Origin of the sequence: Nocardioides terrae, from assembly GCF_900112345.1 — a bacterium.
Lineage (GTDB): Bacteria > Actinomycetota > Actinomycetes > Propionibacteriales > Nocardioidaceae > Nocardioides > Nocardioides terrae.
Map to the genome: position 1 here is coordinate 449820 of NZ_FOLB01000001.1, position 111727 is coordinate 561546.

The 111727-nt window shown below is 71.0% G+C and carries 121 protein-coding genes (1 of these 121 running past the window's edge); 58 read left to right on the forward strand and 63 right to left on the reverse strand.

Annotated elements, in window-relative coordinates:
* The 5 genes from BM236_RS02160 to BM236_RS02180 all read left to right on the forward strand — a co-directional run.
* Positions 1-44, forward strand: partial view of a DivIVA domain-containing protein gene (locus BM236_RS02160; protein WP_091119614.1) — the final stretch only. 253 nt of this gene lie to the left of the window's left edge; only the last 44 of its 297 coding nucleotides appear in the window; its start codon lies off the left edge, out of view; its stop codon occupies positions 42-44.
* Entirely contained in the window at positions 35-454 is a 420-nt protein-coding gene (locus tag BM236_RS02165) for a hypothetical protein (protein ID WP_091119617.1), read from the forward strand. Before BM236_RS02160 ends, BM236_RS02165 begins: the two co-directional genes overlap by 10 nt.
* Positions 454-1224, forward strand: coding sequence for a M14 family zinc carboxypeptidase (locus BM236_RS02170; RefSeq protein ID WP_091119620.1), 771 nt, complete (start codon positions 454-456; stop codon positions 1222-1224). The genes BM236_RS02165 and BM236_RS02170 overlap by 1 nt, the downstream gene beginning before the upstream one ends.
* A 101-nt stretch (positions 1225-1325) precedes the next feature.
* Complete coding sequence (locus BM236_RS02175) at positions 1326-1493, forward strand: DUF3117 domain-containing protein (RefSeq protein WP_082574674.1); 168 nt, start codon at positions 1326-1328, stop codon at positions 1491-1493.
* A complete protein-coding gene (locus tag BM236_RS02180; RefSeq protein ID WP_091119622.1) occupies positions 1480-3060 on the forward strand; it encodes a leucyl aminopeptidase family protein in 1581 nt (526 codons plus the stop codon). Before BM236_RS02175 ends, BM236_RS02180 begins: the two co-directional genes overlap by 14 nt.
* Before the next feature lie 36 nt (positions 3061-3096).
* Here BM236_RS02180 and BM236_RS02185 read toward each other — a convergent pair whose 3' ends face one another.
* From BM236_RS02185 to BM236_RS02200, 4 genes are all read right to left on the reverse strand, one after another.
* On the reverse strand, positions 3097-3396 hold the full coding sequence (locus BM236_RS02185; protein ID WP_091119625.1) for an AzlD domain-containing protein: 300 nt from the start codon (positions 3394-3396) through the stop codon (positions 3097-3099).
* Complete coding sequence (locus BM236_RS02190; protein ID WP_245750086.1) at positions 3393-4061, reverse strand: AzlC family ABC transporter permease; 669 nt, start codon at positions 4059-4061, stop codon at positions 3393-3395. The genes BM236_RS02185 and BM236_RS02190 overlap by 4 nt, the downstream gene beginning before the upstream one ends.
* Positions 4062-4066: 5 nt before the next feature.
* Entirely contained in the window at positions 4067-7345 is a 3279-nt protein-coding gene (gene ileS, locus BM236_RS02195; RefSeq protein ID WP_091119987.1) for an isoleucine--tRNA ligase, read from the reverse strand.
* Positions 7346-7571: 226 nt separating this feature from the next.
* Complete coding sequence (locus BM236_RS02200) at positions 7572-7868, reverse strand: hypothetical protein (protein ID WP_245750087.1); 297 nt, start codon at positions 7866-7868, stop codon at positions 7572-7574.
* Between the two features lie 26 nt (positions 7869-7894).
* Here BM236_RS02200 and BM236_RS02205 point away from each other — a divergent pair, with 26 nt between their 5' ends.
* The 4 genes from BM236_RS02205 to BM236_RS18835 are packed head-to-tail and all read left to right on the forward strand — an operon-like array spanning position 7895 to position 10421.
* Positions 7895-8458, forward strand: coding sequence for a DinB family protein (locus BM236_RS02205; protein WP_091119629.1), 564 nt, complete (start codon positions 7895-7897; stop codon positions 8456-8458).
* 25 nt (positions 8459-8483) lie between these two features.
* Entirely contained in the window at positions 8484-9413 is a 930-nt protein-coding gene (gene dapD / locus BM236_RS02210; RefSeq protein ID WP_091119632.1) for a 2,3,4,5-tetrahydropyridine-2,6-dicarboxylate N-succinyltransferase, read from the forward strand.
* A gap of 1 nt (position 9414) precedes the next feature.
* Positions 9415-10245 carry a hypothetical protein gene (locus BM236_RS19575; RefSeq protein WP_217645183.1) on the forward strand — a complete coding sequence of 277 codons (831 nt, stop codon included), beginning with the start codon at positions 9415-9417 and terminating at the stop codon, positions 10243-10245.
* A 26-nt stretch (positions 10246-10271) separates the two neighbouring features.
* The gene (locus BM236_RS18835; RefSeq protein ID WP_175507502.1) at positions 10272-10421 is read left to right on the forward strand and encodes a hypothetical protein; all 150 of its coding nucleotides are present in this window, start codon (positions 10272-10274) and stop codon (positions 10419-10421) included.
* Here the strand turns inward: BM236_RS18835 and dapC are convergent.
* Together dapC and fdxA are read right to left on the reverse strand one after the other, a co-directional pair.
* Complete coding sequence (dapC, locus tag BM236_RS02220) at positions 10408-11514, reverse strand: succinyldiaminopimelate transaminase (protein WP_217645184.1); 1107 nt, start codon at positions 11512-11514, stop codon at positions 10408-10410. The genes BM236_RS18835 and dapC overlap by 14 nt on opposite strands.
* A gap of 5 nt (positions 11515-11519) precedes the next feature.
* Complete coding sequence (gene fdxA, locus BM236_RS19195) at positions 11520-11846, reverse strand: ferredoxin (protein WP_091119636.1); 327 nt, start codon at positions 11844-11846, stop codon at positions 11520-11522.
* A gap of 55 nt (positions 11847-11901) precedes the next feature.
* On the opposite strand from fdxA, the gene BM236_RS02230 reads away from it, so the two are divergent.
* Positions 11902-12807, forward strand: coding sequence for a GNAT family N-acetyltransferase (locus BM236_RS02230; protein WP_139229998.1), 906 nt, complete (start codon positions 11902-11904; stop codon positions 12805-12807).
* 3 nt (positions 12808-12810) lie between these two features.
* Here BM236_RS02230 and BM236_RS02235 read toward each other — a convergent pair whose 3' ends face one another.
* The 4 genes from BM236_RS02235 to BM236_RS02250 are packed head-to-tail and all read right to left on the reverse strand — an operon-like array spanning position 12811 to position 16587.
* The gene (locus tag BM236_RS02235) at positions 12811-14586 is read right to left on the reverse strand and encodes a VanW family protein (RefSeq protein ID WP_091119640.1); all 1776 of its coding nucleotides are present in this window, start codon (positions 14584-14586) and stop codon (positions 12811-12813) included.
* A 10-nt stretch (positions 14587-14596) separates the two neighbouring features.
* Entirely contained in the window at positions 14597-14962 is a 366-nt protein-coding gene (locus tag BM236_RS02240; protein WP_091119641.1) for a DUF6113 family protein, read from the reverse strand.
* Positions 14959-15888, reverse strand: coding sequence for an N-acetyl-1-D-myo-inositol-2-amino-2-deoxy-alpha-D-glucopyranoside deacetylase (gene mshB / locus BM236_RS02245; RefSeq protein ID WP_091119644.1), 930 nt, complete (start codon positions 15886-15888; stop codon positions 14959-14961). Before mshB ends, BM236_RS02240 begins: the two co-directional genes overlap by 4 nt.
* Positions 15889-15897: 9 nt before the next feature.
* Positions 15898-16587 carry a (deoxy)nucleoside triphosphate pyrophosphohydrolase gene (locus BM236_RS02250; protein WP_139229999.1) on the reverse strand — a complete coding sequence of 230 codons (690 nt, stop codon included), beginning with the start codon at positions 16585-16587 and terminating at the stop codon, positions 15898-15900.
* A 45-nt stretch (positions 16588-16632) separates the two neighbouring features.
* Between BM236_RS02250 and BM236_RS02255 the strand changes: the two genes are divergently transcribed.
* Positions 16633-17625, forward strand: a complete 993-nt coding sequence (locus BM236_RS02255) for a hypothetical protein (RefSeq protein ID WP_091119645.1) — start codon at positions 16633-16635, stop codon at positions 17623-17625.
* On the opposite strand, the gene BM236_RS02260 is transcribed toward BM236_RS02255, so the two are convergent.
* On the reverse strand, positions 17622-18446 hold the full coding sequence (locus BM236_RS02260) for a thioesterase family protein (protein ID WP_091119648.1): 825 nt from the start codon (positions 18444-18446) through the stop codon (positions 17622-17624). The genes BM236_RS02255 and BM236_RS02260 overlap by 4 nt on opposite strands.
* Before the next feature lie 43 nt (positions 18447-18489).
* Between BM236_RS02260 and BM236_RS02265 the strand changes: the two genes are divergently transcribed.
* The 5 genes from BM236_RS02265 (at position 18490) to BM236_RS02285 (ending at position 22877) form a co-directional block, all read left to right on the forward strand.
* Positions 18490-18849 carry a YidH family protein gene (locus BM236_RS02265; protein ID WP_091119650.1) on the forward strand — a complete coding sequence of 120 codons (360 nt, stop codon included), beginning with the start codon at positions 18490-18492 and terminating at the stop codon, positions 18847-18849.
* The gene (locus tag BM236_RS02270) at positions 18850-19422 is read left to right on the forward strand and encodes a hypothetical protein (protein ID WP_091119652.1); all 573 of its coding nucleotides are present in this window, start codon (positions 18850-18852) and stop codon (positions 19420-19422) included.
* 80 nt (positions 19423-19502) lie between these two features.
* A complete protein-coding gene (locus BM236_RS02275) occupies positions 19503-20840 on the forward strand; it encodes an HNH endonuclease signature motif containing protein (protein ID WP_091119654.1) in 1338 nt (445 codons plus the stop codon).
* Between the two features lie 46 nt (positions 20841-20886).
* Positions 20887-22413 (forward strand): AtzH-like domain-containing protein, encoded by a 1527-nt coding sequence (locus BM236_RS02280; protein WP_091119996.1) that lies wholly within the window; start codon positions 20887-20889, stop codon positions 22411-22413.
* The gene (locus tag BM236_RS02285; protein WP_091119656.1) at positions 22410-22877 is read left to right on the forward strand and encodes a nucleoside deaminase; all 468 of its coding nucleotides are present in this window, start codon (positions 22410-22412) and stop codon (positions 22875-22877) included. The genes BM236_RS02280 and BM236_RS02285 overlap by 4 nt, the downstream gene beginning before the upstream one ends.
* Here the strand turns inward: BM236_RS02285 and BM236_RS02290 are convergent.
* A complete protein-coding gene (locus tag BM236_RS02290; RefSeq protein WP_217645185.1) occupies positions 22871-23428 on the reverse strand; it encodes a TetR/AcrR family transcriptional regulator in 558 nt (185 codons plus the stop codon). The genes BM236_RS02285 and BM236_RS02290 overlap by 7 nt on opposite strands.
* Positions 23429-23502: 74 nt before the next feature.
* Here BM236_RS02290 and BM236_RS02295 point away from each other — a divergent pair, with 74 nt between their 5' ends.
* Positions 23503-23832 (forward strand): DMT family transporter, encoded by a 330-nt coding sequence (locus BM236_RS02295; RefSeq protein ID WP_091119660.1) that lies wholly within the window; start codon positions 23503-23505, stop codon positions 23830-23832.
* A 58-nt stretch (positions 23833-23890) separates the two neighbouring features.
* Here BM236_RS02295 and BM236_RS02300 read toward each other — a convergent pair whose 3' ends face one another.
* Genes BM236_RS02300 through BM236_RS02310 form a run of 3 tightly spaced genes read right to left on the reverse strand, consistent with a single transcriptional unit; the run spans position 23891 to position 26692 of the window.
* Positions 23891-25564, reverse strand: a complete 1674-nt coding sequence (locus tag BM236_RS02300; protein ID WP_091119662.1) for an FAD-binding dehydrogenase — start codon at positions 25562-25564, stop codon at positions 23891-23893.
* 42 nt (positions 25565-25606) lie between these two features.
* Positions 25607-26098 (reverse strand): GNAT family N-acetyltransferase, encoded by a 492-nt coding sequence (locus BM236_RS02305; RefSeq protein WP_091119664.1) that lies wholly within the window; start codon positions 26096-26098, stop codon positions 25607-25609.
* 9 nt (positions 26099-26107) lie between these two features.
* Positions 26108-26692 carry a TetR/AcrR family transcriptional regulator gene (locus BM236_RS02310; RefSeq protein WP_091119666.1) on the reverse strand — a complete coding sequence of 195 codons (585 nt, stop codon included), beginning with the start codon at positions 26690-26692 and terminating at the stop codon, positions 26108-26110.
* An 80-nt stretch (positions 26693-26772) separates the two neighbouring features.
* On the opposite strand from BM236_RS02310, the gene BM236_RS02315 reads away from it, so the two are divergent.
* The gene (locus tag BM236_RS02315; RefSeq protein ID WP_091119669.1) at positions 26773-27237 is read left to right on the forward strand and encodes an acyl-CoA thioesterase; all 465 of its coding nucleotides are present in this window, start codon (positions 26773-26775) and stop codon (positions 27235-27237) included.
* Position 27238: 1 nt separating this feature from the next.
* On the opposite strand, the gene BM236_RS02320 is transcribed toward BM236_RS02315, so the two are convergent.
* From BM236_RS02320 to rnhA, 4 genes are read right to left on the reverse strand one after another with little or no spacing between them, the layout of a single operon-like run.
* Entirely contained in the window at positions 27239-27808 is a 570-nt protein-coding gene (locus BM236_RS02320) for a TOPRIM nucleotidyl transferase/hydrolase domain-containing protein (RefSeq protein ID WP_091119670.1), read from the reverse strand.
* A gap of 2 nt (positions 27809-27810) precedes the next feature.
* A complete protein-coding gene (locus tag BM236_RS02325; RefSeq protein WP_217645186.1) occupies positions 27811-28257 on the reverse strand; it encodes a truncated hemoglobin in 447 nt (148 codons plus the stop codon).
* On the reverse strand, positions 28239-28685 hold the full coding sequence (locus BM236_RS02330; protein ID WP_091119673.1) for a methyltransferase family protein: 447 nt from the start codon (positions 28683-28685) through the stop codon (positions 28239-28241). Before BM236_RS02330 ends, BM236_RS02325 begins: the two co-directional genes overlap by 19 nt.
* Before the next feature lie 43 nt (positions 28686-28728).
* On the reverse strand, positions 28729-29205 hold the full coding sequence (rnhA, locus tag BM236_RS02335) for a ribonuclease HI (RefSeq protein ID WP_091119675.1): 477 nt from the start codon (positions 29203-29205) through the stop codon (positions 28729-28731).
* Between the two features lie 71 nt (positions 29206-29276).
* Here rnhA and BM236_RS02340 point away from each other — a divergent pair, with 71 nt between their 5' ends.
* Both BM236_RS02340 and BM236_RS02345 read left to right on the forward strand, forming a co-directional pair.
* Entirely contained in the window at positions 29277-29696 is a 420-nt protein-coding gene (locus BM236_RS02340) for a hypothetical protein (protein ID WP_245750088.1), read from the forward strand.
* A gap of 105 nt (positions 29697-29801) precedes the next feature.
* The gene (locus BM236_RS02345; protein ID WP_091119677.1) at positions 29802-30476 is read left to right on the forward strand and encodes a DUF6766 family protein; all 675 of its coding nucleotides are present in this window, start codon (positions 29802-29804) and stop codon (positions 30474-30476) included.
* 4 nt (positions 30477-30480) lie between these two features.
* Here BM236_RS02345 and BM236_RS02350 read toward each other — a convergent pair whose 3' ends face one another.
* The 4 genes from BM236_RS02350 to BM236_RS02365 all read right to left on the reverse strand — a co-directional run bounded on the left by BM236_RS02350 (position 30481) and on the right by BM236_RS02365 (position 34981).
* Positions 30481-32121 carry a copper resistance CopC/CopD family protein gene (locus tag BM236_RS02350; RefSeq protein ID WP_091119679.1) on the reverse strand — a complete coding sequence of 547 codons (1641 nt, stop codon included), beginning with the start codon at positions 32119-32121 and terminating at the stop codon, positions 30481-30483.
* 8 nt (positions 32122-32129) lie between these two features.
* Positions 32130-32831, reverse strand: coding sequence for a YcnI family copper-binding membrane protein (locus BM236_RS02355; RefSeq protein ID WP_091119681.1), 702 nt, complete (start codon positions 32829-32831; stop codon positions 32130-32132).
* Positions 32832-33146: 315 nt separating this feature from the next.
* Entirely contained in the window at positions 33147-33803 is a 657-nt protein-coding gene (locus tag BM236_RS02360; protein WP_091119683.1) for a response regulator transcription factor, read from the reverse strand.
* Entirely contained in the window at positions 33800-34981 is a 1182-nt protein-coding gene (locus BM236_RS02365) for a sensor histidine kinase (protein ID WP_091119684.1), read from the reverse strand. The genes BM236_RS02360 and BM236_RS02365 overlap by 4 nt, the downstream gene beginning before the upstream one ends.
* 129 nt (positions 34982-35110) lie before the next feature.
* Between BM236_RS02365 and BM236_RS02370 the strand changes: the two genes are divergently transcribed.
* Positions 35111-35794 carry a hypothetical protein gene (locus BM236_RS02370; RefSeq protein ID WP_139230000.1) on the forward strand — a complete coding sequence of 228 codons (684 nt, stop codon included), beginning with the start codon at positions 35111-35113 and terminating at the stop codon, positions 35792-35794.
* 402 nt (positions 35795-36196) lie between these two features.
* Here the strand turns inward: BM236_RS02370 and BM236_RS02375 are convergent, their stop codons facing one another.
* Entirely contained in the window at positions 36197-36892 is a 696-nt protein-coding gene (locus BM236_RS02375) for a nucleotidyl transferase AbiEii/AbiGii toxin family protein (RefSeq protein ID WP_217645187.1), read from the reverse strand.
* Positions 36893-36911: 19 nt separating this feature from the next.
* Complete coding sequence (locus BM236_RS02380; protein WP_217645188.1) at positions 36912-37373, reverse strand: helix-turn-helix domain-containing protein; 462 nt, start codon at positions 37371-37373, stop codon at positions 36912-36914.
* 443 nt (positions 37374-37816) lie between these two features.
* Here BM236_RS02380 and BM236_RS02385 point away from each other — a divergent pair, with 443 nt between their 5' ends.
* The 3 genes from BM236_RS02385 to BM236_RS02395 all read left to right on the forward strand — a co-directional run bounded on the left by BM236_RS02385 (position 37817) and on the right by BM236_RS02395 (position 40031).
* Complete coding sequence (locus tag BM236_RS02385) at positions 37817-38440, forward strand: HNH endonuclease (protein ID WP_139230001.1); 624 nt, start codon at positions 37817-37819, stop codon at positions 38438-38440.
* A gap of 36 nt (positions 38441-38476) precedes the next feature.
* Positions 38477-38794, forward strand: coding sequence for a hypothetical protein (locus BM236_RS02390; protein WP_091119694.1), 318 nt, complete (start codon positions 38477-38479; stop codon positions 38792-38794).
* Between the two features lie 106 nt (positions 38795-38900).
* Complete coding sequence (locus BM236_RS02395) at positions 38901-40031, forward strand: HNH endonuclease (RefSeq protein WP_091119697.1); 1131 nt, start codon at positions 38901-38903, stop codon at positions 40029-40031.
* On the opposite strand, the gene BM236_RS02400 is transcribed toward BM236_RS02395, so the two are convergent.
* Complete coding sequence (locus tag BM236_RS02400; RefSeq protein WP_175507504.1) at positions 40018-42345, reverse strand: DNA-methyltransferase; 2328 nt, start codon at positions 42343-42345, stop codon at positions 40018-40020. The genes BM236_RS02395 and BM236_RS02400 overlap by 14 nt on opposite strands.
* Positions 42346-42504: 159 nt before the next feature.
* Positions 42505-42795, reverse strand: a complete 291-nt coding sequence (locus BM236_RS02405; RefSeq protein ID WP_091119701.1) for a hypothetical protein — start codon at positions 42793-42795, stop codon at positions 42505-42507.
* Between the two features lie 290 nt (positions 42796-43085).
* On the opposite strand from BM236_RS02405, the gene mobF reads away from it, so the two are divergent.
* Positions 43086-45755, forward strand: coding sequence for a MobF family relaxase (gene mobF / locus BM236_RS02410; protein WP_245750089.1), 2670 nt, complete (start codon positions 43086-43088; stop codon positions 45753-45755).
* A gap of 2 nt (positions 45756-45757) precedes the next feature.
* Here mobF and BM236_RS02415 read toward each other — a convergent pair whose 3' ends face one another.
* Positions 45758-46372 carry a helix-turn-helix domain-containing protein gene (locus tag BM236_RS02415; RefSeq protein ID WP_175507505.1) on the reverse strand — a complete coding sequence of 205 codons (615 nt, stop codon included), beginning with the start codon at positions 46370-46372 and terminating at the stop codon, positions 45758-45760.
* Between the two features lie 99 nt (positions 46373-46471).
* Here BM236_RS02415 and BM236_RS02420 point away from each other — a divergent pair, with 99 nt between their 5' ends.
* The 3 genes from BM236_RS02420 to BM236_RS02430 all read left to right on the forward strand — a co-directional run bounded on the left by BM236_RS02420 (position 46472) and on the right by BM236_RS02430 (position 49203).
* Positions 46472-46714, forward strand: a complete 243-nt coding sequence (locus BM236_RS02420; protein ID WP_139230002.1) for a helix-turn-helix domain-containing protein — start codon at positions 46472-46474, stop codon at positions 46712-46714.
* A 60-nt stretch (positions 46715-46774) separates the two neighbouring features.
* The gene (locus tag BM236_RS02425; RefSeq protein ID WP_091119705.1) at positions 46775-47896 is read left to right on the forward strand and encodes a tyrosine-type recombinase/integrase; all 1122 of its coding nucleotides are present in this window, start codon (positions 46775-46777) and stop codon (positions 47894-47896) included.
* Between the two features lie 548 nt (positions 47897-48444).
* A complete protein-coding gene (locus tag BM236_RS02430; RefSeq protein WP_091119706.1) occupies positions 48445-49203 on the forward strand; it encodes a DUF5131 family protein in 759 nt (252 codons plus the stop codon).
* Here the strand turns inward: BM236_RS02430 and tcmP are convergent.
* From tcmP to ychF, 5 genes are all read right to left on the reverse strand, one after another.
* On the reverse strand, positions 49185-50330 hold the full coding sequence (gene tcmP / locus BM236_RS02435) for a three-Cys-motif partner protein TcmP (RefSeq protein ID WP_091119709.1): 1146 nt from the start codon (positions 50328-50330) through the stop codon (positions 49185-49187). The genes BM236_RS02430 and tcmP overlap by 19 nt on opposite strands.
* 178 nt (positions 50331-50508) lie before the next feature.
* Positions 50509-50664: a hypothetical protein gene (locus BM236_RS18840; RefSeq protein WP_217645189.1), complete on the reverse strand. Its 156-nt coding sequence runs from the start codon at positions 50662-50664 to the stop codon at positions 50509-50511.
* A 98-nt stretch (positions 50665-50762) separates the two neighbouring features.
* Complete coding sequence (locus BM236_RS19595; protein WP_091119713.1) at positions 50763-51146, reverse strand: helix-turn-helix domain-containing protein; 384 nt, start codon at positions 51144-51146, stop codon at positions 50763-50765.
* Positions 51147-51266: 120 nt separating this feature from the next.
* Positions 51267-51722, reverse strand: coding sequence for a hypothetical protein (locus tag BM236_RS02450; RefSeq protein WP_091119716.1), 456 nt, complete (start codon positions 51720-51722; stop codon positions 51267-51269).
* 382 nt (positions 51723-52104) lie between these two features.
* Positions 52105-53178 (reverse strand): redox-regulated ATPase YchF, encoded by a 1074-nt coding sequence (gene ychF / locus BM236_RS02455; RefSeq protein WP_091119719.1) that lies wholly within the window; start codon positions 53176-53178, stop codon positions 52105-52107.
* Between the two features lie 80 nt (positions 53179-53258).
* Here ychF and BM236_RS02460 point away from each other — a divergent pair, with 80 nt between their 5' ends.
* The 4 genes from BM236_RS02460 to BM236_RS02475 all read left to right on the forward strand — a co-directional run bounded on the left by BM236_RS02460 (position 53259) and on the right by BM236_RS02475 (position 57661).
* Entirely contained in the window at positions 53259-53771 is a 513-nt protein-coding gene (locus tag BM236_RS02460; RefSeq protein ID WP_091120006.1) for a PH domain-containing protein, read from the forward strand.
* Entirely contained in the window at positions 53768-55261 is a 1494-nt protein-coding gene (locus BM236_RS02465; RefSeq protein ID WP_175507508.1) for a PH domain-containing protein, read from the forward strand. Before BM236_RS02460 ends, BM236_RS02465 begins: the two co-directional genes overlap by 4 nt.
* Before the next feature lie 44 nt (positions 55262-55305).
* Positions 55306-57189, forward strand: a complete 1884-nt coding sequence (locus BM236_RS02470) for a glycoside hydrolase family 3 protein (protein WP_091119723.1) — start codon at positions 55306-55308, stop codon at positions 57187-57189.
* 64 nt (positions 57190-57253) lie between these two features.
* Positions 57254-57661, forward strand: coding sequence for a VOC family protein (locus tag BM236_RS02475; protein ID WP_091119724.1), 408 nt, complete (start codon positions 57254-57256; stop codon positions 57659-57661).
* Positions 57662-57670: 9 nt separating this feature from the next.
* Here the strand turns inward: BM236_RS02475 and BM236_RS02480 are convergent, their stop codons facing one another.
* Genes BM236_RS02480 through BM236_RS02490 form a run of 3 tightly spaced genes read right to left on the reverse strand, consistent with a single transcriptional unit; the run spans position 57671 to position 60341 of the window.
* A complete protein-coding gene (locus BM236_RS02480; RefSeq protein ID WP_091119728.1) occupies positions 57671-58753 on the reverse strand; it encodes an ABC transporter substrate-binding protein in 1083 nt (360 codons plus the stop codon).
* Positions 58754-58773: 20 nt separating this feature from the next.
* Positions 58774-59547 (reverse strand): ABC transporter permease, encoded by a 774-nt coding sequence (locus BM236_RS02485; protein WP_091119730.1) that lies wholly within the window; start codon positions 59545-59547, stop codon positions 58774-58776.
* Positions 59544-60341 (reverse strand): ABC transporter ATP-binding protein, encoded by a 798-nt coding sequence (locus BM236_RS02490; protein WP_091119733.1) that lies wholly within the window; start codon positions 60339-60341, stop codon positions 59544-59546. Before BM236_RS02490 ends, BM236_RS02485 begins: the two co-directional genes overlap by 4 nt.
* A 41-nt stretch (positions 60342-60382) precedes the next feature.
* On the opposite strand from BM236_RS02490, the gene BM236_RS02495 reads away from it, so the two are divergent.
* Together BM236_RS02495 and BM236_RS02500 are read left to right on the forward strand one after the other, a co-directional pair.
* Positions 60383-61180, forward strand: coding sequence for an exodeoxyribonuclease III (locus BM236_RS02495; protein WP_091119734.1), 798 nt, complete (start codon positions 60383-60385; stop codon positions 61178-61180).
* Between the two features lie 75 nt (positions 61181-61255).
* On the forward strand, positions 61256-61687 hold the full coding sequence (locus BM236_RS02500) for a DUF6542 domain-containing protein (RefSeq protein ID WP_091119737.1): 432 nt from the start codon (positions 61256-61258) through the stop codon (positions 61685-61687).
* On the opposite strand, the gene BM236_RS02505 is transcribed toward BM236_RS02500, so the two are convergent.
* Positions 61633-62259 (reverse strand): L-threonylcarbamoyladenylate synthase, encoded by a 627-nt coding sequence (locus BM236_RS02505; RefSeq protein ID WP_091119738.1) that lies wholly within the window; start codon positions 62257-62259, stop codon positions 61633-61635. The two genes, BM236_RS02500 and BM236_RS02505, sit on opposite strands and share 55 nt — an antisense overlap.
* A gap of 3 nt (positions 62260-62262) precedes the next feature.
* On the reverse strand, positions 62263-63255 hold the full coding sequence (locus BM236_RS02510) for a 4-hydroxy-3-methylbut-2-enyl diphosphate reductase (RefSeq protein ID WP_091119741.1): 993 nt from the start codon (positions 63253-63255) through the stop codon (positions 62263-62265).
* 64 nt (positions 63256-63319) lie between these two features.
* On the opposite strand from BM236_RS02510, the gene xseA reads away from it, so the two are divergent.
* From xseA to BM236_RS02525, 3 genes are read left to right on the forward strand one after another with little or no spacing between them, the layout of a single operon-like run.
* Positions 63320-64552, forward strand: coding sequence for an exodeoxyribonuclease VII large subunit (gene xseA, locus BM236_RS02515; RefSeq protein WP_091119743.1), 1233 nt, complete (start codon positions 63320-63322; stop codon positions 64550-64552).
* Complete coding sequence (locus tag BM236_RS02520) at positions 64509-64751, forward strand: exodeoxyribonuclease VII small subunit (protein WP_175507509.1); 243 nt, start codon at positions 64509-64511, stop codon at positions 64749-64751. The genes xseA and BM236_RS02520 overlap by 44 nt, the downstream gene beginning before the upstream one ends.
* A 58-nt stretch (positions 64752-64809) precedes the next feature.
* Complete coding sequence (locus tag BM236_RS02525; protein ID WP_217645190.1) at positions 64810-65238, forward strand: NUDIX domain-containing protein; 429 nt, start codon at positions 64810-64812, stop codon at positions 65236-65238.
* Positions 65239-65251: 13 nt separating this feature from the next.
* Here the strand turns inward: BM236_RS02525 and BM236_RS02530 are convergent, their stop codons facing one another.
* The 3 genes from BM236_RS02530 to BM236_RS18625 form a co-directional block, all read right to left on the reverse strand.
* Entirely contained in the window at positions 65252-66745 is a 1494-nt protein-coding gene (locus BM236_RS02530; protein WP_091119751.1) for a SulP family inorganic anion transporter, read from the reverse strand.
* 149 nt (positions 66746-66894) lie between these two features.
* Positions 66895-67206: an immunity protein Imm33 domain-containing protein gene (locus BM236_RS02535; protein WP_091119753.1), complete on the reverse strand. Its 312-nt coding sequence runs from the start codon at positions 67204-67206 to the stop codon at positions 66895-66897.
* A gap of 32 nt (positions 67207-67238) precedes the next feature.
* The gene (locus tag BM236_RS18625) at positions 67239-67808 is read right to left on the reverse strand and encodes a DUF4245 family protein (protein ID WP_175507510.1); all 570 of its coding nucleotides are present in this window, start codon (positions 67806-67808) and stop codon (positions 67239-67241) included.
* Positions 67809-67841: 33 nt separating this feature from the next.
* Between BM236_RS18625 and BM236_RS02540 the strand changes: the two genes are divergently transcribed.
* The 7 genes from BM236_RS02540 (at position 67842) to BM236_RS02570 (ending at position 74146) form a co-directional block, all read left to right on the forward strand.
* The gene (locus BM236_RS02540; RefSeq protein WP_175507511.1) at positions 67842-69098 is read left to right on the forward strand and encodes an SLC13 family permease; all 1257 of its coding nucleotides are present in this window, start codon (positions 67842-67844) and stop codon (positions 69096-69098) included.
* 66 nt (positions 69099-69164) lie between these two features.
* Positions 69165-69557, forward strand: a complete 393-nt coding sequence (locus tag BM236_RS02545) for a TOBE domain-containing protein (protein ID WP_091119758.1) — start codon at positions 69165-69167, stop codon at positions 69555-69557.
* Positions 69554-70318, forward strand: a complete 765-nt coding sequence (gene modA / locus BM236_RS02550) for a molybdate ABC transporter substrate-binding protein (protein WP_091119760.1) — start codon at positions 69554-69556, stop codon at positions 70316-70318. Before BM236_RS02545 ends, modA begins: the two co-directional genes overlap by 4 nt.
* Positions 70319-70325: 7 nt before the next feature.
* The gene (locus BM236_RS02555) at positions 70326-71111 is read left to right on the forward strand and encodes an ABC transporter permease (RefSeq protein ID WP_245750090.1); all 786 of its coding nucleotides are present in this window, start codon (positions 70326-70328) and stop codon (positions 71109-71111) included.
* Positions 71108-72202, forward strand: a complete 1095-nt coding sequence (locus tag BM236_RS02560; RefSeq protein WP_245750091.1) for a sulfate/molybdate ABC transporter ATP-binding protein — start codon at positions 71108-71110, stop codon at positions 72200-72202. The genes BM236_RS02555 and BM236_RS02560 overlap by 4 nt, the downstream gene beginning before the upstream one ends.
* Complete coding sequence (gene glpX, locus BM236_RS02565) at positions 72199-73239, forward strand: class II fructose-bisphosphatase (RefSeq protein ID WP_091119762.1); 1041 nt, start codon at positions 72199-72201, stop codon at positions 73237-73239. Before BM236_RS02560 ends, glpX begins: the two co-directional genes overlap by 4 nt.
* Before the next feature lie 4 nt (positions 73240-73243).
* Complete coding sequence (locus BM236_RS02570) at positions 73244-74146, forward strand: alpha/beta fold hydrolase (RefSeq protein ID WP_217645191.1); 903 nt, start codon at positions 73244-73246, stop codon at positions 74144-74146.
* A gap of 121 nt (positions 74147-74267) precedes the next feature.
* Here the strand turns inward: BM236_RS02570 and BM236_RS02575 are convergent, their stop codons facing one another.
* Positions 74268-75350 (reverse strand): ABC transporter ATP-binding protein, encoded by a 1083-nt coding sequence (locus BM236_RS02575; protein WP_091119765.1) that lies wholly within the window; start codon positions 75348-75350, stop codon positions 74268-74270.
* Between the two features lie 318 nt (positions 75351-75668).
* On the opposite strand from BM236_RS02575, the gene BM236_RS02580 reads away from it, so the two are divergent.
* Genes BM236_RS02580 through BM236_RS02595 form a run of 4 tightly spaced genes read left to right on the forward strand, consistent with a single transcriptional unit; the run spans position 75669 to position 79848 of the window.
* Complete coding sequence (locus BM236_RS02580; RefSeq protein ID WP_175507512.1) at positions 75669-76862, forward strand: extracellular solute-binding protein; 1194 nt, start codon at positions 75669-75671, stop codon at positions 76860-76862.
* Positions 76859-77806 carry a carbohydrate ABC transporter permease gene (locus BM236_RS02585; protein WP_091119769.1) on the forward strand — a complete coding sequence of 316 codons (948 nt, stop codon included), beginning with the start codon at positions 76859-76861 and terminating at the stop codon, positions 77804-77806. Before BM236_RS02580 ends, BM236_RS02585 begins: the two co-directional genes overlap by 4 nt.
* Positions 77806-78651, forward strand: coding sequence for a carbohydrate ABC transporter permease (locus BM236_RS02590; protein WP_091119772.1), 846 nt, complete (start codon positions 77806-77808; stop codon positions 78649-78651). The genes BM236_RS02585 and BM236_RS02590 overlap by 1 nt, the downstream gene beginning before the upstream one ends.
* Before the next feature lie 3 nt (positions 78652-78654).
* Complete coding sequence (locus tag BM236_RS02595; RefSeq protein ID WP_091119773.1) at positions 78655-79848, forward strand: ABC transporter ATP-binding protein; 1194 nt, start codon at positions 78655-78657, stop codon at positions 79846-79848.
* A gap of 6 nt (positions 79849-79854) precedes the next feature.
* On the opposite strand, the gene BM236_RS02600 is transcribed toward BM236_RS02595, so the two are convergent.
* From BM236_RS02600 to BM236_RS02620, 5 genes are read right to left on the reverse strand one after another with little or no spacing between them, the layout of a single operon-like run.
* Entirely contained in the window at positions 79855-80484 is a 630-nt protein-coding gene (locus tag BM236_RS02600; protein ID WP_091119776.1) for a DUF1707 SHOCT-like domain-containing protein, read from the reverse strand.
* 31 nt (positions 80485-80515) lie between these two features.
* Positions 80516-81547: an ABC transporter ATP-binding protein gene (locus BM236_RS02605; protein WP_217645192.1), complete on the reverse strand. Its 1032-nt coding sequence runs from the start codon at positions 81545-81547 to the stop codon at positions 80516-80518.
* 11 nt (positions 81548-81558) lie between these two features.
* Entirely contained in the window at positions 81559-82320 is a 762-nt protein-coding gene (locus BM236_RS02610; RefSeq protein ID WP_091119780.1) for an ABC transporter permease, read from the reverse strand.
* Complete coding sequence (locus BM236_RS02615) at positions 82317-83234, reverse strand: ABC transporter permease (protein ID WP_217645193.1); 918 nt, start codon at positions 83232-83234, stop codon at positions 82317-82319. Before BM236_RS02615 ends, BM236_RS02610 begins: the two co-directional genes overlap by 4 nt.
* 2 nt (positions 83235-83236) lie before the next feature.
* The gene (locus BM236_RS02620) at positions 83237-84352 is read right to left on the reverse strand and encodes an ABC transporter substrate-binding protein (RefSeq protein ID WP_217645194.1); all 1116 of its coding nucleotides are present in this window, start codon (positions 84350-84352) and stop codon (positions 83237-83239) included.
* A 179-nt stretch (positions 84353-84531) separates the two neighbouring features.
* Between BM236_RS02620 and BM236_RS02625 the strand changes: the two genes are divergently transcribed.
* Both BM236_RS02625 and BM236_RS02630 read left to right on the forward strand, forming a co-directional pair.
* Positions 84532-86241: a fumarate hydratase gene (locus BM236_RS02625; protein ID WP_217645195.1), complete on the forward strand. Its 1710-nt coding sequence runs from the start codon at positions 84532-84534 to the stop codon at positions 86239-86241.
* Between the two features lie 126 nt (positions 86242-86367).
* A complete protein-coding gene (locus tag BM236_RS02630) occupies positions 86368-87165 on the forward strand; it encodes a PDDEXK family nuclease (RefSeq protein WP_139230005.1) in 798 nt (265 codons plus the stop codon).
* Between the two features lie 108 nt (positions 87166-87273).
* Here BM236_RS02630 and BM236_RS02635 read toward each other — a convergent pair whose 3' ends face one another.
* Positions 87274-87570, reverse strand: a complete 297-nt coding sequence (locus tag BM236_RS02635) for a hypothetical protein (RefSeq protein WP_091119787.1) — start codon at positions 87568-87570, stop codon at positions 87274-87276.
* Between the two features lie 36 nt (positions 87571-87606).
* Positions 87607-89319: a cation:proton antiporter gene (locus BM236_RS02640; protein WP_091119789.1), complete on the reverse strand. Its 1713-nt coding sequence runs from the start codon at positions 89317-89319 to the stop codon at positions 87607-87609.
* Between the two features lie 77 nt (positions 89320-89396).
* Between BM236_RS02640 and BM236_RS02645 the strand changes: the two genes are divergently transcribed.
* Positions 89397-90068: a spermidine synthase gene (locus tag BM236_RS02645; protein WP_245750092.1), complete on the forward strand. Its 672-nt coding sequence runs from the start codon at positions 89397-89399 to the stop codon at positions 90066-90068.
* Positions 90069-90164: 96 nt separating this feature from the next.
* Entirely contained in the window at positions 90165-91562 is a 1398-nt protein-coding gene (locus BM236_RS02650; protein ID WP_091119791.1) for a class II fumarate hydratase, read from the forward strand.
* A 17-nt stretch (positions 91563-91579) separates the two neighbouring features.
* Here BM236_RS02650 and BM236_RS02655 read toward each other — a convergent pair whose 3' ends face one another.
* The 3 genes from BM236_RS02655 to BM236_RS02665 all read right to left on the reverse strand — a co-directional run bounded on the left by BM236_RS02655 (position 91580) and on the right by BM236_RS02665 (position 94923).
* Positions 91580-92236 carry an aggregation-promoting factor C-terminal-like domain-containing protein gene (locus BM236_RS02655; protein ID WP_091119793.1) on the reverse strand — a complete coding sequence of 219 codons (657 nt, stop codon included), beginning with the start codon at positions 92234-92236 and terminating at the stop codon, positions 91580-91582.
* A 193-nt stretch (positions 92237-92429) separates the two neighbouring features.
* Complete coding sequence (gene phoH2, locus BM236_RS02660; RefSeq protein WP_175507513.1) at positions 92430-93770, reverse strand: RNA 5'-3' helicase PhoH2; 1341 nt, start codon at positions 93768-93770, stop codon at positions 92430-92432.
* A 376-nt stretch (positions 93771-94146) separates the two neighbouring features.
* Entirely contained in the window at positions 94147-94923 is a 777-nt protein-coding gene (locus BM236_RS02665) for an isoprenyl transferase (RefSeq protein ID WP_091119796.1), read from the reverse strand.
* Positions 94924-94985: 62 nt separating this feature from the next.
* Between BM236_RS02665 and trhA the strand changes: the two genes are divergently transcribed.
* Positions 94986-95750: a PAQR family membrane homeostasis protein TrhA gene (trhA, locus tag BM236_RS02670; protein ID WP_091119799.1), complete on the forward strand. Its 765-nt coding sequence runs from the start codon at positions 94986-94988 to the stop codon at positions 95748-95750.
* Between the two features lie 7 nt (positions 95751-95757).
* Here trhA and BM236_RS02675 read toward each other — a convergent pair whose 3' ends face one another.
* From BM236_RS02675 to BM236_RS02700, 6 genes are all read right to left on the reverse strand, one after another.
* Positions 95758-96624, reverse strand: coding sequence for a DUF1353 domain-containing protein (locus tag BM236_RS02675; RefSeq protein ID WP_091119801.1), 867 nt, complete (start codon positions 96622-96624; stop codon positions 95758-95760).
* A gap of 15 nt (positions 96625-96639) precedes the next feature.
* Positions 96640-98628: a thioredoxin domain-containing protein gene (locus BM236_RS02680; protein WP_091119803.1), complete on the reverse strand. Its 1989-nt coding sequence runs from the start codon at positions 98626-98628 to the stop codon at positions 96640-96642.
* Between the two features lie 24 nt (positions 98629-98652).
* Complete coding sequence (locus BM236_RS02685) at positions 98653-100230, reverse strand: Na+/H+ antiporter (RefSeq protein WP_175507514.1); 1578 nt, start codon at positions 100228-100230, stop codon at positions 98653-98655.
* A gap of 77 nt (positions 100231-100307) precedes the next feature.
* A complete protein-coding gene (locus BM236_RS02690; RefSeq protein ID WP_091119805.1) occupies positions 100308-100676 on the reverse strand; it encodes an MmcQ/YjbR family DNA-binding protein in 369 nt (122 codons plus the stop codon).
* 46 nt (positions 100677-100722) lie between these two features.
* Positions 100723-100923: a CDGSH iron-sulfur domain-containing protein gene (locus BM236_RS02695; RefSeq protein ID WP_245750093.1), complete on the reverse strand. Its 201-nt coding sequence runs from the start codon at positions 100921-100923 to the stop codon at positions 100723-100725.
* Positions 100920-101870 (reverse strand): iron-containing redox enzyme family protein, encoded by a 951-nt coding sequence (locus BM236_RS02700; RefSeq protein WP_175507515.1) that lies wholly within the window; start codon positions 101868-101870, stop codon positions 100920-100922. Before BM236_RS02700 ends, BM236_RS02695 begins: the two co-directional genes overlap by 4 nt.
* A gap of 163 nt (positions 101871-102033) precedes the next feature.
* On the opposite strand from BM236_RS02700, the gene BM236_RS02705 reads away from it, so the two are divergent.
* The 4 genes from BM236_RS02705 (at position 102034) to BM236_RS02720 (ending at position 107900) form a co-directional block, all read left to right on the forward strand.
* Positions 102034-105060 carry an FtsX-like permease family protein gene (locus BM236_RS02705; RefSeq protein ID WP_091119812.1) on the forward strand — a complete coding sequence of 1009 codons (3027 nt, stop codon included), beginning with the start codon at positions 102034-102036 and terminating at the stop codon, positions 105058-105060.
* Positions 105057-105896, forward strand: a complete 840-nt coding sequence (locus tag BM236_RS02710) for an ABC transporter ATP-binding protein (RefSeq protein ID WP_091119814.1) — start codon at positions 105057-105059, stop codon at positions 105894-105896. Before BM236_RS02705 ends, BM236_RS02710 begins: the two co-directional genes overlap by 4 nt.
* The gene (locus tag BM236_RS02715) at positions 105889-106560 is read left to right on the forward strand and encodes an ABC transporter ATP-binding protein (protein WP_091119817.1); all 672 of its coding nucleotides are present in this window, start codon (positions 105889-105891) and stop codon (positions 106558-106560) included. Before BM236_RS02710 ends, BM236_RS02715 begins: the two co-directional genes overlap by 8 nt.
* Before the next feature lie 230 nt (positions 106561-106790).
* Positions 106791-107900 (forward strand): hypothetical protein, encoded by a 1110-nt coding sequence (locus tag BM236_RS02720; RefSeq protein WP_139230006.1) that lies wholly within the window; start codon positions 106791-106793, stop codon positions 107898-107900.
* On the opposite strand, the gene BM236_RS02725 is transcribed toward BM236_RS02720, so the two are convergent.
* The 4 genes from BM236_RS02725 to mca form a co-directional block, all read right to left on the reverse strand.
* The gene (locus tag BM236_RS02725) at positions 107897-108271 is read right to left on the reverse strand and encodes a hypothetical protein (protein WP_139230007.1); all 375 of its coding nucleotides are present in this window, start codon (positions 108269-108271) and stop codon (positions 107897-107899) included. The two genes, BM236_RS02720 and BM236_RS02725, sit on opposite strands and share 4 nt — an antisense overlap.
* A 42-nt stretch (positions 108272-108313) precedes the next feature.
* Positions 108314-109372 carry a TerC family protein gene (locus BM236_RS02730; protein WP_091119824.1) on the reverse strand — a complete coding sequence of 353 codons (1059 nt, stop codon included), beginning with the start codon at positions 109370-109372 and terminating at the stop codon, positions 108314-108316.
* 213 nt (positions 109373-109585) lie between these two features.
* Positions 109586-109813 carry a hypothetical protein gene (locus BM236_RS02735; RefSeq protein WP_091119826.1) on the reverse strand — a complete coding sequence of 76 codons (228 nt, stop codon included), beginning with the start codon at positions 109811-109813 and terminating at the stop codon, positions 109586-109588.
* Positions 109810-110727 carry a mycothiol conjugate amidase Mca gene (mca, locus tag BM236_RS02740; protein ID WP_091119828.1) on the reverse strand — a complete coding sequence of 306 codons (918 nt, stop codon included), beginning with the start codon at positions 110725-110727 and terminating at the stop codon, positions 109810-109812. Before mca ends, BM236_RS02735 begins: the two co-directional genes overlap by 4 nt.
* Positions 110728-110756: 29 nt before the next feature.
* On the opposite strand from mca, the gene BM236_RS02745 reads away from it, so the two are divergent.
* A complete protein-coding gene (locus BM236_RS02745; protein ID WP_091119831.1) occupies positions 110757-111158 on the forward strand; it encodes a DUF4307 domain-containing protein in 402 nt (133 codons plus the stop codon).
* Positions 111159-111207: 49 nt separating this feature from the next.
* Here the strand turns inward: BM236_RS02745 and greA are convergent, their stop codons facing one another.
* Complete coding sequence (greA, locus tag BM236_RS02750) at positions 111208-111714, reverse strand: transcription elongation factor GreA (RefSeq protein ID WP_091119833.1); 507 nt, start codon at positions 111712-111714, stop codon at positions 111208-111210.
* Positions 111715-111727: the final 13 nt, after the last annotated feature.

The window sequence follows — 111727 nt, forward strand, 5'->3', positions numbered from 1 at the left end:
CCGACCCGCCGCCCGCAGAGGAGCATGACGCCCCGTGTCCCTGATCGTCGCGTACGTCCTGACCGCGCTCGGGGTGCTGGCGGTGGTGCTCACCAGGTTCCGGCTGCGCAGCACGCACATCGGCTGGCCGCTCACCGTGCACACCGTCGCCGGCACCATCGCCATCGTCCTCTGGCTGGCCTTCCTGGTCTTCTCCGACGACTCCTTCGTCGGAGAGGGTCGCCGGAACGCGCTCGGCGTCATCGCCCTGGCGTTCTGGTGGATGATGACGGTCGCCGGGCTGATGCTGCTCGTCCGCTGGCTGCCCAGCCGCAGCCGCGGGAAGCGCGCCGCCGACACCGTCGACGCGGCCGACTCGTGGACCGGCACCCCGGGGCTCTCGGTGCTCGCCCACGTCGGCACGCTCCTCGGCGTCGCCTGGATGACCTGGGCCTACGCCTTCAGCATGGTCTGATGGGGCGCATGCCTCGGGTCCTCGCCAAGCTCCTGCTCCCGCTCCTGCTCCCGCTCCTGCTCGTCGTCGGCCTGCTCGACCTGGTCGCGTCCCCGCCCGCCGACGCCGGGGCCGCGCCGGCACGGCCGGCCGTGCTCGGCGTCAGCGTCATCGGCCACTCGGCCGGGGGCCGCCCGATCCGGGCCTGGCACCTCGGCACGCCGGGTGCCCGCAAGGTCGTGCTGGTCTCCACGATGCACGGCGACGAGTCGAGGGCCGCCGAGGTCCTCACCTCCCTGCGCGACGGCCGGGCCGTGCGCGGCATCGACCTCTGGGTGGTGCCGACCTACAACCCCGACGGGAAGGCGCGGCACACCCGGCAGAACGCGCGCGGCGTCGACCTCAACCGCAACTACCCGACGTCCTGGCGGCGGGTGGGCGGCCGCTACGACTCCGGACGCGCGCCCGGCTCCGAGCCCGAGACGAAGGCGATGATGCGCTTCCTCAGCGCCGTCCGGCCCGCCTACGTCGTCAGCTTCCACCAGCCGCTCGACGGCGTCGACACCCTGACCAAGCACCCGGCCTTCTCGCGACGGCTCGCGCACGCGTTGCGGCTGCCGGTCAAGACCTTCAGCTGCAACGGCGGCTGCCACGGGACCATGACGATGTGGTTCAACAAGCACTTCCCCGGGCAGGCCGTGACGGCCGAGTTCGGCGCACATCCGTCGCGCCGCGAGCTCCGCGGACCCGTCGTACGCCGACTGCTGCGGCTCTTCCACGCACGTCGGTAAAAGGAGCCTCTGGCCCACCGGCGCGGCCGATAGGGGATAATGATGCGCGGAAGCCGTGGGCCCGGGGAGGTCCACGTGACGCTCAGAGGAAGAGGTGCCGCATGGCGGCGATGAAGCCGCGGACGGGAGACGGTCCGCTGGAGGTCACCAAGGAAGGACGCGGCATCGTGATGCGCGTCCCGCTGGAGGGCGGTGGCCGCCTGGTGGTCGAGCTGAACGCCGAGGAGGCAGGCGCCCTCGGCGACGCGCTCAAGGATGTCGTTGGCTGATCCCACCCTTCCGCAGCAGGTCACCCCGCCTGCCGTGTCGCTCGATGAGCGTGCTCCCGGCGCCGTCACCGGGACCGAGGTCGTCGTACTCCCCGTCCTGCCCCCGATCGCGGGCAGCACCGATGAGTCGCTCGCGCTCGGACCGGGCGCCGCGGCGCTCGAGGAGGCGCTGACCGACGTCCTGGCCGGCGCCGACCTGCTCGACGTCCTCGACGCCGAGGGCGCGACCGGCAGGGCGGGCGAGGTGACCTCCTTCGTCGTGCCCGGCGGCGTGCGCGGCAACAAGGCGCTGAGGCGCGTGCTCCTCGTCGGCGTGGGCGCCCAGCGGCCGGTCGACTTCCGTCGGGCCGGCGCGGCCGTCGCACGGGCGACCCGCGACACCGCGACCCTCGCCACCACGGTGCCGGCCCTCGACCCCGACCTCGCGATCGAGCCGTTCGTCGTCGGCGTCACCCTCGCCTCCTTCTCCTTCGACTGGCGGGCCACCGGCCCGAAGCACCGCCCGGTCGGGTCGGTCGTGCTCGCCGAGCTCGGGGCGTCGTACGCCGACGAGGTGGCGCGCGCGGTCACGATCGCGGCGGCGGGCTGGCGGGCGCGGTTCCTGGCGACCGTCCCCTCGAACGTGAAGAACCCGGCCTGGCTGGCCGAGCAGGCCGTCACCGTCGCCGACGAGGTCGGCCTGAAGGCGGAGGTGTGGGACGAGGAGCGGCTGGCCGAGGAGGGCTTCGGCGGCATCCTCGGCGTCGGTCGCGGATCGGTCACCCCGCCGCGGCTGATCCGGCTCGACTACGCACCCCCCCAGGCATCGCGCAGGACGCCCACGGTGGCGCTGGTCGGCAAGGGCATCACCTTCGACACCGGCGGCCTCAACCTCAAGCCCGGCGACGCGATGACGACGATGAAGCGCGACATGACCGGTGGCGCCGTCGTGCTCTCGACGATGGCCGCGCTGGCCGCCGTCGGCTGCCCGGTGCGGGTCGTCGGCCTGATCGCCGCGGCCGAGAACGCCGTCTCGGGGTCCTCGATGCGCCCCGGCGACGTGCTCCGCCACTACCCCGGCGACAGGACGGCGCGGACCTCCGAGGTCAACAACACCGACGCGGAGGGGCGGCTGGTGCTCGCCGACGCGATGGCCTACGCCGTCGCCAAGGTGAAGCCCGGCGTGCTGGTCGACGTCGCCACCCTGACCGGGGCGATCAAGGTCGCCCTGGGCCAGCAGGTCGGCGGCTACTTCGCCAACCACGACGTGCTCGCGTCAGCCATCGAGAGCGCCGCGGAGACGACCGGCGAGCCGCTGTGGCGGATGCCGCTGACCGCGACCTACGAGGAGAAGCTCTCCTCCTCGATCGCCGACGCCGACAACAGCGCCGGGACCCCGCAGGCGATCACCGCCGCGCTGTTCCTCCAGCACTTCAACGGTGGCCTGCCCTGGGCGCACCTCGACGTCGCCTCCGTCGGCGACGCCCCGGAGGACCGCGACGAGTGGACCGCCGGTCCGACCGGCTGGGGTGCGCGCACCCTGCTCACCTGGCTCGGCTCCCCCGCGCCGCTCGCGGGCATCGTCTGAGGCAGCGTCCCCCGGGCAGCAGCAGGTCTCCAGCAGCTACAGCAGCCGGAGCAGGGCGGCGGTGAGCGCCGCGCCGGCGACGACCACCAGGAACGGCGCCCGCAGGAGCAGCAGGACCACGGCCGCACCGAGTCCGGCCAGCCGCGCGTCGACCACCAGCAGCTGGTCGTCGGCGAGGACCTGGACGGCGATGAGCGCACCCAGCAGCGCGGGTGGGATGAGCGCCGCCACCCGCTGCGTGAGCGGTCGGGTCAGCACGTGGTCCGGCACCGAGAGACCGGCCAGCTTGAGCAGGTAGCAGCCGACCGCGGTGACCATGATCCCCGTCCAGATCATCCGCGTTCCTCCCTGCGGAGGAACAGGCCGACCAGGACGGCCGCAGTGCCACCGAGGATGATCGGCAGACCGGCGGCGGTGAGCGGCACCAGACCGGTCGCCACCGCGGCGCCGACCACCGCCACGACGCGCTGCGGCAGCGCCGTGAGCCGCGGCCACAGCAGGGCCAGGAACGCTCCGCCGACGGCCGCGTCGAGGCCGAACGTGCGCGGGTCGCCGATCGCGGTCCCGGCGAGCGCGCCCACGAGCGTCATCAGGTTCCAGAGAACGAAGACCGACCAGCCGGTGAGCCGGAAGGCCAGCCGGGCGTCGGCGGGGTCGGGCTGCCCGAGCGCCATCGCGGTGGACTCGTCGATGACCACCTGGGCCTGCACCGCCCGCCGCCAGCCGCGCAGCCGCAGCACGGGCGCGAGCCCGATGCCGTAGAACAGGTTGCGGCTGCCGAGCAGCATCGCCGTGGCGGCACCCGTCAGCGGGGCGCCGCCCGCGGCGATCACGCCGACGAACGCGAACTGCGACGCGCCCGTGAAGACGAGCAGCGACAGCGCGCATGCCTGCCAGACGTCGAGCCCGGACGTGGTCGCGAGGGCGCCGAACGAGACGCCGTACGCGCCGGTCGCGACCCCGACGCCGAGCGAGTCCGCCCGGACGGACCTGCCCGGCACGGTCGTCAGGCCCGCGACAGGCTGATCGTGGCCACCTCGCCCTCGCTGAGGGCCACCTCGGTCCCTGTCATGCTCTCGACGAGCGAGTACGACGTCGCGAGCGTCTCCCGCGCGATCAGCTGCTCGTGCTCGCGGGCCGCGTCGAGCGCCGCCGCGGAGCCGCCCAGCACCAGCGAGATCCGGTCGGAGACGTCCAGACCGGCGTCCTTGCGCGCCTGCTGCACGGCCCGGACGAGGTCGCGGGCGAGCCCCTCGGCCGCCAGCTCGGGCGTGACCGAGGTGTCGAGCACGACGAAGCCACCACCCGGCAGCATGCCGACCGCGACGTCGTCGGACGCCGCACCGGCCACGGTCTCCAGCGTGTACTCACCCTCGACCAGCGCCAGGCCGCCGGCGGTCACCGTGCCGTCGTCCGCGACCGACCAGTCACCGGACTTCGAGCCCTGGATCGCCTTCTGCACGTCGCGGCCCAGTCTCGGTCCGGCGGCGCGGGCGTTGACGGTGAGCTTCTGCGCCACGCCGTAGGTCGCGGCCTCGTCGCTGTCGGCGTCGAGCAGGCGGACCTGCTTGACGTTGACCTCGTCGGCCACGAGGGACTCGAAGCCGCTGATGTCGGCGCCGACGATGGTCAGCGTGGACAGCGGCAGCCGGTTGCGCAGCTGACGCGCCTTGCGCAGCGCCGACGTCGCCGAGCACGCCTCCCGGACGGCGTCCATCGCCTCGACCAGCCGGTGGTCGGCCGGGAGGTCGTCGGAGGACGGCCAGTCCGCCAGGTGCACCGACCGCTCGCCGGTGAGCCCGCGCCAGACCTCCTCGGTGGTCAGCGGGAGCAGCGGCGCCACGACGCGGCAGGTCAGCTCGAGCACCGTGTAGAGGGTGTCGAACGCGGCCCGGTCGTCGGCCCAGAAGCGGTCCCGCGACCGGCGGATGTACCAGTTGGTCAGGACGTCGAGGAAGCGCTGGGTCGTCTCGCAGGCGTCGGCGATGTGGTAGCCGTCCATCGCCTCGGTCATCGAGGCGACGTACTCCCCGGTCTTGGCGAGGACGTAGCGGTCGAGCGGGTCGGTGGACGCCGTCGACCACTGGGCATCGATGCCCGCGGCGTTGGCGTAGAGCTGGAAGAAGTACCAGCTGTTCCACAGCGGGATCATCACCTGACGCACCGAGTCACGGATGCCCTGCTCGGTGACGACCAGGTTGCCGCCGCGCAGGATCGGGCTGGACATGAGGAACCAGCGCATCGCGTCGGCGCCGTCGCGGTCGAAGACCTCCGAGACGTCGGGGTAGTTGCGCAACGACTTCGACATCTTGTTGCCGTCGCTGCCCAGCACGATGCCGTGGCTGATGCAGGACTGGAACGCGGGCCGGTCGAAGAGCGACGTGGCCAGGATGTGCAGCGTGTAGAACCAGCCGCGGGTCTGGCCGATGTACTCGACGATGAAGTCCGCCGGGAAGTGCCCGGAGGCGGAGCCTCCAGATTCGGCACCGAGGAACCACTCCTCGTTCTCGAACGGGTAGTGGACCTGGGCGAACGACATCGAGCCCGAGTCGAACCACACGTCGAGGACGTCGGCGACGCGGCGCATCGTGGACCGCCCGGTCGGGTCGTCGGGGTTGGGCCGGGTCAGCTCGTCGACGAACGGGCGGTGCAGGTCGGGGTTGCCGTCCTTGTCGCGCGGCAGGCGGCCGAAGTCGCGCTCGATCTCCTCGAAGGAGCCGTAGACGTCGATGCGGGGGTACGTCGGGTCGTCGCTCTTCCACACCGGCACCGGGCTCCCCCAGAACCGGTTGCGGGTGATCGACCAGTCGCGGGCGTTCTCCAGCCACTTGCCGAACTGGCCGTGCTGGATGTGGTCGGGCGTCCAGCGGATCTGCTCGTTGAGCTCGAGCATCCGGTCCTTGAACTTGGTGACCTCGACGAACCACGACGAGACGCCCTTGTAGATGAGGGGCTCGCGGCAGCGCCAGCAGTGCGGGTAGGAGTGCTCGTAGGACTCCCTGCGGAGCAGGATCGTGCCCGGGCTCACCGATCCGGCGGAGTCGCCGCGGGTGACCGCCTTGAGGTCGTCGATGATGAAGCTGTTGGCGTCGAAGACCAGCATGCCGGCGTACTCGTCGACGGGGTGGGTGAACCGGCCGTCCTTGCCGACCGGCATGACCGCCTCGATGTTCTCCCGGTCGGTCACCTCCTTGTCGACCTCACCGAAGGCGCCGGCGGTGTGCACGACGCCGGTACCGTCCGTCGTCGTCACCGCGTCATCGGCGGCGACCACGCGGAAGGCGTTCTCGTGGCCGGCGTAGTAGGAGAACGGCGGCGTGTAGGTGCGGCCGACCAGGTCGGCCCCCGTGTAGCGGCCGAGCACGGCCGGCTCGTCGTCCTCGGGGAAGAGCTCGCGCTTGTACGACGCCAGCCGGGCCTCGGCGAGCAGGTAGCGCGCCTTCTCGTCGGTGCCCGGGACCGGCCCCTCGACGACGACGTAGTCGATGTCGCTGCCGACCATCACCGCGAGGTTGCTCGGCAGGGTCCAGGGCGTCGTGGTCCAGATCAGGATGTGCGCGCCGTCGAGGACAGGATCGGCGCCAAGAGCGTCCAGCGGGTAGCCGACCGTGACGGCCGGGTCCTGGCGCTGCTGGTAGACGTCGTCGTCCATCCGCAGCTCGTGGTTGGACAGCGGCGTCTCGTCGTTCCAGCAGTAGGGCAGGACGCGGAAGCCCTCGTAGACCAGCCCCTTGTCGAAGAGGCTCTTGAAGGCCCAGATGACCGACTCCATGAACGTCGGGTTCATGGTCTTGTAGTCGTTGTCGAAGTCGACCCAGCGCGCCTGGCGGGTGACGTAGTCGCGCCACTCGCCGGTGTACTTCAGCACCGAGGCGCGGCAGGCCTCGTTGAACCTGTCGATCCCCATCTCGAGGATCTCGTCGGTGGTCTTGATGCCGGCCAGGCGCATCGCCTCGAGCTCGGCGGGCAGGCCGTGGGTGTCCCAGCCGAACCTGCGCTCCACGCGCCGGCCGCGCATGGTCTGGTAGCGGGGCACGATGTCCTTGACGTAGCCGGTCAGCAGGTGGCCGTAGTGCGGCAGCCCGTTGGCGAACGGCGGGCCGTCGTAGAAGACGAACTCGTTGCTGCCGTTCTCGCCCGCCTCACGCGCCTCGACACTCGCCCGGAAGGTGTCGTCCTCCGCCCAGTAGGCGAGGACCCGCTCCTCGATCCCGGGGAAGCGGGGGCTCGCCGCGACGGCGCCGTTGGGGTCGTTGGGGTCGGTCGTGACCTTGGGATAGGTCATCTGCGGCATCTCCTGGGTAGGTCCGGGTCTTCGTCGAGCTTGTCGAAACCCAGGGACGACTTGCGCCGCGGTACCACCCTGCTTGCCGGCCACCCCGATGGCGGAGTCGCCGACCACTCGTTCACGGCTGTGACGGGCCTACCCGCGGGGTTCTACTTCCTTCGACCGGCGAAGGTTTCTTCCCCGAGCTCGCCGCTGATGACGGCTCAGACGCTGTGCGCCCAGCCTACCGGCGCTTCGGGTCCTCGGCGAACGCAGCCTCGAGCCAGGCGTAGACCTGCGCGTCGCCGCGGGTGACGAGCAGGACGACCTGCTGCTCGACGGCCGTCACCGGCTTGCCGGAGATCCAGCGCCGCACGATGTCGGTGGACGCCCGGCGTACGGCCTCGAGCGCCTTGGCCATCGCCCACTCGGGAGCGGGGTGCCCCGCCGTCGACGCGATCCCGGGCACCTCGAGCGTCCAGGTGTCGTCATCGGCCCGCGACATCATCGGCGTCGGCAGCGGAATGGGGTTCTTCGGCACCCGCCCATGCTGTCACGATGTGCCCCATGACCTCTCCCACCGGGTACGACGGCAACTGGCTCCCCTCCGACGCGGACCCGCGCTTCGACGGCAAGCCGGTCGGCGAGCTGGCGACCTACCGCGACTACCTGCGCAACTACCGGCTCACCCTCGAGCTGAAGTGCGCGGACCTCACCCCGGAGCAGCTCGCCACCCGCTCGGTGCCGCCCAGCACCCTGAGCCTGCTCGGCCTCGTCAGGCACATGGCGCGGGTCGAGCACAGCTGGTTCCAGCGCGCGCTGCAGCGCAACCTCGACGAGCCGCGGCCCTACTCGGGCTCCGACGAACCCGACATCGAGTTCGGCCAAGCGGTCGGCACCCAGGAGTGCGTCGACGAGGCGTTCGACTCCTGGAAGCGGGAGATCGCCCGCGCCGAGGACTGGCTGCACGCCCAGAGCGACGCGTCGATGGGCGACGAGGTCGTCTACAACAGCGACGGCGAGACGACCACGGTCCGCGACATCCTGGTGCACATGGTCGAGGAGTACGCCCGCCACTGCGGCCACGCCGATCTGCTGCGCGAGTGCATCGACGGCCGCACGGGGCAGTAGTGGGCGCCCCCTAGACTTCTCCCCCGTGACCGACGCGAAGAGTGCCTGGGCCTACGGCCTGACGACGTACGCCGGCGACACCGTGCTCGATGTGTGGTTCCCGAGCCCGGTGCTCGGCGGCCGGCCCGACGACGCCGCTCCTGCCCCGGAGCTCAAGGCGCTGGAGGGCAGCGACGCGCTGCGCCGCGTCGAGAAGCGGGTCGAGCTGGTCGAGATCGACCTCGACGCCGCCCCGACGAGCACCCAGGACGTCTGGCTCCGCCTGCACCTGCTCTCCCACCGCCTGGTGCGCCCCCACGGGCAGAGCCTCGACGGCATCTTCGGCCTGCTCACCAACGTCGTCTGGACCTCCGAGGGCCCCTGCGCGGTCGACGGCTTCGAGCTGACCCGCGCCCGGCTGAAGGCCGCGGGGCGGCCGGTCGTGGTCTACGGCGTGGACAAGTTCCCGCGGATGACCGACTACGTCCTCCCGGCCGGGGTCCGGATCGCCGACGCCGACCGGGTCCGACTCGGCGCCCACCTGGCCGAGGGCACCACGGTCATGCACGAGGGCTTCGTGAACTTCAACGCCGGCACCCTCGGCGCCAGCATGGTCGAGGGCCGCATCTCGGGCGGCGTGGTCGTCGGCAACGGCTCCGACGTCGGTGGCGGGGCGTCGATCATGGGGACGCTGTCCGGCGGCGGGACGCAGGTCATCTCCGTGGGCGAGCGCTGCCTGCTCGGGGCCAACTCGGGCCTGGGCATCTCGCTGGGCGACGACTGCGTCGTCGAGGCGGGCCTCTACCTCACGGCGGGCACCAAGGTGACCCTCCGGGACGGCTCGACCAGGAAGGCGCTGGAGCTGTCCGGCGCCTCCCACGTCCTCTTCCGTCGCAACAGCACGACGGGGGCGGTCGAAGCGGTGCCGTGGCATGGCGAGGGCATCGTCCTCAATGAGGCACTGCACGCGAACTGACGTGAAGAGACTCGGGGCGACCCTGGTCGTCCTGGTCCTCCTCGGTGCCGCGGCGACGATCGGCTGGCAGCACCTCCACGCCAAGGTGCGGACGCTGCTGCCCGACGAGTGCGTCGCGAAGGTGGGCGACCTGCGCGCGGACCTCGACGTGGAGCAGGCGCAGAACGCAGGCCTCATCACCGCGATCGCCGTACGCCGCGGGCTGCCGCCCCGCGCCGCGACCATCGCGCTGGCGACCGCCTTCCAGGAGTCCAAGCTCTACAACCTCGACTACGGTGACCGCGACTCGGTCGGCCTCTTCCAGCAGCGGCCGTCACAGGGCTGGGGCACACGCAAGCAGCTGCGCGACCCGGTCTACGCGACCGGGAGGTTCTACGACGCCCTCGTGCAGGTCGACGGCTTCGAGACGATGCGCATCACCGAGGCGGCCCAGCGGGTGCAGCGCAGTGGCTTCCCCGAGGCGTACGCCGCCCACGAGCCGGCCGCCCGGGCGCTGGCGTCGTCCCTCACCGGCCGCTCGCCGCACGCCTTCACCTGCCGGATCGGCTCGACCGAGCCCGGGCGCTCGGCGGTGGTGAGCAGCGAGGTGACGGGGGTCTTCGGCGCGCTGGTGTCGACGCCCGTCGCGAACGGCCGGACGGTCACGGTCGGCGTACCCGACCGCACGACCGGCTGGGCGCTGGCGCACTACGTCGTCGCGCAGGCCGGCCGCCTCGGCATCCGCCGGGTGTCCTACGCCGGCCGCGCCTGGGCGCTCGACGAGACCTGGAAGCAGGAGGACGGCCGGGCGGCCGGTCGGGTGCGGATCGACCTGGCCGGACCGAAGGACTAACCGGTCTCGGCCTCGCCGAGCGGGACGTGCTCGCCCGCGATGCCGTGCGGGCCTACGTCAGCGACGCGGTCACCTCGGTGAGCTGGGCCGTCCGCGAGCCGGGCGACTTCGACCTGCTGGTCGGCCCGTCCTCGCGCGAGGAGTCGCTGCTGCGGGCGAGGTTCAGCGTGCGGTGAGCAGCCGCTCGACGGCGGCGTCGATCCGCTCGTCGGTCGCGGTGAAGGCGACCCGCACGTGCGAGCGGCCGGCGACGCCGTAGAACTCGCCGGGCGCGGCGAGGATGCCGCGCTCGGCCAGCCAGCCGACCGTCTGCCAGCAGTCCTCGCCCCGCGTCGCCCAGAGGTAGAGGGACGCCTGGGAGTGGTCGATCGCGAAGCCGGCGGCCTGCAGCGCCTCGCGCAGCTTGGCGCGGCGGGCGGCGTAGCGCGCGTGCTGCTCGCCGGCGTGGGCGTCGTCGTCCAGGGCGGCCCGCATCGCGGCCTGCTGGGGGCCGGGCATGATCAGGCCGAGGTTCTTGCGGACCGCGAGGAGCTCGGCCACGAGCCTCGGGTCGCCGGCGACGAAGGAGCAGCGGTAGCCGGCCAGGTTGGACCGCTTCGACAGCGAGTGGACGCTGAGGATGCCCTCGAACGACCCGCCGCTGACCGAGGGGTGCAGGATCGAGATCGGCTTCTCGTCCGACCAGCTGCACTCGATGTAGCACTCGTCGGAGACCAGGATCGTGCCGCGATCGCGGCTCCACTCGACGACCTTGCGCAGGTGCTCCAGCGGCAGCACGCGGCCGGTCGGGTTGGACGGGCTGTTGATCCACAGCAGCTTGGGGACCTGCGGGCCGAGCGCGGTCAGGGAGTCGGTCGCGATGCCCTGGGCGCCGACGAGCGCCGCGCCGACCTCGTAGGTCGGATAGGCGAGCTCCGGCCAGACGACCAGGTCGCCCCGGCCGACGCCGAGCTGCAGCGGCAGCGTGGCGACGAGCTCCTTGGAGCCGATCGTCGGCAGCACCCCGTCGAGGCCGAGACCTTCGACGCCGTGGTTGCGGGCCAGCCAGTCCACCGCCGCCTGGCGGGTCGACGGCAGGCCGATGGTCGTCGGGTAGCCCGGGGAGTCAGCCGCCTCGCGCAGCGCCTGCTGGACGACCTCGGGCGTCGGGTCGACGGGCGTGCCGATCGACAGGTCGACGATCCCGTCGGGGTGCGCCCGCGCCGTCTCGGCGTACCCGGTCAGCTTGTCCCACGGGAAGTCGGGCAGCTGCGCGGAGACTCCCAGCAACGGACTCAGTGGTCCTGGTTCTGCGGCGGCAGCGCCGCGATCGACGGCTCGTCCTTGTCGATGACGCCCATCTTGGCGGCGCCGCCCGGCGAGCCGAGGTCGTCGAAGAACTTCACGTTCGCGTCGTAGTAGCTCTTCCACTGCTCCGGGGTGTCGTCCTCGTAGAAGATCGCCTCGACCGGGCAGACCGGCTCGCAGGCGCCGCAGTCCACGCACTCGTCGGGGTGGATGTAGAGCATCCGCTTGCCCTCGTAGATGCAGTCGACCGGACACTCATCGACGCACGCGCGGTCCTTGACGTCGACACACGGCTGGGCGATGACGTAGGTCATCCGGATCCTCCTGGGGAACAAGGGATTTAGACATGCAGCAGCCTAGTATCTGCCGGTGCGCGCCCACCGCCTAGGTCCAGATGTCGTCGGCCGGCGCATCGTGGTGCGGCGCCTGGTCCCCGGCGAGCTCGGGCCGACCGGCGGACCGGCGTTCACCGACCTGCTCGGCGTCTGCGAGGCCTGGGGCGACACGTCGATCGTGGTGCGGCCGGAGTCCGGCGATCCGGTGACCATCCCGCTCGACCTCGTCGTCTCGGGCAAGCCCGTCCCGCCGCGACCGTCGGTGCGGCAGCGGGTGTCGGTCCGCGACGCCGAGCTGCGGACCGCGTCGCTGGCGGGGATCGGGACCACCGCCCTGGGCGAGTGGCAGCTGCGCTTCGAGCCGGCGCCGGTCGGGCGCGTGCGCAACCGGTTCAACTCCTGCCTGGGCGTCGGCGACCCTGGGCTTCCGCTGGCCGACGCGGCCGAGCAGGTGCGGCGGTTCTACGTCGACCGCGACAGGCCGCCGCGGATCCAGGTGGAGCTGGCGTCCGCCACCGAGGACGCGCTGCGCGAGCTCGGCTGGACGGCCGTCCCCGGCCGCGACTCCCACTTCCTGCTCGGCTCGCTGGCGCTCGTCCGGCGGACGCTCGGGTCGGAGTCCGTCGACGGGCCGGCGGCTCCGACGGTCGACGTCGACGGGACCCGGGTCACGGTCACGCTCGGGGACCTGACCCGGGGCGAGGCCGGGATCGACGGCGACTGGCTCGGCGTCCACAACCTGAGCGTCGAGCCGGCGTACCGCCGTCGTGGTCTGGCCCGGGCCGTCCTGCGCGAGCTGCTCGGGTGGGGAGCCGAGCAGGGCGCCACGACCGTGTGGCTGCACGTGCAGACCGACAACGAGCCGGCGCTGGCGCTCTACGACACGCTGGGCCTGCGCACCCACCACAGCTGCCGCTACCTCGAGGCGCCGGTTGGCTGAGCGCTACTGCCCCTTCTTCGGCGCCTTGCAGGTGACGTCGTCCTGGGGGATGTAGTGGGTGTGGAACTTCTCGGTCTTCTCGACCGCCGTCGAGCCCGGCTTGTGGAAGTAGCGCCACACGTCGATGTCGAAGCCGGGCGCACCCGACGTCGCCTCACAGTTGGTGTCGTGGATGACCCGCTTCTTGAACGGCGTCTGGTTGTAGCGATCACCCGTCTTGGTGGTGATGTCCCACGTCTTCGTCGACCACATCGACACCGTCACGGAGCCCTGGCTCGAGGGCGTGGACGGCTTGAACTCGGTGTGGACGAGGATCCCGTACGGCGTGTCGTTGGCGAACTTCAGGTCGACCGAGCCCCAGGCGACCGTCGCCTCCCGGCCGACGGGATAGCGGCTGATGTAGAGCGAGTGCGGCTTGTGCTCGACGTCCTTGAGCCCGGCGAAGAACATCGCGTTGAAGGTGGTCGTCGCCATCTGGGAGACGCCGCCGCCGAGGTCGGAGAAGAAGACGCCGTTCTGGATCGTCCACCCCTCGGTGAAGCCGTTCTCCCGGGTCCGCTCCCCCACCGTGTCGTTGAGCGAGAAGGTGTCGCCCGGCTCGAGGATCGTGCCGTTGACGAGCTGGGCGGCCCGGCCGATGTTGGTGTTGCGGTACTCCGCGTAGGGGAAGTAGGTCGTGAAGGTCGAGACCTTCTCCTTGATCTGCCACGCCTGCGCCTGCGCCGTGGAGATCTTCGGGTCGGCGACGGTGGCGTCGACCGCCTGCTGCCGCTGGCCCTCGGGCTTGGTGACCAGCGCGAGGAACGTGCCGGCGACCTGCTGCGGGTCGAAGCTGACGCCCGGCTTCGCGGGGATGACCTTCGGCTTTCCGTGCACCAGCTTGACCGTCGCGTCGACGGGCGCGTCGGCCCGCTCGGCGATGCCGGCACTGACCAGGGCGTCGAGCGCCTTCTGGTCCAGCGTCGGCTGGAGCGTGCCGTCCTTCGGCTCCAGCTTCAGCGCAGGACCGAACTGGGTCGGGCGCAGCACGACGGGTGAGCTGCCGAACATGAGCGTCACCGGGCCGGACATGGCCGGGTTGGCGAAGCTGTCGACGGCGCTCCGCACGTCGGCGTCGTCGATGTCGGGCTTGACCTCGTGGAGCTTCAGGTCGAGCGTGCGCCGGTCGCCGGACACCGCCGCGACCAGCCCCGCACGCAGCTCGTCGCCGTCGACCTCGGCGCCCGTGACCGCTGCGGCCGTCCGGACGCCCTCCTTGCCGAGGGTGACGGCCCCGTCCTTGGCAGCGGTCCCCAGCGACTTGTCCAGGACCGCCTTCGTCTTGTCCAACGCGTCCTGGTCGACCTCGACCACCGGGTCGACCCTGCCGCCGCCTGTGTAGTGGTTCCAGAGGTCGCGCGGGTCCCAGCTGCGGGCCGCGCCCGCGTCGGCGACGGTCGCGGCGTAGTCGATGCTCACGCCGGCGTCCGCCGGCTTCACCTGGGTCGAGGCGCCGTTCGCGGTGACCGTGACGGGCCGGTCGACGCGGCCGGCGAGCGCGTCGCGGAGCTTGCGCTGCGCCGCGGCGGGCGTGAGGTTGCCGATCCTGACGCCCGCGACGGTGGTGCCGTTGGCGATCTTGTCGCCGGCCATCGCGTAGGCCGCGGCCCAGCCGCCCCCGACGAGCACGGCCAGCACGACGACGACCACGAGCACCACGCCGAACCCGGCGCGCTCGCGCTTCATCTTGACGGCCGGCCGCTCGGCGGTGTCGTCGAAGGCCTCATCCCGCTTGGTCACGCCCGCGAGCCTAGGCGGTTCCGCCACGGTTGCCGGGGAGCGGCGTGCGTGGCGGGATCGTCGCGATGCCGACGACGAGGAGCACCAGCCCGAGCCCGAGGAAGGTGTAGCCGGGCGGGTCGGACCCGATCACGAAGTCGCCCTCGGGCCGGGCGAGGAGGAAGTACGCCGCCATGGCGGCCCAGCCGGCGGCGTACGCGAGGCGGAGCAGACCGGCCGGCACGGCCAGCGCGGTGGTCAGCGACGCGGCCGCGCCGAGCGCGAGCGCCCACCAGCGGCCGTGGGTCCAGACCGCGGCCAGGCCGACAGCCGCCCCGAGCAGGAGCAGCCCGAGCGCGACGGCGGGTCTCGACAGGCTCGACCGCCGAAGGATCACAGCCCGGCGAAGAGGTCGGTCTCGAAGCCGTCCTCGCCGACCGGGCCCAGCTTCCCCTTGGCGATCCGGTAGAACTCCAGGCCCCAGACCTGGTTGCCGAGGTTGTTGGAGAGCGCGAAGAACGGGCCGTCGGTCGCGATCTGGGTGGCGTGGGCGCGCATGGCGGCGAGCTTGGCCTCGACGTGGTCGTTCGCGTCGACCAGGGCGGCGATGTCCTCGTCGGGCGTCGTCATCGGCAGCGGGCCCTCGGGGTCGATGCCGTCGAAGGTCGTCTGCTGCCCCGCGTCGCGCAGCCGGCGCAGTCCCTCCCGCATCCGGCTCTCCGACATCGCGCTCCAGTAGATCTTGGCGATGTCCCACGGCTCGCCGAGGTCCTTGCGGTAGGACGGCACGGCGGCCAGCTGGGCGGCATACATCGCCACCCGGTGGGCCTGGATGTGGTCGGGGTGGCCGTAGTTGCCGAACTGGTCGTAGGTCACCATCACCTGCGGGCGAACCTCGCGGATGATCGGCACCAGGTGGTCGGCCGCCTCGGTGAGGTCGGCGTACCAGAAGGCGTTGCCGTGGCCGGTGCCGTCCTCGGGCGGGTCGGCCGGGATCGCGTAGCCGTCCTCGTGCCACTTCATGCCGGAGTCGCGGTAGGTGCCGAAGCCCCCGAGGTAGCGGTGGTCGGCGATCCCGAGCTCCTTCATCGCGGCCTCGAGCTCGCCGCGGCGGTGCTCGCCGAGCCCGTCCTCCTTGTCGGCGGCGAGGTGCCCGAGCTCGGGCACCAGGATCTCGCCCATCTCGCCGGCGGTGCAGGTGACGAGCGTGACGCCGCGACCCTCGGCGGCGTACTTCGCCATCGTGGCGCCGTTCTGGATCGTCTCGTCGTCGGGGTGGGCGTGGACCAGGAGGAGGCGCTCGGTCGGGTCTGAGGCAGGCACGCGCCCAGCCTACTGAGGTGGCCTCTTCACCTGCCGGGGCCCGGCCGGCAGGTCCAGCGGCTCGGGCGCCGGCGTGGTGGCGTCGAGGTCCAGCCAGCCGTCGTACTCGTCGATGAGCATCTCCAGGACGAGCTCGGGCGCGTCGCTCAGGACCGCCCACGGGTGGTCCTCGTCGTCGTCCTCGCCGTGCAGGCGCTCGCGCACGATCTCGGCGTCCCAGCCGTCCGCGCGCAGCCGCGTGGCGACCGCCACGGCGTCGTCCTCGTCGAACAGGATGGCGCGGAGCCGCCGGCCGAGCTCGGCCAGGAGCGCGTCGACCTCGGGCAGGAAGGGGCGGTCGGCGTCGAGCCAGCCCGGGCCGTCGAGGTCGTCGAGCTCGTCGATGCCCAGCCACCTGACGGTGTCGTGCGAGGGGTCGCGCTCGACCGGCTCGGGCTCGCCCTCGACGATCCGCGCGGTGGCGACCCGCAGCACCAGGCTGTCGCTGACGGGGACGGTCGCGGTCAGCCAGCCGGTCACCTCGACGGTGCAGCCGAGCTCCTCGGCGATCTCGCGGACGAGGGCATCCTCGGGCGACTCCCCCGGCTCGACCTTGCCGCCGGGGAACTCCCACCCGCCGGCGAGCCGGGGCGGCGCCGTGCGCCGGGCGGCGAGCACCTTGCCGGCCCGGACGATGGCGGCTCCGACCACGATGTCCATGGGTGGTGAGGGTAACCGCTGGGTCGCCACGGTTAGATCGGAGTCGTGACCCTCCAGCTCACCCGGACCGAGGAGAACGCGGCCGAGATCGACGCGCTGACGCAGGCGCTGGCGTCGTACGGCGGCGGACGCGTCGGGCTGGCGCCGCTGCTCGCCGACCTGCCGCAGCGGATGCACCGCAGCTTCGCGCCCGGCCGGGCCGTCTCCCGCGCCCTGGCCTGGGAGCCGGCCGACGACCTGGACCCGCTGTGGTGGCCGCAGGGCGTCACCAACTCCTACCGCACCCAGGTGACCCGCGAGATGCTCATGGTGTCGTGGTACTCCAAGGCCGGGGAGGGCGCGCGGATCTCGGTGATCGACCTGGCCACCCAGCGCTACCGGCACGTGCTGCTGGTGACGCCGACCGCGTCCGGCGGCGTGAAGCCGGTCCGGGCCCACGCCGGCGGGATCGTCTGGCAGGGGCCGTTCCTCCACGTGGCCGCGACCGCCCGCGGGGTGCTGACCTTCCGGCTCGACGACCTCATGCTCGACCCGTCGGAGAAGCACGGCTACCGCTACCTGCTGCCGGTCCGCTACTCCTACCGCGCCGATGCGCTGGAGGGCGTCGAGGGACTGCGCTACTCCTTCCTGTCGGTGGACCGGTCCGAGCGCGAGCCGGCGCTCGTCGTCGGGGAGTACGGCTCGACGAAGCAGACCCAGCGACTCGCGCACTTCGGCCTCGACTCGGTGTCGGGCGTGCTGGCCGCGGGACCCGACGGCGTCACCCGGCCGCTCCGCATCGACGAGTCGGGGCAGGCGCAGATGCAGGGCGCGTCGGTGGTCGAGGGGCGCTACTTCGTCACCGTGTCGCACGGTCCCTGGGGGCTCGGCTCGGTGCTGAGCGGGCTGCCGGGGTCGTTCCGACGGCACCGCTGGGCCACGCCGATGGGCCCGGAGGACCTCTGCTACCACCCGCCGTCGGGGTCGCTGTGGTCGGTCAGCGAGCACCCCGGGCGGCGGTGGGTGTTCGCGATGGAGCGGTCCTACTTCTCGGTCTAGCTTCTCGGGAGGCGGGCGAGCTGGCGGCTCTGCGCGACGAGGCGGCCGGCGGAGTCCCAGACCTCGCAGTCCTCCTCGAACATCCCGCCGGCGACGTTGCGGGTCGCGTGGCGCACCTTGAGCCAGCCCTCGGCCGGTCGGGCCCGGACGTGGGCGGTGAGCTCGAGGGTCGGCGCCCAGCCGGGGCGGCCGAGGTCGAAGGTCACCGGTGGGAGGAGGTCGACGATCGTGAGCAGGCTGATCGGGTCGGGCTCGCGGCCGTGCTTGAGCCGGAACCATGCGCTGATGACGCCCCGGCCCGACGGCTCGCCCACGGCCCAGCCGATGTGGTCGGGGTGGAAGAGCATGTCGAAGCGCTCCATCATCGGCGCGAGCCGCTTGACGTCGTCGGGCGCCATCGAGTTGGGCACGCAGCGGTCGCGCGGAGGCAGGTCGGGCTCCTCGGCGGTGGTCTCGACGCCGTCGGGGAGCGCGCTCAGGTCGCCGTACGTCGCCAGGGCGGTGAGCCGCGACTGCTCGCTCTGCCACAGCTCGGCCGCGACGGTGGCGACCGAGCCGCCGTCGCGCTTGACGGTCGTCGTGATGCGCGCCGGTCCCGGCGTGCTGGCGCTGAGGTAGTAGGCCGTGACGCTGATCGGGTCCGGCTTGCCGGGCACCGTGGCCCGGACCGCGTTGCCCATCGTGGAGAGCAGGTAGCCGCCGTTGACGCCGCCGCCGACCACCCAACCGGCGTCGAGGCGGGCGTCGAAGGTCCTGGCCGTCGGATCGCCCGTGGGCACTTCCGTCACGGCGATGTGGTCGTCGTACTCGCTGGTAGCCACGAATCGCAACCTATCGGTCACCGCGGTGCGGGATGCTGTGGGTATGCATGGACGACGGCCCCGCTCCGTCTACGACGCCGGCCAGGAGCCCGACCCGCGCTTCAGCCTCGCGAACGAGCGCACCTTCCTCGCCTGGATCCGCACCTCGCTGGCCATCGTGGCGGGCGCCGTCGCGCTGCACTCGCTCGAGGTCCCCGACACCGTGTGGGTGCGGAAGGTCCTGGTCGCCGCGCTGCTCGCGGTCGCGTGCCTGGTCGCGGTGACCGCCTCGACCCGGTGGGCGCGGACGGAGCGGGCGATGCGGCTGCGAGAGCCGCTGCCCGGCTTCGGGCTGGTCGGCGCCTTCTCGGGCGCGATCGTGGTGGTCGCCGTTTTGCTCGCGGTGGCGTTCGTGGTGATGTGAGTGGCGGCCGAGGAACGGGGCCGCGCTGACTTCGTGCGTGTCGTCGCGATGCTCGACGACCCGGACCCGATCGTCCGCGCGGGCGGCGTCATGGAGCTGCCGGAGCTCGTCGCCGATCCGCCGTCCGACCTGGTCGCCAGGGTGGTCCTCCTGAGCGACGACGCCGATGACGAGGTGCGTGACGCCGCCTGCTTCGTGCTCGGCACGCAGTGGGACCAGCGGGACTCCCCCGCGCTCCGCAAGCTCGTCCTCGGGCACCTCGAGGGCTGGGCGGACGACGGCGCGCCGGACGCACTGGCGGAGGCCGTACGCCGCCTCACCGATCCCGCCGGCCCCGGCGACGACCTGTTCGCGGGCGTCGCCGAGCTCCACCGGCGCCGGAGCCGCGACGAGGACGAGAGCGACGTGATCGGCTGGTGGCGTCTGATGGACAGGATGCTGGACCTCGCCCCGCACCGTGGCCACGAGTTCCTGGACGGCACCGACCGTCACCTCGAGGGCGACCCGGCGGCCGGGCGGTGGCTTCGCGAGCAGTCGGCTCTGGCGTCGTTAGTGGCGGCGACGGAGGCTTGAGTCGACGCGGGTCGCTGCCTCTGAACAGCCCTCTGACCTGCAGCAACAGGACTGTCGGTGGCCTCTGGTGTGATGGTGGTATGTCGATCTCGGTGCTCGCCTCCCCTCCGGGGGAGCCTGGTGACTCGTCGCTGGATGCCAGCGGCGACGTCTTGGCGGCGCTGCGGGCATCGAGGCAGCGCGAGGCCGCCGAGCAGGTCCTCCAGGCCCGGCTGGCGTTGGACTACTGCGCGTTCAACTCCCCGGACTCGCGCCATCCGGCCGCGACGGTGCCGGGCACCGAGGGTGAGCTGGCCCTGGCCGGGGAGGGCGCGCCCGGGGTGGCGGAGTTCGCGGTGGTGGAGTTCGGTGCCGCGGCCGGGATGTCGACCGACGCCGCGCGTCTCCACCTCGGCCGGGTCCTCGAGCTCGGCCACCGGCTGCGCCAGACCTGGCGCCGGGTCCGGGCCGGGCAGGTGCCGGTGTGGCGGGCGCTGCGGATCGCCGACCTCACCCAGTGCCTGCCGCCCGAGGGCGCGGCCTGGGTCGACACCCAGGTCGCACCGGTGGCCGGGCGGGTCGGGCCACGTGTGCTGGAGCGGCTGGTCGAGGAGGCGATCGTCCGGTTCGACCCCGAGACCGCCGCCCGCACCGCGCTGGAGGCCCTGGAGACCCGGCACGCCACGGTGACGGTCGAGCAGCACCTGTCCGACCTCGGTGCGGCGGCGTTGTCGACCGGCCGGGTCGATGCGGTCCTCGACGTGGCCGACGCGCTCGACCTCGACACGATCCTCGCCGAGCTGGCCGCCGAGCTGGCCGCGGCCGGTGACACCGACCCCCTCGACGTACGCCGGGCCAAGGCGCTCGGCCTGCTCGCGCGCGGTGAGGCCGTCGACCTGCCCCACGGCGTGACACCGCGGCGCCGGCGGGCGGTGGTGCTCCACGTCCACCTGGCCGAGGCCGCGCTGCGCGGCTACGGCGACGGGATCGGCGAGCTCACCACCGACACCGGGCACCGGCTCGGTCTCGTTACCGTCGAGCAGGTCCAGGAGTGGTGCGGCACCACCGGTGCGACGGTCACCGTGAAGCCCGTGCTCGACCTCGCCGAGACCCTCACCTCGACCGGCTACCAGCCCTCGACCCGGCTGCGGGACCAGGTCGTCGCCGCCCATGTCGGGTGCGCCTTCCCCCACTGCCACCGCCCGGCCGACAACCTCGACCTCGACCACATCGTCGAGCACGCCCAGGGCGGCCCGACAACCAGCGACAACCTTGCCCCGCTGTGTCGAAGACACCACCGCGCCAAGACCTTCGGCCACTGGACCTACCTCAGGCTCGGACCGGCCGAATACCTCTGGACCAGTCCCCACGGCTACCAGTGGGTCAAGGACACCGACGGAACCCGAGACGTCTCCCCCGACCTCCGCAACACGGGGTGAGCTCTTGCGGAAGCGGGTGCCCGCGGCGTTCCGTATGGTCGGTTCCATGACCGACGTGTCACAGCCGCCGCGGAACCTGCAGCCGCCGCCCGGGCTCGTGGAGGCGTTCCGCGCCTACGAGGCCGCGCTGATGGCCGACGACCGCGCGACCCTCGACCGGCTGTTCGCACCCGGTGAGACGACGCTGCGCGGCGACGCGGCCGGGCTGCTCGTCGGGCACGACGCGATCGGCGCCGCCGCCAGCGGCGGCGAGCAGAGCACGGCGCAGCAGCGCCGGCTCGTGCAGACCCACGTCCAGACCATCGACGACGATCACGCCCTCGTCGTCGCGGTCACCGAGCCGGCCACGGGCGGGCGCGGCCAGCAGACCCAGCTCTGGGCGCGCGTCGCGCACGAGTGGCGGATCACCGCCGCCCACATCTCCGTTCCCGCGCCGGCGCTGGACAGGAGCGTGTGGCGGATCGTGGGCGACCCGCTCGTCCCGAGCACCGACCCCGACGGCACGCTGTCCGGCGAGACCGTCGCCGTCAAGGACCTCTACGCCGTCGCGGGCCAGCGCATCGGCGCCGGCACCCCGGAGTGGCTCCAGCACGCAGCGCCGGAGGCGGAGCACGCGGACGCCGTACGTCTGCTGCTCGACGCTGGCGCCGAGATCCGCGGGATCGCGCGGACCGTCGAGCTCGCCTACGGCCTGACCGGCGCCAACGCGCACTACGGCACGCCGCCCAACCCGCGCGCTCCGCACCGGCTGCCGGGCGGATCGAGCAGCGGCTCGGCCAGCGCCGTCAGCCTCGGCCACGCGAGCATCGGCCTCGGCACCGACACCGCCGGGTCCATCCGCGTGCCGGCCGCCTACCAGGGCCTCTTCGGGATCCGTACGACGACCGGTGCCGTCCCGACGGGAGGCGTGCTCCCGCTGGCGCCCGGCTACGACGCCGTGGGCTGGCTGACCCGCTCCGCCTTCCTGCTGCGTGCGGTCGGGGACGTGCTCCTCCCCGATCAGGCCACCGGCGGCGACGAGACGCTGGTGGTCGTGCCCGAGCTGCTCGGGCTGGCGGCACCCGATGTCGCCGAGGCGATCCGCGCGTGGATCCCCGAGGGCGCCCGCGAGGAGCACTGGCCGCTCCACCGGCTCGACGACTGGGTCACGGCGCTCGCGACGGACCAGGGCGCGCGGGCCTGGCAGGTGCACGGCGAGTGGCTCGCACCACGCATGGACACGCTCGGAGCCGACGTACGCCAGCGGTTCGAGAACGCCTCCCGGATCACCCCGGAGCAGGCGGAGGCCGCCCGCACGACGGCCGCCGATGCCGGCCGGATGGTCCGCGACCTCGTCGGTGACCGGATCGTCGTCTTGCCGAGCGCACCCACGGTCGCGCCGCACCCCGGCGAGCACGTCCGCGGCACGACCCGCCGGCTCACCTCGCTCGCCACCCTCGGCGGGCTGCCCGCCGTCAGCCTCCCCCTGCGGACGGCGCGGGGCCTGCCCACGGCCGTGTGCCTCGTCGCCGCGCCCGGCCGTGACCGCGATCTGCTCGATCTGGCGACACGACTGAGCGAGGTGAACGCATGAGCGAGCACGAGTGGCTGCAGCAGGCCGTCGACCTGGCCGTGGCCAACGTCGCCAACGGTGGTGGGCCGTTCGGCGCGGTCGTCGTGAAGGACGGCGACGTCGTCGCTACGGGGCAGAACCGGGTGACGGCCGACCTCGACCCTACGGCGCACGCCGAGGTGCAGGCGATCCGCGCGGCCGCCAAGGTGATCGGGGACTTCTCCCTCGCGGGCTGCGTCCTCTGCAGCTCGTGCGAGCCGTGCCCGATGTGCCTGGCCTCCGCGCTGTGGGCGCGCGTGGACCGGGTCGCCTATGCCGCGACGCGCGACGACGCGGCGGCGGGCGGCTTCGACGACCGCGAGTTCTACGGCCTCTTCGCGCGGGACCGTTCGACGTGGACCACCGAGGTCGGCGTCGTCCCTCTCGACGACGCCACCGCGCCCTTCGACGCCTGGGCGGCGTACGCCGACCGCGTCGACTACTGAGCCAGCGCCTGAGCCGCGGCGGCCAGGTCGTCGACGCCGCGGGCGAGCTCCTCGGGCCGGTCGGTGGCAAGGTCGAGCTGGAACCCGAAGAGGCTCGAGTCGACCAGCGTGACGATCCGGCCGACCCTCTCCTGCGGCGCACCACAGCGGACGAGGTAGCCGCGCAGCGCCCGGATCCAGCGCTCGTTCGCCTCCCGCACGGCGGAACGGTAGGGCTCCTGCCCGATCAGGCCGGTCGCCGCCGCCTGCACGTAGATGTCCAGGCAGCCGTGCAGCGGCTGGCGCTGGTAGGCCTCCCACAGCCTGTTGACGCCGGCCCGCACGCCGTCCGCCGGCGGGAGCGCGTCGATCCCCGCGATGGACCGCTCCTCGGTCCGGGTCACGACCGCCGTGACGAGCCCGTCGCGGCTGCCGAAGTGGTAGAGCAGCATCCGGTCGCTGGTGCCGATCGCGGCGGCCACCGGGCGCAGGGTCAGACCGATCAGGCCGTGCTCGAGGACGTGGTCGGTGACCAGGTCGAGGAGCTCGTCGCGGCGGGACACGGAACTCATTGTGCACCGCGATGTAGCGAGTGCTACAGTCGGGTCGTGTAGCGACCGCTACACACAGCCCTTCCGGAGACACGATGTACGCCGCCCTGCTCCTGCTCAGCGCGATCGGGATCGAGGTCGGCGCGACCGCGTCCCTCCCCCGCACGCGCGGGTTCCACGACCCGACGTGGTCGCTCGCCGTCGTGACCGGCTACGCCGTCTCCATCTGGCTGCTCTCGATCGTCGTGCGGACGGTGCCGGTCTCGATCGCCTATGCCGTCTGGTCCGGCGTCGGGACGGCGGCCGTCGCGGTGATCAGCTACCTCTGGCTCGGCGAGTCGATGACCTGGGTCAAGGCGCTCAGCCTGGCCCTCATCGTGGTCGGCGTGGTCGGGCTCAACCTCGCCGGCAGCGCCCACGCCTGAGCGCCGAGCCCGAGTCGCGCGGAGCCCGAGTCGCGCCGAGCCCGGGTCGCGCCGACCCTCAGACGGCCGCCGCGGCCGCGCGCCCGGCCGTCCGCCCGCTGAAGAGGCAACCGCCGAGGAAGGTCCCCTCGAGCGCGTTGTAGCCCATCATCCCGCCGCCGCCGAAGCCGCTGACCTCGCCGGCCGCGTAGAGCCCCGGGAGCGGGACCCCGGCCGAGGTCAAGCAGCGTCCCGACAGGTCGGTCTCGAGCCCGCCGAGCGTCTTGCGGGAGAGGATGTGCAGCTTCACCGCGATCAGCGGCCCGTGCTCGGGGTCGAGGATCCGGTGCGGCTTGGCGACCCGGGAGAGCTTGTCGCCGCGGTAGTTGCGGGCGGCGTACACCGCCGTCAGCTGCGCGTCCTTGGCGTAGGGGTTGGCCACCTCGCGGTCGCGCCTCTCGATGATCTCGCGCAGCGCCGCCTCGTCGACCCGCGGCCCCTCGGGCTCACGGTCGGCGAGCCGGTTCATGCCCGCGACGAGCTCGGTCAGGCTGTCGGCGACCACGAAGTCCTCGCCGTGCTCCATGAACGCGTGCACCGGGCCGGGGCCCTTGCGCGCCCGGTCGATGACCCCGCGCACCGACCTGCCGGTCATGTCGGGGTTCTGCTCCGAGCCCGACAGCGCGAACTCCTTGTCGATGATCGACTTGGTCAGCACGAACCACGAGTAGTCGTAGCCCGTCGCGCGCAGGTGCTTGAGCGTGCCGAGGGTGTCGAAGCCCGGGAAGAAGGGCGCGGGCAGCCGCTTGCCGGCCGCGTCCAGCCAGATCGACGAGGGCCCGGGCAGGATCCGGATGCCGTGGTTGGCCCAGATCGGGTCCCAGTTGCGGATGCCCTCGACGTAGTGCCACATCCGGTCGTCGTTGATGATCCGCGCGCCCGCGTCCCGGGTGATCCGGATCATCCGCCCGTCGACGTGCGCGGGCACACCGCTCACCATCGACCTCGGCGGCTCCCCGAGACGTGCGGGCCACGCCTTGCGGACCAGGTCGTGGTCGCCGCCGATGCCCCCGCTGGTCACGATCACCGCCTGCGCGCGGAGCTCGAAGTCGCCGACCTCGACCCGGCTGCTCGCGTAGCCGCGCTCGATCGACGACGGCTCCAGCACCTTGCCGCGTACGCCGACACAGGTGCCGTCCTCCACGAGCACCTCGTCGACCCGGTGCCGGAACGCGAACCTGATCCGACCGGTCGCGGCGTGCTCGCGCACCCGCCGCTCGAACGGCTCCACGATGCCCGGGCCGGTCCCCCACGTCAGGTGGAAGCGTGGCACCGAGTTGCCGTGCCCGTCCGCCCGCCCGTCGCCGCGCTCGGCCCAGCCGACGATCGGGAAGACCCGGTGGCCCATCCCACGCAGCCACGAGCGCTTCTCGCCGGCCGCGAAGTCGACGTACGCCTCGGCCCAGCGGCGGGGCCAGAGGTCCTCCTCGCGGTCGAACTGCGCGCTGCCCATCCAGTCCTGGAGGGCGAGCTCGTGGGAGTCCTTGATGCCCATCCGGCGCTGCTCCGGGCTGTCGACGAAGAAGAGGCCGCCCAGGCTCCAGAAGGCCTGCCCGCCGAGCGACTGCTCGGGCTCCTGGTCGACGAGCAGCACCTGCTTGCCCGCGTCCGCCGCCTCGGCCGCGGCCACGAGCCCGGCCAGGCCGTGACCGACGACGAGGATGTCAGTGCTGGAAGGGGCCTCCGCGCTCATGGCGGACAACCTACCGCCCGGTAGTGGCCCGTGGCGGTCGGCTCAGCGCGACGCCCAGTCGGCGCGCAGGATCGAGTAGAGGAACCCGTCGTGGTAGGCGCCCTCCCTCCACTGGGCGCCGCGCGTGACGCCCTCCTGCCGGAAGCCGACCTTCTCCAGCGCGCTCTGCTCGGCGAGGTTCTCCACATCGGTGTGCGCCTCGATCCGGTTGACGGCGGTGTGCAGGAAGAACAGGTCGACGAGCTGCCGCTGGGCCTCGGTGCCGGCGCCGCGACCGCGCGCCGCGGCGGCGAGCCAGATGCCGATCATCGGGTTGCGCGACTGCGCGTTCGGCCCCCAGCGCTGCCACACCCAGCTGACGTTGCCGAGCACGGCGTCGTCGTCCGCGATCGTCAGCCCGCCCAGCTCCGCGGTCAGCGAGGGGTCGTGCGCCGAGCTGCGCGGGGCGCGGGGGCCGAAGCTGTCGTACGGCGAGTCGCCACCGTCGAGCAGCGGGAGGTCGGCCTCCGTCACGGGGCGCAGGCGAACGGTCATGCGCGCAGGCTAGCGTCCGGCGCCGTCGACGAGGTCGAGCGCCAGCCGCCTGGCCTGCTCGAGCCGCTCGTCGTCGTCGAAGAGCCGCGACAGGGCGTTCGCGTTGGTCAGGTAGGCGTCGAAGCGGAAGGCGTCGCCCGCCGGGTCGGCGGAGCCGGCCCCGGCGAACTCGGCCTCCAGCGTCTCCACCCACTCGCTCTTCATCCGCCGCACGGCGTCCGCGACCGGACCCGACCGGCCGCCGTACTCGACCGTGACCGCGGCGAAGAAGCAGCCACCGGGGAAGGCGTCCGACCGGTAGTAGTCGATCCAGGCGGCGAGGAGCGCGCGCAGTCGCGGAGCGCCGGGCGGGTGCTCCCAGGCCGGGCGGACGACGAGGGCGATGAAGATCCGGCGCGCCTCGGCCACCGCTGCGACCTGGATCGCCTCGCGGGTGGGGAAGACGGTCAGGATGCCGCTCTTGCTCAGGCCCGTCTCCTTGGCGAGCCCGCCGACGGTGATCGAGTCGAGCCCGGTCACGGTCGCCGTCATGGCAGCGCTGCGGGCGACGGCGGACCGGGTCGCGTCCCCTCGTGCGCGGCGTCCGTCGATCATGCCTCGACTATACGACCGGCCGGACGTATAGTCACGACGAAGACATTACGACCGATCGGTCGCATACCTGAGGAGCACTGATGACCACCCTGCTCGGCCCCGCCGACAGCACCGACACCACCGAGGGCGTCGTACGCCGTCGACGGATCTACCTCGACGACATCGACGGCTACGGGATGCTGAACAACACCGTCTACCCGCGGATCTTCGACCAGGCGATCCTCGACTTCTGGATCGATGCCGGCTGGCGGCTCGACCGTTCGACGTCGGTGCTGGCCGTGCGGGAGATGAGCGTCGAGTACCACCGGCCGGTCCTGGGGATCGGCGATGTCGACGTGCAGATCTGCATCGTCCGCGCCGGACGGACGAGCGTCACCTACCGGCTGCGTCTGCTCTCCCCCGACCACGCGGTGGTCCACGCGGAGGGCACCCGCACCGTGGTGAGCCTCGATCCCGCGACGCTGCGGCCGACGCCGCTCGACGAGGAGATGTGGGCCATGGCCGCGCCGCTGCTCGGTGCCGGCGTGGCCCCGCCGAGCGCCTGAGTCAGACCCACGCCAGGAGTTCGTCGAGCGGCGGAGGGACGGCGTCGAGCGGGACCGACTCGGCGAAGAGCCGTCCGTAGCGCGCCTTGCGGCCGCCCTTGGTGCCGGCGAAGCGACGCAGCTGGTCCGCCAGGGCGCGATCACGCTGCGCCGGCTGCTGCTGCAGGATGCGGAACGCCGGCAGCTCGCCCGCCCGCTCGATCATCGCGAGGTAGCCGTCGGGGCCGAGCACGCGCATGAACTCGTCCTCCAGGTCCTCGACGCAGGCGAAGAACCCGGCCGCCGCCAGCGGCTCCGGGGAGCCCTCGCGGCGCAGCCCGACCCGCTCCAGCCCACGTCGCACGAAGTGCTGCTCGCGGGCGTCGTAGAGGCCGCCGAGCCGGACCCCGCGGTTCGCCAGCGCGCTCAGGTGGTGACCGATGTTGGTCGCCCCGCCCATCGACACGACGTCGACCCGCTCCGCCGCGAGGTCGCGTCCGCGGCGGCGGGCGACGGTCTCGACGGCGACCTTGTCGCTCTCGCCCTCCACCAGCAGCACCGCCCGCGCGCCGGGATGGAGGTCGACGTGCATGGTCAGACGAGGTTGAAGGGGAGCCCGTCCGGCACCTGGTCGACGCTGTCGGAGTAGGCGTGCATGGCCGCCGTGGCGGCGCGGAAGTAGGTCGAGATCTCGGCCGCGGCCGGCTGCGGGATGGCGACATCGACGAGCGCGCGGTCGAAGAGGGTCAGGCACGCCTCATAGAGGTCGGGGTGGTCGCCGTTCCCGGCGTGCAGGCGCTGCATCGACGACTCGTCGCCGTAGCCGGCGCTGTAGAGCGGCGGTCCGCCGAACGCCTCCGCGAGGTAGGCGGCCAGCCGCTCGTCGTGGTTCGGCATCGTCATGTGCTCGAACGGATGCCCTGCCAGCGGGTCGGCCGTGCAGAGCTCGTGCCAGTGGTGGCACAGCTCCAGGATCGCGTCGAAGCAGCCGGCCCGTGCGTACAGCGTCGGCGCGGCATCTGTCAGGTCGGCCGGATCCAACGGGGCACCTCTGCGAGGTAGGAGGTGTAGGAGTCGCCGAAGCGGGCGGTCAGGGCCCGCTCCTCGGCCGGGATCTGCACGCGGTCGATGACCGCCACGAACGCGGCCAGCGGCAGCTGCGTCATCCAGCCGCCCCGCGCGACGGCGTGCGCGGCGAGCAGGCCGGCCATGCCGACGTACATCGGGTTGCGGGTGAGCTTGAAGACGCCCTCGGTGACGAGGGTGCTCGCGCGGCTGGGGTCGATCGGGTTGACCGTGGTGTGGTGGCGGTGGAAGCGCTGGTTGGCCAGCACCAGCATCGCGACCGACGCGCTGGCGAGGGCGGACCCGGCGACGAGGTGGCGTGCTCCGCGGCGCCCCTTCGGGGCGAGGAGGTGCTGGGCGAGCAGGCCCGCGGCGAGGTACGCCGGCGGCGGGATCTTTGGCATGGCCACACGGTGCCACGCCGACTGCGTGAGCGGAAGCGGCGCGCTAGACCGTCAGGCCCATCGCCTCGCGCATCCCGCGCGTGGCGAGCTGGTCGGCCAGCTCGTTGTCGGCGGCGCCCGCGTGGCCCTTCACCCAGAACCACTGGACCTCGTGGCGGGCGCACGCCTCCTCGAGGCGCACCCACAGGTCGGCGTTCTTGACCGGCTGCTTGGCCGACGTCTTCCAGCCGTTGCGCTTCCAGCCGGCCAGCCAGCTGGTGATGCCGTTGCGGACGTAGGTCGAGTCGGTGAACAGGTGCACGGGCACCGCCCGGTTGAGGGTCTCGAGCGCCTCGATCGGCGCGGTGAGCTCCATCCGGTTGTTCGTCGTCACGCCGGCCTCGCCGCCGTACAGCTCGCGGACATGGGCGCCGTAGCGCAGCACCGCGCCCCATCCGCCCGGGCCGGGGTTCGGCGTGCAGCCGCCGTCGGTGTGGATGATGACCGGCTCCTGCGACGCGGGCACCTTCGGCACTGACATGGGCGGGAGCCTAGTGCCCGAGCGACGGAGCTCGACGTTCGCGAACCGTCCCCGCTGGGAACTGTGCGGCCATGAACGTCCGCGGGTTGCTCATCGGCATCGCGACCGTGCTGGTCGTGCCAACGGTCTCGAGTTGCGACAGCTCGAGCGACGACGACGTCGCGAAGGTCGCCACCGCCTTCTACGAGGCGATCGGCTCCGAGGACGCAGCCACGGCGTGCCGGCTGCTCGCTCCTCCCACGCGGTCGGAGCTGGAGAGCTCGGCCGGCAAGCCGTGCGCGAAGGCCATCCTCGACGAGGGCGTCCAGGAGGCGGTCGGAGCACCGCAGGTCGACGTCTACGCCACGATGGCGCGGGTCCGGTGGCCGCAGGAGTCCACCTTCATGGCGCGGTACGACGGCGGCTGGCTGGTCTTCGCCGCAGGATGCTCGCCGGACCCCAAGTCCCCGCGGGACGCCGACCGCTACGACTGCGACCTGCAGGGAGGTTGAGATGCGCTCACAAGCGGTGCTGTTCACCGTCTACCTCGTCGTCATCCTGGGCGGACTGGCGTGGTTCACGGCGTCCGCGTTGGCCCGGCTGTGAAAGGCGAAGCGATGAAGAAGACGCTCAAGGGCAACGGCCTGGGCCTGGCGTTCGGGCTGCTCTTCCTGGCCACCCTGGTCGCGCAGTCGTTCGCGGGCTGGCAGGAGTTCAACACCCAACAGGCCAGCGAGGGTCTGGTCCAGCTCAGCTGGTGGCGCTACGTCGCCTCCGCCGACTTCGGCGTCGACGTGGCGGAGAACTGGCAGAGCGAGTTCCTCCAGTTCTGGCTCTACCTGATGGCCACCGTCTGGCTGGTCCAGCGCGGATCGCCCGAGTCCAAGGAGCTGGGCGAGGAGGGCCGGGAGTCCGACCAGGACCAGATGGTCGGCGAGCACGCCGAGGAGACGTCGCCACGCTGGGCGCGCGTCCGCGGCTGGCGACTGCGGATCTACTCGCGCTCCCTGGGCTACGTGATGGGGACGATCTTCCTGCTGTCCTGGCTGGTCCAGTCGATCGCCGGCCGGGTCTCCTTCAACGAGGAGCGGCTCGAGCAGCTCCAGGGTCCCGTCACGTGGACCGACTACATCACGCGGGCCGACTTCTGGTCGCGGACGCTGCAGAACTGGCAGTCGGAGTTCCTCGCCGTGGGCAGCATGGCCGTGCTGGCGATCTTCCTCCGCCAGCGCGGCTCCTCGCAGAGCAAGCCGGTCGGAGCACCTCACAGCGCCACCGGCGTGGACGGGTAGCCCGCTACCTGACCTGCACCTCGACGGAGGTGACCGGGTTCTCGAACCGCGTCAGCCGCACGCTCACCTGGACGGTCCAGGTGCCGGGCTCGGGGAGCACCACGTCGGCGGTGTAGGTCCCGGCCGCGGTCGGGTGGACGGGGACCTCGCCGAGGTCGACGTCCGCCGAGCGGAGCGCAACGGCCGGGGCGGCGTACCCGGCGACGGGCTTCCCTGCCGCGTCCTGGACCTGCACGGTGAGGGTGTTGCGCCCGACCGTGCCGGGCGAGACGGCGGCCGTCACGCCGGTCGTGCCGGTCAGGACGGCGCGGCCCCGCGCGGCGTCCGGTGGCCGCGGCGTCGGCTGCTGGTTGGGCGAGAGGTTGGTGAGGAACGCGGTCACGCCGAGGACGACCACGAGCAGGGCGGCCTCGCACCAGACCGCGGTGTGGACCCGCAGCGCGGCGGTACGACGGCCCGGGTCCGCGGCGGCAGCGGCGACGCCCGGCACCAACCGCCAGCGGTTGAAGCCGGCGACCGCCGCGACCACCGCGACGATGCCGATCTTCACCAGGAGCAGCCGCCCGTAGCCGGTGTGCACCAGCGCGGACCAGGACCCCACGATGCGCCACGAGGCGATGACGCCGGTGAGGGTGAGGGCGCCGAGGGCTGCCGCACCGATGGTGGAGAACCGGGAGACGACGAGGGCTGCATCGTGCTGGCGCGCACGGAGGGGCCCCAACGTCAGGGCCAGGCTGACGAGGCCGCCGAACCAGACTGCTCCGGCGAGTAGGTGCAGGACGTCGGCGGGCAGCGTCAGGGCCTCGGGCCCGTCGGAGCGGGAGTGTCCCACCCATGCCGGAGACACGACCGCCACGATCACACCGATCGTGGCGACCGTCCGCCAGCGGGGCAGGAAGATGGCGACTGCGAGCCCGACGACCTGCGCCGCGAGGACGACCACCGAGCCGCCCACCAGGGACAGGTCGAGCGCCGAGTCGTCCCCCATGCCGTGCATGCCGAGACCGAGGTCCTCGGCGCCCTGCATCGGGCCGGCGTTCACCGCGGCGAACACGGCGAGGCAGGCGCCGAGCCAGCGGGCCATGGTCAACCGGTCGCGCACCTTGTCGCCCACCGTGATGCCGTCGAGGACCCACAGGCTGAAGAGGATGACCCCGCCGGCGAGGAACAGGCACAGGTAGTTCAGGGCCGCGGTGATGCTGATCGCCCGGGTCAGCGCCGGGTCTGCGGCCACCACCTGGGGAGCCACGACGGTCGCGCTGGGCGTGCCGACGGAGAACCGGATGGACCCCGCGATCGGGTGGGAGTCAGCCGAGACGACCCGCCAGACGACGACGTAGGTGCCCTGCGGCAGCTGTGGCGGGAGCGCAGCGGTCACGACTGCGTCGCGGCCCGTGGCCTCGGACGGGACCGGGTTGCCGCGCGCGTCGAAGACCTGCACCGACTTCCTCGTCAAGGTGACGGTCTCGTCGAAGGTGAACGAGATGGTGGATGGGCTGACCTGGAGGACCGCTCCGTCGGACGGATCAGATCGGACCAGGCTCGCGTGCGCGGAGGCCGCGGACGCCGGCAGCAGTACGCCGAGCACGGCCAGGGCGATGACGATGAACGCTTGTGCCGCTCGCCGTCGGCTCCCCTTGCGCATCGGTCGTGTCAGGCCTGGCGTCGGGTGCGCGCGAGCGCGGCGCCGGCCAACGCGACCGCGATGGCGCCGAGGGCGACGCCGGCGTACCCCCAGCCGTCGCCACCGGAACCGTCACCGGAGGCGTCACTGGACGCTTCGCCACTCGGGGTCGCCCTCGTGGTCGCCTTCGTGTCGGCGGCGATCACGAAGCTCGGTGCGGGGTGCTCGAGCGAGTCGGCGTCCTGGCCGGCTGCGGGGACCTCGGTCCAGGCGGTCTGGCCCTTCTCGCACTTCTGGATGGTCGGGAACGCCAACGTCTTCCCCACCGTGTCCGGAACCTCGATCTGGATGTCGAACGCGTCCCGATAGCCGTCCGGCAGCGGAGTCCGGGCCGTGTAGGTGATCGTGTCCACCTTCTCGGTGATCTGGTCGCCGTCCTCGGCCCCGATCGGCTCGGCCAGCTTCACGTCCTTCTTCGACACGTCGTAGAACGGGTTGCGGGTCGGGGTCGCCTCGATGACCTCCTTCGGCATCGAGATGGTGATCTCCGTGGTAGCCGAGCCCTCACAGCCGTGCGGGACGGAGAACGTCAGCATGCTGGAGGCGCCGGCTCCGGTGCTGCTCGGCGTGACCGTGACGTGGGCGGAGGCGGCCCCGGCGACACCGAGGACGAGCAGGCCGGTCGCGGAGGCGACCGCGCCGAGGCGCGCGGCGATGGAGCGGAGCTTCATGGATCTCCCGGATGGAGGCGGTGGTGGGGCACGACGGACCACGCGCACGGTGACCAGACGGGCATCATGTCAACCGCTCGGTCGACGTGCGCCTCACCGCTCCGGGGCGGACTCACACGTTGAAGCGGAACGATCAGGCAGGGTTTCGACTGTGGTTGGTCATCGCCGACTGACACCCGCAAACACGGTCTGACCTGCGAAAACACGCCCGCGAGACCGTTGGACGTCGTCGGCCAGAATCGGTCTCGGCCGGACTTCTTGCGGACTATTTGCGGACCGCTGGTCAGCCCTGCTCGGGCAATGCCCCCGTCTGCGTCAGCGGCCGGCCTGCAGATACCCGGACTCGTAGGCGAGCACGACCGCCTGGATTCGGTCGCGCAGGCCGAGCTTGGCCAAGATGTTTCCCACGTGAGTCTTGACGGTGGCTTCGCCGAGGACCAGGCCTTCCGCGATTTCCGCGTTAGACCGGCCGCTCGCCAGCAGTCCGAACACCTCGAGCTCGCGCTCGCTGAGGACGCCCAGGACGTCGGGGACCCCAGTGGTCGGCGGTGGTGCGCCGACGTAGTGCTCGACCAGTCGGCGCGTCACCTTGGGCGCCACGACAGCGTCGCCGCGAGCCACCATGCGCACGGCGAAGACGAGCTGCTCGCGAGGGACGTCCTTGAGCAGGAACCCGCTGGCTCCCGCCCGCATCGCGTCGTAGACATACTCGTCGAGGTCGAAGGTGGTGAGGACGAGGACCCTCGTCGGCGATCCGGCCCGCACCAGCTGTCGCGTCGCCTCGACGCCGTCCATGCGCGGCATCCGGATGTCCATCAGCACCACTTCCGGGGCGAGCGTCGCGACCATGCGCAGGCACTCCCTCCCGTCCTCGGCCTCGCCAACCACCTCGAGGTCGTCCTCGAGGTCGAGGATCAGCCGGAACCCGGCGCGGACGAGTTCCTGGTCGTCGCACAGGAGGACTCGTGTCATGCCCGTGCCCCGCAGATCGGGAGCGTTGCGACCAGCTCGAACCCACCGTCATCGGTGTGGCCGGACTGCAGGGTGCCGCCCGCGGCCAGCGCTCGCTCACGGACGCCGATCAGCCCGTGGCCGGAGCGTCCGTCCGACTCGATGCCCGCTAGACGAGCCTGTCTGCCGGGGTCATTGCGGACGACGACGCGCACGTCATCGCAGTTGCCCTCGACGGTGAGCCTGGTCGGCACGGCACCCGCGTGCTTGAGCACGTTCGTCAGTGCCTCCTGCACGATCCGGTAGACGGCCAGCTCGATGCCCGACGGCATCGAGACCCCGTCGACCCGCACGTCGGCATCCAGCGGCAGGCCCGCCTCGCGCAGACCGCTGACGAGCGGCGGCAGATCCGCCAGCCCGCGGGCCGGCGCTCGGGAGGAGCGACCTGCGCGCGGGTCGCCATCCCAGTCCGTGAGGTCGTCGCTCCGCAGCACGTGCAGCAGTTGACGCATGTCGACCAGGGCCTCACGGGCGCTCCCGCGAATCGCGCGGAGCGGGTCGCCGGCGCGCGACGGGTCCCGGGCGAGAGCTGCCTCGGCGGCGTCGGCCTGGACCGCGATCACGCTGAGGCTGTGGGCGACCACGTCGTGCAGCTCCCGAGCGATCCGGGCGCGCTCGTTGGCGACGGCCAGGCGGGCGAGGTCCTGCTGGCGCTGCTCGGCGTACGTCGCCCGCGACCGCCAAGACCGGGAGGCCCGTCCGAGCAGCCAGGCACCGCCGAGCTCGACTGCGATGAAGGCATAGTCCGAGCCGCTGTCGAGCCATTCGGTGAGGAACATCCCGGCGAGCATGAACCCCAGGCCGAGCGAGGCGACGCCTTCGTCGTACTCGGCACCGAGCGAGTAGGCCAACAGGAGAATGACCACCAGTGCCATGAGCGTCCCCGGCGACTGGTTGCCCCAGACCCCCTGGAGGACGTTGGCCGCGGTGGTGACAATCGTGGCGACCAACGGTGCGCGTGTGCGCCCAAGGAGGCTCAGGCCGATCACGACGGCCACCGGCAGCGTCAGCGCCAGCGGCGTCTCGTCGACGTCCCCGCTGACCAGTCCGCCGATCGAGAGAGCCACCACGAGCCCTGCCAGCACGACGTCGAGGAGGGGGACGCCAAGGACGGCTCGGGAGCGCGAGGTGGACGACACGCGTCGAGGGTAGATCGACTCGACGATCCCGGGATCCGTATGGAGGACGAGAGGGGTCCACCGTGCGGTGGAGCCGATTCGCGACGCAGCGGGAGGCGACGAGAGGTTCCGTCGCGCGAGCGTGACGTCATGACGAATTCAACTCTCCTCCGGTTCTCAGCGGTCGGCCTGGTGGCCGGGGCGCTGTTCCTCTCGCTGGGCGACCTCCTGCGTCGTACCGTCGACTCCTCGAGCGGCTCCTCGCCGACGGCGATCGCCGCGTCGGTCCACGACCACCCGGGTGTCTGGCTGGCCGCCGGCATCCTGAGTGCGCTGGCGCCGGTGTTCTTCATCCCGGGCGTCTGTGCCCTGGTGGCAACGACCCGCGGACGGGGGTCACGCGTGGTCGCCGTCGGCGGATCCCTGGCGGTGCTCGGCCTGGTGGCCTCGGTGGGGCATGCGGTGGCGTATTACGCCCCGTTCGCGCTGTACGGCCGGGCCGGCACCGACACCGCGACGATCAAGGCCCTGGACGACGCCTCGGAGTCCTACCCGATGCTGGTCGCGCTGATCATCGCGTTCATCGTCGGCATCACGATCGGCATGATCACGCTCCTCGTCGGTCTGCGCCGAGCTCGCCGGGTGCCGGTGTGGGCGCCGGTCGCAGCGGTGGTGTTCGCGGTTGCCGGCAGTTCCGGCGGTGTCGCGATGGGGATGCTCGGCATCGCGGCGGCGCTGGCGGCGTTCCTACCTGCGGCGCGGGCCTTGGTGGTCCCGACGACCGGCGGAGCATCGGCGCCAAGTGTTCGCGACATGGATTCGACCTCAGTCTGACCGGAGGTGGCCGTCGGGCCGGGTAAGGCATCGCCGGTACGGCCCGACGGCCCACCGCGTCTATGACTTGATCGGTTCGCTGCGTCTCCGCGCCGGGTTGCAGCGCTCCGCAGAACGCGAAGAGCGCCGCAGTCCCCGCAGGAACCGGCAATCGTCAACGCCTTCTGGCGACGGCGCTAGATGTTGAAGCGGAACGGAAACCGGGGGTTTCGGCTACCTTCGATCATCGTTTGAAAACAGCCGAAAAAAGGCCTCTGACCTGGGCAAACGCCGTCCGCGAGCCGTTGGCAGCCGTTGGTCAGAAACGGGCTCCGCGTGACTTCTTGCGGACTGTTTGCGGACCCGCTGGACGGTCGGAGACCCTGAGGTCATTCGTCGCGGACTCACCGACATGACGTCAGGCTAGTCCGAGCCCCGACCTAGACCTTCGATCTTCGCGGATCTTGCGGACAGGTCGCGGATGCTCTGCCAGACAGTCGCTCGGGGCGCGTCGATCTTGAGTGCTCGGATGTATTCGTCGAGACGTTGCGGGCGATCTCGGAGGTAGGTGACTGCTTTGTTGAGGCTCTCGCCAACCGTCTTGCCGTAGGCATCGACCGCCTTGCGCGCGCCGGCCTGCAGTGCGGCGGTGTCGGGTTTCATCATGGCCAGGTCGATGAGGTCGCGGCTGAACGTCGACGTGTCTGCCCAGCGGTCATCATTGGCAAGCAGCTTGGTTGCGACCTGGTCGGTTCGCGTCAGGATCCGTAAGCCACAGATCTCATCGCCCGGGGCGGGCGTGTCGAGGTCGATGCGGCCTTCATGGATGATCTTGAACTTGATCACAATCCCCGCAACGAGCACCGAGGCCCTGATGCCGTAGCCGTCGACAGAGGGTGTTCCACCCACGTCCAGTTCGCGCGTAGCCAGAGCGTCGAGCCCGTGGTCCCTGACCATCTGGCGCAGCGCGCGGTAGGACTTCGGGTCGGAGACCAGGAAGTCGATGTCGACCGATTCGCGGAACTCACCGTTGGCAAGGACGATCGCGGTCCCGCCTCCGAACCAGCAGTTGTGGTCGGCCAGGAGCGGTGCGTCGAGGATCGACAGCGCCTCGGCCACCTGTTGGTGGTGCAGCCGCCTAAACAAGGAGCCTCCCGTTGCTGTAGGTGTCCGCCAGGTGCTGGATGAACGCCTTCTCGTGGTCGGTCAGCGCCTCTTGGTTGAGGTGTCGCCAGCCGCGTTCGTAGAGGTTGAGCGCCTCCGTCTCGGTGATGGTGGTGCCGGCGTCGGTCTGCCATGCCAGCGTGCGGAGTCCGGGGTAGTCGCCGACCGTGATCGTCGCCGGTTCTGCTGCTGGCGCGTCGAGGATCGGGACGACGAGGTGAAGTCCGAGTGCGGCGGCAACGTTGATGTAGGCGCCGATCGTGACCGAGGGGTTGCCTGCCTCGATCCTGTGCAGGGTGACACGCGAAACGCCAGCAGCTTCGGCACAGGCGACTGCCGTGACACCGAGGGCCCTTCGGCGTTCGCGCAGCCGGGCGCCTAGGCGTTCGAGGTCCGCCTCTTGCTCGGGGCTCGTGTACGGGCTAGGGGCTGGCATGTTTCTCATTTTAGTCATTCAATCCTTACAGTCAATAATGAGAAACGTTTCGGATGATCAGACCGATCGACGGGCCCGCCTCCAGCTCGGCCGCGCGCGACCGCACCACGGCCTTCATCTCTTCGGAGATCTCAACGGACTCCGACTCGATGGGTCCGCTGGATGTACGCCACGAGCTCCATTTCGTTCGTCGAAGCTCAGGCCAGCCTCTCCCGCCGATCAGTTGGTGTGCTCGGCCCTCTGGAGCAGGGGTCGTGGACGTCCTCGATCGGGATTCCTGGCGGGTCACGACGCCGCTTCGCACGCTGCTCGACCTCGCCTCGGATTCCACCACTCTGCTGGACTCCACTCGGCTTCGCCCCCATCGACCGTTGCTCTCGGGCCTTTACGCGGTCCCCCGATCGCCGGACAGTAGGGACTCGCCACAGGTACTGTCCGCCCCTGTGAGCGCCCGACACCTAAGCCCCAATGACCCCGCCTTCGCGGGCTTGCCAACCGCCGACCACGAGTGGACTTCCGACGACTGGCAGCAACTGCTGCACTGGCTCATCGAGAGCGGCATCCTGACCTACAAAGACGTCACGGCGCTCGTGCTGGGACACCTGAACCCTCCGCAGGTCGGAACTTCTATCGCATCGAAGAAGACGTTCCAGGCGCACTTCCCGCCTAGGAAGACCTGGCAAGCGGTTCGCGGCTGGTTCTATCAGCAGCGGGGGATGTGCGAAGACTGCGGTGCCCGCCTGGAGCTGCAAGCCGATCACGTCGAGACTCGTCAGGACTACGGCGATCAGGCGGACCGCCTCGACAACATGCTGCTCCGCTGCCGCCGGTGCAACGTCGTCAGGCGTCCGTCGCATACACAAGGCGGGCTCACGTTCCTGACGGCAGAAGCCGCCCTGATGTGGATCCTTCTCATCAAGCGTCCCCGGACGTACCAGGAGTTCGAGGGCATGTGCCGCGACTACGGGATGACGATGGCCAACATCCGCTTCCAGGAGGCATGGGCGATGGCCCACTGGCTCGAGGAGGACGGCTCGTACACGATCGATCCCTCTTCCAGCCTCTAAGGAGAAGGCTCACCGCGTCCACGTAGCATCGTCACCGTGTCCGACGATCTATTCCTCTTTGGTGATGACAGGCCAGCGGCCCCGGAAGCCGTCACACCCGCGCCCGGATCGATCGCCGATTGGCAGGTCGACCTCCTCCGGAAAGCCCTCGACGCTCGAGGTCTCACCGCAGTGGAACATCGCAAGGCCGCGATCCAGCTGGCAGCGGGCAGAGCGGTCGAGTCCCTGCGGGCGCTAACGCATGACGAGGCCTTAAGAGTGCTGTCGAAGCTGGGGCAGACGCCCGCCAAGACGGACACCTCCCGCTCGGCCTGGGACGAGCGGGAAGAGGACACATGGATCGACCGCCTCTGAATGGCACCGCTCTGCCATGACGGTTGAAATCTCTAAAGCGCCATCGTGCGCGTGACGCCCTCCATATGCTTGCTCGGCTTTCCCAGCAATCCACGGAGGTCACGGCATGGCACGCAAGCCATCTGAGGAAGAGGAATTGGCGCCAGATGCGCACGGGCTCTACGACGCGACCTGGCAGGACGCCGAGTGGATGGCGATGGTTGAGCGGCTTGTTGCTGACGGGTTCGTAACCTGGAAAGAGGCCGCCGCCACCCTGCTGGGCGAACTCAACCCGCCGCAGGTAGGCACACAGATCGCCTCATCCGACGCAGGCACCTTCGGGTTCAAAGCGAATCACCGCTCGGCCTTCCCTGACGAGTCGCTGATGAGCCACGTCCTGGAATGGTTCTATGCCGAGAGCGGTCGTTGTGTTCATGAGGTTGAAGGAAAAAAGTGCGGGACCCGCCTCGATCTTCAGGCCGACCACATCAACGGACGCGAAAACTTCTCCGACAAGGCGGCCGCAGACACACTAGACAATCTGACCCTGCGATGCCGGCGCCACAACGTCGCCAAGCGCAAGTCCCACATCCTCAATGCGAATCGAACGCTGCTCCCAGCGCAGCAGGCTCTGATGTGGATACTCATCGAGATTCAACCGCGCACGAAGGTTGACTTTGGCCGCCTTTGCCGCATCTACGGCATGACGATGGCGTCGGTCCGTTTCGACGAGGCCTGGGCCATGGCGATCTGGCGCGAGCGCGAAGGCCGATACCAAATTGCGGCACTGACCGACCGCTACGACTTGGTCATCTGGCCAGACAACGCCATCACGCGCCGGTACACGAGCGTCGAGCCAGCCCCGGTCGGGGCGCAGATCCTGGCACCTGATGTGCACGGCGATGGCATCCTTTGCTTCGTCGCGTCTCCAGATGTCGGCATGGCCAACTTGCGGTACTACGAGTGTGACGTGGCCAAGATTCCCTTCATCTATCCACTGGACTCGCGGCCCACGACCGACATCGCGATCTGGCCGACCGCAAAGGGCGGCGTGCCCATGCCGCCTCGCGGGCTACAGCTCCACACTTGGGCTTTGCGTCGCCCGAACCAGGAGATCTATTGGTCCGCGCCTGGGTTGCAGCGTCGGGCTCCGGTGCCGAAGACGGTGAACGGCCTCAAGGTGACCGGCCTGGGACGTCGAGCAACTGTTTCCGATCTGTCCCTGACGATTCCCGAAGGCGCAGTCAAAGAAGCGTGAGAATGGTGCTCTCCAACGCCAACTCCGCCTGGTGCTCGCTAATGAGCCGACGACTTAGTTCGGCGTAGGTAGGGTCGCGCTCGATCAGGACCGCCTCGTGACCAGCGCTCATGGCTCCACGCGCCGTTGTCCCCGAACCGCCAAACGGATCGAGAACCAGCGACCCGGGAGCAAGACCATCCAGCAGCGCGGTCACGAGCTCTAGCGGGTACGGCGCGGTGTGACCGAGGGTGTTCTGCCCTCGAACCATCTTCACCACTGGGTGAATCCGCAGAGGCTGGTTGAGGCACGGCAGTCCACCCCGCTGCTTGACGTCCTCGGGCGTCTGCGCCGGCTTCTGCACCACGATGACGTGCTCCCAGCAGTTGAACGGCGACTGGTAGAACGGTGAGAAGTTCCCGGCATTGAAGCCGCGCTTCCCCTGGATCTCGCCCTTGTCCCAAACTGCCGACCCCATGTACCTGAAGCCCATGCGTCGGAAAGCGTCGACCATCAGGCCGGAGAGCAGCAGCCGCTTCTTCCCCATGTCGCTGAATGTGACCACTCGCTCGTTATCGAAGTAGTCAAAGATGTTGTAGACATACAGGCCGCCAGGCTTGAGCGTACGAAAGACCTCGTTAGCGATCCGGTACATGTCGTGCATGTAGGCGTAGAGGTTCGGCCATTGGGCATATTCACGGGCGTTGTAATAGGGCGGTGAGGTGACAGCCCGATCGAAAGCGCCATCAGGGATGTCAGCAAGCACCTCCACGGCGTCACCTTCTACTACGCCCCACCCCGAATCGCTGACGCTGAGCTGGGTCATCGGTCCACTTGGTGACGGCGGCTTCACGGGCAGATAGCGGCAGAAGAACGCGGAATCCCAGAAGAGGGGGTTGCCGCTCGCACTTTCTGGCTCCTCGCCGCTGCGGAGGTCCCGGCCCCGGGGCTCGGATGGCGATTCCTTGACGTCGAGGAGCACCACCACGTCCCCACGCATCGAGTAGTGCGCGAGAAGGGTGTCCAGGATCTCCTCATCAGAGATGAAAGGGAGAACGTCGCGCTGCCAACGACGGACGCTCTCCAACGAGATCTGATTGCCGTCGGTCTCGATCGCTTCCTGTTTTAGAAGCGATCGGAAGTCATAACGCTTTCCTCGGTTGTAGATGCTGCGATCGGCACAGAGCGGGTTCGCACACTCCCAACTCTTGACGCCGAAGCTCGGGTAGGAGTTGCCGCCGATGTTGTCACTACGGCAGCCCGGACATGGCACCTTGGTCTCGTCGCGACGGTTCTTCTGCAAGACGAGCAGGAGTCTCCGAATGTGGTCAGCCTCGTCGTGTAGGACGAACGTGTCCCGGTACGTGAAGCCTTCGTTCAGCAACGCGAACTGAGCCTTGTCCTCATTGATCTTGGTGACGTGGCTGACCGTCTCACGCTCGACGTCCTTCGCGCGAAAGAACAACTGCTTGAGCGGCACCTCGCTGAATCGCTCGGCGAACAACGGCAGGTCCGAAGCCAACTCCCACGCCTCTGCCTCGAGCCCGTCTTCGACGTTGATGAGGATTGCCAGGAAGCCGTAGTTGTCGATCGCGTCGAACTCGTCAGCGATCCACTGCGTTAGCCCTGCTCGTTGAGCTTCGTACGCCTCGCGGGGCTCGGGCCGCACCTGTCGAACGACCAAGCTGCGCCGCCGTTCGAAGAGGGCTGGGTTGAAGGCCCGCAGGTCAGACATGTAGTCCTCGGAGAACGGCATCGGTGGATCAGCGAAGACACCAGCGATCTCGGCGGTGGGCCAGATCGACCATGCGAGCGGACCAGCGGCTGCGTTGAACACGTCATTGGCGACATCGCGATCTGGCTGCTTTCGCAACTTCGTCGGATTAGTGGTTTCGGCCAGCAGCAGTCGCCTCGTCTCCGCGTGGCTCACCGGCGCCACCGCGGCCCGCAAACGGTGCAGCAGATGTCCGGACACCCCGCGCTCTTCCAGATGCTGTTCTAGCTCGTCGATTCGACCGGTGTTGATCGCCCATTCGAGGCGACGCTTCGTCGGGTAGTTGAACGTGATGGCGGAGCCCGCGCACTCGGCGTATAGCGCGGCGATGCTCTGCTTGTTCGCAACCATCTTCTGGTTCAGCCGCCCAAAGAACTCAGCCGAAATGCGCCCCCGCTCGATGTCAACCGCCGGTCCGAGAGTCGCGATGACCGTCTCCACAGCGCTCGCAACGTCACGCGACAGGGTCCCGGGGATGCCCGTTAGCTCTCGGAGCAGGCGCTCGAAGGCATGGGGATCACCAACACGGTGAACCAGCTCAGGAGTCTTGGCGTTGGGCATGGGAAGACGGTAAGCGATGCCACTGACAATCCCGAGGCGGCGCATCGTGGCTGTGGAGAACCTGCCCCCAGAACCGCCTGTGGAGAAGACCTGGCATGCCGGCGCCTGCCAAGGCCCACCGACGTAACTCCAAGCTGGCCTCGGTGGACGTGCGACCCGTCACTCTGGGGAGTTCCGCGTGAGGGCACCATCGAGCACAAGTTCCAGCCGCAGCTGGTCGCCTCCCAGCTGGAGCATTCGCTCGATGGCAGTCTCCAAGCGAACCAGCAGTTCGTCGGAGTCGCCGGTAATCGCATGCGTGGCCGGCCCTTCAGGGTTGAATACGTCGAGTTCGATTAGGAGCCGCTCGAAGTGGCTCGACTCGTCGATTTCAGCGGTGCTGTCAGCCAGCGCAGCGAGACACGAGCGGGCGTCGCCCAGCGCGTCCAGGTAGTCCAGGTCGAGCGTCACGCACCCAGGATGCGGGGCCGACGAACTGCGGCCGCGCGCCTGCGGCTCAGCCGTGGACAGGCACCTTGACTCCGTAGCTATGGACCCCTTCGAGCCTCTGCTTCTCCTCCGCCCTCACCTCCTGACCACTGGGAATCGTTGACTCTCATCACCTCCTCGAATCTCACCCCCATCGACTCTCATTTAGCTCCCTTCACCACTTCCTCGCGAGCGGCACACATGCTACGAAGGTTCGTAGATGGGTCGCCCGTGATCGGGCGGCCCACACGGCATTTCTAGGGGTCCGTTGGTTGTCGACGGACGTCGTGGAGGCGGTGATCGGCGTGCATGGCGGCGTGAAGTTCTACCGCGGTGCGGCGAAAGCCGCGCGCGCCTATGTCGAGCGGGATCGCTCGCGGGCCGATGACTACTACCTCGGCGAGGGCAGCGGCGTCGCGGCCCGGCTCACAGCAACCCCGGACGGCGTCGACCAAGCCGGCTTGATGAACGGCGAGATCTATGAGCAATGGGTAGCCGGGGTCGACGTCGACACCGGGCGCAAGAAGGGTCGGGTCCGCGGAGACGCGAACGCGCTGCGGTTCGTCGAGGTCACCATCAACGGACCCAAGACCTGGTCGTTGGCCGCTGCGCTTCATCCAGACATCTCGGCCGCGCTGGACGAAGCCCAGGACAAGGCAGCCGCCGAGATCGTCGGCTGGGTCGCCCAGCACGCGACCACCCGGGTGGGACCGCGCGGTCGCCAGGTGCAGGTGCCGGTCGAGAAGATCGAGGCTGCAGTGATCCGGCACTACACGTCACGTGCCGGTGATCCGCACCGGCACCTGCACCTCCAGGTCAACGCCCGCGTGTGGGCGGCCGGCGCCTGGCGGGGCCTGCACTCGGTGGGGGTGCGCGACATGATCGAGGCGATCAACGGCATCGGGCACGCCGCGGTCGCCACCGACCCTGAGTTCCGGGCGGCCCTCGCCGCACGCGGCTTCACCCTGGACCCCGAGACCGGGGAGATCGAGCAGCTCGCGCCGTACGTCGGGGCGTTCAGCGCCCGGACGAGTCAGATCCACCGCAACATCGACCGGTACGAAGCTGAGTGGCGGCGCGAGCATCCGGGTGAGGAGCCTGGGCCGTGGCTGCGTGAGGTGTGGGATCGGCGGGCGTGGGCCGATGCGCGGCCGGACAAGGTCGTCCCCACCGACGGCGCGGAGCTGGTGGCGCGTTGGAACGACGAGCTGTGCGCCCTGGGTTACAGCAATCCGGCCGCCCCAGCCGTGCTCGAAGCGACCCAGGTGGGCTGGATCGACCGAGACGAAGCGGCCGACTGGATCATCTCCCAGCTCGGGGCGAAGCGGTCGGCGTGGAACGCCGCCGACATCCGCGGCAGGGTCGAGGTCCTGTTGGCCCAGACCAACCTGGCCGCCGACCCCGCGGCGCGCGTCGAGCTCGCCGAGGACGTCACCGCCCGCGCAGCCGCACGCTGTGTTCGGCTGCTCGCCACACCCGACGTGCCCGAACATGTCCGCTCGCTGACCTCCCAGCAGGTGGTGAGGGTGGAGGCGGACCTCGTCCACCGCCTCGCCCGCCGCGCCGAGGAGCCGGCCAGGCGGGTCCGGCTGCAAGGGCGAGGGCTGACGCGGGTCGACCCCACTCAAGCCACCGTCGTCGGCGCCCTGGCCGGTGACGGCCAGCTGGTCGTCGTGGAGGGCGCGGCCGGTGCAGGGAAGACCACCGCGCTGAGGTCGGCGCAAACCGTGCTGGTACGTCAGGGGCGTCGGCTGCTGGTGGTGACGCCGACGCTGAAGGCAGCCGAGGTCGCCGCCGCGGAGACCGGCGCTGACGGCCACTCGGCGGCCTGGCTGATCCACCAGCATGGCTGGCGCTGGGACGACGACGGGCATTGGGCCAGGCGCCCCGCCGCCAGCCCGGACCCGGCCGCGCAACTTCGCCGAGGAGACCTCCTGCTCGTCGACGAAGCCGGGATGCTCGACCAGGACACCGCCCGGGCACTCGTCACGATCGCCGACGAGGCGGGGGCGCGGGTCGCCCTCGTCGGTGACCGGCACCAGCTCCCGGCAGTCGGACGCGGCGGCGTCCTGGACCACGCCCTCGCGTGGGCGCACCCGACCGCCGTGGTCACCCTGGAGAGGGTGCACCGCTTCACCGACCCCGACTACGCCGCACTCTCCCTGCGCATGCGCAAGGGCGACGACCCTGCCGCAGTCTTCGACGCATTGCATCACCGCGGGTCAATCGTCGTCCACCCCAGCGACAGCGAGCGCACCGCCGCCCTCGCCGATGCGGGAGCGGCCGGCGACCTCATCCTCGCCGACACCCGCGAACAGGTCGTCAGCCTCAACGCCGCGATCCGCGACCAACGTCGCGCCCACCCCGCCACAGGCGGTTCAGGCGACGCAGACCCGTCGTTGGTGACCGCCAAGGGCGAACGGATCGGGCTCGGGGACAGGGTCGCCACCCGTCGCAACGACCCCGACCTCGGCGTCGCCAACCGGCAAACCTGGACCGTCACCAGCATCCGCGACGACGGCACCCTGACGCTCCACGGCCACCGGCACGGGCGTGATCGGGAGATCCCGGCGGAGTACGCCACCCGGTTCGTTGAGCTCGCCTACGCCACCACCGTCCACGGAGCCCAAGGCGAGACCGTCTACCGAGCGCACTTCGCCGTCGGGGACACCACGGGCGGCCCGGCGGCGTACGTCGCGATGACCCGAGGGCGGAACGGGAACACCGCGCACCTCGTGGCCGAGTCGGTTCAGGACGCCCGCACGCAGTGGGTCGCGGTGTTCGGCCGTGACCGGGCCGACCTCGGCGCCGCCCACGCGAAGCAGCAGGCGATCGACGCTATCGACCGCTACGGCACCCAGCAGGGGCGCCGGCCAATGGACCAGACCGTCGTGGAACCGCGACGCCCGACCCCGGCATCCGGCGCCGGGATTGGCATTTGAGATCAATGAGGCCGCTTGCGCGGGCGCACGGGGCGCCACTCGACGCCGATCTCCTTCGCCAGCCAGGCGCTGAGTCCGGCTGGGTCCCGCGGTTGGGTGTCCTGAGGAGCGGTGGCAGCGTCGATCGCCGGCTGCCACGCTTCCCTGATCACCTGCGGGACGTTCAAGCGCTCCCAGACCTGCATCAACAAAATCCCGTCGACCGACTCCAACAGCAGGTCCGCGGTGCCACGAACGACGGCCCACTCGTAGTAGGCGATCCGCTCGGCCTCAACAGAGAGGTCCCACACCCGCGGCCGACGGGACTTGAACAGGGCCCCCAGCACCTGGACTCTGCTGAAGCAGTCCGGCATCGGCACCGACCACAACCGCTCGGGCACCAGGTACTGGCCGATATCGGGATCCTGGCGCACGTCGAAGTCGATGATCGGCTTGAACGTCAGCTCGGCATCAGCAGCCTCCAAGAGCCGCTCGACGACCTCCAAGGTGGGCGACTTCTTCCGCGACTCGTACTCCGAGACCGACGACTGCTGCGTCCTCGCCCAGGCCGCCAACTTCTGCTGAGACAACCCGGCTGCCCTACGGGCTCTCTCGATGACCGTCTTCGTCGGGTCCACCACCACAGAATATCGCTGAACATCGATAGGGAGGGCCCACACACCTACTGGATGAGGTCGAGAACCGCTTGGCCTCATCGACCAGCAAGGAGCACCCCCATGACCGCACAGCAGACGAACCCCGGCGACAACCGCCGCCCGCCGAAGGGCCCCGGCGACGAGATGCTCAGCCTCCAAGAAGCCTGCACGTTCCTCCGCGTTCCCGAAGGAACCCTGCGCTACTGGCGCCACCTCGGCGCCGGCCCCCGCAGCTTCAAGGTCGGCCGCCACGTCCGCTACTGGCGAGCCGACCTCATCCTCTGGCTCACCGAGCAGACCAACCGTCCCCAGAACCACCGCTGACCCTTGCCCCGCCGTCGGATCTCAGAGAGACGATGGAGCGATCCTGGAAGGAGCATCACCATGGCGGGTAACATCGCCAAGCGAGCCAACGGCAAGTGGCGGGCGCGGTACCGCGACGAGGCCGGTAACGAACGCGCGCGGCACTTCGACCGCAAGATCGACGCCCAGCAGTGGCTGGACCAGGTCACCTCGGCGGTGGTCACCGGCACGTACGCCGATCCCCAGGCCGGACGGATCACCTTCGCAGCGTTCTTCGGGGAATGGTCGGCCCGCCAAGTGTGGGCACCCGGAACCGTTCTCGCGATGTCGCTGGCGGCGCGATCGGTGCCGTTCGCGGGGAAGCCGATGAAGCAGATCCGCCGCTCGGACGTCGAGACGTGGGTCAAGCAGATGACCGCCGCCGGGCTTGCCCCCGGCACGATCAAGACGCGGTACGTCAACGTCAGGTCGGTGTTTCGCGCCGCAGTGAAGGACCGGGTGATCGGCTCCGACCCGACCGACGGCGTACGCCTCCCCCGCGGCCGTCGCGCAGACGTAGCCATGTCGATCCCCAATCCGGAGAAGGTGGGGCAGCTCATGGCCGTGGCCGACGAGCGGTTCCAACCGTTCATCGCCCTCTGCGCTTTCGCCGGCTTGCGGCTCGGCGAGGCCGCCGGTGTTCAGCTCGGCGACGTCGACTTCCTCCGCAAGTCGCTCAAGGTCTCCCGCCAGGTCCAGCGCGTCAACGGCGGGGCGATCGACGTACGCGCGCCGAAGTACGGCTCAGAGCGCGTCATCTACCTCGCCGACAGTCTCATCAACGTGCTCGCCGAACACGTCGCCGCTCACGGCACCACCGGCAAGGCTCGGTGGCTCTTCGCCGGCGAGGGCGACGAACCACCGCACCAGAACACCGTCGCCTATTGGTGGCGCAAGACGCTACGCGACTCCGGCCTGTCCGGCATCAAGCTCCACGACCTGCGGCACTTCTACGCATCGGGCCTCATCGCGGCCGGGTGCGACGTCGTGACCGTCCAGCGATCACTGGGCCACGCGAAGGCGACGACGACCCTCAACACCTACGCGCACCTGTGGCCGACCGCCGAGGACCGCACGAGGAAGGCAGCGGAGTCGATCATGTCCGCGTCGCTCGGCCAACCAACCCCGGCCTTGGCCAAGTTGGGGGCGAGTCCGACTGAGTGAGCTGTGGCCTCGCATCGCCGACGCACTTCCCACGGCATGAGCCGGTGGCGCGTCACAACCCAGAATGAGGAACGCCAGCGGCCGTCATCGGGCGGCGGCCTCTCCCGAGACACCGAGCCTCGCTCTCGCCAGCCGACCCTCCAGACTCCCGGGCGAAAGGTCGCAGGTTCGACTCCCGCCTGGGGCACTACATGGAGCACCTCGAAACGCCTGGCCGGAGGGTGTTTCGCTCGCCGGCCTGGCACGACCAACTCGGCTCCGCCCTGCTCCCGGGCTACCGGCGTCCATGCGGGCGCCACGGGTGGTCGCGGTCCGGGAGCTGGCGAGCTTCCCGGACGGCCTCCCGGAGCGGGTCGGCTCGACCGCGCTCGGCCCGACGTCGGGCGGGGAGAGGTCACTGCACACGCTGCAGCGGCCCTCTGCAGCGTTGCCGACCCCGGGGCCTCTTCTCGGGGGCCGCCCCAGCCCCTCGCACGACGTAGCCGGTCGCGGCGCGCCGGGGTTGCGAGATGGTTCGAACATACGTTCTATCTAGGTAGAGTGCGTCCATGTCTGACAAGAGCGCCATCGAGTGGACCGAGGCGACCTGGAACCCGACGACGGGTTGCGATCGAGTCTCCCCAGGCTGCGACAACTGCTATGCGCTCGCCCTCGCCAAGCGGCTCAAGGCGATGGGCAACCCGAAGTACCAGAATGACGGCGACCAGCGAACGAGTGGACCCGGCTTCGGAGTCACGACGCACCCGGACGCCCTCAACATCCCGTACTCGTGGAGGCGCCCGCGCGTGGTGTTCGTGAACTCGATGAGCGACCTCTTTCACGCGCGCGTGCCGATTGGCTTCATCAAGCAGGTCTTCGACGTCATGCAGGACACGCCCCACCACACCTACCAAGTGCTGACCAAGCGAGCGCGGCGCCTGGAGCGGATCGCGGACAAGCTCGACTGGCCGAGCAACGTCTGGATGGGGGTGAGTGTGGAGTCGGCAGACCAGTACGACCGCATCAGGGACCTCGCCAAGGTGCCAGCCGCCGTGCGGTTCCTGTCTTGCGAGCCGCTGCTCGGCCCGCTGCCCGACCTGCCGCTGGACGGCATCGACTGGGTGATCGCGGGAGGCGAAAGCGGCTTCTCGGCTCGTCCAGTAGATCCTGAGTGGATCCGAGAGATTCGCGATCAGTGCGTGGCCGCTCGCACGCCCTTCTTCTTCAAGCAGTGGGGTGGCATCCGAGCCAAGGCCGGAGGGCGCGAGCTAGACGGGCTCACCTGGGACGAGATGCCAGACACGTCCCGTCACTTGCGAGCGATGTAAGCCTTCTGGAGGTTCCCCGTCGGGACCGCCGCAATGACTTCATGCTCCTTGACACGCCTGAGCGCCTTACGGATGTGCGTCTCCCGCGCGAGGCCGAGCGTGCGGCCAAGCACCTCGCCAAGCTTGTTCTCGATGACGAACGCGGGGTGCGTCGCAAGGATGTCTTCGATGTTGGCCGCGATTTCCTCGACCCAGGCGTCCTCGTTGTCGTCCCAGTCCAGACCACGCAGCTCGGCCTGACCAGCGGTCGCTTCCTCGCGTTGGTCGACCAGCCAGTTGCGCCAGTGCTTTCGGGCCTGCGACATCGCGTCCATCATCTTCCAGAGCCCGTCAGGGTGACGGGTGAAGAGAATGAGTTCGTAGACGGGTTCCGCTGTCAGCGAGTCCGCGACTGAAGCGGTGATGTAGGCGTAGCCCGTGGCCTTGCTGACCTCGTCCGCGTAGCGCTGAAGGACCTGCTGAACCCAGTCGTCGTCGCCGCTCAGGAGCATCGTCTTCCACCAGTCGCCGCCGAGGAAGCTCGTCAGTGACTGGATGTGACCTTCTCGAGCCGGGTAGTCCTTGTCGCTCGTCAGAGCACCAGCCGTGCGCCGGACAGCCTCGAACGAGAAGTTAATGAGCACCTCGGTCTTGGGCTGGAGGACGTTGCTGTAGTACCCCGCCTTGTCCCGGCACTTGAGCAGGTTCACCATGCGGTCGAACGGGAGCGTGAAGCCGTACGGGTCGAGGAACACGAATAGCGGCAGGTCCTCGGCAAGCGCCACCACATCATCGATGTGATGTTCGACAGGGCCCTGCTTGACGTCGTACGTGTCAGGGTCCACGCCCTTCTCCGTCAACATCGCACGGAGCTTGTCGAGGTAGGCCTGCTGCTTCTCGCTGAACACGCTGTACACGGAACGCAGGTTCGCCATCGCCACGGCGGTGTCGACAAGGATCTCAGGTGAACCGGGTTCCTCATCCTCGTAACGCCCAGGGCCTGAGTAGGCGTCGTACACCACGACCTTCTTGTCCGTCGAGGTCGAGCCGACCTTGCCGGCCCACGCCGGGATGTACCGCTTGATGAGCTGGTGCTTGTAGATCGCAGCGGCCTGCGGCGATGAGAAGAAGTTGCTGTTGCTGACCATCCCGAGCGCTCCCGTCCGCCGTTGGGTTGACGAGAGTAGTGCCGATCACATCGGCATGGCAGGAGAATCGCGGTCCACCGCCCCCGCAGGGGTTTGATGCTGCCCCATTCGGTCAGACGCCTGCCAGACGAAACGAACGGGCAGCTCGTAGACCATAGGTGTTTCGTGTCGTGCATCGTCACCGAGCCGCCTTCACCTGGCGACGAAACTCGTTCAACACAAGGGCAACGTTCTCGGCGGCTCCTAGCCAGCCCTCGGCTTCGTCGTAGCCTGAGTCCGAGTCGTTGATTGGGATCCCGTCCACTTGGATCATCCCGTTGTCGTACGCGGTCACCGTGACCGTAAGTTTCCAGCCCTTGTCGCGCGCCGTTCGGTCTAGGCGCATGTGCTCTCGGATCCGGTTGAGGCTTGCGGGCATCGTGTGTGCCTCCCTCAGTTCAGTTCAGCGAGGATGCGAGGTCCGAGAAAGTACAGCTGAGGGTGCGTCGTCTCGTCTTTGCGAACGAGGCGGTGACGAACCAAGCTCACCAACGTCAGGTGTGCGTTCGGCGATTCCATTCCCAGGGCCCTTGCAACGTCACCCGCGCTGATGCCATCGGGGTGAGCCTCGGCTACCTGCGCGAGCACCCGCTCTTGGGTACCACCGAGGGCGGGATGGATTCGCTTCGCTACCCCCACCGCATCTTTAGGGCCCTCGCCGCTCGCCGGAGCGGCCCCCTCGGGGGATTCGCCGTCGCTCCGAAGGATCCTCACGATCGCCTCCAGATGATCTGCGACCTCGTGACGCCAGCGCTGAGCAGTGTGACTCATGACCATTCCATCCGTATGTAGGCACCCATATAGTATTCAGTCACCTACATACTCCCCAATAATGCTGGGCAGTGCAAGGTTGTGCGGATTCACTGGCAAATGCCGCCCCCACGGCGCGCTCCTGACTCAGTTCTCCTGGTCGTCGTCCTCGACGCGAGGTCCGCGTATGCGCCGCCACTCCTCATCGCGCTCGAGCTGCTCCTTCCGCAATTCCTCGAGTGTCTCGCGGATCAAACCTTTCGCCTGCTCATCGCTATAGCCGGTGAGGTCGATGGATGTATCTCCCCGCGAAAACTTGATCCCCTTGTGCCGGTTTCGGTGGAAGTAGGCGGTGAGGGCGGCAGCGACCCCGCCAAGTCCGCCCCCGAAGGATGCCGCGAGGATTGCCAGCTGTTGCGATGCAGAGGCCTCATGGATGCGACCGGCGTACACGCCCTCTGCATCAAGCAGCTCCTGCATCTCGTCCGCGGCGTGGGGACTGATCCTTACGTCCAGGGTCTGGTCCTCAGGGAACCCGAGTCCAATGCGGATGTGGGTAGGCGCGTCGCCGTCTGACCCGGACCCAGATGAGCGAGTGTCCATGCCCAGGAGTCTTACACGAGTGCTCAGCCGGTCTGCCTGGTCGCGATCCGCGCGACCAGGTGCTCTTGGTGTGGTCCATCGCTGCGGCAACCTGCGCGCGTGCGGCGGGTGGCTCGTTGTCCGTGCGGCCGTGCCAGTAGCGGTCGAGCGTCATGTTGCGTTCGCGTGGGGGACAGACGCTCCTGAACGTCCTTCACCGTCATCCCGGCGTCGGCCAACCTGCTGGCGTGGACGTAGCGGAGGTAGCGGGTCAACTTGCGGTCGGCTCCGGAAATTGGCCCTCCGAAACGGCCTCGATCGAGGCCATCACGCGAATTTTCTTGCGGACTCTGTGCGGACTGGGAAGGGTCATACCCCCTCTGACCTGGGCAAACGCGCCGATTCACACGTTGAAGCGGAACTCCACCACGTCGCCGTCGGCCATCACGTAGTCCTTGCCCTCCATGCGGACCTTGCCGGCCTCGCGGGCCTTCGTCATGGAGCCGAGCGACACCAGGTCGTCGAAGGAGACGATCTCGGCCTTGATGAAGCCCTTCTGGAAGTCGGTGTGGATGACACCGGCCGCCTCGGGGGCGGTGGCGCCCTTCCGGATCGTCCAGGCGCGCGTCTCCTTCGGTCCGGCGGTGAGGTAGGTCTGCAGGCCGAGGGTGTCGAAGCCGACTCGGGCCAGCACCTCCAGGCCGGGCTCGGCGACGCCGGCGTCGGCGAGGAACTCGGCGGCCTCGTCGTCGGAGAGCTCGACGAGCTCCGACTCCAGCTTGGCGTCGAGGAAGATCGCCTCGGACGGCGCCACGATCTCGCGCATGCGGGCCTTGAGCGACTCGTCGGCGAGCTCGTCGGTGTCGCAGTTGAAGACGTAGATGAACGGCTTCGCGGTCAGCAGCGACAGCTCGCGGATGGGCGCGCGGTCGATCGAGGTCGCGATGATCGGCGTACCCGCCTCGAGCGCCTCCTTGGCGGCCTTCGTCGCCTCGACGACGGGGGCGAGCTCCTTCTTGTTGCGCGCCTCCTTCTCCAGCCGCGGAATCGCCTTCTCCACCGTCTCCAGGTCGGCGAGGATCAGCTCGGTGGAGATGGTGGAGATGTCGTTGCCGGGATTGACCTCGCCGTCGACGTGCGTCACGTCGTCGTCACGGAAGACCCGGGTCACCTGGCAGATCGCCGCCGACTCGCGGATGTGGGCGAGGAACTTGTTGCCCAGGCCCTCCCCCTGCGACGCGCCGCGCACGATGCCGGCGATGTCGACGAACTCGACGGTGGCGGGCAGCTGCCGCTCGGAGCCGAAGATCTCGGCGAGCTGCGCCAGCCGCGGGTCGGGCACGCCCACGACACCGACGTTCGGCTCGATCGTCGCGAACGGGTAGTTCGCCGCGAGCACGTTGTTCTTCGTCAGCGCGTTGAACAGGGTGGACTTGCCGGCGTTGGGCAGGCCGACGATGCCGATGGTGAGAGCCACGGGCGTTGAGTCTAGGAGCCGGTACGACGCCCCGGTGAATCCTCACCCGGGCGGCCACCGCCGTGTGCGAGGCTCGGCCGGTGAGCCTCCCTCCCCTGACACTTCGCGAGCCGTCCCAGCGGGTGTCGCCGAAGGCGACCACCTACTGGCGCGTGCAGGCCGCGTTCGGCGCGATCGCGGCGTGGGCGATCGCGATCGGCCTCGTGGTGACGGTCCTCCTGGTGCCCTCGGGCTGGTGGAGCCCGCTGCTGTGGCTGGCGGCCGTCGTCCTCGTCGTCGTTCCGCTGCCCGCGCTCACCGTCGCGCCCCGCATCCGTTACGACGTGCACCGGTGGGAGGTCACCGACATCGCGGTGCACGTCCGCTACGGCTGGATCAGCCGCACCGACGAGATCGTCCCGCTCTCCCGCGTGCAGACGGTCGACTCGGCCCAGGGGCCGCTGATGCGGGTGTTCGGGCTGCGGACGGTCAAGGTGCAGACCGCATCGCGCTACGGCATCGTCTCGATCGCCTGCCTCGACGACGCGGTCGCCCAGCAGGTCGTCTCCCGCCTGGTCGCGATCACCGCCGCCACCCCGGAGGACGCGACGTGACCGACGGCTGGCAGCGGCTCGACCCGCGCACCCTGGCCACCCAGCCCTTCGCGATCGCGGCGAAGTCCCTCGTGCCCGCGCTGGCCGGCTTCGTCGGCGTCGGCTCGGCGATCGGCTTCGGCCTCGCCCTGCCGCTCACGGTCGCGGGCGTCGTCGCGGTCGGCGCCATCCCGTGGCTGACCACCACCTACCGGATCACCGGCACCCACCTGGAGGTGCGTCGCGGCCTTCTCAACCGCACGACGGTCACGGCACGGCTCGACCGGGTCCGCAGCGTCGACCTCGAGGCCGACGTGTTCCACCGCGTCCTGCGGGTCACGAAGGTCGCCGTCGGCACCGGCGTCGACGAGAGCCGGCTCGACCTCGACTCGCTCGACGTCGACGAGGCCGAGCGGCTGCGGGTGGCCCTCCTGCACGGCTCACCCGACGCCGTCTCGGCCGGCGCCTCCGACGCCGTCGCGCCGGCGCCGGGCTCACCGGCCCAGGAGATCGCCGGGCTGGACTGGTCGTGGCTGCGCTTCGCCCCGCTCAACATCGGCAACCTGGCCATCGCCCTCGCCGCGATCGGCGCGGTCGCCAGCCAGTTCGACGCGTTCATCGACAGCGAGCGGGTCGAGAGCGTGTGGGACTGGCTCCAAGCGTCCGACCTCCCGCTCGTCGTCGGCATCACCCTGGTCGCCGGACTGGTGCTGTGGGTCCCCGCCGCCTGCGTCGGCTACGCCGTGCGGTGGTTCGGGCTCCGCGTCACCCGCGAGCAGGGCAAGGAGGGCCCGACGCTGCGTCGCGTGCACGGCCTCTTCACCCAGCGCGCCACCACGGTCGAGGAGGCGAAGGTCCGCGGTGTCGTCGTACGCCGCAGCGCGCTGGTCGGCCTCGCCGGCGGGGCCGATCTCCGCGTGCTCACGACCGGCCTCGCCGACAACGAGCCGCACGTGCTGCCGTCCTCGCCGCGCGCCGTGGTGGAGTCGGTCGCCGCCGACGTGCTCGGCGACGCCGAGGCGCTGGTGGCACCCGCGACGCCCCACGGGCGGAGAGCGCGGCGCAGGGCCCTCTTCCACCACCTGCGCCAGGCGCTCTACGCGGTCCTCGCCGCGGTCGTGCTGACCTGGGCGCTCGGCACCTGGGGTGTCGACCGCCCGCTGTGGCTGCCGCCCACGGTCGCCGTCGCCGCAGTCCCGGTGGCGCTGGTCGCCGCCGAGCTGCGCTACCGCCGGCTGGGCCACGCGCTCACCGAGCACTACCTCGTGTCCTGCACGGGCACGCTCACGGCGACCCGGACGGCGCTGGAGGCCGACGGCATCGTGGGCTGGCGCCTGCGGCAGTCCTTCTGGGACCGGCGGCTCGGGCTGGCCCAGCTCACCGCGGCGACGGCGGCCGGTGGCGAGCAGGTGCTGGTGGCCGACGTGCCGCTCGGGGAGGCGGTCGCGGTGGCGGCCGCGGCGACGCCGCGGATGGTGGAGGGCTTCCTACCGACCGAGGACTGGGCCTAGGGTCGATCCGTCCTCTTCTCGGGGCCACAAGTCGGAGGCCATCCATGCGCGCTCGCTCAGCAATCACCGCCCGTTCGACCCGGACCCAGCTCCGGCTGCTCGTCCTCCTCCTCGCCGTGGCGCTGGCCGCCGCGTTCGGCCCGCCGGCCGCCGGGGCAGGTGGCCCTGGCCACTCCGGTGACGCGCCCTACCGCGGCCGGGTGGTCTCGCTGATGCGCCACATGACCCTGGCGGAGAAGGTCGGCCAGCTCTTCGTGATCGAGGTCGCCGGCCGCGACGCGACCACGGTGAGCGACGCGGCGAGGACCACCAACCAGCGGCTCTACGGCGTGGACACGCCCGCCCAGGCGATCGCGAAGTACCAGCCCGGCGGCGTCATCTACTACACGACCCGGAGCGCCTGCAGCGGTTGCCCGAGCGACGACAACATCGGTGACCCGGCTCAGGTCGCCCGCCTCTCCAACGGCCTCCAGGGCGCCGCCCTGGCCCAGCGCGCCCGCATCCCGCTGCAGATCTCGGTCGACCAGGAGGGCGGCGCGCTCGTCGCGCGGTTCGGCCCGCCGACCACGCAGATGCCCGGCGCGATGGCGCTCGGCGCTGACGGCTCCGCGCGGGACGCCCGCACCTCCGGCGACGTGATCGGGACAGAGCTCAAGGCGGTCGGCGTCACCCAGGACTACGGCGTCGACTCCGACGTCAACATCAACCCGAACAACCCCGTCATCGGGATCCGCTCCCCCGGCGGCGACCCCGCGCTCGTCTCGCGCATCGTCACGGGCGAGATCAAGGGGTTCCACGACGCCGGGGAGTCGGCCGTCGCCAAGCACTTCCCGGGTCACGGCGACACGGGCGTGGACAGCCACTTCGGCCTCCCCGTGGTGACGCACGACCTGGCCACCTTCGAGGCGACCGACCTTCCGCCGTTCAAGGCGGCGATCGCCGCAGGGGTCGACACGATCATGACCGCCCACGTCGTCTTCCCGGCCGTCGACCCCTCGGGCGCACCGGCCACGATGAGCCACCAGATCCTCACGGGCGTGCTGCGCGACGAGCTCGGCTTCGACGGGCTGATCGTCACCGACGCGCTCGACATGGGCGGCGCCACGGCGACGTACCCGCCGGACGTCGCCCCGGTCCAGGCGATCCTCGCGGGCGCGGACCAGCTGCTCATCCCGCCGCAGATGGACACGGCGTACGCCGCCGTCCTGGCCGCCGTCGAGGACGGCACCATCAGCCGGCGGCGGCTCGACGACTCGGTCTACCGGATCCTGCTGCACAAGTTCCAGCACCGCATCTTCCAGCACCCGTACGTCGATCCGGCGGCCGCGACGACCGTCGTCGGCGCGCCGAGCCACCTCCGGAGCGCCCAGGCGATCACCGATCGCACCACGACCCTCGTCAAGAACGACGCGGCGCTGCTGCCGCTCGCGCCCGGTCCGCGGCAGGTGCTCGTCGCCGGGTGGGGCGTCGGCACGACGCAGGCCATCGCGGCCGCGATGACCGCCCGGGGAGCGACGACCCAGGTGCGCGAGTCCGGCACGACACCATCGGCGACGGCGATCGCCGGCGCGGTCGCCGCGGCGCAGGCCAGCGACCTGGTCGTCGTGTCGACCAACAACGCCTACGCGGTCGACACCACCACCGGGCAGCCGACCGCCGCCGCAGCCGCGCAGACCCGACTCGTGCAGGCGCTGCTGGCGACGGGGAAGCCGGTGGTGGTCGCCGCCATGCGCAACCCCTACGACGTGGCGTCCTTCCCCGCGGCGCCGACCGTCATCGACACCTACGGCTACACCGCCGACCAGATCGAGTCGCTGGTCCGCGTGCTCTTCGGCGAGGTGGACCCCAGCGGGCGGCTGCCGGTCTCGATCCCGCGCGCCGACGGCTCGGGCGAGCTGTTCCCCTTGGGCCACGGCCTGCGGTACTGATCGGCCGGAGGGAACGGGCGGAATTCGCTCGCCCGCCTGCACCGCCCTGCGGCAGGCTGGCCGGGTGACCCTCTCCATCCACGACATCACCTTCGACGCGGGCGACGCGCACGCCCTGGCGACCTTCTGGGCCAACCTGCTCGGTTGGCACGTCTTCTACGACGACGACCCCGAGGTGCTGGTGGCGCCGCACTTCCCCGCCGACGAGATGACGACCCTGCTCTTCATCCCCGTCCCCGAGGGCAAGACCGCGAAGAACCGGGTCCACCTCGACCTCAACTCGTCCGACCTCACCCGCGACGAGGAGGTCGAGCGGGCGCTCGCGCTCGGCGCGACGGTGGTCGAGGACCACCGCAAGGACGACGGCACCGGCTGGGTCACCCTCGCCGATCCTGAGGGCAACGAGCTGTGCATCGTCCGGTCCCCCGCGGAGCGGCCCCCGGCCGGCACGAAATCGTGGCGGCTGGGCTGAGCGTCGGGCTCATGGGGCCGGCCAGATCACCTTGCCGTCGTCGCCGACCACGGCATCGCTGAACGAGTCGTCGAACCAGCCGGCGGCCTCGTCGGGCGCGACCTGCTGGCCGCCGAACTGGGACACGACGCCGGCGAGCGCCTTGACGTTGGCGACGTCGATGGAGCCGAACTTGCCGGGCAGCGGGCTGCCGGCGACGACCTCGGTCTCCTTCTTCCAGACCGCCGTCTCGTGCTTCGGGTCGGAATCCGCGCCGGCCTGGTCGTGCTGGTAGCCGAGGCACTCCTCGACGTGGGCGTCCTGAGCGCAGTACTGGTAGGCCCGGAACACCGCCCGCAGGAAGTCCTGGGCCGCCGTCGGGTGCTTCGCCAGGAAGTCGGGGTTGGCCGCGAAGGCGCCGAGCGACCCGGGGACGCCGAAGTCCTTCGGCTCCCAGACCTTGACCGGCGTACCCGCGGCCTCGAGCTGCAGCGGCTCGTTGGAGATGAAGCCGACCAGTGCGTCCACCTGGCCGCGCGGCAGGATCGTGGGGTCGTAGCCGACCTTGACCTGCTTCACGTCGTCCGCGCCGAGGCCGGCCTTGTCGAGCATCGCGGAGACGCCGACCGGGACCCAGCCCTTCTGCCCCAGCGTCTTGCCGCGCAGCTGGGCGAGGTCGGTGACCGACGGCATGGTCATCAGGATGTCGAGCCCGGCGTCGGAGTACGACGAGATGCCGGTGATCCGCTGGCCGTTGGCGTTGGCCGTCATGGTGTCCTGCTGCGAGAGCCCGCCGACCTGAGCGCGCCCGCTGGCGAGCAGCTTGGTGTTCTGCGAGACGTCGCCGGAGCCGGGCTGCAGCTTCACGTCGAGGCAGAGGTCCTTGAAGTAGCCGAGCCGGTCGGCGGCGATGACCTCGAGGATCGAGGCCGACGCCTGCCAGTAGTAGCCCGACAGGTAGGTGACGGTGCCGGCGGCCTTGTTGTCGTCGCAGCGCTCGGCGGAGACGGCCGAGCCGGAGGTGCCCGCGGCGTCGTCGTCGCTCCCGCAGCCGGCCAGGCCGACGGCGAGGATCGCCGCCAGGGCGAGCGCGAGCGGGCGCAGCAGCTTCATCTGGGATCTCCTCGGATCGTTCAGCGGGAGCCGTGCCAGCGCAGGACGCGGCGCTCGACGACGGTGACCAGCAGCAACAGCAGCGACCCCATCAGGGCCAACACGAAGATAGCCGCCCAGACCGTGGCCGGACGGTTCATGGAGGACGCGATCTGGATCACGGTGCCCAGCCCGGCCGCCGACCCCGCGGCGGAGAGCTCGGCCACCACGGCGCCGATCACCGACAGCGGGAAGACGATCTGCAGCGCGGCGAAGACGTAGGGCAGCGCGCCCGGGATGCGCAGGTGCCGCAGCACCTCCCAGCGGGACGCGTGCACCGACCGGAAGACCTGCAGCACAGGCGCCGGGACCGAGCGCAGCCCGACCGAGGCGTTGATGAGGATCGGGAAGAAGCAGATCAGCGCGGTCAGGATCAGCTTCGGCGCCGGCCCGAACCCGAAGGCGACGACGAGAGCCGGCGCGATCGCGACCAGCGGGGTCACGTTGAGCACCACGGCGATCGGCATGACCGCGCGCCGGGCGAGCGTCACCTCGCTGACCAGGATCGCGAGGAGGAACGCCGCCACGAAGCCGATCAACAGGCCCGCGATCGCCTCGCGCAGCGTCACCCAGCTGTTGTGGACGAAGTAGCCGGGGTCCGCCTTGAGCGCCGACCACACGTCGCCGAGCGGCGGCAGCAGGTAGGGCATCCGGTCCGCGCCGACCTGCCAGAGCACGCCGAGGACCACGAGCAGGACGACGAGCGGCGCCCAGTACGCCGGGTGGAGCGGGCTGCGCCTCCTGGCCGGGCTCACGACGCGGCCTCGTCGTGCTTGTTCTGCTCGAAGGCGTCGCGCAGCCGATCGCGCAGGGACAGCTCGTAGGCGTGGAACTCCGGGCTGCGGATCAGCTCCTGGGTCCGCGGGCGCGGCAGGTCGATGTCGACGACGTCGACGATCCGCCCCGGCCGCGGCGCCATCACGATGACCGTGTCGGAGAGCCGGACCGCCTCGAGGATCGAGTGGGTGACGAAGAGGACCGTCGCCCCGCGCTCACCCCAGAGCTCGAGCAGCTGCTCCTGCTGCGCCTCGCGGGTGAACTCGTCGAGCGCCGAGAAGGGCTCGTCGAGGAGCAGCACGTCCGGCTGCAGCCCGAAGGCGCGCACGATGGCGACCCGCTGCCGCATACCGCCCGAGAGCTGGGCCGGGCGCTGGTGCATCGCGTCGCCGAGGCCGGCCCGGCGCAGCAGCGCGCGCATGTCCGGGAGCGGCTCCCGGTTGTGCCGCCGGTTGACCTTGGCGGGCAGGGTGGCGTTGCCGAGGACGGTGAGCCACGGCAGGAGCGCGGGCTGCTGGGGCACCAGGCCGAGCCGCTTCTCCTCGGCGGCCTGCCGGGGCGTCGTACCGCAGACCGTGACCGCGCCCGTGTCCGGCTCCTCCAAGCCCGCGACGATGCGCAGCATCGTGGACTTCCCGCAGCCGCTGGGGCCGATGACGCTCACGAACCGGCCGGCCGGGACGGTCAGGTCGATGCCGTTCAGCGCGACCACGCGGGTGGTGTCCTCGTGGACGCGGCCGACGCCGTCGAGGTGGATGGCGGCGCCGGTCATGCCGACAAGTCTTCCAGTGTCTCGCCCGCTAGGTTTCTCGGGTGCGCATCGCGACCTGGAACGTGAACTCGATCCGCTCCCGCATCGACCGGGTGGAGGCCTTCCTCGACCGCCACGACGTCGACGTGCTCGCCGTGCAGGAGACCAAGGCCAAGGTCGACCAGCTGCCCACGATGGGCCTCGAGGCGCGCGGGTACGACGTCGCGGCGGTCGGCCACTCGCAGTGGAACGGCGTCGCACTGATCTCACGGGTCGGGCTCGAGCAGGTCAGCGTCGGCTTCGACGGCATGCCCGGATGGGGCGACCCGACGACCGACGAGGCGCGCGCGATCAGCGCGGTGTGTGGAACTTTGGGGCGTGGCGGCGTCCGGATCTCCTCGCTCTACATCCCCAACGGCCGCAAGCCCGACGACCCGCACTACGTCTACAAGCTGGACTGGCTGGCGCGGCTGCGCGAGGCCGGCCGGGCGTGGCTGGGCGAGGACGCCGCCCTCGTCGGCGACTGGAACATCTGCCCCACCGACGACGACGTCTTCGACGTCACGCAGTTCCGCAACTCCACGCACGTGACGCCGCAGGAGCGGGCGGCGTTCCAGGCGATCCTCGACTCCGGGTGGACCGAGGTGACCCGGGCCCACGACCCCGGCTACACCTACTGGGACTACTACCGGCAGCGGTTCGAGCGCGACCGCGGGCTCAAGATCGACTTCGTCCTCGGCTCGCCGTCGCTCGCCGCCCGCGTCACGGGCGCCTTCATCGACCGCGACGAGCGCAGCCCCTCGGTCTTTCCCGGTGCGCCGTCGGACCACGCGCCGGTCGTGGTCGACCTGGCCGACTGACAGCGGCCGGGGGCGCGGCGCGTCGCACGGCCGCTGTCGGCGGGGCCCCCTACCGTGTGGAGCGGAGGAGAACCCATGAGCAGCTGGCATCCCGGTCACGAGCCCGGCCGTCAGGTCGTCGCGCTCGGGGTCGCGCTCGTGCTGTCGGGCGCCCTGCTCGACCTGGCGATCACCGGGCGCATCACCTGGCTCTTCGACGTCGTCTTCGTGCTGACGTGCGCGGCGCTGGCGGTGCTGGTCGCGCCGCGTGACCTCTTCACCGTCGGCGTGCTGCCGCCGCTGCTCATGCTCGCGGTCTTCGTGCTGGTCGCGCTCGCGCACACCGCAGCGCTCGGCCACCGCGACGACAGCGTCGCTCAGGCGGTCGTGTCCGGCCTCGCCCACCACAGCCTGGCGCTGTGCCTCGGCTACGCCCTGTGCCTGGCGCTGCTCGCGCAGCGGCGACGGCTGCTTCAGCCGACGAAGCGGGTCCAGTCCCCCGCGCCCTCGCGCAGCACCTCCGGATAGCCCTCCGACCAGTCCACGACCGTGGTCGGCTCGGCGGGGGTGTCCTCTCCGGTCTCGATGACGACGTCGACGAGGTGGTCGAGGGTGTCCTTCACGTCCCAGCCGTTGGTGCGCGGCTCGGTCTCGCCGGGCAGGATCAGCGTCGACGAGAGCAGCGGCTCGCCGAGCGCCTCCAGCAGGGCCCGCACCAGGGTGTGGTCGGGGATCCGCACGCCCACGGTGCGCTTCTTCGGGTGCAGCAGCCGTCGCGGCACGTCCGGCATGGCGGGCAGGATGAAGGTGAAGGGCCCAGGCGTGGCGGCGCGGATCGCGCGGAAGGCGCTGTTGTCGACGTGCACCATCTGGCCGAGCTGAGAGAAGTCCTTGCACACCAGCGTGAAGTGGTGCCGGTCGTCGAGGTTGCGGATCGACAGGATGCGGTCCCGGCCGTCCTTGTTGCCGATCCGGCTGCCGAGCGCGTAGCCGGAGTCGGTCGGGTAGGCGATCAGCTGGTCGTCGTTCAGCGCGTCGACGACCTGCTGGAGCAGCCGCTGCTGCGGGTTGTCCGGGTGGATGTCGAGGTAGCGCGCCATCGCTCAGGCCTTGCCCGCGGCCTTGAGGTCCTTGCGCAGCTCCGGCGGCAGCGCGAAGACAAGCGACTCCTCGGCGCTGTGGATCGCCCGCGCGTCCGGGTAGCCGCGCTCGGAGAGGAACGCGAGCACCTCCTCGACGAGCTTCTCCGGGACGCTGGCCCCGGAGGTCACGGCCACGCTCGACACACCCTCCAGCCACGCCTCGTCGATCTCCGAGGCGTCGTCCACGCGGTACGCCGACCGCGCACCCGCCTCCAGGCCGACCTCGACGAGCCGGACGGAGTTGGAGGAGTTCCGCGAGCCCACCACGATCAGCAGGTCGGTCGCCGTGGAGATCTCCTTCACCGCGAGCTGGCGGTTCTGGGTGGCGTAGCAGATGTCGTCGCTGGGCGGGTCGAGCAGCGCCGGGAACCGCTCCCGCAGGGCGGCGACGGTCGTCATCGTCTCGTCGACCGAGAGCGTCGTCTGGGAGAGCCACACGACCTTCTCCGGATCGTCGACGGCGACCTTGTCGACGTCCCACGGGCCCTCGACCAGCTGGATCGCCTCGGGCGCCTCGCCCATGGTGCCCTCGACCTCCTCGTGGCCGGCGTGGCCGACCAGGACGATGGCGTAGCCCTCGTTGGCGAAGCGCTTGGCCTCGTGGTGCACCTTGGTGACGAGCGGGCAGGTGGCGTCGATCGTCTTGAGCTCGCGCGTGCGGGCGTCGGCGTGCACCGCCGGCGAGACGCCGTGGGCGCTGAAGACGACCGTCGCACCGGCCGGGACCTCGTCGAGCTCCTCGACGAAGATGGCGCCGCGCGCGGCCAGGTCGCCGACGACGTGCTTGTTGTGCACGATCTCCTTGCGGACGTAGACCGGGGCACCGTAGAGGTCGAGCGCCTTCTCGACCGTCACCACGGCGCGGTCCACGCCGGCGCAGTAGCCACGCGGGGCGGCCAGCAGCACCTGCTTCTCCTCGTCGGTGAGGACGCGGGGCATGGCGAGGTCGGTCATGGCCCCGAGTCTACGGAGGGGGCAGGCGTCGAGCACTGTCGGCGAGCGTCGGTAGGGTCCGGGCATGGCCCTGGAGACCTCGCTGGAGTCCCCAGCCCCGGTCCGGCAGATCGCCAACGCGATCGCCGGCTGGATCGACCGCCTGGGTCCGGTCTGGGTCGAGGGTCAGGTCGCCCAGGTGAGTCGACGGCCCGGCATGCAGACCGTCTTCCTCACCCTCCGGGACACGGTCGCCGACATCTCCGTCTCAGTGACATGCAGCCGCACCCTCTTCGACGGGCTCAACCCGCCCCTCGTCGAGGGGGCCAGCGTCGTCGTGCACGCCAAGCCGTCGTTCTACGCCAACCGCGGCACGCTCTCGCTCTACGCCCGCGACATCCGCATGGTCGGCCTCGGCGAGCTGCTCGCCCGGCTCGAGCGCCGCCGCCAGCTGCTCGCCGCCGAGGGCCTCTTCGCCGCCGAGCTCAAGCGCCGGCTGCCGTTCCTGCCGGGTCGCATCGGCCTGGTCACCGCGCCGAGCTCGGCGGCCGAGCGCGACGTCCTCGAGAACGCGCGCCGCCGCTGGCCGGCCGTCTCCTTCGAGGTCGCCTACGCCGCCATGCAGGGCACCCGCTGCGTCCCCGAGGTGATCGAGCGGCTCGAGCGGCTCGACCACGACCCGTCGGTCGACGTCATCGTGGTCGCCCGCGGCGGCGGCTCCGTCGAGGACCTGTTGCCGTTCTCCGACGAGGCGCTGATCCGCGCCGTCCACAAGCTCACCACGCCGGTCGTCTCGGCGATCGGCCACGAGCCCGACAGCCCGCTGCTCGACCTGGTCGCCGATGTGCGTGCCTCCACCCCGACCGACGCCGCCAAGCTGGTCGTGCCCGACGTCGCCGAGGAGCTGCGCCTCGTCGCATCGGCCCGCGAGCGGATGCGCGGCGGCCTGGTCTCATGGCTCCATCGCGAGCAGGCGGCGCTCGACGCGATGCGCTCGCGCCCCGCGCTGGCCGACCCGCGCTCCCTGGTCGACGAGAGGTCGGGTGAGGTCGCGATGCTGCGCGAGCGCGCCCGGCGTACGCTCGCGCACCTGCTGGACCGGGCGCACGACGACATCGGCCACCAGCGCGCGCGGGCGCGGGCGCTGTCGCCGCTGGAGACCCTGCGCCGGGGGTACGCCGTCCTGCAGGACGCCGACGGTCACGTGCTCACCTCCGTCGCCGGCGTCGACGCGGGCGCCGAGGTCAGCGTCCGCGTGGCCGACGGCCGCCTCCATGCCACCACGACCCGAACCGAGGAGCTGCCCGATGGCCAGTGACGAGATCAAGCCTTCCTACGAGGCGGCCCGTGAGGAGCTGATCGAGGTGGTCCGCGCCCTGGAGACCGGTGGGACCACCCTCGAGGAGTCCCTGGCGCTGTGGGAGCGCGGCGAGAAGCTCGCGACGATCTGCCAGGAGTGGCTCGACGGCGCCCGGCAGCGGCTCGACGCCGCGATGGCGACCGACGACGAGGGCTAGGCGCTCAGCCAGGCCTCCCGACCGTCAGCGACCGCGGTCGAGGTAGCCGATCATCCGGTTGAGCAGGTCGGAGGCGCGCTGCAGGTCGCGCGAGGCGCCCGACGGATCCTCCTCGGGCAGGGCGAGACCGGCGGGGCGCCAACCGGGCCGCCCCGGCGAGGAGATCGTCGACGCGCTGCACCGCTACGCGGACCATGAGCTCGGCACCGCCGTGCGCGACGTCGAGTGCGTGCTGCCGGGCTTCCGTTATCGCGCGGTGGATGCGAGCGGCGTGGTCGAGAACGAGCTCTGCCCGGTCTTCGTGGCGACGATCACCGCCGACCTGACCCCCCACCCTGCCGAGGTCGCCGAGCATCGGTGGGTCACCGTCGAGCAGCTGCAGACGCTCGTCGCGACCGCCCCCTGGATCGTCAGCCCGTGGCTCGTGGAGCAGCTGGACGAGCTGGAGGACCTCCGGCGCCACGACCGGTCCGCCACACTCTGCTGAGCCGCCGCCCGGCTCAGTGACCGGCGAGCCGTCCCGTGAGCCGTTCGTGGCGGCCCGCGCTGGCGGGGTCGAGCCCGGTGATGGTGACCGCCTTGCCCTTGCGCTCGTACTTGGTCGTGATCGCGTCGAGCGCAGCGACCGTCGAGGCGTCCCAGACATGGGCGGCGGACAGGTCGATCGTGACGCGGTCGGGGTCGTCGACGTAGTCGAACTGGGTGAACAGGTCGTTGCTGGAGGCGAAGAACAGCTCGCCTGACACGCGGTAGACCGCGGCGGACCTGCCCCGCTCGTCGACGACCAGCTCGCGGCGCGTCGCGGTGAGGTGGGCCACCCGGCGGGCGAAGAGCGTCATCGCGGTGAGAACGCCGACCACGACCCCGATGGCGAGGTTGTGGGTGGCGACGGTCACGACGACAGTGGCCAGCATGACCGCCGTCTCGCTCCTCGGCATCCGGCGCAGCGTGGCGGGCCTGACCGAGTGCCAGTCGAAGGTGCCGACCGCGACCATGACCATCACGGCGACCAGGGCCGCCATCGGGATCCGCGCGACGACGTCACCGAGCCCGACGACCAGGATGAGCAGGAAGACGCCGGCCAGGAAGGTCGAGATCCGCGTACGGGCTCCCGAGCCACGGACGTTGATCATCGTCTGGCCGATCATGGCGCAGCCGCCCATACCGCCGAAGAACGCGGTGACGAGATTGGCAGCGCCCTGGCCCCAGGCCTCGCGGGTCTTGTCCGAGTGGGTGTCGGTGATGTCGTCGACGAGCTTGGCGGTCAGCAGCGACTCCAGCAGGCCCACCACCGCCATGGCGAGCGCGTAGGGCGCGATCGTCCGCAGCGTGTCCAGGCTGAGCGGCACGTCCGGGAGGAACAGCGACGGCAGGCTGTCGGGGAGCCTGCCCTCGTCGCCGACGTTCGGCACGCCGAGTCCGGCGACGAGCGTGAACGCCGTCAGGGCGACGATGGCGACCAGGGGCGCCGGGATGACCCGGTTGAGGCGCGGGAAGCCGACGATGACGGCGATGCCGACCGCGATCAGCGGGTAGACGGCCCACGGCACGTCGACCATGTGGTCGATCTGGGCCTCGAAGATCAAGATCGCCAACGCGTTGACGAACCCGACCATGACCGAGCGCGGGATGAACCGCATCAGCCTCGCGACACCGGCCACGGCGAGGACGACCTGGATGAGTCCGCCCAGGAGCACCGTCGCGATCAGGTAGTCGTAGCCGTGGTCGCGCATCACCGGCGCGATGACCAGCGCGACGGCCCCGGTGGCCGCCGAGATCATCGCCGGTCGACCGCCCAGGAACGAGATCGTCACGGCCATCGTGAACGAGGCGAACAGGCCGATCCGGGGGTCGACACCGGCGATGATGGAGAACGAGATCGCCTCGGGGATGAGAGCCAGCGCGACCACGAGACCGCCCAGGACCTCGGTCCGTAGCAGCCTGGGCGAGCGCAGCGCGGCGCGGACGTCGGGGGCGGGCGCGGTCGAGCTCACGGCGGAAGGCTCCGTTCAGAGGGGGTACGTCGAGCAGAGCACGGCGTACGACGCCCGCCTGTCCTCGGCGGGCCGTGGTGGCCATCGCCGGGCGACCGCAACGGTACCGTCACGTGCGGACCGGACCGAACTCCTCGCGCCGCGGGCCGTCACTCCGCGGGCAGTCGGGAGTACCGGCCGGTCCGCTGGTCCCAGGCCCATGACCCGTTGAGCGGGTCGGTCTCGAGGACCGGGCGCAGCTCGGGCCAGCGGCCGAGCAGGAACCCGAGGTCCTGGAGCAGGACGTTCGTCGGGTCGTCGACCTCCCGGTCGGTCTCGTCGCCGACCAGCGCCCGCCACCCGGAGTCGCGGTCGTCGTCGGGGTGCTCGCGATAGACGTAGCCAGGGCGGAGGCCCTGCTCGTGGCTGCGGCGGCTCACGAACACCCGCTTCCGCAGGAGCGGCCAGTCCTCGTCGGTCATGGGGGCATCCTCCCGCTGCGGGGTCGGCCCGGCTAGGCGACCGGTGCGGTCGTCAGGAGCCCGATCAGCTTCTTCAGGTCCTCGACGGGCGCCGAGCCGTAGACCAGCAGGGTGTCGTCGCCCAGCGTGGTGGCGAACGCGTGGTCGCGGGTGCCGTCGGTCCACGACGACCAGGTGCTCACGCCGTCCAGGCCGCTCGGGATCTGCACGTCCTCGCCCTGACGGGCGCCCTGCGGGAGGTCCTTGTCCAGCAGGTCGTCGAGCGGCGCGTTGGTCTGGTGGATCCCGACGAACTCGCCGTCCCCCGTCAGCATCGGCACCTGCCACACCGGCCGGTCGCCCGGGACGAACATGCTGTCGCTGTCGCGCACGATCCAGCCCTGGGGCAGCAAGCGCGGGTAGGCCACCGTCACACCCGCCTGCTGCACCTCCCGCACAGTGCCGCGGTAGTCGACGGCCACCGGCTTCACGTCGGGCTGGTCGTGGGTGAGGTTCTGGTAGGTGTAGTAGCCGACGACGGCGAGCACCAGGACGATCATCGAGCCGATCAGGCCACCGAAGGTGCGCGGGTAGCGTCTCGCTCCGGACTGCGACTCACTCACCGGCCCATTGTCTCAGGGCCCTATCCTGACGCCGTGCCGGCCCTGACCACGACCGTCGGGGACGTGAGCGGCGTCATCGCCCTGGCCGGCCTCCTCCTCGTCGCCCACCGGCACCCTCCGGCGCGGGTCGAGGCGTTGAGCGCGATCGGCGCGACCGCTCTCGTGCTCGCCTCCGGGCTGGTGCCCGTCGACGAGGCCTGGGACGACCTCCGGCCGCTGCTACCGGTCGTCGTCTTCCTCGTCACGATCCTGGTCGTGGCCGAGATGTGCGCGCGGGCCGGCGTGTTCACCGCCGCGGCACACCGGGTGCGCCGGCACAGCCGGGGCCGGCCGGCCTCGCTGTTCGCGGGCACCTTCGTCCTCGCCGCGCTCGTCACCACCGTGCTCAGCCTGGACGCGACCGTCGTGCTGGTGACGCCGGTCGCGGTCGGCGCTGCGACGGGTCTCCGCCTCTCGCCGCGGCCGGTCGCCTACGCCTGCCTGCGGATGGCCAACTCCGCCTCCCTGCTGCTCCCGATCTCCAACCTGACCAACCTGCTGGCGATGCCGCGCCTCGACCTCACCTTCGCGGAGTTCGCGGTCCGGATGGCGCCGGCGCTCGCCGCCGTACTCGTGGTGGAGTACGTCGGCCTGCGACTGCTGTTCCGCCGTGAGCTCGCCGAGCCGGCCCACCGCCCGCCCGACGACGAGGCGCCGCGGCTCGAGCCGGTTCCGGTCGTCGTGGTGGCGCTGATGCTGCTCGGCTTCGGTGTCGGCTCGTCCTTCGGCGTCGAGCCGGCCTGGGTCTCGGCGGCCGCGGCGCTCGTGCTGGTCGCGTGGGCCCGTCACCGCCGGATCGTGTCGTGGACGAGCGTCGCGCACGCGGGGCACCCGTCCTTCGCGCTGTTCGTCCTCGCCCTCGGTGTCGTCGTCGCCGGGCTGACCCGCGGGTTCCTCGGCGACTGGCTGGCCAGGCTGCTGCCCGGCGGGTCGTCGTACGGCTCGCTGCTGCTGGTGGCGGCGATCGCGACCGTCGCCGCCGCGCTGCTCACCAACCTCGCCGCGACGCTGCTGCTCGTCCCCCTGCTGGCACCCCTCGGCACCGACGCGATCCTCGCCGCCCTCGTCGGGCTGGGCGTCGGGTCCGGCCTGACCTGGACGGGGTCACTGGCCAACCTCTTGTGGCGGCGCACGCTCGTGCGGCACGGCGACCCCGGCCCCATGCTGGGCACCGCGGTGTTCCACCGGGTGTCGATGACCTTGACGCCGGTCGCGGTCGTCGCAGCAGTCACCGCACTCGCGGTCTTCTGACCACCCGTGGTCCGCATATGCGGACGGCGCCGTCCAAATGAACCGCAGGTGCGCCATAATTCTCGCGTGAGCTCCTACCGCATCCCCGAGGCGGCCGAGATCCTCGGCGTCAGCGACGACACGCTGCGTCGCTGGATCGAGGCGGGCCGGCTCGACACCGGCACGGAGGGCGGCCGCACCGTCGTCCCCGGCCCGGCGCTGGCCGAGCTGGCGGTGTCGCTGGCCGACGATCCCGACCGGGTCCCGCGAGCCGGCGCCGTCAGCGCCCGCAACCGGCTGCCCGGCATCGTGACCCGCGTCGTCACGGACACCGTGATGGCGCAGGTCGAGCTGATCTGCGGCCCCTACCGCCTGGTGAGCTTGATGAGCAGCGAGGCCGCGGAGGAGCTCGGCCTCGAACCCGGCGTACGCGCCATCGCCTCCGTCAAGTCCACCAACGTCGTCGTGGAGCGCCCGTGAAGAGGCTCGCCCTGGCCCTGTCCGCGCTCGCGCTCGTCGCGCCGCTCGCCGCCTGCGGGGGATCCGAAGACTCTGGCGGCGGTGACTCGGCCGACTCCACCACCCTGACCGTCTTCGCGGCGGCCTCGCTGACCGCGACCTTCACCGAGCTCGGCCACGAGTTCGAGGCCGACCACGACGGCACCACGGTGCGGCTCAGCTTCGGTGGCTCGTCGGACCTGGTCGAGCAGATCCGGTCCGGAGCGCCTGCCGACGTCGTCGCGTCGGCCGACACCGCCACCATGGACAAGCTCGGCGACGACGCGGTCGACCCGGAGGACTTCGCGAGCAACACCCTCGAGATCGCCGTCCCGCCGGGCAACCCGGCCCACGTCACGAGCCTCGCCGACCTGGCCGGGCCCGGGGTCAAGCTCGTCATCTGCGCGCCCGAGGTCCCGTGCGGCACCGCCACCGCCGTCGTGGCCCAGAAGGCGGGCGTGACGCTGCAACCGGTCAGCCAGGAGCAGTCGGTGACCGACGTCCTCGGCAAGGTGAGCAGCGGCGAGGCCGACGCGGGCGTCGTCTACGTCACCGACGTGAAGGCCGCCGGCGACGACGTCGAGGGCGTGACCTTCCCCGAGTCGTCGAGCGTGGTGAACACCTACCCGATCGCGACGGTGAAGGGCAGCCGGAACGCGGACGCTGCCCGGGAGTTCGTCGACTTCGTCCTCAGCGACGACGGCCAGAAGATGCTCGCCGGTGCGGGGTTCGGGAAGCCATGATCCGCCCGTGACCTCGAGGACCGTCGCACTGCCCCGCTGGCTCTACGTCCCAGCCGCCCTCGGCGGCGCCTTCGTGCTCCTCCCCCTCGTCGCGATGGTGACGCGGGTCGACTGGAGCGGGTTCGGCGACCTGATCACCTCCGACTCGGCACGGGACGCCCTGTGGCTCAGCCTGAGGACCGCCGCCTGCAGCACCGTGCTCTGCGTGGTCCTCGGCGTGCCGATGGCGGCGGTGCTCGCCCGTACCGACGTCCGCGGCATCGGCCTGGTCCGATCGCTCGTGCTGCTGCCGCTCGTCATCCCGCCCGTGGTCAGCGGCATCGCGCTGCTCTACACGTTCGGCCGGCGCGGTCTGCTCGGCCACACGCTCGACGTCCTCGGGATCGAGGTCGCCTTCACGACCGCGGCGGTGGTGATGGCGCAGACGTTCGTCTCGCTGCCGTTCCTCGTCATCTCCCTGGAGGGCGCGATGCGGACTGCCGGCCAGCGCTACGAGGTGGTCGCGGCCACGCTCGGGGCCGCGCCGTCGACCGTCTTCCGGCGGGTGACGCTGCCGCTGGTCCTCCCCGGCCTGCTGAGCGGCGCGGTGCTCGCCTTCGCCCGGTCGCTGGGCGAGTTCGGCGCGACGATCACGTTCGCGGGCTCGCTGCAGGGCACCACCGCCACGCTGCCGATCCAGATCTACCTCGAGCGGGTCACCGACCCGGACGCCGCCGTCGCCCTGTCGCTGGTGCTCGTGGTGGTGGCCGTGCTGGTGATCGGGGTCGCGAGGACCGGCAGGAGCGCACCGTGACCGGCACCCCGAGGCTCGTGTACGACGCCACGGTGGCCGCCCGTGACGTGACGCTGCGGCTCGAGGTCGCCGAGGGGGAGACCGTTGCTCTGCTGGGCCCCAACGGCGCCGGGAAGTCGACGGTGCTCGGCGTCATCGCAGGGCTCCTCGCGCCCAGCAGCGGCCGGGTCGAGCTCGACGGACGGGACCTGGCCGGCGTACCGCCCCATCGGCGGGAGGTGGCCCTGCTCGCCCAGGAGCCGCTGCTCTTCCCCCACCTGTCGGCCCTCGAGAACGTCGCCTTCGGGCCGCGCTCGCGCGGCGACGGCCGCTCCGCGGCGAGGACCGGAGCGCGCGAGTGGCTGGACCGGGTGGGCGTCGGCGACCTGGCGCGACGCCGGCCACACCAGCTCAGCGGCGGCCAGGCGCAGCGGGTCGCGGTCGCCCGTGCGCTCGCCGCCGAGCCGCGGCTGCTGCTGCTCGACGAGCCGATGGCCGCCCTCGACGTCGACGTCGCGCCGGCGCTGCGCCACCTGCTGCGGGGCGTCCTGGCCGGACGGACCGCGATCGTGGTGACGCATGACGCTCTGGATGCGCTGCTGCTCGCCGACCGCGTCGCCGTCGTCGAGGCCGGCCGGATCGTGGAACAGGGGCCCACGACCGACGTCCTGAGTCGCCCGCGCAGCGCCTTCGCCGCCCGGATCGCCGGGCTCAACCTGGTGTCCGGCCGCTGGGACGGGTCGGCCGTGCGGGGCGACGGGATCGCGGTCAGCGGGCTGCCGTCCGACGATCCGCCCGCTCCGGGCGAGGACGCCGTGGCGGTCTTCTCCCCCACCGCCGTCTCGGTCTTCCGCGACCCGCCGGGCGGCAGCCCCCGCAACGCGCTGGCGGCGACGGTGACCGAGCTGGAGCCGCTCGGCGACCGGTTCCGGGTGCGGGCCACGGCGGGAGCGATCCCACTCCAGGCGGAGGTGACGGCCGCCGCCGTGGCCGAGCTGGCACTGGTGCCGGGCGACCCGGTGAATTTGATCGTGAAAGCGACGGAGGTCTCGGTCCACGGCGCTCTGCGGGCCTCTTCGGGGGCCCTTCCGGCCGATACAGTCGGGCCATGAGCGAGCGCAGCGACAACCCCCTGCCGGACCCTCTCGACGTCGCCCCGCAGGCGCCCGACCGCAACCTCGCGCTGGAGCTCGTGCGCGTGACCGAGGCAGCGGCGATGGCGGCAGCGCGCTGGGTCGGCCGCGGCGACAAGAACGGCGCGGACGGTGTCGCCGTCAACGCGATGCGCGTGATGATCTCCACCGTCGCCATGAACGGCACCGTCGTCATCGGCGAGGGCGAGAAGGACAACGCCCCGATGCTCTACAACGGCGAGCGGGTCGGCGACGGGACCGGCCCGGACGTCGACGTCGCCGTGGATCCGATCGACGGCACGACGCTGACCGCGAAGGGCATGAACAACGCGATCGCGGTGCTGGCCGTCGCCCCCCGCGGCTCGATGTACGACCCGTCGGCGGTGTTCTACATGGAGAAGCTCGTCACCGGCCCGGAGGCCGCCGACGTGGTCGACATCCGGCTCCCCGTGGCCGAGAACATCCACCAGGTCGCCAAGGCGAAGGGCGCCACGCCCAGCGACGTGACGGTCGTGCTGCTCGATCGGCCCCGCCACGCCCAGCTCGCCGAGGAGATCCGTGGGACCGGCGCCCGGATCAAGTTCATCACGGACGGCGACGTGGCCGGCGCCATCGCCGCCGCGCGCGAGGGCAGCGGCGTCGACCTGCTGCTCGGCATCGGCGGCACCCCCGAGGGCATCATCGCCGCCTGCGCGATGAAGGCGCTGGGCGGCACCATCCAGGGCCGGCTGTGGCCCAAGGACGACGACGAGCGGCAGAAGGCCCTCGACGCCGGGCACAACCTCGACCCCGACTTCGTGCTCACCACCAACGACCTGGTGACCGGCGACGACTGCTTCTTCGTCGCGACCGGCATCACCGACGGCGACCTGATGAAGGGCGTGCACTACCGCGCTGGCGGTTGCACCACCGACTCGCTGGTGATGCGCTCGCGCAGCGGCACGATCCGCAAGATCGTCAGCGACCACCAGCTCTCCAAGCTCAAGGCCTACTCCGCCATCGACTTCGAGAGCTGACACGGTGGCCGATCACGTCGAGGTTTCCGAGGAGCAGCTCGCCCCGGTCGGCGACGGCATCGAGCTCTGCTTCCAGACCTTCGGGTCGCCCGATGCCGACCCGCTGCTGCTCGTCATGGGCCTCGGCGGCCCGATGACCTGGTGGGACGAGCGGCTGTGCCGCCAGCTCGCCGACGCGGGCTTCTTCGTCATCCGCTACGACAACCGTGACGTCGGGCGCTCGACGCGGGTCGAGGGGCGCGTCTCGATGTCGATGCTGACGCGAGCGTTCCTCGGCCTTCGCACGCGGGCGCCGTACACGCTCGACGACCTGGCGCGCGACGCGCTCGGCCTGCTCGACCACCTGGGGATCGTGGCCGCGCACGTCTGGGGCGTGTCGATGGGCGGCATGATCGCCCAGACGCTGGCCGTCGCCCACCCCGACCGCGTGCGGTCGCTGACGTCGATGATGTCGACCACCGGCGCGCGCACGGTCGGCTTCCAGCACCCCTCGCTGCTTCCGACCTTCCTGAGCCGCAGCGGGGACGAGGCGGGCTACGTCGAGGCGTCGGTGCGCACCTGGCGGATCATCGGGTCGCCGGGCTATCCCGTCACCGAGGAGGACGTCCGCCGCCGCGCCACCGAGACCTACGAGCGCGGCGTGTCCTCGCAGGCGACCGCGCGCCAGATGCTCGCGGTGCTCACCCAGCCCAACCGCACCCGCGACCTGTCCCGGGTCACCGTCCCGACGCTGGTGGTGCACGGCCTGGCCGACCGGATGGTCCACGTGTCGGGCGGCCGGGCCACCTCGCTCGCCGTGCCCCGCTCCGAGCTCCTGCTCATCGACGGCCTCGGGCACGACATCCCCGAGCGGCTGTGGCCGACTCTCGTCAAGGCCGTCCGCCGCAACGCCGACCGCGCCGCCTGACCGCCGAGGGGTCAATCCCTCCGCATCGAGGAGTCACCCCACACGCATCGAGGGGTCGATCCGTCCGGCCGAAGGCTGGACGGATCGACCCCTCGATGCTGAGGGATTGACCCCTCGGGGATCAGTCGGAGAGGCGCAGGCCCGACGTGGTGTCGAAGACGTGCACGTCGCGCGGGTCGGTGGTGACGTAGAGCGTGTCGCCCTTGCTGACCCGCTCACGCGCGGGGACGCGGATGATGATGTTGGACGGGGTGCCCTCGACGTCGCTCGTGCCGTAGACGAAGGAGTCCGAGCCGAGCTCCTCCACGACGGTGACCTGCACCGGCAGACCCCCCTCGCTGGCGGTGACGAGGCGCCAGGCCTCCGGCCGTACGCCGACCGTGATGTCGCCCTTCATCTTCGAGGACGCGGCCGGGTCGACCGGGACGAGGTACTGCCCGATCTTGGCCTGGCCGTCGGCCGCCTTGGCCTGCACGAGGTTCATCTGCGGGGAGCCGATGAAGCCGGCGACGAAGAGGTTGACCGGCTTGGAGTAGAGGTTCAGCGGGGTGTCGACCTGCTGCAGCTCGCCGGCGCTCATCACCGCGACCCGGTCGCCCATCGTCATGGCCTCGACCTGGTCGTGGGTGACGTAGACGGTCGTGACGCCGAGGTCGGCCTGCAGCTTCGCGATGTCGGTGCGGGTCTGGACGCGCATCTTGGCGTCGAGGTTCGACAGCGGCTCGTCCATGCAGAAGACCTGCGGCTGACGGACGATCGCGCGGCCCATGGCGACGCGCTGGCGCTGACCGCCGGAGAGCGCCTTCGGCTTGCGGCCGAGGTAGTCGGTCAGCCCGAGCAGCCCGGCGGCCTCCTTGACCCGGCGCTCACGCTCGGAGGAGTCGACCTTGGCCATCTTGAGCGCGAAGCCCATGTTCTCCGCGACGCTCATGTGCGGGTAGAGCGCGTAGTTCTGGAAGACCATCGCGATGTCGCGGTCCTTCGGCGGGACGGTGGTCACGTCGCGGTCGCCGATGAGGATGCGGCCGCTGTTCACCTCCTCCAGGCCGGCGAGCATGCGGAGGGTGGTGGACTTGCCGCAGCCGGACGGGCCGACGAGCACCATGAACTCGCCGTCCTGGATCTCGAGGTCGATGCCCTTGACCGCGGGGGCGTCGGTACCGGGGTACCAACGCTGTGCCTTCTCGAAGGTCACTGTTGCCATGACGAAACTGCTCCTTCACCGGCAGGTACGTGCCGGACGATCCGTAGTGAAGTGATGCCACAGGTGTGGCGGCCATCACCCTAGCCCATCGTTCGGCGGGAGCGCTCCCGGCCCGACGGGGCCGAAATGGGGCAGGTGACAAAGCGCCGAGAACGGGGTACACCGGAGTGGCAGACGTCACAGGGGAGGCGGTCGATGAGCGTGAGCGGTCATCGGAGGCGGCGGACATCCGCTCGAGCATGGGCGCTTGCCGCCGCCGGGATCCTTGCGAGTACGACGATCACCGCATGTTCGTCCGCATCAGGTCGGACGACGCTGGTGTGGTACATCAACCCCGACAGCGGGGGTCAGGCCGCGGTCGCGAAGAACTGCAGCACCGGCGACTACGCGATCACCACGCAGGTGCTGCCGCAGGACGCCAGCCAGCAGCGGATCCAGCTGGCCCGTCGGCTGGCCGCCCACGACAGCGGCATCGACCTGATGAGCATCGACCCGCCCTACACCGCGGAGTTCGCCAACGCCGGCTTCCTCGCCCCGATCCCCCAGGACCTGCAGGACGCGATCAAGAACGGCGGCGGTGACAGCGACGGGCCACCGCAGGCGTTCGGCGGAGCGGTGGACGCGGCCACGTGGGACGGCAAGCTCGTCGCCTTCCCGTTCTGGTCCAACACCCAGGTGCTCTGGTACCGCAAGTCCTTCGTCCAGAAGGCCGGGCTCGACATGAGCAAGCCGGTCACCTGGGACCAGATCATCGACGCGGCGGCGAAGAACGGCGGACGCATCGGCGTCCAGGCCAACAAGTACGAGGGCTACGTCGTCTGGATCAACGCCCTCATCTCCGGGGCGGGCGGGTCCATCATCGAGGACGCCGAGAAGGGCGTCGACGCGAAGATCACGATCAGCTCCGACGCCGGCACCGCCGCCGCCGGGATCATCCGCAAGCTCGCCCACTCCCCCGCGGCCCCGCCCGACCTGTCCGTCTCGAACGAGGGCACCGCGGGGTCGACCTTCGGCAGCCCGGCCGGCTCCTTCCTGGTCAACTGGACCTACATCTTCCACAACTACGACCAGACCGAGCCCGACGTCGCCAAGGACATCGGCTACACGATGTATCCGCAGACGGTCCAGGGGAAGGACGCCCGACCGCCGTACGGCGGCATCGGGATCGGCGTCAGCAAGTACTCCGGCCACGTCGACGAGGCGATGAAGGCGGCCGCCTGCATCACCAACGCCGACAACCAGGGCGTGAACGCGGAGATGACCGGCAACATGCCCTCGAGCGCGGCGGGCTACGCCTACCCGGCGCTGGCCAAGATCTACCCGGCCGACCTGCTGAAGCTCTTCCAGGACAGCGTCGAGGCAGCAGCGCCGCGGTCCGTGACGCCGTACTGGAGCGACATCTCCAGCGCCATCCAGAGCACGTGGCACCCGCCGATCTCCGTCGATGCGAGCACGCCGAAGGACTCGGCCTCGTTCATCGACGACGTCCTGCACGGAAAGAGGCTGCTGTGACGACCACCGTGGCAACCCCTCAGACGCGGGCGACCCGGCGGGCGCCGGCCAGCGACCGCAGCACGGCGGAGAACAGGCTCGGTCAGCGGCTGGTCGCCCCGGCGGTCCTGCTCATGCTGCTCGTGACCGCCTGGCCGATGATCCAGGCGCTCTACCTGTCGCTGTTCCGCTACCGCCTGACCACGCCCGACGACCGCGAGTTCATCGGGCTCGGCAACTACCTCACGGTCCTGGGCGACGGCCTGTTCTGGAAGGTCACCCTCAACACCGTGATCATCATGGTGGTGACCGTGGCGGTCGAGCTCGTCATCGGCTTCGCCTTCGCGATGGTGATGCACCGCATCGTCTTCGCCCGCGGCGTCATGCGGACCTCGATCCTCATCCCCTACGGCATCATCACCGTGGTCTCGGCGTTCGCCTGGCAGTTCACGTTCAGCATCAACAACGGCTGGGTGAACAGCTGGTTCGCCTGGCTGCCGTGGATCGGGACCGACACCAACTGGTACGGCGGCCACTGGTCGGCGATGTTCGCGATCATGGTCTCGGAGATCTGGAAGACCACGCCGTTCATGTCGCTGCTCCTGCTCGCCGGCCTCTCCCAGGTCAGCGAGGACATGCTCGAGGCGGCCCAGGTCGACGGCGCCACCTGGTGGCAGCGGCTGTGGAAGGTGATCCTGCCGAACATGCGGGCCGCGATCATGGTCGCGGTGCTGTTCCGGGCGCTCGACGCGTTCCGGATCTTCGACAACATCTACATCATGACGAAGGGTGCGCAGAACACCCAGTCGTCCTCGTTCCTGACTTATCGCCAGGTCATCGAGCAGTTCCAGCTCGGCATGGGATCGGCGCTCTCGGTGCTGCTCTTCCTGACCGTGCTGCTGCTCGCCTTCCTCATCGTCAGACTCTTCCGGGTCGACCTGGCCCAGGCGAGGGGTGAGGGCTGATGCGTCAGAAGATGGGCGTCGGGCACTGGATCGGGTTCGTCGTCATCCTGGTCTGGTGCCTCCTGCCGGTGGCCTGGATCGTGTCGCTGTCGTTCAAGTCGCTCGACGAGACGACGGTCGGCAGCCCGCAGTTCCTGCCCAAGGACCCGACCTGGGACAACTACCAGGTGCTGCTCAACTGGAACGACCCGGCCGGTCACGACTTCATGCGGGCGCTGATCAACTCCTTCGGCATCGCCCTGATCGCGACCTTCCTGTCGGTCGTGTTCGCGACCCTGGCGGCCTACGCCATCGCCCGGCTGGAGTTCCGGGGCAAGCGCCTGGTGCTCTCGATGGCGCTGGCGATCGCGATGTTCCCGGTGGTCTCGCTGGTCGGCCCGCTCTTCGACATGTGGCGCACGTTCCACCTGTTCAACACGTGGCCGGGGCTGATCATCCCCTACATGACCTTCACGCTGCCGTTGGCGATCTGGACCCTGTCGGCCTTCTTCCGCGAGATCCCGTGGGAGATGGAGCAGGCGGCGCAGGTCGACGGCGCGACCTCGTGGCAGGCCTTCCGGAAGGTGATCGTGCCGCTCGCCGCGCCCGGCGTCTTCACGGCCGCGATCCTGACCTTCTTCTTCGCCTGGAACGAGTTCGTCCTCGCGATCTCGCTGACGTCCACGACGGGCTCGCGCACGGTCCCGGCCCAGATGTCCTTCTTCGTCGGACCGGACCCGTTCAACCCGCCCTACGCCCAGCTCGCCACCGCGTCGGTCATCGTGACCATCCCGGTGATCATCATCGTCCTGCTGTTCCAGCGCCGCATCGTCGCCGGGCTGACCTCCGGCGCAGTGAAGGGTTGAGCCATGGCCTCCATCACCATGAAGAACATCGTCAAGCAGTACGGCGACGGGTTCCCGGCCGTCAACGACGTCAGCATCGACATCGCCGACGGTGAGTTCATGATCCTCGTCGGGCCGTCCGGGTGCGGGAAGTCGACCCTGCTGCGGATGATCGTCGGGCTGGAGGACATCTCCTCGGGCGACATGCTGATCGGCGACCAGCGGGTCAACGACCTGGCGCCGCGCGACCGCAACCTGGCGATGGTGTTCCAGAACTACGCGCTCTACCCCCACCTGACCGTCTACGAGAACATCGCCTTCCCGTTGCGGCTGGCCGGCGCCCCCGACAGCGAGATCGACCAGAAGGTGCGGGCGGCCTCCGCCACGCTCGAGCTCGACGAGCACCTCGACCGCAAGCCCGGCAACCTCTCGGGCGGCCAGCGTCAGCGCGTCGCGATGGGGCGCGCGATCGTCCGCGACGCCGACGCGTTCCTCTTCGACGAGCCGCTGTCCAACCTCGACGCCAAGCTGCGCGGCCAGATGCGCACCGAGATCTCGCGGCTGCAGAAGCGGCTCGGCATCACCACCGTCTACGTCACCCACGACCAGACCGAGGCGATGACCCTCGGGGACCGGGTCGCCGTGCTCAAGCGCGGCCTGCTGCAGCAGCTCGCGACACCGCGCGAGCTCTACGAGAACCCCGGCAACCTCTTCGTCGCCGGCTTCATCGGCTCACCGCCGATGAACTTCCTGCCCGCCACGGTGGAGGGTACGACGGCCAAGCTGCCCTTCGGCAACGTCGAGCTGCCGCCCGACCGTGCCGAGCGCGCGGCCGGACACGGACTGCTGCTGGCCGGCATCCGGCCGGAGTACTTCGACGACGCGAGCACCCGTGAGGGTGCCGGCGGTTCGACCTTCCACGCCACCGTCGAGGTCGTGGAGTGGCTGGGCCACGAGACCTACGCCTACATCCCCTACGACGCGCCGCCGGAGGTCGCCGAGCAGCTCCGCCAGCTCGAGCGCGACCTCGACGGCGAGGCGATGCACACCCAGCTCGTTGCGGCGCTCTCCGGCAACAGCCGGATCAAGGCCGGGGACCAGGCGGAGATCTGGGTCGACGCCTCGAAGATCCACCTCTTCGACCCCGAGACCGGCCGCAACCTCACCGTGGACGCCGAGCACGCGGGAACGATCCCGGACCTGGCGACGACCGCCTAGCGGACGCTAGCGACCCGGCAGCCGCCGGGTCCGCTCCCCCGGCATCGGCCGCCGCCTGACGTCGACGCTGCCCATCAGCGCGATGCCGCGCACCCGCACCAGCGGCGAGCCTGGCACCGGGTCGGGGTCCACCTTCGCCCGCCCCTCGGTGAACGTGCCCATGATCCCCGTGCCCGAGACGACGACGAGCGTCTGCGCGTTCACGATGACGCTGACGCTGCCCATGATGGCGCTCGCGTCGATCACGACCTCGCGGCCCGGGAAGATCGCTTGGCGCAGGTCGAGGGTGACGCTGCCCATCGACGCGAACGCGACGTGGTGCGGGGCGACGCGCCACACGCCGCGACGGTCCTGCGAGCTCATGATCGCCAGGCTCGAGTGGTGCGCCGGCGCGCCGGCGGCAGGCACATGGGCGGACGCGGGCGTCACCTGCCGGGCGACCGCCGGCGACGCGGGCAGGTCGGCGGTGATCGGCACCAGGTCGGCGTACGTCTTGGCGGCGTAGGCCTGCTCGAGCCGCTCGTCGAGCTCGGTGAGGTCGAGGCGACCCTCGCCCGCCGCCTCGCGCAGGACCTCCGCGACCTTGTGCCGGTCGTCGTCGGAGATCCGCAGCTGGGAGGGGTCCTCGGGGCTCACCCGGTCAGGGTAGCGACGGATCGGCCCGGCGTCAGTCGGCGACGACCAGGACCGGCGCGGGATCGACCGAGACCGACACCCGCTGCCCCGGCTCGAGCGCCAGGGCGATGCCGCTGGCCACCTGGGCGATGACGAGCGTGCCCTCGATGTCGACGGTGACCTGTGAGACGGGGCCTCGGAACGAGACGGCCACGACCGTGGCCGCCCCCGACTCCGACGCCGCGACCGAGACCGCCTCCGGCCGGACCAGCGCGACGCCCGTGTCCGCCGCGGAGCCGGGGAGCACCGGGATCGGCTGGCCCAGCACGGTCGCCGTACCGGCCGAGACGCTGGCGGGGATGCGGTTGGACAGGCCGACGAAGGCACCGACGAACGGGGTCGCCGGCGACGAGTAGAGCGCCGCGGGCGTCGCGAGCTGCTCGAGCCGGCCGTCGCTCATCACGCCGACCCGGTCGGCGACGGCGAGCGCCTCCTCCTGGTCGTGGGTGACGAACAGCGTCGTGGTGCCGACGTCGAGCTGGATGCGGCGGATCTCATCGCGAAGCTGGACGCGCACCTTCGCATCGAGCGCGGAGAGCGGCTCGTCGAGGAGCAGCACCGACGGCTCGATGGCCAGCGCGCGGGCCAGCGCGACCCGCTGCTGCTGACCGCCGGAGAGCTGGCGGGGGTAGCGCGATGCGTGCTCGCTGAGGCCGACCAGCTCGAGCATCTCGTGGGCGCGCCTGCGTCGCTCGGCGCCGCCCCGGCCGCGCAGCTTGAGCCCGAACGCGACGTTGTCGACGACGGTCAGGTGCGGGAAGAGCGAGTAGGCCTGGAACACCATGCCCATGTCGCGCTTGTTGGCGGGCACCCGGGTCAGGTCCTTGCCGCCGACCCGGACCTCGCCCGAGGTCGCGATGTCGAGGCCGGCCAGGATCCGCAGCGCCGTGGTCTTGCCGCAGCCCGAGGGGCCCAGCAGGGCCACCAGCTCACCCGGCTCGAGGTGGAGCGTCAGCCCGTCCAGGGCGCGGACGTCGCCGTAGTGGCGGTGCAGGTCGTCGAGCTCGACGGTCAGGCCGGTCACGTCAGTCCCCTTCATTCAGCACGGGTCGAGCGGCGCCGGTCGAGCAGCGACAGCGCCACGAGAAGCAGGGCGGTGAGCAGCAGCGTCGCCAAGGACGCCGCCATGGACGCGCCGATGTCGCCCTTGCCGAGCAGGACGATCCGCACGGGCAGGGTGTCGAAGTGCATGAGCGAGGAGAACGTGAACTCCCCCAGCACCAACGCGACGCTGATGAAGGCGGCGGAGAGCACTCCGCTCACGACGTTGGGAGCGACGACGCGGGCGATGACGGTGAGCCAGCCGGCGCCGAGCGAGCGGGCCGCCTCGGCGAGCGTGGTCACGTCGATGGACGACAGCGATGCGTCAAGCGCCCGGTAGGCGAAGGGCAGCACCAGGACGACGTACACGAAGGTGAGGGTCAGCGCCGAGCCTCCGAGGAAGTAGTTGACCCAGGAGTAGACGCCGTTGATGCCGACCACGATCACGAGCGGCGGCACGGTCAGCGGCAGGAGGCAGAGGAACTCCACCAGCCGGCTGGCCTGCGGCACCCGCAGCCGCACCCAGATCATCGTAGGGAGGAGCAGCACGAGCATGAGCGCGACGGTCAGGACCGCGAGCTCGAGGGAGGTGACGATCGCGTCGCGGACCTCCTGGTTCTCGACCAGCGCGCGCCAGTGGTCTCCGGTGCGGCCTCCGGTCAGGAAGTCCTTGGTGCTGAAGTCGAGCAGGGACCACAGCGGTGCGAAGAAGAACGCCGCGAAGGCCAGCAGGACGAGCGGGCGCACCCACCTCATCGCAGCCACCTCGCGGTCCGGCGCAGCAGCAGCGCGTACGCCGTCATGACGATCGCGACGACGACGATCATCTCCAGGGCGATGGCGTAGGCGAGGTGCTGACGACCGAGCAGCACCTCGCTGGTCAGCCCGGCGCGGATCATGAGCGGCAGGATGATCTGACCCTGGCTGACCAGTGCTGCGGCGGTGGCGTAGGCGGCGAACGCGTTGGCGAAGAGCAGCAGCACGCTGCCGAGGAACGCCGGGCGCAGCAGCGGGATGGCCACCTCCTTGAGGTACTGCCAGCGCGTCGCGCCCAGGCTGATCGCCGCCTCCCGCCACTGGGGGCGCAGCCCCTCGAGCGCCGGCACGAAGACGACGACCATGAGCGGGATCTGGAAGTAGAGGTAGACCAGGATCAGGCCTCGGACGCTGTAGAGCCAGCCGTTGCCGTAGAGGTCGAAGCCACCGTGGCCCGCGAGCCAGAGGGTGATGATGCCCTGTGAGCCGACCGTGGCGATGAAGGCGAACGCGAGCGTGACACCGCCGAACTGGGCGAAGACGCTGGTCAGCGCCATCACGGCGCGACGCAGCAGGCTCGTGGCGGGTGCCGACACGACGAGCGCCGCGAGGATCATCCCGAGCACCGCGCCGAGGATCGCGCTGACACCGGAGACCACGACGCTGTTCCAGAGCGTGTGCAGCATCGTGGAGTCGAAGAGGCCGGTGATGTTGTCGAGCGTGTAGACGCCGTCGTTGTCCTTGAAGGCGCCGATCGCGACGTTGATCGTCGGCACCACCATGAAGACGAAGACGTAGGCGACGAACGGCAGCAGGCCGAGCACCGGCAGCAGCGCGGTGACCCGTCGTCCGACCGGACGCCGAGCCCGTCGAGGCGGCGCCTCGACGGGCTCGGCTGGCGTGATCGTGGCCAAGGTCAGCCGATCGCCTTCGCCCAGTTCTTGCCGAGGTAGTCGGCCACCTTGGCATCGTCGTCGGGGGTGGGCAGGACCGGCTCGCCCGTCACCGGCGGCAGCTTGTCGTACGCCGTCTTGTCGATCGTGCCGGCCTTGTCCATCGCGTCGGCACGGACCGGACGGGCACCACCCGCGAGCCAGAGGTTCTGGCCCTCGTCGGAGTAGAGGTACTCCTCCCAGAGCCGGGCCGCGGCCGGGTGGACGGCGTCCTTGTTGATCGCCTGGTAGTAGTAGCCGGCGACCGGGGCGCCCTCGGGGACGAAGACCTTCCAGGTCGGCAGCTTCGCCGTCATCGCGGCGTTGAGGTAGTCCCAGTTGAAGACGACCGGCGTCTGCCCGGAGAGGATCGTCTCGTCGGTGGCGTCGACCGGGACGAAGTTGCCGGCCTTCTTGAGCTGCTTGAAGTAGTCGACACCGGGAGCGATGTCGGAGGCGCTGCCGCCCTTGGCGAGGGAGACCATCCGGACGGCGTTGAGGGCGGCGTTGGCCTGGGTCGGGTCGCCGTTGAGCGCGACCTTGCCCTTGAAGTCGCCCTTCATGAGGTCGTCGAGGCTCGTGATCTCGGGGACCTTGCCCGCGTCGTAGCCGAGCGCCATGTAACCGCCGTAGTCGTTGACCGCGGAGCCGTCCGGCTGCTTGAACGTGTCGGGGATGTCGTCCCAGGTCGCCACTTTGTAGGGCGCGAAGAGGTCGAGGTTGGCCAGGGCGACCGCTTGGCCGACGTCGAAGACGTCAGGTGCGGTGTCGCGGCCCTTGAGCTGCTTGGCCGCGTCGATCTCCTCCTGGCTGGAGGCGTCGGGCTGGGCCGAGTTGATCTTGATGCCGTACTTCTTGGTGAAGCCATCGATGATCGCCTTGTAGTTCGCCCAGTCCGGGGGCAGCGCGATGACGTTGAGCGACCCTTCCTTCTTCGCGGCGGCGACCAGCTTGTCCATGCCGCCGAGGTCGTCGGCGCTGGCCGCGGACGCGGCGTCGGCAGTGGCGTCGTCCTGCTTCTTCTCGGGGGCGGAGCACGCGGCCGCGGTTGAGACGGTCGCCAGCGCGGTGAGCGCCACGAGTGTCGATCTGATCTTCACTACTTGCTCCTGTCGGACGATCCGGTTGTGCCCATGGGCGGATGCTTGCGCGATCCGCCGTCTCCCTGCGAAACGTAGCGTGACCGGTGAGCGCCGGTCACGCAACGACTGGTCCTCCTTCTCTCCCTCGATGAGGACCTTTTCGCGACGCCCGAAGTGCTCGGGCTACCCTGCTCGCCGTGGCGAGCACCCCTGAGTTCCTGTACTCCGACCTGCTGCCGACGGGCGTCGACGAGACGCCGTACCGGCTGATCACGACGGAGGGGGTGTCGACCGTGGAGGTCGACGGCCGCACCTTCCTCAAGGTGGAGCCGGAGGCGATCCGCCGGCTCACCTACGAGGCGGTCCACGACATCCAGCACTACTTGCGCCCGGCGCACCTCGCGCAGCTGCGCAGGATCATCGACGACCCGGAGGCCTCCGGGAACGACCGGTTCGTGGCGCTGGACCTGCTCAAGAACGTCAATATCTCCGCGGGCGGCGTGCTGCCGATGTGCCAGGACACCGGCACCGCGATCGTGATGGGCAAGAAGTCCGAGGGCGTGCTGACCGGCGTCGACGACGGCGAGGTCATCTCCCGCGGCGTCTACGACGCCTACACGCAGCTCAACCTGCGCTACTCGCAGCTCGCGCCGATCACGACCTACGAGGAGAAGGCCACGGGCACCAACCTGCCCGCGCAGATCGAGATCTACTCGACCCCGTTGGTCTCGACAGGCTCGACCAGCGATCCGAAGCCGGAGTACAAGTTCCTCTTCATGGCCAAGGGCGGCGGCTCGGCCAACAAGTCCTTCCTCTTCCAGGAGACGAAGGCGATCCTGAACCCGACGCGGATCCTGGAGTTCCTCGACGAGAAGATCCGCTCCCTCGGTACGGCGGCCTGCCCGCCGTACCACCTGGCGGTCGTGATCGGCGGCACCTCGGCGGAGTTCGCGCTCAAGACCGCGAAGTACGCCTCGGCGCACTACCTCGACAACCTGCCGACCTCGGGCACGATGGCCGCCCACGGCTTCCGCGACCTGGAGCTGGAGGAGGAGGTCTTCAAGCTGACCCAGTCCTTCGGGATCGGAGCGCAGTTCGGCGGCAAGTACTTCTGCCACGACGTCCGCGTCGTCCGGCTCCCCCGCCACGGCGCCTCCTGCCCCGTCGCGATCGCGGTCTCCTGCTCGGCCGACCGGCAGGCGCTGGGCAAGATCACGCCCGAGGGCGTCTTCCTCGAGCAGCTCGAGACCGACCCCGCGCACTACATGCCGTCGGCGGGCGTGGCCGAGGACATCTCGGCGGGCGAGGTCGTGAAGATCGACCTCAACCAGCCGATGTCCTCGATCCGCGCCACGCTCTCCCAGCTGCCGGTCAAGACGCGGCTCTCGCTGACCGGGCCGCTGGTCGTCGCCCGCGACATCGCGCACGCCAAGATCAAGGAGCGGCTGGACGCCGGCGAGCCGATGCCGTCCTACCTGCGGGACCACCCGGTCTACTACGCCGGCCCCGCCAAGACACCGGCCGGGATGGCGTCGGGGTCGTTCGGCCCGACCACGGCCGGGCGGATGGACTCCTACGTCGAGCAGTTCCAGGCCGCCGGCGGGTCGATGGTCATGCTCGCGAAGGGCAACCGGTCACGCGCGGTCACCGAGGCGTGCCACGCCCACGGCGGCTTCTACCTCGGCTCGATCGGCGGACCCGCGGCCCGGCTCGCGCAGGACTGCATCCGGTCGGTCTCCGTGCTGGAGTACGAGGAGCTCGGCATGGAGGCGATCTGGAAGATCGAGGTCGAGGACTTCCCCGCCTTCATCGTCGTCGACGACAAGGGCAACGACTTCTTCACCGACCCGGCCGGCACCACCACGGTGCCGCTCTCGGGCATCCGGGTGCGGTCGGCCCAGTCCTGACGGCCGCTCGCTGCGGCTCGTTGACCGCGACACGCCAGGTTGTCGGCGTGTCGGGCTCTTCAGGCGCATCGAGCGGCCTGTGGATGACCGAGCGGGGTGCTGCCGGAACTCGTCCAGACTCGGAGCATGGATCCGGTCGGCCTGCTCGTCCAGCTCGGTGGCGCAGCGAGTACGGCGACCCTCCTGGCGAACGTCTCGCGCCGCGAGCTGAGGACGAGCCTGGGTCGTGGGGAGATCGTGCGCGTAGGACGCGGCCGCTACGCACTGCCCGTCGTCGACGAGGCGCTGACCGCCGCGCATGCGCTCGATGCCTACCTGACGCACCTCAGCGCCGCCCTTCACTGGGGCTGGGAGGTGCGCCTCCCGCCGGCCACGCCACAGCTGGCCGTGCCGCGCGGACGCCAGGTTCCCGAAGGGGTCCGGCTGATCGACCTGCGGCGCGAGGACCTGGACGGCTGGGCGACCAGCCGGCTGCAGACGGTGCTCATGTGTGCCGCCGACCTGCCGTTCCCCGACGGGCTGGCCGTCGCCGACTCGGCTCTGCGGCACGGTGAGCTGACCCGGCTGCGGCTCGAGCGGGCAGCAGTGGCCTTCCCGGGACGGCGCGGGCCGCTGGTGCGTCGCGTCGTCGCGTATGCCGACCCACGAGCCGCGAACCCGTTCGAGTCCGCTCTGCGCGCACTCGCGATCGGGGCCGGTCTCGGCGTGGTCCCGCAGTTCCGCGTCCGGCTCGGAGGCGTCACTCTGCACCCGGACCTCGCGGATCCGCTGCGCGGCATCGCCCTCGAGGCCGAGTCGTGGGAGTTCCACGGCAGGGACAAGAAGGCCTTCGAGCGGGACTGCCAGCGCTACACCCTGTTGACCGCGGCGGGCTGGCGCGTGCTGCGCTTCACCTGGCGAGAGGTGATCCACGACCCCGGCTGAGTCGCGGACCGCATCGCGGAAACGGTGGCCAAGGCCGCTCGCTACGTCTGAGAACGGCGACACGCCGACGACGCGGCGTGTCACGGCGACCGGACCGCGGCGAGCGGCCTACGCGTCGTCGACCTTCTCGTCGACCCGGTGCTCGGCGTCGGGCTTCTTGAAGTCGTTGTCGCGGCGGTTCTCCGGGGGCACGCCGTCGGGGCCGACCGCTCCAGGGTCGGGCTGCCCGCCGTCGTCGGCCGTCGTCGAGCCGACGACGGTGTCGCCGTCGCTGATCGGCTCGCGGTTCAGCCCGCCGGTCTCGGAGACCTGGCCGTCGCTCTCCTCCGCCGCCGACTCGCGGGGGGTGCCCGGGTGGGCTGCGGGCTCGGGGTGCTCGGGGGTCGGGTCGGTCGGATCGCTCATGGGATCCGTTACCCGGGCTCGTGCGGGCCCATTCCGCTACACCCGGCCGGCGCGCACCTCGGTGGTGATCTCCTCGGCGTCGAGCACCCGGAGGGCCGCCTCCAGCGTCGAGGACGCGTAGACGCCGTCGTCACGGGCGTCGAGCAGCGACTCGCGCATGGCGCCGATGGCGCGCAGCCGCAGCTCGGTGTACTGCTCGACCCGGTCCGCGGCGACCTCGGGGTCCTCGGGGTCCGGCTCCCGGCGCCGGAGCAGGGCGAGCACCTCGGGGTCGTACGCCGACCCGTCCGCGCGCCGCAGTGACGGATCGTCGAGCATCGCCCGCGACGCGCCGACCAGCCGCTCCATCAGCGGCCCGTGGTCGGGGTCGGGCCCGGCCGGTGTCGAGGTGGCCAGCCCGAGCCGGCGTACGAGCCAGGGCAGGGTTCCGCCCTGCACCAGCAGCGTGCCCGCGGCCACGGCGAACGCGACGAGGACCAGCAGGGAGCGCTGCGGCGTGTCGTCGGGCAGCGTCTGCGCCGCCGCGACGGTGACCGCCCCGCGCATGCCCGCCCACACGAGCACGGCGCCCTCCCGGGCGCCCATCGGGGCGCCGGCCAGGTAGTCGATGTCGGCCAGGCCGCGGCGGACGCGGGTGCGCAGCATCTCCAGGCGGCGGCCGGAGTGCTTCTCGATGTGGGCGGCCTCGCGGTCGTTGCGCGGCTCGCGCCGCGGGAAGTCACCCGACTCCAGCCGCTCCCCGACCGCCTCGAGCCGGCCGCGCTGCGCGTCGGCGCGCTCCGCCCGCCGGTCGAGCGCACCCAGCAGCGGGGCGACGTACGCCGCCCTGACCAGGACGACGATCAGGGCGGCGACGGGAGCGACCCACAGCCGCGAGAGGCCGTCGGCGTCCTCGACGATCCAGCGCAGCTGCAGCCCCATCAGCAGGAAGATCGCCCCTTCCAGCAGGAACTCGACCGTGCGCCAGTTCTGCGCCTCGCTGAGCCGGTGCGCGGGCGAGAGGTAGCGCGGTGAGCCCTGCCCGGTGATCAGGCCGGCGGTGACCGCGGCGACGAGTCCTGACCCGCCGAGGTGCTCGACGGGGAGGTAGGCGAGGAACGGGACGGCGAAGGAGATCGCCGTCCCCGCCGGCGCCTGCGCAACGTGGGCGCGCACGCGCAGGTGGAGCACGCCGATCAGGGCACCGACCGCGGCGGCGACGGCGACCGCGTAGACGAAGTCACCGAGCACCCCCATCAGCGAGACGCCGGCGGCCGCCACCGCCGAGCGGAGCAGCACGAGCGCCGTGGCGTCGTTGAGCAGGCTCTCGCCGTCGAGCACCGCCAGCACTCGCGGGGGTACGCCGAGCCGGCGGGCGATCGACGTCGCGACCGCGTCGGTCGGGCTGATGATCGCGCCGACGGCGATGCCGGTCGCCAACCCGATGCCGGGGATGGCGGCGTCGAGGAACACGCCGATCGCCAGGGCGCTCAGTACGACGAGGACGACCGACAGCCCGCTGATCGCGCGGAAGTCGCGCCGGAACTCCATCGCCGGCATCGACACCGCGGCCGAGTAGAGCAGCGGCGGCAGCACGACGCCGAGGATCAGGTGCGGCTCCACCTCGATGTGCGGGACGCCGGGGACCCAGCTGCCGACCACGCCGGTCAGCACCAGCAGCAGGGGCGCTGCCACGCCGAGCCGAGCCGCGAAGTTCTCCACCGCGACGATGCAGCAGACGCCGATGACGGCGATGAGCGCGATGTCCATGCCTGCATCCTTGCGTCCGGGCGCCCACTCGGACAGGGCAGTCCGGACCTGAAGGCCGGACCGGGCAGGATGGGGACGTGCTGCCGGAGGAGACGATCGAGGTCGCGCGGGACAGCTCCGAGCGGGGTGAGCTGGTGCTGCGGCGGCGGCCCGACGGCACGCTCGAGCTGCGCGCCAACGGCGTGTTCGTCATGGACACCGTCGAGACGTCCACCGAGCGGGCCCTGGCGGCCCGGGCGCTGCAGCTCCACGACCGGCCGACGACCGTGCTCGTCGGCGGGCTGGGCCTCGGCTACACGCTCGCGGCCGTGCTCGAGGACGACCGGGTCGAGCGGGTCACCGTCGTCGAGATCGAGCCGGCTCTGGTCGGCTGGATGCGCGACGGCACGGTCCCGGGCGGCGCGCTCCTCGCCGACCGGCGGGTCACCGCGACGGTCGGCGACGTGGCATCGGTCCTGCGGGACGGCCCGGGGTCGGCGCACGACCTGGTGCTGCTGGACGTCGACAACGGACCCGGCTACCTCGTGCACGACGCGAACGCCGACCTCTACGAGGCGCCGGCGCTCGAGGACGCCCGGCGCGCGACGCGCCCCGGCGGGACGGTCGTCGTGTGGAGCGCCGCGGAGGCGCCCGAGCTCGAGCGGACCATGGCGCGCGTCTTCGGGCGCCGGCGCACCGAGGCCGTCGCCTACGACGTCGACCTGCAGGGCCGGGCCGAGACCTACTGGCTCTATGTCGGCCACGTCTGAGCGCGGCCAGGCACGGCTGAGCACGGCTGAGCACGGCTGAGCACGGCTGAGCACGGCTGAGCACGTCAGGGAACACGGCGGGGTACCGGCAGCGCTATGACTGACGTGACCTCCACCGAGTTCCGAATCGAGCACGACAGCATGGGCGACGTCAGGGTCCCGAAAGACGCCCTCTGGCGCGCCCAGACCCAGCGTGCGGTCGAGAACTTCCCCATCTCCGGCACGCCGCTCGAGCCCGACCTCATCCACGCCATCGGCCACGTGAAGGCGGCCGCGGCGACGGTCAACGCCGAGCTCGGCGTGATCACCGAGGAGCAGGCCGGGGCGATCCGGCAGGCCGCGGCTGGGATCGTCAGCGGGCGGTACGACGACCAGTTCCCCATCGACGTCTTCCAGACCGGCTCCGGCACGAGCTCGAACATGAACGCCAACGAGGTGATCGCGTCACTGGCCGAGCACTCGGGCGTGAGCGTCCACCCCAACGACCACGTCAACGCCTCGCAGTCGTCCAACGACACCTTCCCGACCGCCATCCACGTCGCTGCGGCGGTGGCTGTCACCGAGCAGCTGCTGCCGGCGATCGACGTGCTCGCCACGTCGCTGGAGCGCAAGGCCGAGGAGTTCGCCGGGCTGGTGAAGTCCGGCCGGACCCACCTCATGGACGCGACTCCTGTGATGCTGGGCCAGGAGTTCGGCGGCTATGCGGCAACGGTGCGCTACGCGGCCGAGCGGCTCGAGTCGGTGCTCCCCCGCGTACGCGAGCTTCCGCTGGGCGGCACCGCCGTGGGCACCGGCATCAACACACCGGCCGGCTTCCCGCAGGCGGTGATCGGAGTGCTGTCGGAGGCGACCGGGCAGCCGTTCACCGAGGCCCGCAACCACTTCGAGGCGCAGGGCACCCGTGACTCGCTGGTCGAGCTATCGGGCGTTCTGAAGACGCTCGCGGTCGGGCTCATCAAGATCAACAACGACCTGCGCTGGATGTCGTCGGGCCCGACCACCGGCCTCTCCGAGATCCACCTGCCCGACCTCCAGCCCGGGTCCTCGATCATGCCCGGCAAGGTCAACCCGGTCCTCCCGGAGGCGACGCTGATGGTCGCCTTCCAGGTCATCGGCAACGACGCCACGGTGACTGCGGCGGGCGCGTCCGGCGCGTTCGAGCTCAACGTCGCGATGCCGGTCATCGCGCGCAGCGTGCTGGAGTCGGTGCGCCTGCTGTCGTCGTCGATGACGGTCCTCGCCCGGCGTACGGTCGACGGGATCACGGCGGACCCCGAGCGCCTGCGCGCCTACGCCGAGTCGTCGCCCTCGATCGTCACCCCGCTCAACAAGTACGTCGGCTACGAGGATGCCGCGAAGATCGCCAAGCAGGCCCTCGCCGACGGCGCGACGATCCGCGAGACGGTGCTCCGGCTCGGCTACGTCGACCGCGGCGTGCTCACGCTGGAGCAGCTCGACGAGGCGCTCGACGTGGAGTCGATGACGCACCCGTAGGGCGCGGGGTCCAGCCCCTAGTACCAGCCGTGGGACTCGGAGTGTCCCCATGCGTTGCACGGGGAGCCGTATCGGCCCTGGATGTAGCCCAGCCCCCACTTGATCTGGGTGACCGGGTTGTTCTCCCAGTCGGGGCCGGCGGAGGCCATCTTCGAGCCAGGCAGCGACTGCGGGATGCCGTGGGCGCCGGAGGAGGCGTTGTGGGCGTGCACGTTCCAGTTCGACTCGCGCGTCCACAGCTTGTCGAGGCAGCCGAACTGCGAGCCGTCCCAGCCGAAGTCGCCGAGCAGGGCGCTGGCGATCGCCTTCGGGTCGCCGTCGGCGGCGTCCTCGGTCACGGCGATGGCCCGGACCTGGGACTGCGCGACGACGGCCAGCGCCTTCGCCTTCGCGGGGTCGGTGGCGGCGCGGCGGTCGCTCGATCGCGACACGGCCGGCTCCCGGCGGTCGGGCTCGGCGGCGGCGCTCGCGCCCTGCTGCAGCGGCGCCGTGACGGTCGCGGCGGCCAGGGTGGCCGGCTCGTTGCCGAGAGCGAGGCCTCCACCGACGACGGTTCCCGTGGCGGCAGCGGCGAGCCCACCGAAGAGGACGGTGGTGCGGACGGCCTTACGGGGTACGTCGAGGGCCGTGCGCTCAGGCGCCTTGCGGTGCCTGGGGGCGGCGTGTTTCGACAAGATTCACCCTCACGTCGCGAACAAGAACTCGAACACCATGCATGACGGAGCGCAGGGTCGCAAACCGAACACGAAAACTTTTGTGCAGGATTCGAATCAAATCCGTCCCGCTAGTCACATCCGTCACATCAGCCCCACGACACGAGCGCGCCGGGGCCCGTGCGGACCCCGGCGCGCCGGTGGAGCAGGTGACTCAGAGCACGTAGCTCTCGAGCATCTCGGTGACCAGAGCCGCGATGGGGGACCGCTCGGACCGGGTCAGCGTGACGTGCGCGAAGAGCGGGTGGCCCTTGAGCTTCTCCACGACCGCCACCACGCCGTCGTGCCGACCGACCCGGAGGTTGTCGCGCTGGGCGACGTCGTGGGTGAGCACGACCTTGGAGTTGGCGCCGATGCGCGAGAGCACGGTCAGCAGCACGTTGCGCTCCAGCGACTGGGCCTCGTCGACGATGACGAAGGAGTCGTGCAGCGACCGGCCGCGGATGTGGGTCAGCGGCAGCACCTCGAGCATGCCGCGGTCGAGGATCTCGTCGACGACGTCCTGCGACGTGACGGCTCCGAGGGTGTCGAAGACCGCCTGTCCCCACGGGCCCATCTTCTCGGCCTCCGAGCCCGGCAGGTAGCCGAGCTCCTGGCCGCCGACCGCGAAGAGCGGCCGGAAGACGACGACCTTCTTGTGCTGGCGGCGCTCCATGACCGCCTCGAGGCCCGCGCAGAGGGCCAGGGCGGACTTGCCGGTGCCGGCCCGGCCCCCGAGGGAGACGATCCCGATCTCGGGGTCGAGCAGCGTCTCGAGCGCGATGCGCTGCTCGGCCGACCGGCCGTGGATCCCGAACGCCTCGCGGTCGCCGCGGACCAGGTGGACCTGCTTGTCCGGGCCGACCCGGCCTAACGCCGTGCCACGGTCGGAGAGCAGCACCAGACCGGTGTGGCAGGGCAGGCCCCGGGCCTGCTCGAGGTCGATCACCCCGTCGTCGTACAGCTCGTCGAGGTCGGCGGCCGCGACGTCGAGCTCGGCCATGCCCGAGTAGCCCGTGTCGGAGTCGGAGATCGCCTCGGCACGGTATTCCTCGGCCTCCAGGCCGACCGCCGAGGCCTTGATGCGCAGCGGCAGGTCCTTGGAGACGAGGACGACGTCGGCGCCCTCGTCGGCGAGATTCTTCGCGACGGCCAGGATGCGGGTGTCGTTGTCGCCGAGCCGGAAGCCGGACGGCAGCGCGTCAGGCGAGGTGTGGTTGAGCTCGACCCGCAGCGTGCCGCCCTCCTCGCCGATGGGGACGGGTGCGTCGAGGCGGCCGTGCTGGATGCGCAGGTCGTCGAGCGTGCGCAGCGCCGTTCGAGCGAAGAAGCCCAGCTCGGGGTGGTGCCGCTTCCCTTCCAGCTCGGTCACGACGACGACAGGTAGGACGACCTCGTGCTCGGCGAAGCGTCGCAACGCGCCGGGGTCGGCGAGCAGGACGCTGGTGTCCAGGACGTAGGTCCGCACCTTCGTCCGCGAGGTCCGGGTCACTGAGGTCTTCGGCTGGGTAGCCACGCGGTTCACCCCTCACGGACCGCGGACAGGCACCCTGGCCCCCGGTCCTCAGCTCATGCAGGTGGACCGGATCGCCCGAAGGCCGGGGTGCCGGCCTCCTTCGACGCGACGCAGGTCAGTGCGTCGAGTCTGTGGGTCGTGACTGCTCACGATCGGGCCTCCCGGTGCGGCGAGCTTCCCCACTCGCCGTTGATGCGAAAGTACGCCGCCCCGGTACCCGGAACGCGCGACACGCCAGCATTCGTGGGTGAACTGTGGGTTTCGGGACTAACGGCGTCCGGTGCGTGCGATGGCAAGGCGGCGGCGCGAAGGCGACCATGGGAGCGGAGCGGTCGGCGAGCGCCGCCAACGCAGCCAGCGTGCGTACCGGGCGTCGTCAACGGCCCATGCGGCGTTCTCTGTGGGCATAGGCCCTCAGAGCGCGGAGGAAGTCGACCCGGCGGAAGTCGGGCCAGTAGGCCTCGCAGAAGTAGAACTCCGACTTGGCGCTCTGCCACAGCAGGAACCCGCCGAGCCGCTGCTCGCCCGACGTACGGATGACGAGGTCGGGATCGGGCTGCCCCTTGGTGTAGAGGTGGTCGGCGATGTGCTCGACGTCGATGATCTGCGCGAGCTCCTCGAGGGACGTGCCCTTCGCGGCGTGCTCGGCCAGGAGGGAGCGGACAGCGTCGGCGATCTCGCGGCGGCCGCCGTACCCCACCGCGACGTTGACGAGCATCCCCTCGACGTCGCGGGTCGCCTCCTCGGCGGACTTGAGCCGCTCGGCCGTGCTCGCGGGCAGCAGGTCGAGGGCACCGACCGGGTGCAGCCGCCACCGGCGCTGGTCGACGAGGGAGTCGACCGCCTCCTCGATGATCTGCAGCAGCGGCTCGAGCTCGGCGGCGGGCCGGTTGAGGTTGTCGGTGGAGAGCAGCCAGAGCGTGACGACCTCGATGCCGACCTCGTCGCACCAGGTCAGCAGGGGCTCGATGTTCGCAGCGCCGGCCCGATGACCGTGCGCGGTGTCGCGGCCGACGGCCTTGGCCCAGCGCCGGTTGCCGTCGAGCATGACGCCGACGTGCTTGGGCAGGTTGTCGTCGGGGAGCCGGCGGACCATGCGTGCCTCGTAGGCGGGATAGAGCACCTTGCGGAGTCCGCGCTTCCAATCGGCCACGGCTCCCAGAGTAGGGGTTCCCGACCGGGCTGCCACTACCGCCGCCTGGGTACCGTCGGAGCATGAGCGACCCGATGAACGCCCGCCTCGACCGTGCGCGCGAGCGCGGGCGCGACGCCGTTCGCGAGCGGCTCGACAACCTCTCCGACGCGGTCTCCGAGACGATCGCCGAGGCCAAGCCCAAGCTCCGTGGCTGGCTGCACGCCGCCTGCGTGCCGCTGATCCTCGCGGCGGGCGCCGTGCTCATCTCGCTGGCCCCGTCGGGCCGCGCCCGGATCGGCGACATCGCCTTCACGCTGTCCGCGCTGCTGCTCTTCAGCGTCTCGGCGGTCTACCACCGCGGCCACTGGGGCCCGCGCGCGCACGCGTTCCTCAAGCGCTGGGACCACGCCAACATCTTCTTGCTGATCGCCGGCTCCTACACACCGTTCTCGCTGATCCTCCTGCACGGGAGGGCGCGCGCCTGGCTGCTGTCGGTGGTGTGGATCGGCGCCGTGCTGGGCGTCCTCTTCCGGGTCTTCTGGAACGACGCCCCGCGCTGGCTCTACGTGCCGATCTACCTCGCGATGGGCTGGGCGGCGATCTTCTTCACCCCGCTGTTCTTCACCGGCGCGACGGCGCTGGGTGTCGGCATCGGCATCGCCGTCTTCACCTGCATCTGCGTGGGCGGCGCGCTCTACACCGTCGGCGGCGTGGTCTACGGCTTCCAGCGGCCGGACCCGTGGCCGCGCTGGTTCGGCTTCCACGAGGTCTTCCACACCTTCACGATCCTCGCCTTCATCGTGCACTACACCGGCGTCTCGCTGGCGACCTACGCACTGCGCTGAGCCGGCCTCACGACGCCGCGACCAGCAGCGTGGTGAGCACCGCACAGGAGAGCACGACGACGGCGCCGGCGACGGCAGCCGCCAGTGGCGTACGCCGGGCCAGCCGCTCGGCCGCCTGGTAGAGCACCGTGACGGCGGCGAGCAGGACGGTGACGTGCAGGAGGACCGCCAGCGCGATGCCGGTGATCGCGCCGGCCACGGCGAACCGTCCCCACAGCAGCCCGAGCAGCAGCGGGATCACCACCGCGCCGGCCAGGCCGCCGACCAGCTCGAGCCACCAGGGCCGCTCCCCCATCCACGGCAGCCAGTCGACGACGTCGACCAGATCGAGCGTGGCGACCGTTCCGAGGGCGGCGATCAGCGCGAGCGTTCCGTCGGCGGCCAGCACGTAGCACAGGTGGCGCAGCCTGCTCCACGAGGGCGTGCCGACGTGGATGGTCGCCAGGGTGACCGCCGACCACATCAGCCAGCGGCGGACCAGGCCGACGTGGGTGTCGCGCATCGCCCGGCGCAGGATCCGGTCGGCGTCCGGCCGGTCGATCGGCGGGCCGACGTACTGCTGGCCGGTGGGGTCGACCAGACCGTCGTGCAGGAGCGCGGGGACCAGGTGGTTGCCGGTCTTGGGCACCAGCCAGGTGAAGAGGGTCGGCACCGACGTCAGGTCGGTGCGGAAGGAGTCGAGGTCGGCGGGCACCAGCAGCTCGCCGTACTCCTCGTCGCGGTAGCCGATCCGCCGGAGCATCCGGAACAGCTCGCGCTCACCCTGCACGTCGCGCTCGAGCACGATCCGCGGCTCGGCGTCGGGATCGGGCGGCTCGGTGTCCGTGCCGCCGTCGTGGAAGCGGTGCGGCTGAGGCGAGGGGTCCGAGATCACGACCTCATCTGAGCATCAGCCGCCGACGCTGGCCAGCAGCGCGTCCGGCGTGGTGACGGGGCGCTCGCAGACGAAGCCTCGGCAGACGTACGCCGCCGGGCTGCCGTCGACCGCGGCTCGACCGTCCAGCAGCGGGATGTCGCCGCTCGGCCCGTCGGCGACCAGGACGACGGCGCCCGGCAACCGCCGGGCCGCGACGGCCAGCGCGTCACGCTCGCGGCCGGCCGGGCCGACGACGGCCACCTCGAGCGGCCCGTCGGCCATCGTCAGCGCCGCGGCGAGCGACCACCCGGCGAAGCGCGGCGCGCGCTCCATCAGCCCGGTGACCGTGGCGAGCGCCTCCTCGGCGGCCTGTCGGTAGCGGCCCTCGCCGGTCAGCGCGTGGGCGTTGACCAGCGCGTGCACCGTCGAGGACAGCCCGCTCGGCGAGGCGTTGTCCGAAGGGTCGCGCGGTCGTGTCACCAACGTCTCGGCGTCGCTCGCGGTGTCGAAGAAGCCGCCGTCGTCGGCGCGGAAGAGCTCGAGCGCGGTGTCGAGCAGTGCGGTCGCCCGCTCCAGCCAGACCGGGTCGCCGGTCGCCTGGAGCAGGTCGAGGAAGCCCGTCGCGACGCAGCCGTAGTCCTCGAGCACGCCCGCGTGCCGCCCGGCCGAACCGTCCCGGGAGACCCGCAGCAGCCGCTTCCCCTCGCGCAGGTGCACGCGGACCAACAGCTCACCGGCCTCGACCGCCCGGTCGACGTACGCCTGGTCGTCGAGGAGCAGCCCGGCGGCCACCAGGCCGCTGATGGCGAGGCCGTTCCAGGCGGCCACCACCTTGTCGTCGCGGGCGGGCGCGACCCGCTCTGCGCGCGCCTCGAACAGCCGACGGCGTACGTCGACCAGGCGCTGCGCCCCGGGACCCTCGGGCTCGTGCCGCAGCTGGAGGGTGGAGCTGCCGTGCTCGAAGGTGCCGGCGGCGGTCACCTCGAAGACCTGCGCCGCCCAGGCGCCGTCGTCCTCGCCGAGCACCGCGGTCAGCTGGGCCGGCGTCCACACGTAGAAGCGGCCCTCCTCGCCCTCGGTGTCGGCGTCGAGCGCCGAGGCGAAGCCGCCCTCCGCCGTCCCCAGCTCGCGCATCATCCAGTCCGCCGTCTCGCGGGCGACGCGCTCGCCGAGCGACGACCCACCGCCGCCGAGCCGGGCGTGGAGCGCGAGCAGCTGGGCGTTGTCGTAGAGCATCTTCTCGAAGTGCGGCACGACCCAGCCGCGGTCGACGGAGTAGCGGGCGAAGCCGCCGCCGAGCTGGTCGTACATGCCACCTCGGGCCATCGCGGCGACGGTCCGGTCGAGCATGTGGCGGGACCGGTCGGAGCCGTCGCGCCGCAGCAGCTCGAGCACCATCGTCGGCGGGAACTTCGGGGCGCCGCCGAAGCCTCCGGCCAGCGGGTCGAACTCCTCGGCGAGCTTGTCGAGCGCAGCGGTCACGACCTGCTCGGTGGGCAGCCCGGAGCCGCCCAGGGACGAGGCGACGGAGGCGAGGTGCGCGCGGACCGAGTCGGCGACCCGGCGTACCTCCTCCCCTTGCCCGGACCACGCGTCCGAGAGCGCCTGGAGGATCTGGCTGAAGGCCGGCTGCCCGTGCCGCGGCTGGTCGGGGAAGTAGGTGCCCGCGAAGAAGGGGGTGCCCTCGTGGTCGAGCGCGACGGTCATCGGCCAGCCGCCGTGCCCGGTCATCGCGGTGGTGGCCGCCATGTAGACCGCGTCGACGTCCGGCCGCTCCTCGCGGTCGACCTTGACCGCGACGAAGTGCTCGTTGAGGTAGGCCGCCGTCGCCTGGTCCTCGAAGGACTCGTGCGCCATGACGTGGCACCAGTGGCAGGCGGCGTAGCCGACGCTCAACAGGACGGGTACGTCGCGGCGGCGGGCCTCCTCGAACGCCTCCGGCGACCACTCCCACCAGTCGACGGGGTTGTCGGCGTGCTGGAGGAGATAGGGCGACGTAGCGGCGGCAAGTCGGTTGGCCATGAGGCAACTCTCCCCCGACCGACCTCACTCGGCGAGACCCGCCCGGGAGAACCGCACCTCCTCGATGTCCAGCCGGGCCTGGACCCTGCGCAGCACGATGTCGTCGATCCGCTGCTCGTCGCGCAGCTCGAGGAGCGCCTCGCGTCGACGCGCGATCAGGGCGAGCGACAGGCTCGTGTACTGGTCGTCGTGCTGGACCACGGGGTCGCCGGCACCGCTGGCGGCCGCCGCCAGCTTGCGCTGCTTGTCGAGGTCGTGGCGGACCCGGTCGACGACCGGCTCGCCGACGCCGAGCTCCGCGGCGGTGACGTCGATGGCCTCGATCGCCGCATCGAGCGTGTAGCTCTCGGCCAGCTGGGTCTCCTCGAGGACCGAGTTGTCGGCCGGGAGTCGCGCGAAGCGCACCACCGCAGGGAGCGGCACCGCCTGGAGCAGCGTCAGCACGATCACCCCGCAGGTGACGAGCACGATGACGTCCCGGTCCGGGAAGGGCGCGCCCGAGTCGAGCTTGTGCGGCACCGCGAGCACGGCGGCGAGCGAGACCGCTCCCCGGAAGCCGGCCGTCGCGCTCACGGTGCGCTGTCGCGCGCCGATGCGACGGAGCCGCTGCGCGGGGCGGCGGTCGAGGAGGCGGATGACGTACGGCGTCGTGTAGGTCCACAGCCAGCGGACCCCGATCACGACGGCGGTCACGACGACCGTGATGACCAGCGCGTGCCGGACCGAGGTGCTGGTCAGGTCGCGGAACGCCGACTGGGCCGAGAGCCCGACGAGGACGAACAGGGCACTGCTCAACACCGTCGTGGAGAGCGCCCAGAACGGGAGGACGAGCTGCCGGGTCGCCGCACCGGTGATCCGCGGCGTCACCTGGCTGATGAACAGGCCGCAGCACACGACCGCCAGCACCCCTGACGCGTCGATGGCGTCGGCCAGCAGGAAGGCCGCGAAGGGTGTCACGAGCACCGCGATGCCCTCGAGGATCGGGTCGTCCATCCGTCCACGTACCTGCCAGCTGATCAGGCCCACCACGATCCCGGCGAGCACGCCGCCTCCGTAGGAGAGCACCAGCAGCCAGGTGACGTGCCAGCCGGTCAGCTGCTCCTCGCCGACGGTGACGCCGACCGCCAGCCCGTAGACGACCAGCGCGGTGCCGTCGTTGACGAGGCTCTCGGCCCGCAACACGGTGACCGTGCGCCGGGGCAGGTCGCGGGCCAGGACGCCGACCGCTGTCGCGTCGGTCGGTGCCAGCGCCGCACCGAGCACCCAGGCCGGGCCCCAGTGCATCCCCAGCGCGTGGGCGGCGCATGCGACGGCGGCGGCGGTGGCCACCACGAGCACCGTGCTGGTGAGGACGACGACCCGCAGGTTGTTGCGGATCTCCCGGAGCGAGGTCGTCAGGCTCTCCCAGTAGAGCAGGGCGGGCAGGAAGAGCAGGAGCACCACCTCGGGCGGCAGCTGGGCCTCCCGCAGGTGCGGCGCGAAGCCGACCAGCACCCCGACGAGCAACAGCAGGATCGCGGGCGCGATCGGGTAGCGACGCGCCAGCGCGCCGCAGGCGACGAGGGCGACGCCGAGCAGGACGACCATCTCGAGTCCGAGCACGCGCCCATCCTCTTCGCACGAACCGGCCCCGTCGACCCGTCGACCCGGCGGCCCGGCAGCCCGGCAGCCCGGCAGCGTCAGGCGGGCCTGGTCACCTGGCTCGCCAGCCGCTGCGGCGCCTGGAGGCAGTAGGAGTCGGTGAGCAGCTCGGCCAGCTCGGCCCAGTCGGTGTCGTCGTCGAGGAGCAACCCGACCACGTTGCGACCCCACGAGGCGCGGAAGTAGGGCGCACCCATGTGCTCGAACGCCATCACCTCGTCCGGCTCGGCGCGGAAGGTGATCCGGACGAGCTGGTCCTCGCCGCCGAAGATGTGCGCGACCGTCGCCTGGCCGACGCGCCAGGCGACGCCCGTCCAGGCGTCGCGCTCCACGCACTCCGGCAGTCGCGTCAGCAGGTCGCCGACGCGGCGCACCCACTCGACGGGCACCGGCGCTCGATCGGGCATGGCCCGAGCGTCGCACACGCCACCGACAGCGCCGCCCGAGGCTCCCTCAGGGCCGGAGCCGCTCCGGGATCACCTTGTGCGTGCCGTCGCACCATGGCTTGGTGGCCGACTTCCCGCAGCGGCAGACCGCCGAGATCGGCCGCGTGGTCGGGTGCTCGACACCGTCGTCGTCCATGACGAGGTGCTCGCCGCGCAGCAGCATCGGCCCACCGGGGCACAGGACGACGTCCGGAGTCGGGCGGCTCATGCCGACTCCCCCCATCGGTCGAGGTAGTGGTGGGCGACGCGGTCCTCGAGGTCGAGGCACGAGAAGGCGCCGAACCAGACGTCGTCCTCGGTCTCGGGCTCAGCCTCGATGAGCGGCTGGCAGATCAGCCGCACCGCGAGCTGCTCGTGCACGGCGTCGGCCTCGACGTGCTCCTCGTAGTAGGCGCGCATCTCCGGCGCCAGCGCGAGCCGCTCCAGCCCTCGGGCCATCCGCCGGCACGGGCCCGAGCTGGTCGCCTCGAACGCCGCGAGGTGGCCCAGCGAGGCGCCCCGGAGCCGGCGGTGGAGGCCGAAGAGGCTCATCGCGTTGTTCTGCTCGAGCACCGCCAGCGGGGTCTGGTCGAGATAGGCGCCCTCGGTGGCGTCGAGCCCGAGCGCCGCGAGACCCTCCGCGAACAGGTGGGCGTGCAGTCGCTCGGGTCGTCCGCCGCCGTACTCGTCGTACTGCAGCTCCATGAGCGCGGCGCGTGCCGCGACGGGCAGGCGGGGCACGCTGAATGCGACCGGGTCGGACTCCTTGAGATGGTAGAGCGAGCGTGCCTGGAGCAGCTCCATCACCTGGTCGGCCGTCGCGCTCCGCTGCACGAAGCGGGCCAGCGACGGGCCCTCGTGTCTCTCCACCGCGGCGAAGAAGGCGGTCGCGAAGTCGCCGTCGTACGCCGGCCGGCCGCTCCACCGCGACCGCAGACGGTCCTCCAGGTCGTCCTCGAGGCCGCGCCGGACGGCGACCAGCTCGGGAGCCCACTCGAGCCGGTCGTCCACCTCCTCGAACCCGCGGTAGGACAGCTCGTAGAGGCACCACAGCGCCAGCGCGGCGTCCTCGGCCGCCTCCGGGCCAGGCAGCCGGGCGGCCGTCGTCGGGTCCCCTGACAGGAGCGCGGCGAACAGCTGCTCGCTGAACGCTCCACGGGGCTTGGGCAGGTGCATCAGTCGATCTCCTCGTCAGCCCCAGCGTGCCACGCGGCGCGGCGGTCGAGGAACCGTTCGTGGGGCAGGCGGGGCGAGGTCATGAGGAGAGGTAACCCGCGAAACGCCTCGCAATGAGCCGGATCACCCGGAGGCCATCCTCCGTACATGCGAGAGTTCGGTCGTGATCCGCGCGCTCGCCTACCGGAAGGGGCAGGCCGCCACCCTGGCCCTGCTCGCCGCACTGGTCACCGCGTGCGCGGTGTTCGCGCCGTTCTACGACCGCGTGATGCAGCAGGCGCTGGTCGACGTGAAGCTCACCGAGGCGCCCGCGCTCGACACGTCGCTCGTCATCCAGGAGCGCGCCGTGCCGGTCACCGACGGGCCACCGCCGAACGTCCCCGGTCCGCGGGACCTGATGGCGGCCGTCCCGTCCGGCCTCCGGCACTGGTTCCAGGAGCCGTCGTACGGCTGGACGGCGGAGGCCACCGTCCCGCACCGTCCCCTGAACCTCAGCGGACAGGTGATGTCGCGGACCGAGGCGTGCGAGCACGTCACGATCGTCTCGGGCCGGTGCCCGAAGGCGGCCGGGGAGATCCTGGTGTCGGTGGCGGACGAGAAGACGTTCGGCTACCGGCCGGGGCAGGTCGTCCCGACCGACGTCGCCGCGCAGGCCGCGGACGAGCCGGCCCGCGAGCGCGGGCTGGTCGTGGTCGGGTCCTACCGGGAGGTCCGCGGCAGCGACTACTTCGCCGAGCCGCTGACCGGCTGGTCGGGCGTCACGGTCGCGGACGTGAGCCCGGCGGTGATCCGCCACGAGATCTGGCTGACCGACGACGCCACGTTCGCCGACGGCCCGGACGCACTTCCCGACCCGCGCTCGGTGGCGGTCCTCCGGCTGGCGAAGGACCGGGTCGGGATCGATGAGATCGGCTCCCTCGCCGCCGTCGCCGCGGTGCACGAGTCGCCGGTGCTCAATGGACGTCAGACCGTGCCCGACGTCCGCACCGGCCTGCCCGACATCGCCGCCGAGATCGCCTCGCAGGTCGACGACTCCCGCGTGCTGGTCCCGCTGATCCTGGCGCCGCTCGCCACGCTGTGCCTCGTCGTCCTCTGGCTCGTCCTGGTCACCATCACCGACCTCAGGCGTTCGGAGGTCGCGGTCGCGCGGTTGCGCGGCCAGGGCGTGCGCGGCGCCCGCCGGCTCCTGGCCGGCGAGCTGGTCCCCGTCGTCCTCCTCGGCGCGATACCGGGGCTGGTCGCCGCCGTCGGCGGCGCCTGGCTGGCCGCTCGGCTGCTGCCCGGCGAAGCCGGCCTCGAGCTGCGCGTCCCCGTGCTGGTGAGCCTGCTCGGCGTGCTGGTCGTGCTGGTCGGCGCGACGTGGGCGGCGTCCTCCCGGGTGGCGCGTACGCCGGTCGACGAGCTGGTCCGCCGGAGTGCGACGTTCCGCCGCGGCTGGCGGATGCGTGCCCTCGACGCCGTCCTCCTGACCGGCTGCGTGGTCCTGGCCGTCGAGTTCGTGACGGGCGGGCTCAGCGGGCCCGCGTCGTACGTCGCCCCCGCGCTGTTCGCCCTCGGGGTGGGCCTGGTGCTGGCCTACCTGATCACGCCCCTCGCGGGCGCGGGCGGACGCGCACTGCTGCGCCGGCGGGCGAGCGGAGCCGCCCTCGGGCTGCTCGACGCCGCCCGCAGCCAGAGCCTGCGCAGCACGGTGACGGTGCTGACCGTCGCCACCGCACTCACCGTCTTCTCCGTCGACGCGGTCCTCGTCGCCGCCCACAACCGGGACCTCGCCGCCCGGCAGGCCGCGGGCGCACCCGCGGTGCTCCAGGTCGTCGGCGCGGACCTGGGCGCCGTCGACGCCGGGATCGACCGGGCCGTGCACGAGACGGGTGACCGCCGGATCACCCCGGTCGTCACGATCCGGCCGAGCGGCGACCCGAGCATCACGACCCTCGCCGTGCGACCCGAGGACTTCGCGAGGACCGCACTCCTCGCCCCCGGCGCCCTCCCGGCCGATTGGGTCGACCTGCTGTCCCCCGACGACATCGAGCCCGTCGACCTCACCGGTCGCAGGCTGACCGTCTCTGTCAGCGGCGGCGTGCTCGGCACCGAGGAGCCGGCCGTGCTCGGCGTCGACGTCGTCACCGACTCGATCGTCTACCACCGTGACCTGGGCCCCCTCCCGGCGTCCGGCGGTGCCCGGCTGGGCGTCGACGTGCCGTGTGCGGACACCTGCCACCTGTCCGCGCTGACACTCACCGGGAGCGTCGGCTCGTCGATGTCGGGCTCGGTCACCTTCGACCGGGTCAGCGTGGACGGCCAGCCGGTGAGCCTGGGCAACGCCTCGACCTGGACGGCGTACGACGGCGACGCTCTCACCCCTGGCGGCACCGACGCTCTCACGCTCGACGTGAGCACCGACGGGCAGGAAGAGGTGGCGACGACCCAGGCGTTCTTCGCGGGCAGCGTCCCGGTGGTGGCCACCGCCGGCGCCCGCCCTCACAGCCAGGACTACAGCATCACCGGGCTCGACGGGCGCTCCCGCGCGGCCGACCTCGCCGGCCGAGCCACCCGCCTGCCGGGTGCACCCGCCCTCGCCGTGCTCGCCAACCTCGACGTGCTGCGCCGCGCCAGCCACCCGGACTCCCAGGCGGTGCTGTCGGTGTGGCTCGGGGACGCCGATCTCGTCGCCCCGACGCGCCGGGCACTCGCCGCGCAGGGTGTGGCGCTGGCCGGCGTGAGCACCCTCGAGGGCGTCCGCCACGACCTCGACCGGTCGATCCCGACCTGGGCCGTCCAGCTCGGAGTGGTGACCGGGCTGGTGTCGCTCCTGGTGGCGCTGCTGATGCTCGCCCTGACCGCCGTCAGCGGCTGGCGCGTCCGGGCACGCGACCTGGCCGCGTTGTGGGTCGGCGGTGTGCCGCGCGGGATCGTGAGCAGGCTCGCGGTCCTCGCCCCGCTCCCGGTCATCGCGGTGGCCGTGCTCGGTGGCGCCGCGGCAGGGCTGGTCGGGGCGATCGTCGCGACACCGTCGATCCCGCTGTTCGCCGAGCCGCCCGAGGTCGACACCCTCGACCTGGCGACGCCGTGGCTCCCCGTCCTCGCCGTCACGGCGGCCTGCCTGCTGCTGCTCGGGCTGCTGGGTGCGGCCACCGGCCGCGCGGTCTACCGGCGCGCGGCGCTCGCCCGACTGAAGGAGGGCGTGTGACCGGCCTGCGCGTCACGACCCAGGGGCTCGTGCACCTCTACCACTCCGAGGGCCACGACGTCGCCGCGCTGTCCGGCGTCGACCTCCACGTCGTCGGTGGTGAGCTGATGGGGCTGCTCGGGCCGTCCGGCTCGGGCAAGTCCACGCTGCTCAACCTGCTGGCCGGCGTCTTCCGGCCGTCGGCGGGCAAGATCCACCTCGGTGACGTCGAGCTCTCCACCGCGACGGCGCACGAGATCGACCGGCTGCGCGCCACCGACGTGTCGCTGATCCTGCAGAGCGCCACCCGCAACCTGCTTCCCTACGCCAGCCCGATCGCCAACGTCGCCTTCGCGCAGCGCGCCGCCCGGCGGGCCGGCAAGGACGTCCCCGACCCGCGCGAGGTTCTCGCCGACGTCGGCCTGGAGGCCAACGCCGACGCCCCGCTGCCCTCGTTGACGCCTGGCGAGCTCCAGCTCACCGCGCTCGCCGTCTCGCTCGCGCCCCGGCCCGGTCTGCTCCTCGCCGACGAGCCCACCAGCCAGCTCGACCACGACGCGCGGGACCGCGTCCTCGAGGCGCTCGCCGCGACCAGCCGCACCCACGGCACGACGGTCGTCCTCGTCACCCACGACCCGCACGTGGCCGCCTACCTGCCGCGGACGGTGACGATCCGCGACGGTCGCATCGGCGGCGAGGGGCGCAGCGGCGAGGAGTACGCGGTCGTCACCGCGGACGGGTTCCTCCCGCTGCCGGCCCACGTGCGCGACGTACTCCCGCCCGGTGCCCTCGTCCGCTTCCATCCCCTGGACGAGCACGGGCGCTACGAGATCGTGCCGGAGGAGACCCATGACTGAGCTCGTCGCCACCGACCTGTCCGTGGAGTACGCCGGCCAGCACGGCCCGCTCTGCGCAGTCCGGCCGCTCGACCTCGAGCTCGCCGCGGGCACGTTCCTCGCCGTCACCGGACCGTCCGGTGCGGGCAAGTCATCGCTGCTCTGGGCGCTGGCCGGCGCTCTGACGCCGGCCACCGGCACCGTGACGGTGACCGGCGAGCGGGTGACCGACCGCGAGCGCGCCGCCACCCTGGGCATCGCGCTCATCCCGCAGGGCAACGGCCTGGCCGGCTCGCTGTCGGCCGAGGAGAACATCCTCGTACCGCTGGTGACCCGTCGGGTCGACCCGGCCGAGGCGTTCCGGCGGACCGATGACGCGCTCGAGCTGGTCGGGCTCGCCGACTCCCGCCGCCACCTCGTCGACGAGCTGTCCGGCGGTCAGCAGCAGCGCGTCGCCCTGGCGCGAGCCCTGGCCCAGCAGCCGCGGGTGATCCTGGCCGACGAGTCGACCAGCGACCTCGACGCGGGCAACCGCGCGCGGATGATCGGCGCGCTGCGCCGCGAGGCCCAGCGGGGCGCGGTCGTGGTGCTGGCGACGCACGACCCCGAAGCCGCGGCCGAGGCCGACGCCGAGCTTGCGCTCGACCAGTCGGTCGCGACCTGGGCCCGGCCGCTGCCGGGCTGAGGCGGTCGGCGGCCGCACGTCCGTCGCGCGTCGCCCCTGGCCGCCCCCCGGCCCGTCGCACGGAAAACAGATGGGTTGGGCGCCGTTCAAGCAAGGTCGAGGCCGCCCAAGTCATCGGTTTTCCATCGACACCCCGGGCAGAAGCCGGATCCCGCAGCATCATCCGGCTGAACCGGGCCGGATCCCGTCCACAGCCCCTCCTGCAGGCGCACTGATCCACAGTCCCGGTCATGGCGCGATCGAGAGCCACCGGCACTGGGGAGATCCCCGGCATGGCGGAGAAGCAGATCGATCCGGCGCCACTCGTCCGACGTGGCCGCTCCCCCGGCGCCGGCTGGTCGCGGGTCGCGCGGGGGCTGCACCGGTCAGGTGGCCTTGGGCTCCTCGGCGATCTCCACGCGTGGTCGGCCGTCCTGCGACCGACCGCGGCATTCACCCATCTGACCGCGGCCCAGGTCCGCGGCTGGTGGCTGCCGCCGCTGCCCGAGGACCTTCCGGTCTGGGTCACCCAGACGATGGCGCAGAACGCCTCCACGAGGAGCGGACTCGTCGTGATCAGACGCCGCGGCATCCCCTGGTACGACCACGTCGGCGGGCTGCGGGTCTCGACAGCGGCGGAGACGCTCGTGACGTGTGCCATCGACCTCGGCCTGCTTGACCTCGTCGTGCTGATCGACGCCGCACTGCACCAGGGCGACGTGACGATCGCCGAGCTCGAGGAGGTCGCGCGGCAGCACCGGCGCGGGGCGCCGCGGCTGCGCGAGGCGATGCCGTACGTCGAGGGGCGGTCGGAGTCGGCGTGGGAGACGCTGCTGCGGGTGCTCCACGTCATCTGCGGGATCGAGGTCGAGCCGCAGAAGGAGCTGTTCACCGCCGACGGGAGCTTCGTCGCACGGGCCGACCTGTGGTTGGTGGGCACGGAGCGGTTCCACGAGTACGACGGCGACGACCACCTCGAGCGACGGCGCCGCCGCAAGGACCTCAAGCGGGACGGGCGGATCGGCCGTGCCGACCTTGAACGCCGCGGCTACACCTCGGCGGACGTGCTCACCCAGGGCGTCAGCATCCTGCGCGACGCCGACGAGGCGATCGGCCGTGAGCACGACCTCGCTCGGATCCGACCGTGGAACGACCTCCTCCGGGAGTCGCTCTTCACACCTTCAGGACGGAGAGGTTCCGCCGACGGCTCCGGCTCGAGGGGGCGACGGAGTCGACAACAGATGACTTGGGCGCCTGACGGCCGGCCCGGGCACCGACCGACCCATCTGTTTTTCCCGCCGCCAGCCAGCCACCGACAACAGCCCCACAGACAGCGGCCAGCCGATAGCCAGAACCCCTAGATCCCCTCCCGCGGCTCATCGATGAACACGACGGGATGGTCGCCGGGGTCACCCTCCATGTTGAGCGCGGAATGGGCGATCACGGCGCGGACGTGGGCGCGCTCGCGCTCCGCGCCGGCGCGGCACGGGATGAGCACGTCGTCGATGGAAGGAGCCGGGGCGAGCGTCGCGCGGTAGCCCTCGACCTCCAGCGCGGCGATCACCGCGGCAGGGTCCTGGCCTTCAGGGACGTGGTAGCGCAGCGTGTCGGTGTTCGGCGAGAAGGCCTCGGCCTTGACGGCCTCGTCACGACGCCGCAGGACGCGGACGGCAGCCATCGCGACGAGCGCGAGGACGACCAGCACCAACACAGGGACGAGTACGGCAGACATGCCGCTCCGGTACCCAGCCGCCCAGCCCGAGCCTCATACGGCTCAGTCGTCCTCCCAGTCGCGGCGCGGGCCGGTGACGGCGTCGCGCTCGGCGCGCGTCATGTTGCGTGACCCGATGAGGCTGACGACCGTCGTGACGGCGAGGGTTCCGACGATGACGACGAGCGAGAGCCAGATCGGGATGTCCGGTGCCCATTCGATGTGGTGGCCGCCGTTGATGAACGGCAGCTCGTTCTCGTGCATCGCGTGCAGGATCAGCTTCACGCCGATGAAACCGAGCAGGAACGCCAGCCCGTAGGAGAGGTAGATGAGCCGCTCGAGCAGTCCTCCGATGAGGAAGTAGAGCTGCCGCAGGCCCATCAGCGCGAAGAGGTTCGCGGTGAAGACGATGTAGGGGTCGCGGGTGAGGCCGTAGATCGCCGGGATCGAGTCGAGGGCGAACAGCAGGTCGGTGGTGCCCAGCGTCAGCACCACGAAGAACATCGGCGTGAGCAGCCGCTTGCCGCCGACGCGGGCGAACAGTTTGGTGCCGTGCCACTCGGCGGTCGCCGGAAGGCGCTTCTCGGCGAAGCGGACGAGCTTGTTCTCCTCGTACTCGTCCTCGTCCTCGCCGCCCTCGCGGGCCAGCTTGTAGGCGGTCCAGACGAGGAAGAGGCCGAAGATGTAGAAGACCCAGCTGAACTGGTTGATCGCGGCCGCGCCGAGCACGATGAAGGCGCCGCGCATGATGAGCGCCAGCACGATGCCGATCATCAGGGCGGTCTGCTGGAACTGCCGCGGCACTCCGAACTTCGCCATGATGATGATGAAGATGAACAGGTTGTCGACCGACAGCGAGTACTCCGTCAGCCAGCCGGCGAAGAACTCGGCCGACGGGTTCGGCGACAGCGCGTGCGGCTCGGCGAAGACCGCCAGTCCGATGCCGAACAGCACGGCGAGGCCCACGAAGACGGCCAGGTGCCGGCCGACCTCCGCCATGGTCGGCTCGTGCGGGCGGCGGGCGATGACGAAGATGTCGAGGGCGAGGACCCCGACGAGGATGACCGTGGTGATGGCCCAGACAGTGGGCGAGGCGACCGAGTCGCCGTAGAGAGCGTTCATGGTGTCAGTGACTCCTCCGGAGCGCGCAACAGGACTCCGGAGGTCTCTTCCACCCACGGGTCACGTGGATCGGCGGCACCGGGTCCGCCCCGTGGGGCGAGCCGTACTGACGACACCGTCGCGAAGGAATACTCCCCTCCATACGAGCACCATCCTCGCACGCCGACCCCGACCCGGGCCAACCGCACCAGGCCGAGGGGGTGACGAGGGCGCTCAGGCGCGGGGCGCGTGCCGCTTGCTGTCCCGCGACGACGGCAGGATGCCGGCGTCCTTGTTGCGCTGCGCCTTCTTGAGCTGACGGCTCAGGCTCCACCCGAGGAACACGACGGCGACGAGCAGGAGCAGGAAGACGGCGAAGGCGGTCCAGCCGGCCTTGACGTCCGCGGCCTGCGGGCCGTCCTCGGCCAGGACGGTGACGAGTGTGACGAACAGGGTGCTCATGATGGTCCCTCGTTGTTGCTGATGCCGGCGAACAGGTCGTCCTCCGGCATGGTGGTCTCGACGTGGCTGACGACGAGCTCGAAGTCCTCGGTCGGCCAGATCTCGTCCTCGAGCTCGCGCGGTGTGGCGAACCACCAGGAGTCGGGGTCGATCTGTGTGGCGTGCGCGAGCAGGGCCTGGTCACGCACGCCGAAGTAGTCCGAGCACGGCACGTGCGTGGTCACGCGGGCGTCCCAGGCGTCGTCCTTGGTCCACCGCTCCAGCCGCTCCCCGTAGTGCGACTCCAGTCCGTGGGCGATCATCGCCTCGTGCAGCGCCTGCGCCTTCGGCCGGTTGAACCCGTGGTGGTAGTAGAGCTTCAGCACCTGCCACGCCTCACCCAGCTCGGGGTGCCAGTCGGGGTCTGACGCCTTCTCGAAGGCGAAGACCGAGACCTTGTGGCACATGATGTGGTCCGGGTGGGGATAGCCGCCGTTCTCGTCGTACGTCGTCAGGACGTGCGGCTTGAAGGAGCGGATCAGCCGCACGAGCGGCACCGCCGCCTCCTCGACCGGGACCAGCCCGAAGCAGCCCTCCGGCAGCGGCGGCAGCGGGTCGCCCTCCTTCTCAGCCTCCGGCCAGCCGGAGTCGACGAACCCGAGGAAGTCCTGGCTCACGCCGAGGATGTCGCGAGCGCGCTCCATCTCCTGCCGACGGATCTCGTGGATGTTCTCCAGGATCCCGGGCCGGTCCATCTTCGGGTTGAGGATCGAGCCACGCTCGCCGCCGGTACAGGTCGCCACGTGCACGTCCACGCCGTTCGCGGCATACATCGCCGTGCTCGCGGCGCCCTTGCTCGACTCGTCGTCGGGGTGCGCGTGGACGTGCATCAGGCGCAGGCCCTTCCAGGCCGTGGCGCGGGGGTGCTCGGGCATGTACCGATCCTAGGTGGGAGAGTGTCGGCGTGACTCAGCAGGATCCGCGCATCGCCCAGCGGTACGCCGCCCAGGGGTCCGTGTGGCCCAAGGTCTTCATCGTCGCCGGGCTCGCCGTGGTGCTCCTGCTGGCGGTCTGGCTCGCCTGGGCGGTGTGGGTGCACTCGACGCCGCGGGTCACGTCGAGCCTGACCACCTTCGACGTCGTGGACGAGCACTCCGTCACCGCGGAGGTCCAGGTCGACCTGCGCTCCGACGCCGAGAACGCCAGCTGCCTCGTGCGTGCCTACGCCGAGGACCACACCGTCGTGGGCGACGTGTCCTTCGAGCCGAAGGACGGAACCAACGACGTCACGATCCGCACGGAGCGGCGCGCGACCTCGGTGGACCGGATCGGTTGCACGGCCGACGGGCAGAACGACGCCCGCTAGGGGTCTCCAGACGGTCGCTGCGCGACCTCCTCGACCAGCGGCCGCTGGGTCAGCCCTTGAAGAGGTCGGCGCTGAGCACGTGGACCTTGATGGTCTTGCCGGTCGGGCCGGTGAACTCCACGGTCTCGCCGGCCTTGTGGCCGAGCAGCGCCTGACCGATCGGTGCCTGCGGGCTGAAGACGTCGCCGTCGTAGAACGACTTCATCTCGATCGACGCGAGCAGGAACGTCTCGGCCTCGTCGTCGTCGTCGCCGTCGTACTTGTAGGCGATGACCTTGCCCGCTGCCACCACGCCGTCGTCGGCGGGCTCGGTCGTCTCGGCGGTGCGCAGCAGCGCCTCGAGCGCCTGGATCTCCCCCTCCAGGCGACCCTGCGCCTCGCGGGCGGCGTGGTAGCCGCCGTTCTCCTTCAGGTCGCCCTCGTCGCGCGCCGCGCTGATCTCGGCGACGATCTTCTGGCGCTGGGGACCCTTCATGTCCTCCAGCTGGGCGGCCAGCTGGTCGTAGGCCGACTTCGCCAGCCACACGGTGGACGTGGTCTCGGTCTGCTGCGTCATGACGGGTACTCCT

Coding starts and splice junctions, on each gene's coding strand:
- BM236_RS02650 (WP_091119791.1), top strand. CDS start 90,165: ATGACTGACGTGACCTCCACCGAGTTCCGAATCGAGCACGACAGCATG.
- BM236_RS02290 (WP_217645185.1), bottom strand. CDS start 23,428: ATGAGTTCCGTGTCCCGCCGCGACGAGCTCCTCGACCTGGTCACCGAC.
- BM236_RS02575 (WP_091119765.1), bottom strand. CDS start 75,350: ATGGCAACAGTGACCTTCGAGAAGGCACAGCGTTGGTACCCCGGTACC.
- BM236_RS02180 (WP_091119622.1), top strand. CDS start 1,480: ATGTCGTTGGCTGATCCCACCCTTCCGCAGCAGGTCACCCCGCCTGCC.
- BM236_RS02205 (WP_091119629.1), top strand. CDS start 7,895: ATGACCTCTCCCACCGGGTACGACGGCAACTGGCTCCCCTCCGACGCG.
- BM236_RS02330 (WP_091119673.1), bottom strand. CDS start 28,685: ATGCCAAAGATCCCGCCGCCGGCGTACCTCGCCGCGGGCCTGCTCGCC.
- xseA (WP_091119743.1), top strand. CDS start 63,320: ATGGCCCTGGAGACCTCGCTGGAGTCCCCAGCCCCGGTCCGGCAGATC.
- BM236_RS02590 (WP_091119772.1), top strand. CDS start 77,806: ATGCGTCAGAAGATGGGCGTCGGGCACTGGATCGGGTTCGTCGTCATC.
- BM236_RS02300 (WP_091119662.1), bottom strand. CDS start 25,564: ATGAGCGCGGAGGCCCCTTCCAGCACTGACATCCTCGTCGTCGGTCAC.
- BM236_RS02265 (WP_091119650.1), top strand. CDS start 18,490: ATGCATGGACGACGGCCCCGCTCCGTCTACGACGCCGGCCAGGAGCCC.
- BM236_RS02425 (WP_091119705.1), top strand. CDS start 46,775: ATGGCGGGTAACATCGCCAAGCGAGCCAACGGCAAGTGGCGGGCGCGG.
- BM236_RS02720 (WP_139230006.1), top strand. CDS start 106,791: ATGGCGCGATCGAGAGCCACCGGCACTGGGGAGATCCCCGGCATGGCG.
- BM236_RS02735 (WP_091119826.1), bottom strand. CDS start 109,813: ATGAGCACCCTGTTCGTCACACTCGTCACCGTCCTGGCCGAGGACGGC.
- BM236_RS02450 (WP_091119716.1), bottom strand. CDS start 51,722: ATGGACACTCGCTCATCTGGGTCCGGGTCAGACGGCGACGCGCCTACC.
- BM236_RS02280 (WP_091119996.1), top strand. CDS start 20,887: ATGACCGACGTGTCACAGCCGCCGCGGAACCTGCAGCCGCCGCCCGGG.
- BM236_RS02395 (WP_091119697.1), top strand. CDS start 38,901: ATGGCACGCAAGCCATCTGAGGAAGAGGAATTGGCGCCAGATGCGCAC.
- BM236_RS02340 (WP_245750088.1), top strand. CDS start 29,277: ATGAACGTCCGCGGGTTGCTCATCGGCATCGCGACCGTGCTGGTCGTG.
- BM236_RS02400 (WP_175507504.1), bottom strand. CDS start 42,345: ATGCCCAACGCCAAGACTCCTGAGCTGGTTCACCGTGTTGGTGATCCC.
- BM236_RS02690 (WP_091119805.1), bottom strand. CDS start 100,676: ATGCCCGATCGAGCGCCGGTGCCCGTCGAGTGGGTGCGCCGCGTCGGC.
- BM236_RS02500 (WP_091119737.1), top strand. CDS start 61,256: ATGAGCAGCTGGCATCCCGGTCACGAGCCCGGCCGTCAGGTCGTCGCG.
- BM236_RS02430 (WP_091119706.1), top strand. CDS start 48,445: ATGTCTGACAAGAGCGCCATCGAGTGGACCGAGGCGACCTGGAACCCG.
- BM236_RS02275 (WP_091119654.1), top strand. CDS start 19,503: ATGTCGATCTCGGTGCTCGCCTCCCCTCCGGGGGAGCCTGGTGACTCG.
- BM236_RS02285 (WP_091119656.1), top strand. CDS start 22,410: ATGAGCGAGCACGAGTGGCTGCAGCAGGCCGTCGACCTGGCCGTGGCC.
- BM236_RS02345 (WP_091119677.1), top strand. CDS start 29,802: ATGAAGAAGACGCTCAAGGGCAACGGCCTGGGCCTGGCGTTCGGGCTG.
- BM236_RS02350 (WP_091119679.1), bottom strand. CDS start 32,121: ATGCGCAAGGGGAGCCGACGGCGAGCGGCACAAGCGTTCATCGTCATC.
- BM236_RS02315 (WP_091119669.1), top strand. CDS start 26,773: ATGACCACCCTGCTCGGCCCCGCCGACAGCACCGACACCACCGAGGGC.
- BM236_RS02360 (WP_091119683.1), bottom strand. CDS start 33,803: ATGACACGAGTCCTCCTGTGCGACGACCAGGAACTCGTCCGCGCCGGG.
- BM236_RS02355 (WP_091119681.1), bottom strand. CDS start 32,831: ATGAAGCTCCGCTCCATCGCCGCGCGCCTCGGCGCGGTCGCCTCCGCG.
- greA (WP_091119833.1), bottom strand. CDS start 111,714: ATGACGCAGCAGACCGAGACCACGTCCACCGTGTGGCTGGCGAAGTCG.
- fdxA (WP_091119636.1), bottom strand. CDS start 11,846: ATGACCTACGTCATCGCCCAGCCGTGTGTCGACGTCAAGGACCGCGCG.
- BM236_RS02175 (WP_082574674.1), top strand. CDS start 1,326: ATGGCGGCGATGAAGCCGCGGACGGGAGACGGTCCGCTGGAGGTCACC.
- BM236_RS02535 (WP_091119753.1), bottom strand. CDS start 67,206: ATGACCGACGAGGACTGGCCGCTCCTGCGGAAGCGGGTGTTCGTGAGC.
- BM236_RS02695 (WP_245750093.1), bottom strand. CDS start 100,923: ATGAGCCGCCCGACTCCGGACGTCGTCCTGTGCCCCGGTGGGCCGATG.
- BM236_RS02520 (WP_175507509.1), top strand. CDS start 64,509: ATGCCACCACGACCCGAACCGAGGAGCTGCCCGATGGCCAGTGACGAG.
- BM236_RS02730 (WP_091119824.1), bottom strand. CDS start 109,372: ATGAACGCTCTCTACGGCGACTCGGTCGCCTCGCCCACTGTCTGGGCC.
- BM236_RS02295 (WP_091119660.1), top strand. CDS start 23,503: ATGTACGCCGCCCTGCTCCTGCTCAGCGCGATCGGGATCGAGGTCGGC.
- BM236_RS02610 (WP_091119780.1), bottom strand. CDS start 82,320: ATGAGGTGGGTGCGCCCGCTCGTCCTGCTGGCCTTCGCGGCGTTCTTC.
- mca (WP_091119828.1), bottom strand. CDS start 110,727: ATGCCCGAGCACCCCCGCGCCACGGCCTGGAAGGGCCTGCGCCTGATG.
- rnhA (WP_091119675.1), bottom strand. CDS start 29,205: ATGTCAGTGCCGAAGGTGCCCGCGTCGCAGGAGCCGGTCATCATCCAC.
- BM236_RS02680 (WP_091119803.1), bottom strand. CDS start 98,628: ATGGCCAACCGACTTGCCGCCGCTACGTCGCCCTATCTCCTCCAGCAC.
- BM236_RS02310 (WP_091119666.1), bottom strand. CDS start 26,692: ATGATCGACGGACGCCGCGCACGAGGGGACGCGACCCGGTCCGCCGTC.
- tcmP (WP_091119709.1), bottom strand. CDS start 50,330: ATGGTCAGCAACAGCAACTTCTTCTCATCGCCGCAGGCCGCTGCGATC.
- BM236_RS02380 (WP_217645188.1), bottom strand. CDS start 37,373: ATGCCAGCCCCTAGCCCGTACACGAGCCCCGAGCAAGAGGCGGACCTC.
- BM236_RS02470 (WP_091119723.1), top strand. CDS start 55,306: ATGCGCGCTCGCTCAGCAATCACCGCCCGTTCGACCCGGACCCAGCTC.
- BM236_RS02715 (WP_091119817.1), top strand. CDS start 105,889: ATGACTGAGCTCGTCGCCACCGACCTGTCCGTGGAGTACGCCGGCCAG.
- BM236_RS02510 (WP_091119741.1), bottom strand. CDS start 63,255: ATGACCGACCTCGCCATGCCCCGCGTCCTCACCGACGAGGAGAAGCAG.
- BM236_RS02505 (WP_091119738.1), bottom strand. CDS start 62,259: ATGGCGCGCTACCTCGACATCCACCCGGACAACCCGCAGCAGCGGCTG.
- ileS (WP_091119987.1), bottom strand. CDS start 7,345: ATGACCTATCCCAAGGTCACGACCGACCCCAACGACCCCAACGGCGCC.
- BM236_RS02630 (WP_139230005.1), top strand. CDS start 86,368: ATGGATCCGGTCGGCCTGCTCGTCCAGCTCGGTGGCGCAGCGAGTACG.
- BM236_RS02370 (WP_139230000.1), top strand. CDS start 35,111: ATGACGAATTCAACTCTCCTCCGGTTCTCAGCGGTCGGCCTGGTGGCC.
- glpX (WP_091119762.1), top strand. CDS start 72,199: ATGAGCGAGCGCAGCGACAACCCCCTGCCGGACCCTCTCGACGTCGCC.
- BM236_RS02185 (WP_091119625.1), bottom strand. CDS start 3,396: ATGATCTGGACGGGGATCATGGTCACCGCGGTCGGCTGCTACCTGCTC.
- BM236_RS02490 (WP_091119733.1), bottom strand. CDS start 60,341: ATGACCGGCGCCGCCATCCACCTCGACGGCGTCGGCCGCGTCCACGAG.
- BM236_RS02480 (WP_091119728.1), bottom strand. CDS start 58,753: ATGAAGCTGCTGCGCCCGCTCGCGCTCGCCCTGGCGGCGATCCTCGCC.
- BM236_RS02640 (WP_091119789.1), bottom strand. CDS start 89,319: ATGGACATCGCGCTCATCGCCGTCATCGGCGTCTGCTGCATCGTCGCG.
- BM236_RS19595 (WP_091119713.1), bottom strand. CDS start 51,146: ATGGTCATGAGTCACACTGCTCAGCGCTGGCGTCACGAGGTCGCAGAT.
- BM236_RS02305 (WP_091119664.1), bottom strand. CDS start 26,098: ATGACCGTTCGCCTGCGCCCCGTGACGGAGGCCGACCTCCCGCTGCTC.
- BM236_RS02420 (WP_139230002.1), top strand. CDS start 46,472: ATGACCGCACAGCAGACGAACCCCGGCGACAACCGCCGCCCGCCGAAG.
- BM236_RS02700 (WP_175507515.1), bottom strand. CDS start 101,870: ATGCACCTGCCCAAGCCCCGTGGAGCGTTCAGCGAGCAGCTGTTCGCC.
- trhA (WP_091119799.1), top strand. CDS start 94,986: ATGAGCGACCCGATGAACGCCCGCCTCGACCGTGCGCGCGAGCGCGGG.
- BM236_RS02320 (WP_091119670.1), bottom strand. CDS start 27,808: ATGCACGTCGACCTCCATCCCGGCGCGCGGGCGGTGCTGCTGGTGGAG.
- BM236_RS02725 (WP_139230007.1), bottom strand. CDS start 108,271: ATGTCTGCCGTACTCGTCCCTGTGTTGGTGCTGGTCGTCCTCGCGCTC.
- BM236_RS02250 (WP_139229999.1), bottom strand. CDS start 16,587: ATGGACATCGTGGTCGGAGCCGCCATCGTCCGGGCCGGCAAGGTGCTC.
- BM236_RS02595 (WP_091119773.1), top strand. CDS start 78,655: ATGGCCTCCATCACCATGAAGAACATCGTCAAGCAGTACGGCGACGGG.
- BM236_RS02635 (WP_091119787.1), bottom strand. CDS start 87,570: ATGAGCGATCCGACCGACCCGACCCCCGAGCACCCCGAGCCCGCAGCC.
- BM236_RS02170 (WP_091119620.1), top strand. CDS start 454: ATGGGGCGCATGCCTCGGGTCCTCGCCAAGCTCCTGCTCCCGCTCCTG.